Origin of the sequence: Micromonospora sp. CPM1 (genome assembly GCF_023896895.1) — a bacterium.
Taxonomy (GTDB): domain Bacteria; phylum Actinomycetota; class Actinomycetes; order Mycobacteriales; family Micromonosporaceae; genus Micromonospora; species Micromonospora tulbaghiae.
In genome coordinates this window covers 57,386-171,152 of sequence record NZ_JAMHIU010000002.1, presented here as the reverse complement: position 1 = coordinate 171,152, position 113,767 = coordinate 57,386, and the positions used below count along the sequence as shown (strand labels likewise).

Here is a 113,767-nt window from a genome sequence, read left to right as displayed (position 1 = left end):
GCCGTGCCGGGCGCACTCGGCGACCAGCGCGCGGGCGTCGACGAACAACCGTGGATCGTGGATGCCGCGCGGCACGGTGGGCAGCCGTTCGCCCAGCTCCACCGCGACCAGCCGGGCCAGCAGCGTGTCGTTGAGCGTGTCCAGCACCAGCAGGCCGCCCGGGCGCAGCAGCCGGCACGCCTCGGCGACCGCCCGCCGCCAGTCCGGCACGTGTTCCAGCAGCTCACCGGCGGAGACCACCGCCGCGCAGCCGTCGGCCAGCGGCACCGCCGTCGCGTCGGCCTGGACCACAGTCACGCCGTGCGCGGCGGCCTGGTCGAGCGCGGAGCGGGTCAGATCCACCCCGACGTGGCGGTAGCCCTTGCCGGCCAGGTGCGGCGCCAGCAGCCCGGCGCCGCAGCCCAGGTCGACGAGCAGATCGTCCGGCGTGGACGCGGCCGGCACCAGCGCCGCCCGGGCCCGGGCCAGCCAGTGCAGCATCGCGAACGCGCCGTCCGGCCGCCACCACTCACCGGCCAGGTCGTCGTACTGCCGCGGGTCGTTCGGCGGCAGCACCCGGTACGGAGTGGACACCGGCGACGCGTCGGGCATGCGTCGAGCGTGGCACGACTGCCCGGTAACGACCAGACTTCCCTTATGTCGACACGGGTGTTAGGGCTGGTCAGGGCGAGCCATCCGGAACCCGCGGCGGCGGTCACAGTCGTCGCCGCGCTGCTCGCCGCCGGCGTCGGGCACTCCGCGGCAGGCGTGGTGGCGGTGGCGCTGACGGTGCTGGCCAGCCAGCTCGCGGTCGGGTGGAGCAACGACCTGATCGACGCCGACCGGGACGCGGCGGTGGGGCGTACCGACAAACCGGTGACCACCGGCGAGGTCACCCGGCCGACGCTGGCCCGGGCCACCGCGGTGGCCGCCGTCGCCGTGCCGGTGCTGGCGCTGGCCGGCGGCCCGGCCGCGGCGGCCTGCGCCACGCTGGGCCTGGTCTCCGCGCTGCTCTACAACCGACCGCTGAAGTCGACGCCGGTGTCGGTGCTGCCCTACGCGGTCTCGTTCGGCGCGCTGCCCGCGTTCGTGGTGCTCGCGCTGCCCGGCTCGCCGGTGCCCCCGGCCTGGCTGGTGGCCGCCGCCGCGCTGCTCGGCGCCGGCGCGCACTTCGCCAACGTGCTGCCGGACCTGGCCGACGACGCCCGGACCGGGGTGCGCGGCCTGCCGCACCGGTTCGGGCCGGTGGGCAGCCGGCTGGCCGCCGCCGGGCTGCTGCTCGCGGCCACCGTCGCGCTGGTCCTCGGCCCGCCCGGGCCGCCGTCGTGGACCGGCCTGTCGGCGGTGGCCGCCGCCGTCGCCGTGCCGGCGGTCGGCTGGTACGCGGGACGCGCGACCGCCGGACGCTCGGCGACCGCCTTCCGGGCGGTGCTGGTGGTGGCGCTCATCGATGTGGTGCTGCTGGTGACGAGCGGCCGGCTGGTCTGAGGAGTCCCCTCCGAGGTGGCATTGCCGGGTCCGCGTGCGGGCCTCGATCAGCTCCAACTACCCTGGAGCGCGGTCTGCGCGGGTATGGCCACCCCGTGCCCGGTGGTCGACCGGGCGGGGATCGTGACGAGGAGGACCGACGTGACGCGCTCGATCAGGGGTTCCCGGGGGCCGGCCCTGCTGCTGGCCGGCACGGCGGCGGCGGCGAGCCTGCTGCTGTCCGGGTGCGGCGCCGGGCAGATTTCCGAGACCGCCAACAAGATCCCGTCGGTACAGGGCGTGAACGTCCAGACCTCCGACAACCTGTACAAGGTGCGCGGGCTCTACGTGCAGTTCCCGGGCCCGAAGGGCTACGAGGCCGGGTCGAACGCGCCGGTCAACGTGGTGATCTACAACGACAGCGAGAAGCCGGTGACCGTGACGGTCACCACCGACAGCGCGCGGGAGATCGTGCTCACAGGTTCCGGCGCGGGCGAGAGCGGCGCCGCCACCCCGACCGGCTCGCCCACCGAGCCGGCGACCGCCTCGCCGACCGCCACCGACCCGAGCGCGTCGCCGAGCCAGTCGCTGGAGGTGACCGGGTCGCCGTCGGTCAGCCCGTCGCCGAGCGAGAGCGAGTCCGCGCCCGCCGGCCAGCCGGCCCGGATCGAGATCCCGGCGCTCAGCTACGCCCAGCTCAACGCCGGCAACCCGCGGTTCCTCCAGCTCGTCGGCCTGAACGAGAAGCTGCTCGTCGGCCAGCAGGTCAACCTGACCTTCGACTTCGGCGACGGCAAGGTCGTCAAGACCCCGGCGCCGATCGGCATCCCGCTGACCCCGGAGGCCACGCCGTCGAAGATCGTGAACCCGCGTGAGCACGCCGGTGAGGACGGCGGCGTCGAGGGCGGCCACTGACCTCTCCCTCCTTCCGTCGGCACCGCCGCCGTGGCCAGCGCCACGCCGGCGGTGCCGCCGTTTCGGGTGGGCTTTCGTCGTACGGGCCGGTTAGCGTCCGGTGGTGACCACGCCCCGATCGACCTCCCCCCGCGCCGGCGCCGGCCGCGGTCGCGCCGCCACCCGCGAACCCCGCCCGGCCTACGAGTGCGACGCCTGCGGCCACCAGCCCCCGAAGTGGGTGGGCCGGTGCCCCGAGTGCGGCGAGTGGGGTTCGGTGGTCGAGTGCACCGTCACCGGCCCGATGGTCTCCGGCCGGGTGGTCAGCTCGCGGATGCCGGCCGAGCCGGCCCGGCCGATCGCCACGATCAGCGCCGCGCCCGCCCGGGCCCGTCCCACCGGAGTCAGCGAGCTCGACCGGGTGCTCGGCGGCGGGCTGGTCCCCGGCGCTGTGGTGCTGCTCGCCGGTGAGCCCGGCGTGGGCAAGTCGACGCTCCTGCTCGACGTGGCCCAGCAGTGGGCGGCCGGAGCCGGCAGCCCGTCGCTGGTGGTCAGCGGTGAGGAGTCGGTCAGCCAGGTGCGGTTGCGCGCCGAGCGGATGGGCACCCTGCACGACCAGCTCTACCTGGCCGCCGAGAGCGACCTGTCGGCGGTGCTCGGCCACCTCGACGCGGTCAAGCCGGGGCTGCTGGTGCTCGACTCGGTGCAGACCATCTCGACCACCGGCACCGAGGGCGTGCCGGGCGGCGTCACCCAGGTCCGCGCGGTCACCGCCGCCCTCGTCGCGGTGGCCAAGGAGCGCGGCATCGCCACCGTGCTCGTCGGGCACGTCACCAAGGACGGCCAGGTGGCCGGCCCCCGGGTGCTGGAGCACCTGGTCGACGTGGTGCTGCACTTCGAGGGCGACAAGCACTCCTCGCTGCGCATGGTGCGCGGCGTGAAGAACCGGTTCGGCGCGGCCGACGAGGTGGGCTGCTTCGAGATGCACGAGGGCGGCATCAGCAGCCTGGCCGACCCGTCCGGCCTGTTCCTGACCCGCTACTCCGAACCGGTGCCGGGCACGTGCGTGACGGTGGCGATGGAGGGGCGCCGGGCGCTGGTGACCGAGGTGCAGGCGCTGATCGGGGCGACGGTGGCCGGTTCCCCCCGGCGTACCGTCTCCGGCCTCGACAGCGCCCGGCTCGCCATGGTCCTCGCGGTGCTCCAGCGCCGCACCGAGCGGCTCACCCTGCACGACCGGGAGGTCTTCGCCGCCACCGTCGGCGGCATCCGGGTGGTCGAGCCGGCGGCCGACCTGGCCGTGGCGCTCGCGGTCGCCTCCGGCGGGCTCAACCTGGCGCTCAACCCGCATCTGGTGGCCATCGGCGAGGTCGGGCTCACCGGCGAGGTCCGCCGCGTCGGCGCGGTGCCGCGGCGGCTGGCCGAGGCCGCCCGGCTCGGCTTCCGGCTGGCCCTCGTGCCGCCCGGGTGCGGGCCGGAGAGCAGCGGCGCCGGGCCGGAGAACATGCGGGTGATCGAGGTCACTGACGTGCGATCCGCCCTCCAGGCGGCCGCGCGCGCGTCGGCGGAGTGACACGGTGGGATCCGCCGGGCGTTTCCCGGCAGGCCACTCAGCCCGTGACGACCCGCCCGAGCCGGGCATCGTGACACATCACAGTAACCACGAGAGCACCCACCGCATGGCAGTCCGTAGACTGTGCCCGTGCCGATCGACCGCGATGCCACCAAGCCCGCAACGGCGACGCCGCACGCCCGTACCGGCGCCGTGAGCGCCAACCCCGCTCGTGCCATCAGCGTGAGCGTCAACGGAAGCGTCGGCGGCGGGGCCGGCGCCGATCCGCTGCGCGCCAACCTCGCCCTGATGGCTCCCGGCACCGCCCTGCGGGACGGCCTGGAGCGGATCCTGCGCGGCCGCACCGGCGCGCTGATCGTGCTCGGCTACGACAAGGTGGTCGAGCAGATCTGCACCGGCGGCTTCCCGATGGACGTGGAGTTCTCCGCCACCCGGGTCCGTGAGCTGTGCAAGATGGACGGCGCCGTGGTGCTCTCCAGCGACGGCACCCGCATCGTGCAGGCCGGCGTGCACCTGATGCCCGACCCGTCCATCCCCACCGAGGAGTCCGGCACCCGGCACCGCACCGCCGAGCGGGTGGCCCGGCAGACCGGCTATCCGGTCATCTCGGTCAGCCAGTCGATGCGGATCATCAGCCTCTACGTCAACGGCCAGCGGCACGTGCTCGACGACTCGGCGGCCATCCTGTCCCGCGCCAACCAGGCGCTCGCCACGCTGGAGCGCTACAAGCTCCGGCTGGACGAGGTCTCCGGCACGCTCTCCGCGCTGGAGATCGAGGATCTGGTCACCGTCCGCGACGCGGTGGCGGTGGTGCAGCGGCTGGAGATGGTCCGGCGGATCGCCGACGAGATCGCCGGTTACGTGGTGGAGCTGGGCACCGACGGTCGCCTGCTGGCCCTTCAGCTCGACGAGCTGATGGCCGGCGTGGACGCCGACCGCACCCTGGTCATCCGCGACTACCTGCCGACCGGCCGCAAGTCGCGCACGCTCGACGAGGCGCTCGTCGAACTCGACCTGCTCAGCGCCACCGAACTCATCGACCTCGTGGCCGTGGCCAAGGCGATCGGCTACCCGTCCGCCTCCGACGCGCTCGACGCGGCGGTCAGCCCGCGCGGGTTCCGCCTGCTGGCGAAGGTGCCCCGGCTGCCGGTCGCCGTGGTCGACCGGCTGGTGGTGCACTTCGGCAGCCTCCAGCGGCTGCTCGGCGCGACAGTGGAAGACCTCCAGGCGGTCGAGGGCGTGGGCGACGCCCGCGCCCGTGGCGTCCGCGAGGGCCTGTCCCGGCTCGCCGAGGCGAGCATCCTCGAACGGTACGTCTGACCGACCGCTCAGCCGGTGACGGTCAGCTTCACCGGCTCGCTGATCTTGGTGCCGACGCGCGCGAACACCTGGTACGCGCCGATCGCGGCGAAGTCACCGTTCGCCAGCCCGTTCGCGCACTTGTTGTCCAGCTTGCCGTTCCAGCCCAGCTCGTAGGAGCGCTCGAAGTTCGGCGTGAACGACTGCACGTCCGAGCCCTTGCCGGTGCCGCACGTGTCCGACGACCAGATCTTCTCCGCGCCCGACTTGACGTACAGCTCCTGGAGGTCGGCGCCGACGTCCCGGCTGCACGTACGGTTCGACACGTTCTTGACCTTGAGGCGCAGCGTGACCACCGTGCCCCGCTGGGCGGTCGGCGGCACCGCCACCGGCGTCACCAGCAGCTCGGAGTCGGTGCAGGTGCCGTCGTCGGAGACCGGCTGACCGGTCGCGCCGCCGTTGCCGCCCCCGTTGTTCGCGCCCCCGCCGGTGTTCCCGCCGTCGCCGGTGGTGCCGCCACCGGTGTTTCCGCCGCCGTTGTTCGCGCCACCGCCGCCGGCGTCACCCGCTGTCGGTGACGGGCTGCCCGACTGCGGGGTCAGCACCGAACCGGACGGGTCGGGCTGAGCCCCGGCCGAGCCGGTCGGGGACGGGTCCGTACCCGGCGCGCCGGTGTTGCGGTCCGTACCGGTGCAGGAATACAACAGGACAATCAGGAAGAGCAGCCCTGCTCCGAGCACGACGGCACGACGCCGCCAGTACACGGCAGGGGGCAGAGGGCCGACCGTCAGACGCATGATGCGCCTACCGTAGCCGCGCGGCGCACGGCTCGGCGGTCCGACGCGCCGGGAACCCGCCGCCGTACGGCCGCACCCGTCCACACAGGATTCCGAGCGCCACCGTCAGAGGTAGACCTTGCGCTGGTAGATCGCGTGCGCGCCGGCCACCCGGTCGAGGAACAGCAGCCCGGCGCAGTGGTCGATCTCGTGCTGGAGCGCCCGCGCCTCGAAGCCGTCCGTCACCAGCCGCACCGGCTCGCCGCTGCCCGGAAGCGCGCCCTCGACCACCAGGCGGCTGGCCCGCTTCACGTCGCCGGTCAGGTCCGGCACCGACATGCAGCCCTCCCGCCCGGCCTTCCACCGGGACGCCTCCACCACGCGCGCGTTGCAGAGCACGAACGTGCCGTGCACGGTGACCGCCTTCGGATGCCCGGTCACGTCCACGGCGAACACCTGCGCGCTCACCCCGACCTGCGGCGCCGCCAAGCCCACGCAACCGGGCGAGACGCGCATCGTCGCCACCAGGTCCGCGGCGAGGCGCACCACCTCCGCCGACGTCGGGTCGACCTCCGGGCCGGGTCGGCTCAGCACCGGCTCCGGCGCGGTGACCACCGGACGTACCGCACCGGGGACGCCGAGCTTCTCCGGGGTCCAGCCGCCCAGGCCCGCGTACTCCGGCCCGGTCACAGCAGATCCGTGTCCGCCGGGCGGAGGCTGACCCCCACGCCCAGCTCCGCGGCCACGCGGGTGAGCCGGCCGGCCACCTCGTCCGACACTCCGGGCGGCAACTCGACCTCGGCGACCACCACGTAGAGCGAACCGGTCAGCCGGGTGCTCAGGTCGGTCACGTTCCCGCCCGCGTCGGTCAGCACCCGGGTCATCGCCGCGACGATGCCCATCCGGTCGGCGCCGTGCACCGCCAGCACGTACGGCTCCCCGGTGGGCTCGCTGCCGGCGTCCGGCGTGACCGCGCGTACGGTCGCCAGCAGGTGCCCGTCGGCGGCGAGCGGGGCCAGCGCGGCCTCGACGTCGGCGGAGGCCGGGCCCACGCAGATCAGCGTCATCGCGAAGTGTCCACGCAGCCGGGTCATCGTCGAGTCGGTGAGGTTCGCGCCGAGCCGGGCGAGGACCTCCGCGACGTCGGCCACGATGCCCGGCCGGTCCCGGCCGATGACGGTGATCGCGAGCTCGTTCATTCGGACATTCTGCCCCGTCGTCCATGATCGATCGCGCCCGGCCACCCCGCCCGCCCAACCTGCGGGAAAGACCGCCGTGACATGATCGGCGGCGCGATGTCCGATCCCACATTCGCCACCCAGGTCAGCCGGTGGTACGAGCGCAACGCCCGCGACCTGCCCTGGCGCAAGCCCGGCATCGGTGGCTGGGCGATCCTGGTCTCCGAGGTCATGCTCCAGCAGACCCCCGTGGTCCGGGTGGTGCCCGCCTGGGAGGCGTGGCTGGCCCGCTGGCCCGAGCCGCGCGCGCTCGCCGAGGACACCCCGGCCGAGGCGATCCGGATGTGGGGGCGGCTCGGCTACCCCCGCCGGGCGGTACGCCTGCGCGAGTGCGCGGTGGCGATCGTGGAGCGGCACGGCGGCGTCGTGCCCGACCGGCTCGACCAGTTGCTGGCGCTGCCTGGTGTCGGCACGTACACGGCCCGCGCGGTCGCCGCGTTCGCGTACGGGCAGCGGCACCCGGTGGTGGACACGAACGTCCGGCGCGTGGTGTGCCGGGCGATCGCCGGTGAACCCGACGCCGGCCCCACCACCCGCCCGGCCGACCTGGTCGCCACCGAGGAACTGCTGCCGATCGAACCGGCCGCCGCCGCGCTGGCCAGCGCCGCGTTCATGGAACTCGGCGCTGTCGTCTGCACCGCCCGCGCCCCGCGCTGCGCGATCTGCCCGGTCGAGTCGAGCTGCGCCTGGCGGGCCTCCGGGCAGGCCGCACCCACGGGACCGACCCGACGCCCGCAGCGCTACGCCGGCACCGACCGGCAGGTACGCGGACTGCTGCTCGCGGTGCTGCGGGAGTCCACCGGCCCGGTGCCGCACCAGCGGCTGGACCAGGTGTGGCACGACGACGTGCAGCGGGCCCGCGCCCTGGCCGGCCTGGTCACCGACGGCCTGGTGGAACCGGTGGGCGAGGAGTCGTTCCGCCTGGCCGGCGACGGCCCCGCCGTCCCCCTCCCCTAACCCTCTCCCCCTCCCACCCCCCGGCACCCTCCCCCGCCCCGCGCCCACCCCGTTGATCATGAGGTTAGCGGGGACAAATGGGGCGCCGAGTGCGGTCAACTTCATGATCGACGGGGTGGGCGAGACCAGGCGGGGTGGGTGGGGCGGGCGGGGAGATGGAAAGGCGACGGCCCCGGTGGCTTTCGCCTACCGGGGCCGTCGCCCTCGAACTGTGCGGACCTTATGCGGCGTCGTCCGCGCCGGTGGCGGCGGTGCCGCCAAGGTCCGCCGGGACCGCGTCCGGCACGGCGTCGGGCCGGTCCGCGCCCCGGAAGACGAGCTTGGACTTGTCGATGTCCTCCGGGTCGCCCTCGCAGTCCACGACCACGATCTGACCCGGGGTCAGCTCGTTGAACAGGATCCGCTCGGACAGGTTGTCCTCGATGTCGCGCTGGATCGTGCGACGCAGCGGCCGCGCGCCCAGCACCGGGTCGAAGCCCTTCTTCGCGAGGTACTTCTTCGCGTTGTCGGTCAGCTCCAGACCCATGTCCTTGTTCCGCAGCTGGGACTCGATCCGGGCGATCATGATGTCGACGATCGACAGGATCTCGTTCTGACGCAGCTGGTGGAAGACGATGGTGTCGTCGATCCGGTTCAGGAACTCGGGCCGGAAGTGCTGCTTGAGCTCGTCGTTGACCTTCTGCTTCATCCGGTCGTAGTTCGACTCGGAGTCCTCAGAGGCCTGGAAGCCCAGCGACACCGCCTTGGCGACGTCACGCGTACCGAGGTTGGTGGTCAGGATGATGACCGTGTTCTTGAAGTCCACGATCCGGCCCTGGCCGTCGGTGAGGCGCCCGTCCTCCAGGATCTGGAGGAGCGTGTTGAACACGTCCGGGTGGGCCTTCTCGATCTCGTCGAAGAGGACCACCGAGAACGGCCGGCGACGCACCTTCTCGGTCAGCTGCCCGCCCTCGTCGTAGCCGACGTAGCCGGGAGGGGCACCGACGAGCCGGGACACCGTGTACCGGTCGTGGAACTCCGACATGTCGAGCTGGATGAGGGCGTCCTCGCTGCCGAACAGGAACTCGGCGAGCGCCTTGGACAGCTCGGTCTTACCGACGCCGGACGGGCCGGCGAAGATGAACGAGCCGGAGGGGCGCTTCGGGTCCTTCAGGCCGGCCCGGGTACGCCGGATCGCCTTCGAGACCGCCTTGACCGCGTCCTCCTGGCCGATGACGCGCTTGTGCAGCTCGTCCTCCATGCGCAGCAGGCGCGAGGTCTCCTCCTCGGTCAGCTTGTAGACCGGGATGCCGGTCCAGTTGCCGAGCACCTCGGCGATCTGCTCGTCGTCGACCTCGCTGACGACGTCCAGGTCACCGGCCTTCCACTCCTTCTCCCGCTGCGCCTTCTGACCCAGCAGCTGCTTCTCGGTGTCGCGCAGCTGGGCGGCCCGCTCGAAGTCCTGCGCGTCGATCGCGGACTCCTTGTCGCGGCGCACCTGGGCGATGCGCTCGTCGAAGTCGCGCAGGTCCGGCGGCGCGGTCATCCGGCGGATCCGCATCCGGGCGCCGGCCTCGTCGATCAGGTCGATCGCCTTGTCCGGCAGGAACCGGTCGGAGATGTACCGGTCGGCCAGCGTCGCGGCGGCGACCAGCGCGGCGTCGGTGATGGAGACGCGGTGGTGGGCCTCGTAGCGGTCCCGCAGGCCCTTGAGGATCTCGATGGTGTGGGCCAGCGACGGCTCACCCACCTGGATCGGCTGGAAACGACGCTCCAGAGCGGCGTCCTTCTCCAGGTGCTTGCGGTACTCGTCGAGCGTGGTGGCGCCGATGGTCTGCAGCTCACCACGGGCCAGCATCGGCTTGAGGATGCTGGCGGCGTCGATCGCGCCCTCGGCCGCGCCCGCACCGACGAGGGTGTGGATCTCGTCGATGAACAGGATGATGTCGCCGCGGGTGCGGATCTCCTTGAGCACCTTCTTCAGGCGCTCCTCGAAGTCACCGCGGTAGCGGGAACCGGCGACCAGGGCACCGAGGTCGAGCGTGTAGAGCTGCTTGTCCTTCAGCGTCTCGGGCACCTCGCCCTTGATGATCTTCTGGGACAGGCCCTCCACCACGGCGGTCTTGCCGACGCCGGGCTCGCCGATCAGCACCGGGTTGTTCTTGGTGCGGCGGGACAGCACCTGCATGACCCGCTCGATCTCCTTCTCGCGCCCGATGACCGGGTCGAGCTTGCCCTCGCGGGCGGCCTGGGTCAGGTTGCGGCCGAACTGGTCCAGCACGAGGCTGGTCGACGGCGCGGCCTCACCCGGGGCGGCACCGGCGGCGGCCGGCTCCTTGCCCTGGTAGCCGGAGAGCAGCTGGATGACCTGCTGGCGCACCCGGTTCAGGTCGGCGCCCAGCTTCACCAGGACCTGGGCGGCGACGCCCTCGCCCTCGCGGATCAGGCCGAGCAGGATGTGCTCGGTGCCGATGTAGTTGTGGCCGAGCTGCAGCGCCTCGCGCAGCGACAGCTCCAGCACCTTCTTGGCCCGCGGCGTGAACGGGATGTGCCCGCTCGGCGCCTGCTGGCCCTGGCCGATGATCTCCTCGACCTGCTGACGCACGCCCTCCAGGGAGATGCCGAGGCTCTCCAGGGCCTTTGCCGCGACACCCTCACCCTCGTGGATCAGGCCCAGCAGGATGTGTTCCGTACCGATGTAGTTGTGGTTGAGCATCCGGGCCTCTTCTTGGGCCAGGACGACAACCCGTCGCGCTCGGTCGGTGAACCGCTCGAACATGCCCTCGTGCTCCTCACGTGCCGTGCGCCTTGATGGTCAGATCTCGGCGGGGCCGGTGCGCGGACGTCCGGGACGGGCGTCCGTGCCTCCTTACTCTATCGCCGCGGACCGTCTCCGCTGAGGTCGTGTGCCCCCGCGAATGACCGTTCCGACGTCGTTTCTGACAACCGTCCACGCTCAGGAGGTGTTCCGGGGCCCCTGCCTGTACGCGCAGAGCGAAATTCGACCGGCACCCGAACGGCCGGTCGAGTGGACCGGAGGCGGCACCGAGGCGTCCGCCGGGTCGTCCACAGCCTGTGGATGAACTCTCCACCGCCTGTGGACAACCACCCCGGGCGGGGATTTCTTCCCGGCGACGCCGCCACCCGCGCCGGGTGGGCCGGACCGGACATCCGGCACCGCCGGGGACGTCGGGGCGCAACGGTGACCCCGGTACGGAAACGGCGACGCCGGCCCGGAGTCGCACTCCGGTCCGGCGTCGGCGTCGCCCGTGACGAGGGTGGGGTCAGTGCCCCGCCTTCGCGTGGTACTCGTCCACGATCTCCTGCGGGATACGGCCCCGGTCGGAGATGTCCTTGCCGGCCTTCTTGGCCCACTCGCGGATGGCCCGGTTCTGCTCGCGGTCGGCGGTCGCGCCGCCCCGGCCCCGAGCGGCCCGGCCACCCACGACCACGCCCCCGCGACCGACCTTCGTTCCGTTCGCGATGTACGGCGCGAATACGTCGCGCAATTTCCCGGCGTTGGAAGCGGAGAGGTCGATCTCGTACTGCACGCCGTCGAGCGCGAACTTGACGGTCTCGTCAGCGTCCCCGCCGTCCAGGTCATCGACCAGCTTGTGAATGATCTGCTTGGCCACGTCCCACATTCCTTTCGAGCAGGGTTGTACTCCTGCAATACACCGAGCACAATAACCCGTCCGGCGCTTGTTCCGTCAATAGGACGGGGTAACGAGCCGGAGAAGGCTTGGGGGGAGCGCCTACTCGGGCCGGACCAACGGGAACAGGATCGTTTCCCGAATTCCGAGTCCCGTCAGCGCCATCAGCAGCCGGTCGATTCCCATTCCCATGCCGCCGGACGGCGGCATTCCATACTCCATCGCCCGGAGAAAGTCCTCGTCCAGCCGCATCGCCTCGTCGTCGCCGCGCGCCGCGAGCTGCGCCTGGGCCACCAGGCGCTCCCGCTGCACGACCGGGTCGACCAGCTCCGAGTACGCGGTGCCCAGCTCGAATCCGAGCACGTAGAGGTCCCACTTCTCGGCCAGGCCCGGCTCGCTGCGGTGGGCCCGGGTCAGCGGGCTGGTCTCCTCCGGGTAGTCCATGACGAACGTCGGCGCCTGAAGGGACGGCACGACCAGTTCCTCGAACAACTCCTCGGCCAGCTTGCCCGGTCCCCACTTCGGGTCGACGGAGAGACCGACCTTGTCCGCGTACTCGACCAGGCGCGCCCTTTCGGTGCGGACGGTGACCTCCTCACCGAGCGCTTCGGAAAGAACACCGAACAGCGTCACCGACCGCCACTCGCCGCCCAGATCGAACTCGCGCCCGTCGGCGTGGGTCACCACCGTCGAGCCGGCGACCGCCACCGCGGCCTGCTGTACGAGATTTCGGGTCAGCTCGGCCATCGTGTGGTAGTCGCCGTACGCCTGGTACGCCTCCAGCATCGCGAACTCCGGCGAGTGCGAAGAGTCGATGCCCTCATTACGGAAGTTGCGGTTGATCTCGAAGACGCGGTCCACGCCACCGACGACCGCACGCTTGAGAAACAGTTCCGGCGCGATTCGCAGATACAGATCCGTGTCGAGCGCATTGCTGTGGGTCACGAATGGGCGTGCCGCCGCCCCGCCGTGCAGCAGTTGCAGCATCGGGGTCTCGACCTCGATGAAGTCCTGCCCGTGCAGGGTGTCGCGCAGACTGCGTACGGCGGTGGCCCGGGTGCGGACCATCTGCCGGGCCTGCGGGCGGACCACCAGGTCCACGTAGCGCTGGCGGACCCGGGACTCCTCGCTGAGCGGCTTGTGCGCCACCGGCAGCGGGCGCAGCGCCTTGGCGGTGACCGCCCACTCCTCGGCGAGAACGGACAGCTCGCCGCGCCGGCTGGTGATCACCTCGCCGGTCACGCCGACGTGGTCACCGAGGTCGACCAGGCGCTTCCAGTCGGCCAGCCGCTCGGCGCCGACCCGGTCCAGCGAGAGCATCGCCTGGACCTCGGTGCCGTCACCGTCCCGAAGCGTCGCGAAGCAGAGCTTGCCGGTGTTGCGAATGAAGATCACCCGGCCGGTGACCGAGACCCGGTCGCCGGTGGCGGTGTCCGTGGGCAGGTCGGCGTAGCGCTCCCGCAGCCGCGCGAGCGTGGTGGTCCGCGGGAAACCGACCGGGTACGGCTCGACGCCCTCGGCGAGCATCCGGTCCCGCTTCTCCCGGCGGACCTTCATCTGCTCGGGAAGGTCGTCGGCGGGGTCTGTTGGCAGGGCGTTCTGCTCGGTCACGGCACGCTTCCTCAAGCCTTGGGAACATCGGCGGGGTCAGCACATGAGCGTACTCAAGCGCCGTGGCGGCCGTTACGGGATAACCTGCCCGCCATGACCGACCCCACTGCGGCGCTCTCGTTCGGCGCGGCCGCGGCCGACTACGACCGGTTCCGTCCCCGCTATCCGGAGGCGGCGCTGTGCTGGGCGCTGGACGGCTTGGACGCCGCCCGGGTGGTCGATCTCGGCGCGGGCACCGGCATCCTCACCCGCGGGCTCCTGGCGCTGACCGGGCCGGTGGCTCAGGTCGTACCCGTGGAACCGGATCCGGGGATGCGGGCGCAACTGGCCGCCGCCACGCCCGGTACGACGGCGCTCGCCGGCAGCGCCGAGGCGGTGCCGCTGCCGGACGGATCGGCGGACGCGGTGCTGGTCGGGCAGGCCTACCACTGGTTCGACCGGGAGCCGGCGCACGCCGAGGTGGCCCGCGTGCTGCGCCCGGGCGGCACGTTCGCGCCGGTCTGGAACATCCGCGACGAGCGGGTCGGCTGGGTCGCGGAGCTGAGCCGGATCGCCCACCTCGGCGACAACGCGGGCGACGTGACCCAGCGGTACGCGGACTTCGGCCCCGCCTTCACCGACGTCGAGGTCGGCGAGTTCCCGCACGCCACCACACTCACGCCGGACGAGGTGGTGGGCATGCTGCACACCCGCTCGTACTGGCTGACGGCCGACGCGGACGAGCGGCGGCGGGTCGACACGGAGCTGGCGGAGCTGTTCGCCTCCCACCCGGACCTGACCGGCCGGGAGACGGTCGAGCTGCCCTACCGGACGTTCGTGCTGCGGGCCCGCTGCCGCTGACCTCAGACGTTGCGGTCGTAGACCATCCGCAGGCCGATCAGCGTGATCATCGGCTCGTGGTGGGTGATGGTGTGGCACTCGCCGAGCACCAGCGACGCCAGGCCGCCGGTGGCGATGACCGCCTTCACGCCGCCCAGCTCCTCGGACATCCGCTCGACGATCCGGTCCACCTGACCGGCGAAGCCGAAGTAGAGCCCGGCCTGGAGGCACTCGACGGTGTTCTTGCCGATCACCGAACGCGGGCGGGTCGCCTCCACCTTGCGCAGCTGGGCGGCGCGGGCGGCCAGCGCGTCGAAGGAGATCTCGATGCCGGGGGCGAACGCCCCACCGAGGAACTCCCCCCGGCTGCTGACCAGGTCGAAGTTGGTGGTGGTGCCGAAGTCCACGACGATCGACGGCCCGCCGTAGAGCGTGTACGCGGCCAGCGTGTTGACCACCCGGTCCGCGCCCACCTCCTTCGGGTTGTCGATGGCGAGCTGCACGCCGGTCCGGACACCCGGCTCGACGATCACACTGGGCAGGTCGGCGTAGTACCGGTCGAGCATGGTGCGCAGCGAGCGCAGCGCGGCCGGCACGGTCGAGCAGGCGGCCACGCCGGTGATCTCCACGGCGTCCCCGGCGAGCAGTCCGCGGAACATCAGGCCCAGCTCGTCCGCCGTGGAACGGGCGTCGGTCTTGATCCGCCACGAATGCACCAGCTTGTCGCCGTCGAAGGTCGCCAGCACGGTGTTCGTGTTTCCGATGTCGATGCAGAGCAGCACAGCGGCAGCCTAGACGTCACGCAGGTCGAGGGCGATGTCCAGGATCGGCGAGGAGTGGGTGAGCGCGCCGACGGAGAGGAAGTCGACGCCGGTCGCGCCGTACTCGGCCGCCATCGGCAGCGTCAGCCCGCCGGTGGCCTCCAGTTCCGCCCGGTCGCCCACCGACGCCACCACCTCGCGCAGCTGCGCCGGGGTCATGTTGTCCAGCAGCAGGAACCGGGCGCCCGCCTCGACCGCCTCCACCGCCTCGGCCGGCGTGTCCACCTCGACCTGCACCGCGACGTCGGGGAACGCCTCCCGCACCCGGCGGAACGCGGCAGCGATCCCGCCCGCCGCGACCTTGTGGTTGTCCTTGATCATGGCGACGTCGTACAGGCCCATCCGCTTGTTGGTGCCGCCACCGGCCCGGACCGCGTACTTCTCCAGCGCCCGCAGGCCCGGCGTGGTCTTGCGGGTGTCCAGCACCGTCGCCTTCGTGCCGGCCAGCGCGTCGGCCCAGGCCCGGGTGTGCGTCGCCACCCCGGACATGCGGGACAGCAGGTTCAGCGCCGTCCGCTCGGCGGTCAGCAGCAGCCGGGTCGGGCCGGTCACGGTGGCCAGCACGTCACCGCGCGCCACCCGCTGCCCGTCGTGGGCCACAAGCGAGACCTCGACCGTACGCCCCGCGCCGGTCACCTCGCCGACCAGCTCGAACACGGCGGCGGCGACGGGCAGCCCGGCCACCACGCCGTCGGCGCGCGCCACCAGATCGGCCGTGTCGTGCTGCTCGTCCGGGATGGTGGCCACACTCGTGACGTCGAGGAAGCCGGGCCCCAGATCCTCGTGCAGCGTGTCGACGATGACGTGCCGGACCCGCTCCGGGTCCAGGCCGCCGTCCCGCAGCGCCCGCTCCGTCGACTCCCTCATCGGTTGATCTCCTCCCAGCGCTCGGCCACCCGGCCGTCCGTGCCCACCTCGGCCACCAGGTGACCCAGCCACCGCTCGTCGGCGGTCGGGAAGTCCTCCCGCCAGTGGCAGCCCCGCGTCTCCTGGCGCGCGTACGCGGCCGCGACCAGCGTCGACGCCACCGTGAGCAGGTTCGTCGCCTCCCAGTCGGCGGTACGCGGCACGCCCTGCCCCGCGCCCAGCTCCGTGAGCGTGGCGGCGGTGGCTTCCAGCGTCCGCGCCGACCGGAGCACGCCCGCGCCCCGGGTCATCGCCCGTTGCAGCTCCGCCGTGCCGGCCGCCGGCACCAGCGCGCCCGGCCCGCCCACCCAGGCGCCGGTCTCCGCCGGGCGGGCCTGCTCGGGCAGCCCGGCGGCGATGTCCTCGGCGATCCGGCGGGAGAAGACCAGCCCTTCCAGCAGCGAGTTGCTGGCCAGCCGGTTGGCGCCGTGCACGCCGGTGCAGGCCACCTCGCCGCAGGCGTACAGGCCGGGGATGGAGGTACGGCCGCGCAGGTCGGTCCGGACGCCGCCGGAGGCGTAGTGCGCGGCCGGCGCCACCGGGATCAGGTCGGTCGCCGGGTCCACGCCGATGGCCAGGCAGGACGCCACGATGGTGGGGAACCGCCGGGCCAGGAAGTCGCCGCCGAGGTGCCGGGCGTCCAGGAACACATGGTCGGCGCCGGACGCGAGCAGCACCCGGTGGATGCCCTTGGCGACCACGTCCCGGGGAGCCAGCTCGGCCAGCTCGTGCTGGCCGACCATGAAGCGCTTGCCGTCGCCGTCGACCAGGTGGGCGCCCTCGCCGCGCAGCGCCTCGGACACCAGCGGCTGCTGGGCCAGCCCCGCGCCCGGCCCGCCCGCCGGCACGATCAGCGCGGTCGGGTGGAACTGGACGAACTCCACGTCGGTGACCGCCGCGCCCGCGCGCAACGCCAGCGCCACCCCGTCCCCGGTGGAGACCGCCGGGTTGGTGGTGGCGGCGAAGATCTGCCCCATCCCGCCGGTGGCCAGCACCACCGCGCGGCCGAGGATCGCGCCGACGCCGTCCTCGCTGCCCTCGCCGAGCACGTGCAGCGTGATGCCGCAGGCCGGGCCGAGCCCGCCCGGCCCGTCGCCGGGTGCGCGCAGCAGGTCCAGCACCAGGGCGTGCTCCACCAGCCGGATCCACGGGTCGCGGCGGACCGCGTCGTGCAGCGCCCGCTGTACCTCCGCGCCGGTGGCGTCGCCGCCGGCGTGCACGATCCGGTCGGCTCGGTGGCCGCCCTCCCGGGTCAGCATCAGCGAGCCGTCCGGGTTGCGGTCGAACTCCGCCCCGATCCGCATCAGCTCACGCAGCCGGGTCGGACCCTCGGCCACGAGCGCGCGGACCGCCGCCGGGTCGCAGAGGCCGACCCCGGCCACCTCCGTGTCGTACGCGTGCGCGTCCGGGGTGTCCGCCGGATCCAGTACGGCGGCGATCCCGCCCTGCGCCCAGCGGGTCGAGCCCTCGTCCATGTCGACCTTGGTGACCACCGTGACGTGCAGCCCGGCCTCGCGCAGGTGCAGCGCGGCGGTCAGCCCGGCCACGCCGGAGCCGACCACGATCACGTCTGTCGTCTCCACCCAGCCGGGGGCGGGCGCGGCGAGCAGCCGAGGCAGCGCCGGCAGGTCGACGGTGGGTACGTCCATGAGCACAGTCAACCCGAAGCGAACTCGGCTCGGGCGCCGGGGGCGTGACGAGTGCGCTCGGCTACCTCGTCCGGCGCGGGAGGGCGGCCGGTCCGGCGCCCTTCAGAGAGGTGGTCACCGTACGGTCGCTGAGCCACAGGTAGCAGCGCACGCCGCGGTCCCCGACCGCCCAGCGACCTGCGGCGGGCGGCCGGACCACCACGTCGCTGCGGTAGCGCAGGAACGCGTCGGCGGGCACCCCGGCGTACCGGGCGATCACGCCGAAGCAGCCGTCGTAGAGCGGCACCCAGTCCTCCGGCTTCTTCGGGTACGGACGGTCCGGCGCGGCCCACACGCCGACGAACTCGGCGTCGTGCGCGACGGTGCAGTCGACCGGGGTGAGCCGCTGCACCCGGCCCGCGTCCCGCCCGGTGCGCTGGCAGCCGAGCCGGAGCGGGGAGGGTGTCTTGAGCGCGTCGCGCAGGCTGCCCGTCCGGGTGACCACGGTGGCCGCCGCCTCGACCATGGTCAGCTCGGTCAGGTCGCACCGGTACCAGCGGGAGCCCGCCGTCCAGCCGGCGCCCGTCGGCACCGCCACCGCCAGCCGGAGCCGCCCGGCGCGCCAGTCGTCACCCACGTACCCGGCGGCCCGCTTGTCGCAGTCGGCGAACGCGGTACGCAGCTCGGGTGAGGTGAGCGGCGGCGGGTCGGGCCGGTCGGCGGTGAACGCACCGACGTGCACGGTCTCCACCCGGTGCGGCAGCTCGCAGCCGACCGGCGCGTACGCGGCCAGGCCGACGCTCGCTGTGAAGTCCGCGACCTGGCAGACCCCCGCGGCCGGGGTGAACGGCCCGGGTGCGGCCATCGGGGCCCAGTCGTCGGTGAGGTCGGCGTCCAGCCCGCCGGCGCCCGCGCAGCCGGTCAGGGCGGCGCTCGCGACCATCGCGGCGACCAGGAAGCTCATCGCACGGCGCATCGCGGCCTCCCCCAGCCGACGACCGTCGATCCCCGACGGTCCGCCCAGGGTAGCCGAAAATGACCTTCCGGTGACAGACCGCGTTCCCCGCCCGTCCACCTCGTCGATCTTGCGCTTGTTGCCCCGGCAAACCGGACATAGCAGCCCAGAGGAGGGCCGCAACTGCAAGATCAGCGGCGAGAAGGGGGGTCAGCTGAGGGCGGAGGCGAGTGGGTTGGGGATGGGGGTTCCGGCGGTGCCGGGAGCTGCCGTCGTCGGGTCCGTCGAGAGGTCGACGACCTTGTTGTCGGCGTCGACGTGCACCACGCGAGGGCGGTACGTGCGGGCCTCGGTGTCGTCCATCTGCCCGTACGAGATCAGGATGACCAGGTCACCGGGGTGCACCAGGTGCGCGGCGGCGCCGTTGATGCCGATCACACCGCTGCCCCGCCGGCCCGGGATCACGTACGTCTCCAGCCGGGCGCCGTTGGTGATGTCCACGATCGCGACCTGCTCGCCGGGGAGCAGGTCCGCCGCGTCGAGCAGATCCTCGTCCACGGTGACCGAGCCGACGTAGTGCAGGTCGGCCTGGGTCACCGTGGCGCGGTGGATCTTCGACTTGAGCATGGTCCGGAACATCGGGGTGCCTTTCCGCATTCGTGGTGGGGTTCAGGGACGCGGCGCGAGGTGGATCGCCGTGTTGTCGATCAGGCGGGTGGCGCCGACCCAGGCCGCGATCAGCAGCCGGGCCGGACCGTCGACCGGGCCGGGTTCCAGCTCGGTGTCGGTGAGCACCAGGTAGTCCAGGCGGGCGTCCGGCGCGTCGAAGGCGCGGTGGGCGGCGGCCAGCACCGCACCCGCGTCCTCGCCCCGCTCGGCCGCCGCCGCACCGGCCCGCAACGCGGCGGACAGGCTAAGCGCGGTCTGCCGCTCCTCCGCCGACAGGTACCGGTTGCGGCTCGACATGGCCAGCCCGTCCGGTTCCCGTACGGTCGGCACGCCGACGATCTCGGTCGGCACGTCGAGGTCGCGGACCATACGGCGGACCAGGGTGAGCTGCTGGTAGTCCTTCTCGCCGAAGAAGGCCAGGTCGGGGCGGGTGAGCTGGAGCAGCTTCATGACCACGGTGAGCACGCCGTGGAAGAAGCCGGGACGGCTCAGTCCCTCCAGGTCCTCGCCGAGCGGACCTGGGTCGAGCCGCACGGTGGGCCGGCCCTCCGGGTACATCTCGGTCACCGAGGGCGCGAACACCACGTCCACCCCGGCCCGGCGGCAGATCTCCAGGTCGGAGTCGAGCGTGCGCGGGTAGCGGTCGAAGTCCTCGTTCGGGCCGAACTGCAGCGGGTTCACGAAGATCGTGACGATCACGTGGCCGGCGCGCTCGCGGGCGGCCCGCAGCAGCGCCTCGTGCCCGGCGTGCAGCGCGCCCATGGTCATCACCACGCCGACCGGGCCGGCCATCGCCTCACGGGCGGCCGCCAGTTCCTTGCGCGTGTGCAGCACCTCGGCCATCAGGCCGCCACCTCGATTCCGTCGAGCACGTTCCGCAGCGCGGCCGCGTCCGCCGGGCGGAGGCGGCCGACCGCGACGGCGCGGTCCGCCGTCCGTCGTGCCAACGCCAGATACGCGGGTACGGATTCCGGCGCGGTCCGCGCCAGCCGGTCCAGATGCCGGCGTACGGTGCCCGTGTCACCGCGCGACACCGGGCCGGTGAGCGCGTCGTCGCCCAGCCGCAGCGCGTTCTCCAGCGCGGCCCGCAGCAGCGGGGCGAGCACCTTCTCCGGCCGTTCCACACCGGCGTCACGCAGCCGGTCGGCGGCCTCGTTGACGAGCGTCACCAGGTGGTTCGCGCCGTGCGCGAGCGCCGCGTGGTAGAGCGGCCGGTCGTTCTCACCGACCCACTCCGGTACGCCGCCCAGGTCGGCCACCAGCCGGGCCGCGAACGGGCGCAGCTCGGCCGGGGCGGTCACCCCGTAGGAGATGCCGGGCAGGCGGGACAGGTCGTCCGGCGTACCGGTGAAGGTCATCGCCGGGTGCAGCGCGAGCGGCCGGGCGCCCGCCTCGACGGCCGGGGCCAGGGCGGCGAGCCCGTGCGCGCCGGAGGTGTGCGCCACCACCTGGCCGGGGCGCAGCGCGCCGCTCGCGGCCAGATCCGCGACCACGCCCGCCAGTGCGTCGTCCGGGACCGCGACGATCAGCAGGTCGGTGGCGGCGCGCGCCACCTCGGACGCGGTGCGGTGCGGGGTCTGCGGCAGCAGCAGCGCCAGCCGGGCCCGTGTCGCGCCCGAGGCGCCGGACGCGGCGACCACCCGGTGGCCGGCGGCGGCGAGGGCCGCGCCCAGCACGGCGCCGACCCGGCCGGCGCCGAGGACGCCGACGGCGAGGGTACGCGGGAAGACGAGCGGGGCAGCGGTGGCCCGGGGGCGCAGCGGTGCGCTCATGGCAGCGATCCAGTCCTCGAAGGGGGTACCGGTCGATGGCAAGTATGCGCCCGGGTGACAGACCCGAAACAAGAAGGTGTGAAAACCTTCACCGACCGCCCGAAGCGGCCGCTCCGGTGGCGGGCAAACCGCCCGTTCGGGTACGTCCCGTAGGGTCGGCACGGTGACCTCCCCGCTGCGCTGGCGCGACGCGATGGAGCGGGCGCTGTACGGGCCGGACGGCTTCTTCGTCTCCGGCGCCGGGCCCGCCGCGCACTTCCGCACGAGCGTGCACGCCTCACCCGTCTTCACCGCCTGCCTTGTGCGGCAGCTCGAGATGGTGGACGCGGCGCTGGGGCACCCGGCCCGCCTGGACGTGGTGGACGTGGGCGCGGGGCGGGGCGAACTGCTCCGGGCCCTGCTGGCCCAGGCCGCACCCGAGCTGTCCGCCCGGATCAGGCCGGTAGCCGTGGAACGAGCCACCCGCCCGCCGGACCTGCCCCCGGAGATCGACTGGCGGCCCGACATCCCCGACGGCATCACCGGCCTGCTCCTGGCCACGGAATGGCTGGACAACGTCCCCGTCGACGTGGCGGTCCACACCCCCGCAGGCTGGCGCGTCCTCCTGGTGGACCCGAAAACCGGCGAGGAGACAGTCGGACCGGCCCCTTCCCCAACCGACACCACCTGGCTGACCCACTGGTGGCCCCCGGCTCCCGCCCCGGCTCCCGCCCCGGTGATCAAGGAGTTTGCGGCCGCGGAGGGCCCGGATCAGGACACGAACTCCTTGATCACCGACGTCAGTCAGGGCGGTGGGCGGGCGGAGATCGGGGTGGGACGGGATCTGGCCTGGGCCGGGGCGGTGGGGAAGGTGGCGCGCGGGCTGGCGCTCGCGGTGGACTACGGGCATCTGCGGGACTCGCGTCCTCTCGACGGGACGCTCACCGGGTACCGGGGTGGGCGGCAGGTGCCGCCGGTCCCGGACGGATCCTGCGACGTGACGGCGCACGTCGCCATGGACTCGGTCGCCTCCGCCGGTGAGCGGGTCGCGCGGTGCGCGTACTCCCTGATCTCGCAGCGGGAGGCGCTGCGGGCGCTCGGGGCCGACGGCGGGCGACCGCCGCTGAGCCTGGCCTCCCGCGACCCGGCCGGTTACCTGCGGGCGCTGGCCGCGGCGTCCGCGGCGGCCGAGCTGACCGACCCGGCCGGGCTCGGCGGGCACCTGTGGCTGCGCCAGCCGGTCGGCGTCGCGCTCGACGCGGTCGTGGCACGATGACGGGCATGACCACGGACGCCGCCGACCTCCGCGAGCTGACAGTCGGCACCGGCGCCGGCGGTGAGCAGCTCGGCACCGACATGGTGCTCAACATCGGGCCGCAGCACCCCTCGACGCACGGCGTGCTGCGGCTGAAGCTGGTACTCGACGGGGAGCGGGTGGTCGCCGCCGAGCCGATCGTCGGCTACATGCACCGGGGTGCGGAGAAGCTCTTCGAGGTACGCGACTACCGGCAGATCATCGTGCTGGCGAACCGGCACGACTGGCTGTCGGCGTTCTCCAACGAGCTGGGCGTGGTGCTCGCCGTCGAACGGCTGATGGGCATGGAGGTGCCGGAACGCGCCACCTGGCTGCGGATGGCGCTGGCCGAGCTGAACCGGGTGCTCAACCACCTGATGTTCCTCGGCTCGTACCCGCTGGAGATCGGCGCGATCACGCCGATGTTCTACGCGTTCCGGGAACGGGAGACCATCCAGGCGGTGATGGAGGAGGTCTCCGGCGGCCGGATCCACTACATGTTCAACCGGGTCGGCGGCCTGAAGGAGGAGGTGCCGGCGGGCTGGACCGGGCGCGCCCGCGCCGCCATCGCCGAGGTACGCCGCCGCATGCCCGACCTGGACAACCTGATCCGGCGCAACGAGATCTTCCTGGCCCGTACCGTCGGGGTCGGTGTGCTGTCCGCCGCCGACGCCGCCGCGTTCGGCGCGTCCGGGCCGGTCGCCCGGGCGTCCGGGCTCGACCTCGACCTGCGCCGCGACGAGCCGTACCTGGCCTACGACCAGCTCGACGTGCCCGTGGTGACGAAGACCGCCGGTGACTGCCACGCCCGCTTCGAGGTGCTGCTCGACCAGGTGTACGTCTCACTAGACCTCGCCGAGCAGTGCCTGGACCGGGTGGACCGGATCAGCGGGCCGGTGAACACGCGGCTGCCCAAGGTGCTGAAGGCACCCGAGGGGCACACGTACGCCTGGACCGAGAACCCGCTCGGCATCAACGGTTACTACCTGGTGTCCCGGGGCGAGAAGACGCCCTGGCGGATGAAGCTGCGCACCGCCTCGTACGCGAACGTGCAGGCGCTGTCGTCGCTGCTGCCCGGCTGCCTGGTGCCGGACCTGATCGCCATCCTCGGCTCGATGTTCTTCGTGGTGGGCGACATCGACAAGTGATCGTGGGCGGTCAGCGCCAGCGGTCGGCGTCGTCCCGGTGCGGCCGGCCGTGCCCACCGTGCTCCGGGCTGCGCCACTCCGGTTCCGCCGGCCGCCATTCCGGCTCGGGCCGACGCCACTGCTCCGGTTCGGGCTGACGCCACTCCGGGGGTGGCTGGCGCCATTCCGGCTGGCCGCTGCGCTGCGTCGGCGGCCGCCACTCGTCCGGCACCGGCACCCCGCCGGCCGGCAGCGCCGGGTGGCTCTCCCCGGACCATCGGGCGTCCGGTCCGTCCGGCGCGCTCGCGTCCGGTCCGCCGCCGCGTACCGACGCCCACCGGTCCTCGACCCGGTACTCCGTGCCGCCACCGTCGGCGTGCACGGCGGCCCGCCGTTCCCCGAGCCGGATCTCCCGGCCCGCACCGTCGTCGCGGACCGCGGCCCACCGGTTGCCGGCACGCATCTCTGACCACTGGTCGCCGTCGGTGCCCGCCCGGCCGGCCGGGGCCTCCGGTACGTCTGCCGTGCCCGCCGGCCAGGCGCTCGCCGCTCGCCCGGCCCGGTCGTCACCGCCGCCGGACCAGGGTCGCTGCTCGTCGGCCGCCGTCCGGCCCTGGTCGCCCGACCAGCCGCCCCCGGAGGTACGCCCCGACCAGCCCTGGTCTCCTGCGGTACGCCCGGACCAGCCCTGTTCCGCGGCGGCGGCCCGGCCGACACCCGCCCACGGATGCTCGGCAGCAGGACGCCCGGGGGCGGTCCACGAGTGCCCGTCGTCGCCGGCCCCGCCGCCCCAGCCGCCGTCGTCCGACCCGGCACGGCGGCCACCGTCGTCGGACCCGGCGCGGTGGCCTGACCGGACGCCCGGGTCGCGCTGTCCCGCGCGCCATTGGTCGGCCGGGTCCGCGCCCCGGGACCGGTCCTCGTCCGGCCAGCCGCCGGGGAATCCGCCGTACCGGTTGCCGGCCGGCTCACCACCGCCGACGATCGTGTGCCGCGTGGTGACGTGCACCGTCTCGGTGTGGTGGACCACGCCGACCGGGCGGGTCTCCGGCCGGACGACCGGGTCGGACACCCGCGCCGCGCCGTACACCCCGCTCGCCGGCTGGTCGGGACGCACTGAGGCCCGCGCCGGCTCGGCGTCGTGCCGACCGGCCCGCGCCGGTTCGGAGTCGTAGCGGCCGGCCCGGGGGTGCTCGGTCTCGTAGTGGCCCGCACGCGACGGCGGCTCGGCGTCATAACGGCCGGTCCGGGGCGGCTCGGAGTCGTAGCGGCCTGCCCGAGGCGGCTCGACGTCGTAACGGCCGCCCCCAGGCGAATCGGCGTCGTAGCGGGAAACCGCAGGCACGTCGGCGTCGTGGTGGCCGGTCCGGGACGGCTCGGCCTCGTAGCGGCCGGTCCGAGGCGGGTCGGCGTCGTGGTGGCCGGTCCGAGGCGGGTCCGCGTCGTAGTCGGTTCCGTAGCGGCCGCCGGAGTACGCCGACCGGGCCGGTTCGTCGTCGTCCCGCCCGGCCGGATGCGCCCGGCCGGCGTCGGGCGTGCCGGTGACCGGCACCCGGGCCGCGCCGCTCGGTCGCTCCGGTGCCGACGCGGAGGGGGCCACGGAGACGGAGGCGGACGCGGGCGCGGAGGCCAGTCCGGCGGCGGCCGCGTCGAGCCGGTGCCGTACCGCGCCGGCCACCTCCTCGGCCCGGCGTGCCTGGTCGAGCGCCTGGTTGCCGCGCTGGGCGGCGGCCACGATCTCGGCCCGCAGCTCCCGCCGGAGCTGCGCCAACTCCTCGCGCATCTCCTCGGCGGCCGCGCCCCCGGAACCGCTCTCCGGCCGCAGCGCGATGGACAGACCGATCAGCACGACGGCGAGGATCGCCAGGACGGCGCCGAACCGGAGCGAGCCGTTGCCGTCGGCGATCAGCAGGATGAGCGCGGCCAGGGGCGCCAGCCCCACACCGACCCAGAACAGGACGGTGAGCAGGGTGGGCGTGCTCTTGTCGGCGGGCGCGACCGAGGCGGGCATGGCTGAGCAGACTACCGAGAGTTCCACCGGAGGGGAACGGGTCGGCACCACTCGATGGGCGGACCGTCGAACAGGGCCGCCGTGCCGCCGGCCGGCACGCGTGGCGCCGGCCGGCGGTGGTGCGTCAGCTCGCGGCCAGCGCCGCGTCGGAGGAGAAGACCAGGCCGACGCTCGCCGAGCCGGTCTTCAGCGCGTTCTTGGTCTGCGGGCCGCCCGCGTCCAGCGAGCTGAACGAGCCGGCCTTGAAGTCGTAGACCTCGACCAGACCGGCCTGGCACTTGGGCCGCTGCGGGCACTCCGGCGGCCCGGCCAGCACGGTGGCCTGCCCGGAGCACTTGGCGGCCAGCTCGGAGAGCGTGGAGACGCCGTACTTGTCGGCGAACGCCTTGGTGACCGCGAACGCGTTCTGGTCCTGCGCCTGGGACGGCTGGCCGAAGGCCAGGCCCGACTTTTCGCCCTCGGTCTTCAGCGCCGCGACCGTCTTGTCCAGCTCCGGCGAGGAGACGGGCTGGGCGTCCTTGCCGTTGGCCTTGGTGTTGAGGAACTCCGCCATGGTGGCGGCGTACTCCGGGACGACCTGGATCTGCCCCTTCTCCAGGGCCGGCTCGTAGAGCTCCCGGTTGCCGATGGTCTGCACCTTGACCTGGTAGCCGGCCGCGGTGAGCGCGATCTTGTAGAGCTCGGCGATGGTCTGGCTCTCGCTGAAGTTGCCCGCGCCGACGGTGATCTGGCCGCCCGGGCCCTTCTCGATCCCGTCGGTCACGCCGTTGGCGGAGGCGAACTCCTCCGCCGCGACCTGGGGCGTCTTGCGGTCGACGTCGACCGCCCGGTTGAGCTGGATCAGCTTCGGGGTGTCGAGCTTCGCGGAGACCTTGTCCAGCGCGGCGACGAGCTGCGGCGTGGCCGCCTTCGCGTTGATCGCGGGGATGACGTTGTCGGTGTTCTGGAGCTTCTTGTCGTCGGTCAGGACGACCAGCTGGTCGCCCGCCACCGGCGCGCAGCCCGCCCCCGAGGCGCCCTGCTCGGGCGCGTCGGTGCCGGACGAGCCGGCGTCGCCGCAGCCGGTGAGGAGAACAGCCGCGGTGAGTGCGCCGAGCGCCCCCGCGGCCAGTGTCGTACGCGCGCGCATCAGTGCCCGCCTTCCGTGTCCCGGCGCGACCCTGCCGGGCCGGCCGCGTGTCCGACGGGCGATCCGGACGGCCACCCGCGACTCCAGCCAATATCTTCCGGACCCGACCGACAAACTCGGAGCGGTTTTCGTCACCTGATCGTCACCGACGGATCAGCCGCCGGCCGTCGCCGCCGTCGCGCGACGGCTCGCCCGCCGGCGTGCGCGGCGCAGCGGTCGGGGCGTGACCACCCGCTCCACCAGCGCGAGCACCCCCTCGACGAGCAGCGCCAACCCGGCCACCAACACCCCGCCGGCGATGATCTGCCCGCCGCCGGCGGCGATGTCGAGCCCGAACCCGGCCCGGATGATCTGGCCCAGCCCGCCGCCGTTGACGAAGGAGGCGAGCGCGGCCGTGGCCACCACCTGCACCGCCGCGGTACGGAAGCCGGCCGCCAGGTAGGGCACCGCGAGCGGCAGCTCCACCCGGCGCAGCACCTGCCCGCCGGACAGGCCCATCCCCCGGGCCGCGTCCCGGGCCTCCGGGTCGGCCTGCCGCACCCCGGTGTACGCGTTGGCCAGCAGCGGCGGCACCGCGAAGACCGCGAGCGCCACCACCACGGCCGGGCGGCCGAAGCCGAGAAACGTCAGCGGCAGGATGGTCAGCAGCGCCAGCGTCGGGATCGCCAGCGTGACGTTGGAGACCAGCAGGACCAGCCCGCCGCCCCGGCCGCTGTGCCCGAGCCAGAGCCCGATCGGCCAGGCCACCAGGCAGCCCAGCAGCACCGCCAGCGCGGACATGCTCAGGTGTTCGCCGAGGCGGTCCAGCACCCCGCCGGGGTTGGTCCAGTTCAGCGGGTCGTTCAGCCAGACCACTGCCTGCTCGACGGGGTTCACCGGGCGGACCTCCCGCGCAGCCAGGGGGTGAGCAGGCGGCCCACGCCCGCGAGCACCAGGTCGAGCACCAGCGCCAGCAGCACGCACAGCACCGTGCCGGTCATGATCTGCGCCTTGTAGAAGTTGTTCTGGAAGCCCGCGAAGATGAGCTGGCCGAGCCCGCCCCGGCCGACCACCACCCCGACTGTGACGAGCGCGACGGTGGACACGGTCGCCAGCCGTACGCCGGTGAGGATGCCGGGTAACGCCAGCGGCAGCTCGATCCGGAACAGCCGGCCCCACCTGCCGTACCCCATGCCCTCGGCGGCCTCGCGCACCTCCGGTGGCACCTGGGTCAGCCCGGCCAGCGCGTTGCGCACGATGACCAGCAACGCGTACAGCGCCACCACGGTGAGCACGGTGATCGCGCCGATGCCCAGGTACGGCGCCAGGAACGCGAACAGCGCCAGCGACGGGACGGTGTAGAGCACCCCGGTCACCGCCAGGATGGGGGCCGACAGCGACCGGAACCAGTACGCGAGCACCGCGAGCGGCAGCGCCACCAGCGCGGCGATCACCACGGCCCGGGCGGTCAGCGAGGTGTGCTCCCGCAGCGCGGCGAGGATCGTGTCAGAGTTGTCCCGCACGTACTGCCAGGAGAACCACGGATTACCCGGGTCGGCCCGGTAGCTCAGGTGGAGGGACACACGTGGACGGTACCCCGGGAGGCACCGCCGGAGGCGGCGCGGCGTCGATCACGCTGGAGCGCATCCGCAAGCGGTACCCGGACGGCACCGAGGCGGTACGCGAGCTGAGCCTGGAGGTCGCGGCCGGCGAGCTGGTGGTGCTGATCGGCCCGTCCGGCTGCGGCAAGTCGACGGTGCTGCGGATGATCAACCGGCTGATCGAGCCGACCGACGGGCGGATCCTGCTCGGCGACGACGACGTCACCCGGGTCGACCCGGTGGCGTTGCGCCGCCGCATCGGCTACGTCATCCAGAACGTCGGCCTGTTCCCGCACCAGACCGTCGCCGCGAACGTGGCGACCGTGCCGGGGCTGCTGGGCTGGCCGAAGCAGCGGACCCGGGACCGGGTCGACGAACTGCTGGAACTCGTCGGTCTGGACCCGGCGCAGTTCGGCCGGCGGTACCCGCACGAACTGTCCGGCGGGCAGCGGCAGCGGGTGGGCGTGGCCCGCGCGCTGGCCGCCGATCCGGTGGTGCTGCTGATGGACGAGCCGTTCTCGGCCGTGGACCCGATCGTCCGGACCCGCCTCCAGGAGGAGTTCCTGCGCTTGCAGGCCGAGGTACGCAAGACGATCGTGCTGGTCACCCACGACCTCGACGAGGCGGTCCGGCTGGGCGACCGGATCGCGGTGCTGTCCGAGGGCGGCCGGCTGGAGCAGTACGACACACCCGCCGCGCTGCTCGGCTCGCCCGCCTCGGACTTCGTCCGCGAGTTCGTCGGCGCCGACCGGGGCATCCGGCGGCTCGCTGTCACCCCGGTGACCCGCGCGGTGCTCGACCCGCTCCCGGCCGACGGCGGCACCGGCCTGCCCACTGTGGCGCTCGGCGACTCGGCGTACGACGCGCTCGGCGCGCTGCTCACCGCCGGCGCCGAGCACGCGGTGGTCACCGAGGAGGGCCGCGCGGTGGGGCTGCTCGCCCGGACCCGGCTGCTGACGCTGGGCGCCGTGGACTGAGGTCAGGCCCGGCCGCCGAGGCTGGCCAGTCCGACGATCCAGCCCGCGAAGAAGCCGTACGTGACGCCGGTGCTGGCCGCCTGGAACGCGGCGAACAGCGAGCCGTGCGGCCCGAGGAGCGTGGCGAGCAGGGCACTGAGCCCGCCCGCGAGCGCGTACGCGCCCCAGCCGGAGAGGAACTGGCTGCCCGAGGACGTGACCCGGTCGGTCTGCGGGCCCGGCAGCAGGTACAGCAGCGCCGCGGCCAGCACGATCAGCAGGATCGCCCGCAGGTTGGTGGCGAACACGCCCTCGTCGGCGTGCCACCGCCAGGACGGCCAGGCGAGCAGCCGCAGGAACCAGCCACCGGCCCCGGTCGGGTCGGTGCCGCGCTGCGCCCAGTCCACGTACATCGGGCTGCCGCCGACGGCGACGAGCAGGAACGCGGCGAGCGTGCCGGTGCCGGCGGCCGAGCCGTACCGGGAGACGGTGCGGGGGCGGTTGCTCAGAGCCATGCGGCGGTCAGTTCCCGGCCGGTCCCGCCGGGCAAACCTGCGTAACCGGTCGGCCGCCGTCGGCCGGCGTGCCGTCATCGACCTCAGTGCTTCATCAGGTAGTCGATGAAGGCGGCGCGCAGCAGCGGCGCGGACTCCTCGTAGCCGTGCCCGGTCAGCTCACGCCAGAGCGCGTTCGCCTCGTCGATGGTCGGGCCGACCGAGTTCGGCGCGCCGTCCAGCGCGGCGGCCTCGTCCGCGTTCGGCAGGTGCCGCAGGACCGACCAGAAGAACCCCACGTCGCGGCGCTCGCGCGCCAGGTGGAACGCCTGCTCGCGCAGCTCCTCGGTGGAGAGCTTGTCGAGCTCGTCGAAGGTGCGGCCGCCGGGGGCGGGAGTTTCGGTCATGCCGCCGAGCCTAACCGGAGAGATCAGTCCGGGCGCGCCGGACGCACGGCGTCCGCCGGTCAGCGGTCGTCGGCGTCCCAGCGCCGGGGCTCGTTGTCCCAGCGCGGCGCCTCCCATGCCTCCACCGGGGTGTCGTGCTGGCGTACCGGCAGCACCGACGGCCAGGTGTCGGCCGGCTCGGGCGCCGGGGTCATCGTCCAGCCGCCGCTCAACGCGCCGTCCCGGGCCGGGCGGACCGGGCCGAGCGGACCCGGCGCTGCCGGGCGGGGACGGCCGAACGTCTCGACCAGCCGGGTGACGAGCAGGCCCACGCCGAGCACGGCGGCGCCGAGCGCCCACCGGCTGACCGTCCAGCCGTACGGGACGGTCCAGGCGAGGAACACCACCACCAGGCAGACCGCGAACAGCGTGCCGAAGATGCCGCCGCGGCGCCCGTACGCGCTCGTGCCGGCGAGCATCACCGTGCCGACCGCCAGCACGGTCCAGTCCAGGCCGGTGCCGGGCGCGACCTGACCGTCCCCGTTCGCCGCGATCAGCACGCCGCCGAGCATCGCCAGCACCGTGGACCCGACGAGCGCCAGCGCGGTCACCGTGGCGGCCACCGCGCCGCGCCGCCGGGCCGGGTCGGCGACCGGACGGAACCGGCCGATGAGACGGCGTACGGGTTTCATCGCGGCGAACAGGCCACCGAGGACGGCCACGGCGGCGAAGCCGACGAAGAAGTAGAGCGCGCTGCGACGGGGGTCGTAGTCACCCTGCACCGCCACCGGGCCGGTCCGCCGTTCCAGGTAGACGATCACACCGGCCGCCCCGGCCAGGCTCGCCGCCCATCCGGGCACGTGCAGCACCACCACGGCCAGGGCGAGCGCCAGCCCGGCCGCCGCCGCCACCGCCAGCGCCGGCAGCAGCGCCTCCCGCATGCCCCGGTCGCCCTGCTCGGCGAAGTGCAGCGCGGCGGCCAGCGCGACCGGGCCGATCGCCAGGTTCACCGCGCCGGCCCGCAGGCTCAGGCCGGCGGCGAGCGTGAGCAGGCCGAGCGCCGCGACGTCGACGAGCAGCGTCTTCAGGGCGCCGCCGCGCAGCGCGTCCGCGTCCTCCCGCCAGAGCAGCCAGGCCATCGTGACCAGGCCGGCGAGCAGCACGAACTCCCAGAGCACGTGCACCGCGATCCGGTCCCGGCCGGGTTCGCCGTGCGCCGGGTCGTCGAAGACGTTCTCCAGTACGGCAGCGGGCACACCGGACGACGTCTCCGGCGGCGCTGTCCGGCCCGCATCGTCGTACGCCATTGGCTCGCGCCTCCCCAGGTGGCCGCGTCCGGCCCACGGGCGGGCGGACCGGTGGCGGCCGTCGCTCTCCGGTCGCCAGGGACGGTACCGCCGGGCCGGGGCGTGGGGAACCCTCAGAGACGCCCGCGGGGCGTCTCGCGGTCGCCCGGCTCGCGGTCCTCGTCGTCCTCCTGCTCCGGCACCCGGCAGGAACGCTCCAGCCAGAGCGCGGCCGCGACCAGCGCGAGCGCGGCGATCAGGCCGCCGAGTGCGGCGGGCCGGTCGCCCTCGGCCGCGTTCGTGCGCTCCACGAAGAGCCAGCCGGTCAGCCCGGCGTAGAAGCCGGCGAAGATGGCACCGGCCAGCGCGGACGCCTTGGCCAGCACCACGAACCGGGCGACCAGCAGGGGGTTCACCGGCTCTCGGCCGGGCCGCCGCTCGATCCGGCCCCGGGTGTTCACCGCCGCGTAGCCCTCCAGCACGGCCAGCCCGGCCAGCGTGATCACCGGCAGCCAGGGCAGGTCGGGCGCGAAGTCGTAGTAGAAGCCGCTGATCAGCAACCAGGCCACCGCGGCGGCGGCCAGACCGGCCACCACCAGCGTGGAGGCCCGGGTCGGACCCATCCGGAAGCGGTCGGGCCCCTGCGGGGAGCGGTCGGTGCTCACCGCACCTCCTCAGCTCGCCACTGCCGGGCCACGATCCACCGGGTCATGTGTCCGACTCTAGCGTCAGATCGGGGCGCGGGCTCAGTTCCAGGGCGTCCCCGGCCAGCGGCTCGGCGTTGAGCAGGTCGGTCAGCCAGCCGTGCCCGGGCAGCCGGCCGTGCGGCTCGATGTCGATCCACGGGCGCAGCACGAAGGCGCGCAGGTGGGCCCGCGGATGCGGCAGGATCAGCTCGGGATCGTCGCGGAGCACCGGCTCACCGGCGTCGTCCCAGACCGCGATCACGTCCACGTCCAGCGTGCGCGGCCCGTACCGCCACCCCGGGTCGCGGGCGCGCCCGGCCGCCGCCTCCGCGGCCCGGGCGCGGGCCAGCCAGTCCTCCGGCGCCGCCGCCGGGTCCGCGACCATCACCGCCGCGTTCAGGTACGCGGGCTGGTCGGCGTCCCCCCACGGTGGAGTCTCGTAGACACCGGAGACCACCAGCACCCGGTCGCCGAGCGCGGCCACCGCGCCGCGCAGGTGGCCGAGGCGGTCGCCGAGGTTGCTGCCGATCGACAGCACGGCCCGGGTCATCGGGTACGCCGCATCGTGACCGCGACGTCGCGGAAGGCGTGCGGGATCGGGGCCTCCGGCTTGTGCACGGTCACCGTCGCGGCGGCCACCAGCGGCTCGGCCAGGCAGACCGCGAGCAGCCGGTCGGCGAGCGTCTCGATCAGGTTCACCGGTTCGCCGGTGATCACCGCGACCAGGCGTTCGGCCAGCTCGCCGTAGTGGACGGTGTCGGTCACCTCGTCCGAGCGCGCGGCCGGGCCCAGGTCCAGTTCGAGCACCGCGTCGACCACGAACTCCTGCCCCTGTGCGCGCTCGAAGTCGTAGACGCCGTGGCGGCCGTGCGCACGCAGGCCGGTCAGTTCGATCCGGTCGGTCATCGGTCGCCTCCGCTCGTGCCGGTGGCCGCTTCCGCCGGCCGGGTGCCGCCGGTGGCCGTTTCCGCCCGGCGGGTGCCGCCGGTCGCCGCTTCCGTCGGTGACTCGGTCGCGCGCCGTGCGCCGTGCGCGGTGGTGAGCCGAGGGCTGCCGGTGGCACGCCAGACGGCGAGCGCGTCGGCGGTGGCACGGACGTCGTGCACGCGTACCCCCCAGGCGCCGGCCGCGACGGCGAGCACGCTCGTGGCGACGGTCGCGGCCTCCCGGCCCGCGGTGGGCCGGGATTCGCCGGCCGGGTCGGCGAGAAGCCGCCCGAGGTAGGACTTGCGGCTGGCCCCGAACAGCACCGGGAAGCCCAGGTCGACCAGCTCGGGCAGGCGGGCGCTCAGCGCCCAGTTGTGCGCGGCGGTCTTCGCGAAGCCCAGACCCGGGTCGACGATGATCCGGTCGGCGGCCACCCCGGCGGCGAGCGCGGCGTCGACGCGCCGGCTCAGCTCGTCCCGGACCTCGGCCACCACGTCGGTGTACGTGGCCAGCTCGCGCATCCCCCGGGAGTGCCCCCGCCAGTGCATGAGCACCCAGGGGCAGCCGGCGTCGCGCACCACCCGGGCCATGTCCGGGTCGGCGAGGCCGCCGGAGACGTCGTTGACCACGTACGCGCCGGCGGCGAGGACTGCCTCGGCGACCCGGGCGCGGCTGGTGTCGATGCTGACCCGGATGCCGGCGGCGCTCAGCTCGCGGACCACCGGCAGCACCCGGGCGGTCTCCGTCTCCGCGTCGACCCGGTCGGCGCCGGGCCGGGTGGACTCGCCACCCACGTCGATCAGGTCGGCGCCGTCGGAGCGCAGTCGCACCCCGTGTGCGACGGCCGCGTCCAGATCGGCGTATCTGCCGCCGTCGGAGAAGGAGTCGGGCGTGACGTTGAGGACGCCCATCACCACCGGGGTCTCCGCCCGTACCAGATCGGTCACGGACCCGACAGTACCGTTCGCCGGCAGGGCTTCCGGCCACCGGGCGAGCGCCCGACGCGGCACCCCTGACGTGCGCATTGGAACAGGTGTACGATCGGTCATCCGGGCTGTCGGAGGTCGAGTCTTCACGGCTTGTCGCAAAGGTGGCCGGGCCGTACGCTTTGGAATTGCCCAGCATCGAGATGGCGAAGCCTGGAGGGAGGGCCGAAGCGGGAAGAATCCCCCCAAAACTCACCACTCTGCGTGGTGGGTGACGGACTCAGCGTTGACGGCGCTGTCTCTGACGAGCACCATCCCGCCAGGCTTGCCTACTTGCACCAACGCGGCGCCGCCGGCCGCGACCTTGGGGAGGTTTCCAGTGATCGCCATCGAGCTCATGGCAACGGCGTCCAGTGCCGTGGACCACGCGCTCCACACCCTGGCGTCGACTCCACTCGCCGAGCCGGCCCCGAAGGGCATCGACACCGACAACGTCGTCACCTTCTTCGCCAGCAAGATCGCGCCGATCCTGCTCGCGGTCCTCGGAGTGATCTTCATCGGCCGGGCCAGCCGGGGTGAGATCTCGAAGGTGCTGACCAGCTCGGCCATCGCCATCATCGGCCTGGCCTTCATCGCCGGAGCGGCCACACTCTTCTTCGTCGGCGACTACCTGATCAACCTGATCTTCGAGTAGGGCGCTGGGCGACGATGCGGCTGCGCACCGACGACGACATCTACCGGGCACGCCTCGTCTACCTGGGGCCGCCCGGGTACACCCTTCCCGTCCACCTGCCGTACGCCCAGTACGGCCTGTTCATGCTGCTCGTACCCCTCTACATGTTCATCCACTGGTTGTTCACGCTCCAGGTCGAGCTGTTCCCCGCCTGGGAGATCTCGCTGGCGATCGTGACGACCTCGTTCATCTTCCGGTACGTCGACCCGGACCGGCCCGCGCGCATGGTCATCCGGACCGCGCTGACCGACTGGCGACGCACCCGGGAACCGGCCACCGAGCAGCGGGATCCGCGGCTCGTCGCGAGCCGGATCAGGATCCGGGAGGAACTGGCATGACCGGGCGTACGACAACCGTGCAGACGAACGACGCGGGTGAGGCGGTCGCATGAGTCGCTCTTCCACGCCGGGTTCCCCGGCCGGGCGCCCGGCCGGGCCCAACAGTAACCGTGCGCGATCGTTCGACTACCCGCCGGACGAGGATCTGGACGAGGTCGTCCTCGACAGCGCGCTCGTCACCAGCCCCGGGCACGGCCGCGTCGGCGTCTTCCAGCCGCCGCGACCGCTCACCCCGCGCGAGCCGGCACGCCCCGACGGCGACATCGACTCCCCCTTCCTCGACCTGTTCGGCGGCGCGCAGCCCCGGCGGCGGCCCGCCGCGTCCACGCCGCCCGCACCGGTCGAGCCGGTGGTGGCGCCGCCCCGCCGCGGCGTCGGCCGCGAGCCCCTGCCGATCCCGCACCAGCCCGCCGTGCCGATCGAGCCGGCGCCCCGGGCCGAACCGGAGCCACCGGCCCGCGAGCAGGCCCCTGGGGTACGCGCGGTCGGGCGCCCCCGGCCCGAACCCGCACACGCCGCACCGCCACCGGTCGAGCCCTCCCTGCCCGACCCGCCGGCCGCGCTCGCCCCGCCGCCGCCGTCGCGTAGCCGCGTGCCGCAGCAGGCCGGTGACCGGCTGCCCGCGCTCCGATCCCCGGCCGAGCCCGAGCCGGCGCTCCCGCCGCCCCCGCAGATCCACGCCCCCGCGCCCGCGCCCGTCCCCGCCGAATACCGGGAGCCGGATCTCGCTCCCGCCGACCCGCTCACGGCCGCTACGGCACCGTCGCGGGAGGTCGGCCGCCCGGCGCACCGCGAGGTGGCGCCACCCCGGCAGCGCACGCCGGAACGCCGCAACCGGCCGACGAAGCCGGTCCGGGTCCGCGCTCCGAAGATCAAGTTCGGCGACCGGGATCCCTCCGTCGAGCTGGCCATCACCGAGATCGCCGGCCACCTCACCTTCACCCCCAACACGGTCACCGCCTGGTACTGGCTGCCCGAGGTGCGGTGGGCGTTCCGGCCGGACGCCGAACGCGAGGCCCTGCTCTCCGCGATCTCCGAGCAGTACGCCGGACTCGCCGGGTTCCGGCTGCACCTGCGCCGCACCACCCGGCCCTTCCCGGCCGACGAGTGGGCCCGCACCATCGACGCGCACACCGCCGCGCCGCTGCCCGACGTACCGGGCACCACCGGCTGGGCCGACCACCTGGTCGCCGCCCAGCGGCACCTGATGGCGGTCAACCACGCCGAGGGCCAGACCTACCTCGGTGTCACGTTCGCCCGCCGGTCACTCGGCGACTCGCTCACCGAACGCCTGCTGCGTACGTTCGGCCGGGGCACCGCCGACGGCGAGCGGCGCCGGCTGAGCCGTACCGTCGAGCAGTTCGACGAGGTCCTCGGCGCGTTCGGCATGCGCGGGCGCCGGGTCACCGCGCCCGAACTGGAGTGGCTGCTCTACCGCTCGGTGGCGCTGTGCATGGCGCCGCCCGGCGTCCTGTCCCCGATCACCAACGGCCGGTGGGAACGCGGCGACCTGCTGGCCCTCACCGAGCAGGTCGAGCGCTACCGCACCCCGTACGGCTCGACGGTGAAGCTGGTCAACCGGATGACCGGCGAGGAACGCCACGTCGCCGTGCTCGCGGTCGGCCGGATGGAGCCGCTGGAGATCCCCGAGCGGCACGAGCCCTGGCTGCACTTCCACGAGCGGCTGCCGTGGCCCATGGAGCTGTCCACCCGGGTCGACATCCTCGGCCCCAACGACTCCTTCCGGAACCTCGAACACCGGCTGCGGATGATCCGCTCCCAGCAGCTCGACTACGCCGAGCACGGCATCGACGCGCCGCCGGAGCTGGAACGCCTGGCCAAGCGGGCGCTGGTGATCGGTGACGAGATGACCACCGGCCTGCCCGTCGACTCGGCCCGGGCACACGGCTGGCACCGGATCGCGGTCGGCGGCCGTACCCGGGAGGAGTGCCTGGAACGGGCCCGGCGGCTCATCCAGCTCTACTCCCGGGAGCTGCGCATCTCGCTCCAGCACCCGAAGAACCAGGACTGGCTGGCCCGCGAGTTCATCCCCGGCGAGCCGATCGCCAACACCGGCTACGTCCGGCGCATGCCCGTCAACCTGCTCGCCGCCGCGCTGCCACAGGCCGCGTCCACAGTCGGCGACCGGCGCGGCGACCTGATCGGGCGGACCGCCGGCACCTGCCGCCGGCCGGTCTTCCTCGACCTGCACTTCCCGATGGAGGTACGCGAGCGCTCCGGCCTCGCCGTCTTCGTCGCCGAGCCCGGCGGCGGCAAGTCGACGCTGCTCGGCGCGCTCGGCTACCTGGCCGCCCGCCGCGGCGTGCAGGTGACGCTGCTCGACCCGTCCGGCCCGCTGGCCCGGCTCTGCGCCATGCCCGAACTCGCCCCGTACTCCCGGGTGCTCAACCTGACCGGCTCGGAGCAGGGCACGCTCGCGCCGTACGCGCTGATCCCGACGCCGCTGCGCAGCGAGTTCGGCGCCGGCGCGGCGGGCGACCGCGAGTTCGAGATCGCCGTCTCCAACGCCCGCGCCGAGCGCCGGATGCTGGTGCAGGACATCTGCATGATGCTGGTGCCGCCGCAGGTGGCCCGCGAGGCGTCGACCGCCACGCTGTTCCGGCACGCGGTACGCCAGGTGCCCGCCGAGGAGACCTCCACGCTCGACGACGTCGTCACCTGCCTCCAGGGGCTCGACGACGACGCCGGCCGCGAGCTGGCCCACCTGCTGCTCGACACCGCCGAGATGCCGCTGGCCATGCTCTTCTTCGGCCGGCCGCCGGAAGGGCTGCTCGGCGCCGACGCCGCGCTCACCGTCATCACCATGGCCGGCCTGCGGCTCCCCGACCTCAAGATCGAGCGGGAGTACTGGTCGGCCGAGGAGGCGCTCGCGCTGCCGATGCTGCACACCGCGCACCGGCTGGCCGTACGCCGCTGCTACGGCGGGTCGATGTCCTCCCGGAAACTGGTCGGCCTCGACGAGGCGCACTTCATGGAGGGCTGGCGGTCCGGGCGGTCGTTCCTGGTCCGGCTCGCCCGCGACTCCCGCAAGTGGAACCTCGCCGCGCTCGTCGCCTCGCAGAACCCGAAGGACATCCTCGGCCTCGACGTGCAGAACCTCGTCTCCACCGTCTTCGTCGGCCGGATCGCCGAGGACAGCGAGATCGCCTCCGAGGCGCTGCGCCTGCTGCGGGTGCCTGTCGACGACGGGTACGAGGCGACACTCGCCTCGCTCTCCCAGGCGGACAGCGGATCGGCCAACCGGCTCGGCTTCCGCGAGTTCGTCATGCGCGACGTCGACGGGCGCGTGCAGAAGGTCCGGGTCGACGTGTCGTACGTCGACGGGCTGCTGGAGCACCTGGACACCACCCCCGCCGCGGTCGCCCAGGCCGCCGGGATACTGCCGACCGTCCTGGCTGACCTGGAGGCGTGACATGGCGAGGGCACGGATCGCGGCGCTCCTCCTCGCGCTCGGCGTACTCGCCGGGGCCACGATCTCCTGGCCGGTGATCGGGGCGGCCACACCCGCGTACGCGGCCGCGCCGGTCACCCAGGCGCGCGCCGAGCTGTGCAGCACCAAGGAGTGGCAGGCCGACTTCCGGTCCTGCGTCGGCAAGCTCAAGGAGGTCAGCGAGGACCAGGTCGAGTGCCGCAACGCTCCGGTGCCCGCCGCGCCGGACTCGGGACTGGCCGGCTGGTTCGCGTCCCGGCCCGACTCGGCGAAGGAGCCCGGCCCGAAGGGCCTCTACAGCGACTACGGGTACGCCGGGTACAGCTACAACACGTACGACATCGACGGTGGGTGCGCCTCGTCGGTGCTGCACCCGGACTACCGGTTCACCACGATGGTCGCCAACGGCGAGTTCATGTTCGCCAACGCGGTGATCGGTGCCTCGAACGCGCTGCGCGAGCGGGCCTGGGATCCGCGGACGATGTGGAGCTGGGCCGACCCGCTGGTGGAGCAGGCCACGAAGGCCGTCTACCAGAAGGTGTTCAGCGTCTTCGGCATCATCACCGTCTGCGTGGTCGGCCTCTACCTGCTCTGGCGGTCCCGCCAGTCGGACATGAGCAACGCGATGACCACTGCCGGCTGGGCGCTGCTGGTGATGGTGGCGGTGACCGCGCTGGCCGCCTGGCCGGTCAAGTCCGCGAACATCGCCGACAACACGCTGATCACCACGCTGGGCGTGGTGCACGACGCGGTCGGCCCCTCCTCCAAGACCGTCCCGCCGGACAAGTGCGCGCTGCCGAACCCGAGCGCCTGCGTCGACAAGCGGCCACCCGCCGTGCGCGCGAGCGACACGGCGACCGAGACGATGCTCTACCGGAACTGGCTGCGCGGTGTGCTCGGCTCGGCGGACAGCGAGACTGCGAAGAAGTACGGCCCGGCGCTGTACGACGCCAAGTCCCTGACCTGGGAGGAGTCGGAAAAGCTCCGCCAGAACCCGGCCACGCGCGAGGGCACGATCAAGGCCAAGCAACAACAGTGGGCGCGTGTCGCCCAGCAGATCGAAACTGAGGATCCGGAGGCCTACGAGTACCTCAAGGGCACCAAGGACATGGACCGGATCGGCGCCGGGTTCATCGCGGTGCTGGCATCGGTGCTGTTCGCCATGTTCGACCTCACCGCGTCGCTGCTGGTGCTGCTCGGTTTCCTGATCTTCCGCTGGGCGGTGATCGCCGCGCCGATCCTCGGCACGGTCGGCCTGATGCGCCCGGCCAGCGCCGGCCTCCGGCGGCTGGCGAACGCGGTGGTCGCCGCGGTCTTCAACATCGCCATCTTCGGCACCGGCGCGGCCATCTACCTCTTCGCCGTCGACCTGATCATGAACACCGCCACGCTGCCCGGCTGGCTCCAGGTGGTGCTGGTCTGGCTCTGCGGGGTGGTCGGCTGGTTGCTGCTGCGGCCGTACCGCCGGATCACCCAGCTCGGCGGCAAGGACAGCAGCGAGGCGGTCAGCTCGGCCGGCTCCTGGCACCGGCGGTTCTTCCGGGACATGCGGATCGCGGCCCGGCTGGACGTGGCGGAGCCCGGCGGCACCAACGAGCCGGCGATCGGCAAGCGTCGCGCCGTCACGGCCGACCAGCGCAGCCTCCGGCCGGAGGCCCGGCACGAGGATCCGGCGCACAGCGCCAGATCCGCCGAACGGGAGCGGCCGGACGGGCGGGAACGGCCGGAGGAGGCACCAGCCAGCGGGCGGCCGGCCACCACACCCCGGCCCCGGCGCGCGCCGTCGACCTGGACCGAGCCGGACGTGCCGGAGGAGTCGCCCTCCTACGCCGTCTACCGGCCGGACTCGGCGGGCCGCGGCACCTCCCCGGCCCGGCCGGCGCCGCGCATCCGCTCCGAGGCCCGGTGAGTCCGGTGCGACGCGCGCTGGAGTTCCTCTTCACCCGGATCCTCCGATCCCGGATCGGCGTCGCCCTCGTGATCGCCGTTCTGGTCTTCGGGGTGATCGGCGCGGCCCGCCTGGTCGCCGGGCCGGGCGACTCGGGCCTCGGCCTGACCAGCCGCCCCACCCAGCCGATCAGCACCGCGGACCCGGAGGCCGGAGACGACGGCGTGCTTGCCAGCCCGCCGGCCGCGGTCGCCCCGAAGACCCGGCCGGGCGAGGACACGCCGGAGCAGGTCGCCGGGCGGTTCACCGCCGCGTGGCTGAGCGGTCCGGGCAGCAGCGGCGACGCCTGGCAGTCCCGCCTGCGGCCGCTCTCCACCCCGGCGCTGGCCGAGAAGATGACGGGCGCCGACCCGGAGACCGTGCCCGCACGGAGGACGACTGGTGCACCTACGCTCCGGCCCCGCACCGAGTCCTTCGTGGAGGCGCTGGTTCCGCTCGACAACGGCACGCTCCGGCTCGAACTCGTCGCACCGGACGGACCCTGGCTGGTGGACGCGATCGACTGGGAGCGGTCGTGACCGCCGGCCCGGCCGTCGCCGGACAGGTCCGCCGGAAGCTGCGCCTGGGCGTGGTCGCCACAGCCGTCACGAGCGTGCTCGCCCTGCTCTGCTGCGTCGGCGGCGCCGGCGCGTTCCTCCTCACCGAACTGGGCGGCGACGAGGACGACCCGAAGCTCGCGGCCCTGAACTGTGACCCGGCCTACCAGGTGAACCTGACCGGCGACATGCCGCGCTTCGCCGAGTACGGCGAGCGCCAGCTGCGCAACGCCGCGGTCATCATCAAGGTCGGCCAGGACATGAAGCTCCCCGCTCGCGGCTGGGTGATCGCGCTGGCCACCGCGATGCAGGAATCAGCGCTGCGCAACCTCGCCAACAGCACCGTCCCGGCGTCGCTCGCGCTGCCGCACGAGGGGGTGGGCGCCGACCACGACTCGCTCGGTCTGTTCCAGCAGCGGCCAGGGTGGGGCAGCGTCGAGCAGCGGATGACGCCCTCGTACGCGGCCCGCAAGTTCTACCAGAAGATGGAGAAGGTGCCGAACTGGCAGCAGCGCCCGCTCACTGTCGTGGCCCAGCGGGTCCAGGTCAGCGCCTACCCCGACGCCTACGCCAAGCACGAGGAACTGGCCGGACGCATCGTCGACGCGCTCGCCGGCGGCGCCGCCCGGACCGTGGAGATCGCCGGCAAGGCCGTGTGCGACGCCGCCGCCGGAGACCGGATCGCCGCCTCCGGCTGGACCGCGCCGCTGCCCGGCGGTGTGGTCTCCGGCTTCCGCACCACGGCCCGTCCCAGCCACCACGGTGTGGACCTGGCCGCCTCGAAGGGCACGCCGATCCACGCCGCCTCGGCGGGCCGGGTGCTGGTGGCCCGCTGCGACCCCGACCGCTCCGGACGGCGGGACTGCGACCGGGACGGCTGGCCGAACAAGGGTGGCTGCGGATGGTTCGTGGACATCCTGCACGCCGGCGGGTTCATCACCCGCTACTGCCACATGGTCGAACGACCCCGCGTGGTGCCGGGTCAGGCGGTCGAGGCGGGCGAGGTCATCGGGATCTCCGGCAGCAGCGGCAACTCGTCCGGTCCGCACCTGCACTTCGAGGTGCACAAGGACGGCGACCGGTCCAGCAACGGGGCGGAGAACCCGGTGCCCTTCATGCGTAAGCGGGGCGCGCCCCTCGGCGAGACCGGGTGAGGCCGGACGGATGAGCAATCCCCTGCCCGACCCGTTCGCCGACCGGCCGGACTGGGCCCCGCTGCCGCCCCGGCCGGTGGAGACCGTGCCCGCCACCGGCGGGACCGAGCTGCGCGGCCGCCGCGTGCTCGTCGGCCTGCCCGGTCTCGGCTGGCGCGGCGACCTGCGGGCCGACGAGCGGGTCGTGCAGGGCAGCCGCACCTACGTGCCGGTGATCCCGGAACACGAGTGGTACCGGGCCGAGGCCGAGCAGGTGGAGGTGTTCGCCCCGCTGGTGCCTGTGGAACGGGTCTGGGTGGAGACCATCGGCGAACGACGATCGGCGACCGGGGCGACCGCCCCGGGACTCCGGCTGGTCTCGCTGGACGTGCCCGAACGCCGGCCGCCGACGCCGGTGTTCGAGGCCGACGCGGTGACCGGGCGGCGAGTGGTGCACGTGGACAACGGCGTGGAACGGCGCGACCTGCGTGCCGTCACGGAGACCTATTCTGGCGCGGACGGGGACATCTGCGTACGGGTGGCCCCCGAACTGGAGTGGTACCGGTGGGCCTGGCGCGGGCAGGCACCGACCACGCTGGAGGTGCCGGTGCACCTGCTCTGGCTGGAATAGCCCGCAGTCAGTCGGCGCGCTGCGCCGAGCAGACGCCCCACCCGTCCTCGCGTCTCGTCTCGAAATGCCACCTCTGTCGATCGCTCTGCGAGATGCCCTCGACGGAGGCGGAGATGATGAGTTCGACCTCGACCACTGCGGACTCGCCGGACTGCTGGACGGCCAGCGGTCCCCAGCTCACCGAGATCGTCGTGTTGAAACGCTGCTCCCGGGCTACGAGGTCGTCGCGAAGCGCTCGCAATGCGTCCGCGTCCGCCCTTCCAGCGCAGTCGAACTCCTCGGCCCTCGTGTCGTTGCGGTCCACGAGGAACGCCCGGAGATAGTTGTCCACCACGACGTCGGGGGCGCTTCGGTCCGGGGCGGTGGCGCGGTCGTACAGCACGAACCCGACCACCCCGCCGACAGTGCACAGCACCGCCACCACCCCCGCGACGACAGCGAGCACGGTGCGCACCGGGCGCTTGGGGCGTACCGGGGCGGGAGCGGGCGCGGGGGGCGCCAGCTGCTCCGGCGGGGTTCGCTGCGCCGGTACTCGGGACACCTGGGAACCGGCGGGGGGCTGCACTGATTCCACCTCCTGAGGCTATCGGCTGCGCCTCGCGTACCCAATGGCTGGAACGGGCGGATCGTGGCGAACCGCCGGGCGGACGCTGCCCGGCGGCGGGGTGAGGCTGCTCACCGCCGACCAGCTCACCGCGCCGACCGACATCCCGGTGGACGGCCCCCGACTGGGTTACCGTCACACCTCGGGGAGGACATGTCGGCCTCGGAAAGAGGGGTGGACGCGGTGGCGACTCCGAAGGCGCGCGCCGGCCGGGCCGCCGCGCTGCACCGCCGGGCCGAGGCCGCCGCGACGGCGGCGGCGGGCATCCTCGACGAGATCCGGCCCGCGCCCGCCGACCACCACCGGCAGTACGAGCTGGCCGAGCGCCTGCGCGCGGCGGCCGATCTGGCGGCGCCCGGTTGGGCCGGCGGTCCGATGGAGACGCTGACCGCGGCGACGCCTCCCGGTGACGGCCTGCCGCCGCTGGTCCGGGTGGGCACCGCGTCGCCGCTCGACGACGCCCGCTTCCCCGCGCTGGTGCCGTTGCTCGGCAGCGGCCACCTGAGCCTCGACGCCGACGCCTCGGACGTCCGGGTGGCCGGGCTGCTCCGCGCGCTGCTGCTGCGCGTCTTCGCCGCCACGCCGGCGGGCGCGCTGCTGGCACGTGCGGTCGACGGCGGTTCCGGTGAGACCTTCGCCGGGTACGCGCCGCTCGCCGATGCCGGCCTGCTGCCGCCGCCCGCCACCGACCTCGCCGGGATGCGTGCGGTGCTGGCCGAGGCGGAGCAGTGGGTGGCGGCCGGGACGGCCCGGCAGCGCGGGCACGACCGGACGCTGCTGCTCGTGGTCGCGGCGCTGCCCGACGGTACGACAACCGCCGACCTGGACCGGCTCGCCGGGCTGGCCGAGGGCGGGCCGCGCGCCGGGCTGCATCTGGTGCTCGCCGGCTGGCCGGAGGGCAACCCGCTGCCGCGCGCCACAGCGGTCACTGTCCGCACCGCGTACGCGCTGGTCGGTGACCCGCCCGGCGCCGGCTTCAGCAGTCCCGGCGCCGAGCCGCCGGGCGGCTTGAACTCGCCCGTGTTCCTCGACGACGATCCGCCCGCCGACCTGGTCGCCGCGGTGTGCGCGCGGCTGGCCCGGCAGATCGAGGACGGCTCCCGGCTTTCCCTGCGGGACCTGCTGCCGGCGGACGGCCTCTGGACGGCCGGCTCGGCCGACGGGCTGAGCACCACCGTCGGTGACGCCGCCGGGCGCCCGGTCAGTCTCGGTTTCACCGAGCTGACCCCGCACTGGCTGGTCAGCGGCCGGGGTCAGGCGGGCCGGTCGGCGTTCCTGACCGACGCGTTGTTCGGCCTCGCCGCCCGGTACGGCCCGGACGAGCTGGCGCTCTACCTGGCCGACCTGGCCGACGGCGAGTCCTTCGTGGAGTTCCTCCAGACCGAACGGGACCGCTCCTGGGTGCCGCAGGTGCGTGCCGCCGGAATGGCGGCCGACCGGGAGTACCTGGCCGACCTGTTCGGCGAGCTGGAGGCGGAGCTGCGCCGCCGCGAGGAGGCGTCCCGGCGGGCCGGTGGGCAGCGCTACACCGAGCTGCGGGAGCACCAGCCGCTACCCCGGATCGTCTGCGTGGTCGACAACTTCCCGCTGGCGCTGCGCGAGCGGGACCGGCTCGCCGCCGACCTGCTGGCCCGGCTGGACGCGCTCGCCCGCGCCGGCCGGTCGTACGGGATCCACCTGGTGCTGGCCGGCGAGGGCGACCTGGGCATCGGCGGTCCGCGCGACCCGCTGCTCGGCCAGTTCCCGGTGCGGGTGGCGCTGCCCGGCGGCTCGGCGGTGCTGGAGCCGGCGAACGACTCGGCGGCCGGGCTGCCGGTGGGCAGCGCGGTGGTGAACACGGCGGGTGGTCTGGGCGGTCCGCGCGGTGCGACCCGGGGACACGAGCGGATGATCCGCTTCCCTGATCCGTACGAGGATCCCGAGGTCCTGACCGGCCTGCGGCGACGGCTCTGGGAGGCGCGGGGCGAGTCCGCGACGCCGCCGGTGGTCTTCGCCGGGTTCGCCCGTCCGCTGCTCGCCAACGATCCGCGGCACCGGGCCGCGCTCGCCGGCCGGGCCCACGCGCCCGCCGCGTTGCTCGGCCGGGCGGTCGACGTCTGGCGGTCCACCGTCACGGTGCCGCTGGGGCCGGGCGCGGGGCGGAACCTGGCCGTCCTGGGGCGGGACGAGGAGGCCGAGCGCCTGCTGGTCACGGCGGTACGCAGCGCCGCGGCGGCGCATCCGGGCGCGGCCCGGTTCGTGCTGGCGCCGCTGGCGAACGGGTCGGCCGAGCCGGCCGGGGTGCTCGCCGCCGAGCTGGCCGGACGCCACCGGGTCGAGACCGTCGACGCGGCCGGGCTGCGGACCGCCATGGAGTCGGACGAGCCGGGCTACCTGGTGGTGTTCGGGCTGGACGTGCCGGACGCCGGCGAGCTGCCGCCCGACCTGCTGCGGACGCTGCTGCTGGAAGGGCCGCCGGCCGGCCGGCACCTGCTCGGCTGGTGGCGGACACCGGCTCCGCTGGCCGGGCTGCTCGGCCCGGAGGGCGAGGTGGACAAGCTCACCGCCGTGGCGGTCACCGACGTGCCGGGCGGCCGGCTGGAGCAGCTCTTCGACCGCCCGGTCTGGTGGCGGCCCCGGCCGGGTCGCGCGGTGCTCTGGGACGGCCCGGACGAGCAGGGCACCGTCTTCGTGCCGTTCGGCACGGCCGAGGTGGCGACCGCGCGGGTCGAGCCGGGCCCGCAGGTGACGGACCGCGCCGGGGAGGGGGCGGCATGAGTGAGACCGGCACGGCCGTACCGGGGCCCCGCTCGGGTGGGCCGACCACCGTGGCGGACCCCGCCGAGTCGGCCTGGGCGGAGTACGTCGCGGCCGCGCGGGCGCTCGACGGCGTACGCCGGGCGGCGGCCACCGCGGCCGGGGAGCAGGCGCGGTCGGTGGCCGCGGCCCGCGAGGAGCTGACCGCGGTACGGGAACGGCTGGCGCCGCAGCAGTCCCGGCTGCGTGATCTGGGCGTACCGGCGATGTCGCTGGTCCCGACGCCGCCGGAGGTGACCGAGGCGGCCCGGTCGATGGCGGGCGGGCCGTCGGCGGTGCTGGCGGCGCTGCGCGCGGCCGGGGACTGGGCGGACGCCGCGGACGACACGCTGAGCGCGCGTGGCCTGCCGCGGCTGGCCCGATGGCCGTCCCGGCCCCGCAACCTGCTGGTGTACGGGCCGCTGGCGCTCGTGGTGCCGCTGCTCCAGCTGCTGCTGTACGCGGTCGCCGGTCCGGGGCCGGTGACGGTGCTGGCGCTGCTCGTGGGGCTGCCGCTGCCGGCTGTGGCGTTCATGCTGGGCTGGCTCGCGGTGGGGCGCGTCTTCCGCCCGCGGCCCACCGACCGGGTGGACCGGACACCCCGCTTCGGCGCCCTGGTCTGCCTGGTTCCGGCGGTGCTCACCGCCGCCGGCCTGCTGCTCGCCATGCTGCCCGACTGACGACGGCCGCGCCCTCCCGGGCGGGAGTACGCGGCCGTCGGTGCCGGTCGGGGGTCAGCGGGCCATGATCAGCGCCATCGCCTCGGCCCGCGACTTCGCGTCGTTCTGGAGGCCGCCGCGCACGGCCGACGTGATGGTCTTCGCGCCCGACTTCTGGATGCCGCGCATCGCCATGCACATGTGCTCGCACTCCAGCACCACGATCACGCCGCGCGGCGCGAGGCTGGACATCAGCAGGTCGGCGATCTGCGAGGTGAGCCGTTCCTGCACCTGCGGCCGGCGGGCGAACACCTCGACCAGCCTGGCCAGCTTGGACAGGCCGGTGATCCGGCCGTCCGGGCCGGGGATGTAGCCGATGTGCGCGCTGCCCCGGAACGGCAGCAGGTGGTGCTCGCAGAGGCTCATCACGTCGATGTCCCGGACGAGCACCAGTTCCTCGTGGTTGGCCTCGAACGTGGTGCGGAGCACCTGCGCCGGGTCGACACGCAGGCCGGCGAAGAGTTCGGCGTACGCGCGGGCCACCCGGGCCGGCGTCTGCTGGAGGCCGTCGCGGTCCGGGTCCTCGCCGACCGCGATGAGGATCTCGCGGACCGCCTTCTCGATCCGGGCGAGGTCGACGGTGTCCTCCACCGGGCCACCGGTGAGCTTGCCGCTGATCAGGCGCGCGGCCACGTAGTCGAGCGCGTCGTCGCCGTCGGGCTCGGTTGCGGAGACGGCCGACTCCCTGTGCGGGGAGCCGGCCGTCGTCGGATCGCTGTTCAGTGCGTACCGTCCGAGTTGTTGCTGGAACCACCGATCGAGGCGGCGGCGTCGGCGCGGGACTGCGCCGCCAGCGCCTCCTTCTCGGCCGGCGTGAGCACCGGCGGCTCGGTGGAGGGCTGACGCTTGCCGAAGCCGTGGTACGGCGCCATCGGCGGGCGCTTGACGACGCGCGCGCAGATCCGGGCCATGTCGGCGGTGGAGAGCGTCTCCTTCTCCATCAGCTCCAGGACCATGTTGTCCAGGACGTCCCGGTATTCCACCAGGATCTCCCAGGCCTCGTCGTGGGCCAGCTCGATCAGCGCGCGCATCTCGCCGTCGATCTCGGCGGCCACCGCGTCGGAGTAGTCCCGCTCGTGGCCCATGTTGCGGCCGAGGAACGGCTCGTCGCCGCTGGTGCCGTACTTGATCGCACCGAGCTTGGAGCTCATGCCGTACTGCGTGATCATCGCGCGGGCCAGCTGCGTTGCCTTCTCGATGTCGTTGCCGGCGCCGGTGGTCGGCTCGTGGAAGACGAGTTCCTCGGCCGCCCGGCCACCCAGCGCGTACGCCAGGGTGTCGATCATCTCGGCCCGGGTCTGGGTGTACTTGTCCTCTGTCGGGAGGACGAGCGTGTGACCCAGCGAGCGACCCCGGGACAGGATGGTCACCTTGTGCACCGGCGCGGCGTGCGGCAGCGCCCAGGCGACCAGCGCGTGCCCACCCTCGTGGTACGCGGTGATCTTCTTCTCCTGGTCGCTCATCACCCGGGTCCGGCGCTGCGGGCCGGCGATCACCCGGTCGATCGACTCCTCCAGGGAGTCGTTGGTGATCGCCCGCTGCTCCTTACGAGCGGTGAGCAGCGCGGCCTCGTTGATCACGTTGGCCAGGTCGGCGCCGCTGAAGCCCGGGGTACGCCGGGCGACCGCGTCGAGGTCGACGTCGGGCGTGAACGGCTTGCCCTTGGCGTGCACCCGCAGGATGGCCTTGCGGCCCTCCATGTCGGGGGCGTCGACCGGGATCTGCCGATCGAACCGGCCCGGGCGCAGCAGCGCCGGGTCGAGGATGTCCGGCCGGTTGGTGGCGGCGATCAGGATGACGCCGCCCTTGGTGTCGAAGCCGTCCATCTCGACCAGCAGCTGGTTGAGCGTCTGCTCCCGCTCGTCGTGACCGCCGCCCATGCCGGCGCCACGGTGCCGGCCGACAGCGTCGATCTCGTCGACGAAGACGATCGCCGGGGCGTTCGACTTGGCCTGCTCGAACAGGTCGCGGACGCGGCTGGCACCGACACCGACGAACATCTCGACGAAGTCGGAGCCGGAGATGGAGTAGAAGGGCACCCCGGCCTCGCCGGCGACCGCGCGGGCCAGCAGCGTCTTACCGGTACCGGGCGGGCCGAACAGCAGCACGCCCTTCGGGATCTTGGCGCCCAGGGCCTGGTATTTCGCCGGGTTCTGCAGGAAGTCCTTGATCTCGTGCAGTTCCTCGACGGCCTCGTCCGCACCCGCGACGTCAGCGAAGGTGGTCTTCGGCGTGTCCTTGGTGATCATCTTCGCCTTGGACTTGCCGAAGTTGAGCACCCGGGAGCCGCCGCCCTGCATCTGCGACATGAAGAACAGCAGCAGGAGCACGAGCAGCGCGATAGGAAGCAGGTTGACCAGCAGGCTGACCCAGATGCTGTCCGACGACACCTTCGTGTCGACCGGGCCGGTGATCCGGTCCGCCGCCTCGGCCTCGCGTACCTGGTTCCAGACCTGGCCGCCGACCTCGTACGGGAACTGCGCCTCGATCTTGTCAGTGGTGGTGTCGCCGTCGAACTTGGCCTTGTCCTTCAGGTCGAGCTGGAGCGTCTGCTCCTTGTCCTGGAAGACGACCTTCTCGATGCCGCCCTTGTTGAGCTGGTCGAGCGCGACGGACGTGTCCACCCGGTGGTAGCTGGGACCAGCGGTGAACAGTTGACTGAGCACAACGGCGCCGAGGATGACCAGGATGATCCAGACCACCGGTCGGCGGAAGAAACGCGTACGTTCCATGCTGTAGTCGGGTGCCGAGGCGCCCGCATCCTCCTGATCGACGTCCTGACCGTCTGAATGGTGTCGCCGCCCTGAGCGGCGGCCGGGGCCGCCGTGCGGGCCGGCCCGACCCCCGAGGCACGCAAACTGCCGCACCACGGTCATTCGACGGTACACCGTTCGGGCGACGCGTGAGCTTGCGAGCCCGGCACTTACGCGTAGGGCGAACCCGGGTTTGGAGCCGGCGTGGCGGGGAGCTCCCACCCGGCCCGCCCACACCGCACGGTCACGCGGTTCGAGGGGCCGGGCGTGGAGAGTGCCTCCACGTCACCGGTCCCTACCGTAGACCGGAAGACTGAGAGCCCGCTGAATGTCCGCTGACGAAGGGCTCGGCAAAGCCTCAGGCCCGTGCGTACACCTCGGGCTTGAGCACCCCGACGTAGGGCACCTCGCGGTACCGCTCGCCGAAGTCGAGCCCGTAGCCCACGACGAACTCGGTGGGGATGTCGAACCCGACGTACTTGACCGGGACCTGCACCTTGACCGCGTCCGGCTTGCGGAACAACGCGACCACCTCGACGCTCGCCGCGGAGCGCGACTCCAGGTAGCGCAGCAGCCAGGACAGCGTCAGGCCGGAGTCGACGATGTCCTCGACGACCACCACGTGGCGGCCGGCGATGTCCCGATCCAGGTCCTTGAGGATGCGGACCACGCCGGACGAGGTGGTGCCCTGGCCGTAGGACGAGACGGCCATGAACTCCAGCTCGGCGGGCGGGCCCTGGCGGCCCAGCGCGCGGGCGAAGTCGGCCATGAACATGACCGCTCCCTTGAGCACGCACACGAGCAGCAGGCCGTCCTCGACGTGGGCGTAGTCCGCCGAGACCTGCTTGGCCAGCTCCGCGGTCTTGTCGCGGATCTGCGCCTCCGAGATGATCACGTGGTCGATGTCGGCGTCGTACCAGGAGCCGTCAGCCATGCTCCTAGCCTGCCGTACGCCCCGGCGCCGCCGTCGGCGGGGCCGCCCCTTTTGGCGCGGTCCCGCCGAGGATTTTCGGCGCGAACTGAATAAATCACCTCAGCAGGTACTGGAGCGCCAGCGCTGCCCGTCGTCGCTCGGCTTCCAGTCGGCCGAGTCGCGGGTGTCGGCGGTGAACCCGAAGGCGCTGGCACCGACGAGGAGGAGCAGGAAGAGCAGGAGCAGCAGAACGGTCATGGCGGCGCTCACTTTCAGGTGGTTGAGACTGTTTTCGCCGCCGGTGCGCACCGGACACCATTGATTCTGCGGGCCACCGACCGATCCGGACAGTGGCAGGAATGTCATTGGGCATCGATTTACTGCCACCTGTCGGGTTACCCTCGTCACATGCTCCGCTCGGTCGCCGTCATCGCCATGGACCAGGTCGCCGCGTTCGAACTCGGCGTGCTCGCCGAGGTCTTCGGCACCGACCGCACCGCCGACGGCTTCCCCGGCTACCGGTTCGACGTCTGCACCGCCGACGGCGGCCCGGTCCGCAGCCGCTCCGGCTTCCTGCTCACCCCCACCGCCGACCTGGGCCCGGTCGAGGACGCCGACCTGGTGGCGGTGCCCGCGCACGCCGACGGCACCCCGCTCCCCGAGCCGGTGCTCGCCGCGCTGCGCCGCGCCGCCGACCGGGGCGCCTGGCTGCTGAGCGTCTGCGCCGGCGCGTTCGTCCTCGGTGAGGCGGGCGTGCTCGACGGGCGCGACTGCACCACCCACTGGCGGTACACCGACGAACTCCAGCAACGCTTCCCGGCCGCCCGGGTCCAGTGCGACTCGCTCTACGTCCAGGACGACCGGCTGCTCACCAGCGCCGGCACCGCCGCCGGCATCGACGCCTGCCTGCATCTGGTACGCCAGGAGCACGGCTCGGCGGTGGCGACCCGGCTGGCCCGCCGGATGGTCGTGCCGCCGCACCGCGACGGCGGCCAGTCGCAGTACGTCGAGGCGCCGATCCCCAAGGCGCCGGAGGCGCCCACCCTGGAACCGGTGCTGGAATGGCTGATGGGACACCTGCGCCGACAGGTGACAGTGGACGAGCTGGCGGCACGCGCCGGGATGGCGCCGCGCACGTTCGCCCGCCGGTTCCGCGCCGAGACCGGCACCACCCCGCACGACTGGGTGACCAACCAGCGGGTGCTGCTGGCCCGGCACCTGCTGGAGGACACCTCACTGAGCGTGGAGAGCGTCGCCGAGCAGGCCGGCTTCGGTGACTCGGCGGCCCTGCGGCACCACTTCACCCGCCGGGTGGGCACCACCCCCCTGGCCTACCGCACCACTTTCCGAGACCGCCAATCCACCTGACGCCCCCGCTCCCGCCCCCGCCCTCGCCGCCGCGCCCCACCCCACCCGCGACCCGCCCGCGCCCCGCCCCGCCCCGCCCCGCCCATCATGAAGTTGACCGCGCGGTCAGCCCGTTTTCTCCCCGTCAACTTCATGATCGACGCTGCCGAGAGCCCGCGCACCACCTCGCCCTCACGGCGGTGATCAAGGAGTTTGAGGGCTGGGGAGGGTCGGGACGTGACCCGAAGTCCTTGGTCAACGGGGGGTGGGAGGAGAGGGCGGCGGTCAGGGCAGGAGGTGGCCGGCCTGGCGGTGTACCTGGCGGCCGCCGGGGAGGTGCACCGGGCCCTGTCCGTGCCACGCCGTGACCAGGGCGTCCAGTGCCGCCACGTGACTGTGGGACAGCGCGGCCGGCGTCGCGCCCAGCTCGCGGGCCCAGGTGTGCAGCACCCGGGTACGGACGGCGGCCGGCAACTCGGCGAGCCCGGCGACACAGAGCCCGCCGTCAGCGGTGCGGACGTCGGCCAGCGCGGCGTCGGCGAGCGCGTCGAGCGCGGCGTTGTCGGCCGCGAGCAGCCCGGCGGTACGGGCGAGGTTCGCCACCACCCCCGGCCCGAGCGCGTCGACGAGTGCGGGCAGCGCGTCGGCCCGGACCCGCGCCCGGGCGTACGCGGGGTCGGCGTTGTGCGGGTCCGCCCACGGATCGAGTCCGAGCGCGGCGCAGGCGGCCCGGGTGTCGGCGCGCGGAATGTCGAGCAGCGGCCGCAACAGGGGCACCCCGTCGACGTCGCGCCGCTCCGGCATCCCGGACAGCCCGCGCGGTCCGGCACCCCGGGCCAGCGCCAGCAGGACGGTCTCGGCCTGGTCGTCGCGCGTGTGCCCGAGCAGCACCCCGGCTGCGTCGTACCGGTGGGCGGCGGCGATCAGCGCCTCGTACCGGGCCTCGCGGGCGGCCGCCTCCGGGCCGCCGGGCCGGCCGTCCACGCGTACCGGAAGCACCTCGACCGGGTCGAGCCCTTCGGCGCGGGCCCAGCCGGCGACCGCCTCGGCCCGTTCGGCGGATCCGGCCTGCAGGCCGTGGTCGACGGTCACCAGCCCGGCCGGGCGCCCGAGCCGGGGGGCCACGAACGCGGTGGCGGCGGCGAGCGCGAGCGAGTCGGCCCCACCGGAGCAGGCCACCAGCACCGGGCCGGCGCCGGGCAGGCCGGTCAGCATCCGGCGGACGGCGAGCCGCACGGCGGCGACGGCGGGAGCGGGCGACGGAGAGCGACGCGACCGAGCCCCGGAACCAGCCGAGCCGCCGGAACCAGCCGGGCCGGGCGGATCAGCCGACGGGCGGGGTGGCACCGGCGGGACCGTGCACGCGGGACACCCAGGCGTCCGGGTCGCCCAGCTCGTCCAGGCGGGGCAACGTCAGCGGGGACGAGAAGATCTTGTTGAAGCCCGCCATCCCCACCCGGTCGACCACGCCGTGCACGAACTTGCGGCCCTCGGCGTACTGGCGCATCTTGACCTCGATGCCGAGCAGCCGCCGGATCGCCTTCTCCAGCGGGTTGCCGGACTCGCGGCGCCGGTTGAACGCCGCCCGGATCGACTCGACGCTGGGGATGACCTGCGGTCCCACGCCGTCCATCACGAACTCGGCGTGGCCCTCCAGCAGCGTCATCAGCGCGGTCAGCCGGTCCAGCACGGCGCGCTGGGCCGGGGTCTGCACGATGTCCAGCACGCTGGCCCGGCTCTCCGGGTCCTTCACCGCGTCGGAGAGCGTCGCGACGCCGCGGCGCAGCCGTTCCAGCAGGTGCTCGCCGCCCTGGGAGGCGTCCACGAACGCCTGCACCTCGCCGAGGAAGTACGCGCGCATCCACGGCACGGCGGTGAACTGGGTGCGGTGGGTGACCTCGTGCAGGCACACCCAGAGCCGGAAGTCGCGCGAGTCGGCACCGAGCTTCCGCTCGACCTCGAGGATGTTCGGCGCCACCAGCAGCAGCTGGCCGGGGTCGCCGGCGAAGACCTCGTACTGGCCGAGCACGCGGCCGGAGAGGTACGCCAGCACGGTGCCGGCCTGCACACCTGTGACCCGGGAGCCGATCGCCTCGGTGAGCGCGCCGGGCCGCTTGTCGCCGGAGAGGCGTTCGACCAGCGGGGAGACCACCTCACGCAGCCCGGCGATGTTCGCCGCCGCCCAGTCCCGGCGGTCGACCACGCGTACCGGCGGGTGCGCGACCTGCGCCCGCAGGCCGGTGTAGTCGGCGACGTGACCGGCCGCCTCGTCGGTCAGCCGGCGCAGGTCGCCGACCACGTCGGTGGCCTCGGCGTACGACACCCGAGGGCCCGACTTGCTCAGCGCCCCCGCGGTAGCGGCGGCCAGATCCCAGTCCACGAACTGCGCCATGAACCCACCGTACCCGCGCCGGAACACCCCCACCCGGGCTCGCGCCGGCCGATCGACGCCCGTCGGTCAGCGGCAGCCGCACCCGGCCAGCGCGGAGCTGATCCGGTCCAGCGCCGCCCGGGTCTCGTCCAGCGAGCCCTGCGTGCGGTCGGTGAGCACGGCGAACGTGAGCAGCCGGCCGTCGGCTGTGGTCACCGTGCCGGCGATCGCGTTGACGCCGCTCAGCGTGCCGGTCTTGGCCCGGACGACGCCCGCTCCGGCGCGGGTCGCCGCCGCCCGGTAGCGCTCGTCGAGCGTGCCGGACCAGCCGCCGACGGGCAGGCCGCCGAAGATCGCCGCCAGTTCGGGGTGGCTGCCGTTGCCGGCGAGCGTGATCAGGTCGGTGAGCAGCGAGGGGCTGATCCGGTTGGTGCGGGACAGTCCGCTGCCGTCGGCCAGGCTGATCTCGCCGGCGGGCAGGCCCAGCTCACCGAGCACCTGGTCGGTGGCGGCCGCACCGCCGACGAACGAGCCGGGCTTGCCCTTGGCGAGCGCCACCTGGCGGGCCATCGCCTCGGCGATCACGTTGTCGCTGTCGCTGATCATGATGTCGACCAGCCGGATCATCGGCAGGGACTCGACCTTGCCGAGTTCGGCGCCGGCGGCGGTGCCCGTGGCGCCGGACGCGGCCGGCGCGGTGCCCCGGGCGACCTGGGCGGCGCCGCCGGTCAGGCCGAGCAGCTTGGCGAACTGCCGGCCGGCGGTCAGGTCGGGCTGCGGCACCCGCTCGGCGGCGTGGTTGGTCTGCTCGGCGGTGCGCCGCGCCTCCGCCGGGTTCTTCCGGGCGCCGTCGGTCATCAACGCGGTGATCGCCGCGCCGAAGCCGCCGGTGGGGATGTCGGCGTCCCAGCCGGGCTCGAAGACCGGGCCGCTGAACAGCGACGAGTCGACGATCACCTTGGTCGGGGCGGTGCCGCCGAGCGCGTCGCGCACCTGGGCGGCGAGGTCGTCCAGCCGGGCCGCGCCCGGGTAGAAGCCGTTCTTGTCCACGGCGAGCGTGGGGTCACCGCCGCCGACCAGGACCACCTCGCCCGGGTTCGCCCCGGCCACCGCGCGGGTCGGGATCCGGTAGGCCGGGCCACGCGCCGCGAGCACCGCCACGCCGGTCGCCAGCTTGGTCACCGAGGCGGGCACGGTGGGCGTGTCCTGGCCGCTGCCGTAGAGCGCCTGGCCGGTGCTCACGTCGGCCACCGACACGTGCACCCGGTCACCGAGCGCGGCGGCGCGGACCAGCGGGTCCAGCGCGGATCGGATACCGGCCTCGGTGGGCAGCGGGGCGTTGCCGTCCGGCCCGGTAAGCACGGCCTGCGGGGAGGGCTCGGGCGGCGCGGCGACCGCCGTACCCGTGCTGTCGTCGTCGCCCAGCCACCCGGCGACCGGGCCCGGGCGCAGCACGGCGAGCCCGGCCACCACCAGGGCCAGCACGAGCACGCAGGCGAGCGCCGCGACGAGCCGCAGGCGGCGTCGCGGTCGAGCCGGGGGCGGCCCGGAGGGTACGGGCGGCGCGGCGCCGACCGGCGGAACCGGCGGGCTGACCGGGATCGGTGCCGGCGCTCCGGGCCAGTTCAGCGGCGCCGCCGGGTCGTGCGGCGGCCCGACGCGGGCCGAGCCGCTCGCCGGGCCGGAGCCGTGGTGCGGCGGGCCGGAGCCGTGGTGCGGCGGGCCGGAGCCGTGGTGCGGCGGGCCGGAGCCGTGGTGCGGCGGGCCGACGCGGGCGGACCCGGTGGCCGGAGAGGGACGATGAGGGACGTTCGCCCCCGGGACGGACACCCGTCCGGTGGCCCCGCCGGAACCGGAACCGGCGGACCCGCGCCCGTCAACCCTCTCGGGGCGGTAGTGTGAATCTTCCCTCCCCACGGCCCCCTCCTCCCCGCTCGAAATCGCCTTGGGCGACACTACTTCGGTCCGAACACTATGCGGCGGCCGGAGCCGACGGGGGGCGTTCACCCCGCGCCGGGGGTGAGCCGCTGGTTTCCGTTAGCCAGCGTGGGCAAACGAGGGAGCGTGGAAGATGGATTTCGACGTCACGGTTGAGATCCCCAAGGGTCACCGCAACAAGTACGAGGTAGACCACGCGACCGGCCGCATCCGGCTGGACCGCACCCTCTTCACCTCCACGCAGTACCCGGCCGACTACGGGTTCATCGAGGGCACCCTGGGCGAGGACGGCGACCCGCTGGACGCGCTGGTGCTGGTGCCCGAGCCCACGTTCCCGGGCTGCCTGATCCGCTGCCGCACCATCGGCATGTTCCGGATGACGGACGAGAAGGGCGGCGACGACAAGGTCCTCTGCGTGCCCTACGAGGACCCGCGTCAGGAGCACCTGCGCGACATCCACCACCTGGGCGAGTTCGACCGGCTGGAGATCCAGCACTTCTTCGAGGTCTACAAGGACCTGGAGCCGGGCAAGTCGGTCGAGGGCGCGACCTGGGTGGGCCGGGTCGAGGCCGAGGCGGAGATCGCCGCCTCGTACCGGCGCGCCAAGGAGGCCGAGGAGCGCGGCGAGACGCTGCACTGACGATCACGCCTGCCGGAGGCCCGGGTCGCGCTTCGCGACCCGGGCCTCCGCATGTTCAGGCGAGCAGGTCGCGGGCCCGGTCGTAGAGGCCGAGCACCGCACAGGCCACCGGCACGACAGCGACCACGAGCGCGGTGTCGGTCAGGTCGGCCAGCCGGCCGAGGTACGGGGAGACCGGGCGCCGGGCGTACGTGGCGCCGGCGGTGACCGCCGTCAGGGCCAGGGCCAGCCCGCCCACCGTCAGCGCGAGCCGGCCACCCGGACCGGCCCGGTCGGCCAGCACCACGCCGAGCAGGGCGAACCCGGCCAGCCCGGCGACGATCGCGGGCATCCGGTGCCGTACCGCCACGAACAGACGGGAGCGCAGCAGCAGCACCCCGCAGGCGACGGCGGCGAGCAGCAGCCCGGCGGTCCGGCCGACGGAGACGAGCACCGCGACCGCGCCGACGGCCAGCACCGCGTGGCCGAGCAGCATCCCGGTGAGCACCTCCTCGGCGCGGGCCACCGCCGCGTGCACCCGGCCCCGGTCCGGCAGGTCGCGGGTGCCGGCCGGGCTGGGCAGGGTGAGCGGCGGCAGCGGCAGCTTGCCGACCCGGATGGCCAGCAGCGGCAGCCCGCCGAGCGCGAACACCAGCACGGCGAGCAGGACCGCGGCGGTGCCGTCCGGGTCGAGCAGCAGCCCGCCGAGCGCTGCTGTCACGCCGGCCGCGCCGACAGTCACCCCGGCCACGAAGACGCGGGACCGGCTGGCCACGCCGAGCAGGCCGAGCACCGCCACCAGCAGCAGCGCCACCGAGCCCACCAGCAGTTCGGGGGCGCCCACCCAGCGCAGGCCGGGGATCGGGCCGACCGGGTCGCCCGAGGCGACGGCCAGCGCTCCGGACACGGCGGCCCAGGGCAGCGCGTACCCGCCGAGCGTGGCGCCGACCGGGCCGTCCCCGTACGCCCGGGACGCGGCGGTGGCGGTGAGCACCAGGATCAGGGCGACCGCCGCGGCGACCGGCCAGCCCCGCGCGCCCGGACCGGCGGCGACCACGGCGAGCAGCCCGACCGCGAGGGGTACGGCGGCACCGGCGAGCGCGGCGGCCCGGGTGGCCCGGCCCGACCAGGCGGCGCCCCGGCGCCGGGCGCCGTCCACTATCGCCTCGACCACGTCGTCGTACTCCAGCTCGGGCCACTGGGCGCGGGCCGGCACCAGGTGCAGCACCTCGCCGTCGCGGACGCCCTGCGGCAGCAGCGCCTGGGCGGTGGCCAGCACCGCGCCGTCGGTGCGGCGGAGCACCCATCCGCCGTGCCGTTCCCCGTCGTCGGCCAGTCCCTCACCGGCGTGCCGGAGCACCTCGGGCAGCAGCTCGGCCAGGGGCACCTGCTCCGGTAGGGCCACGTCGACCCGCCGCCTGGGCGCGCTGATCGTGACCCGGGCGAGCCCGCTTGTCATCGAGGCATCTCCATATCGAGCGGAGGGAGTGGGCTGACGGACGAGAGGACTTTACCTACGATGAGCCAGGCTCGGGTTACCCAGAGCCACTTTCGGGGAGGGTGAGTGTCCACTGTCGTCATCAAGCGGCCACCACGCCGCCCGGCCCCGGAGATCCCGGTCGGTGAGCTGCCCGTCGAGGCCCCGCCGGAGATCCCCGCCGCTGCGGGCGGGCGCTGGCAGCAGGCGCTGATGGTGCTGCCGATGCTCGGCGGGACGGTGGCCATGGCGATGATGTTCGGCCGCGGCGGCGGGGCCTACTCGTACGTGGTGGGCGGCATGTTCGGCCTCTCCTCGCTGGCGATGCTGGTGACCACCTGGGGCAGCGCCGGGCCGAAGAAGTCCGAGCTGATGGCCGCCCGCCGGGAGTACCTGCGCCACCTGGCCACGCTCCGGCGCCGGGTGCGGGAGACCGCCGGGGCCCAGCGGGCCGGGCTGTCCTACCGCCATCCCGAGCCGGGGCGGCTCTGGTCGACTGTCGACAGTCACCGGGTCTGGGAACGCCGTCCGGGGGACCCCGACTTCGCCGTGGTCCGGGTCGGTGTGGGGCCGCAGACGCTGGCCACCCCGCTGGTTCCGCCGGTCACCCGCCCGCTGGAGGAACTGGAGCCGATGACGGCCGGGGCGCTGCGGCGTTTCCTGGACGCGTACTCGGTGGTGCCGGACCTGCCGGTGGCGCTGTCGCTGCGCAGTTTCGCCCGGGTCTTCGTGCGCGGGCCGGCCGGCCCGGTACGCGGCGCCGGGTCGCCCGCCGCGCAGGCGCTGGCCCGGGCGGTGCTCACCCAGCTCGCCGTCTTCCACGCGCCGGACGAGCTGCTGATCGCGGTCTGCGCCGGGCCGGAGCGCCGCGCCGCCTGGGAGTGGGTGAAGTGGCTGCCGCACGCGCACCATCCGGCGCGTACCGACGCGCTGGGCCCGGTGCGGCTGGTCACCAGCTCCGCCGCCGACCTGGAGCGGCTGCTCGACGACGTGCTCGGCGCCCGGTCCCGGTTCAGCCCGCACGGCACCGCGACCGACGGGCCGCACGTCGTGGTGGTGCTCGACGGCGGCGACCTGACCGGCGCGACCGACCTGGCCGGCGACGGCGGGATCGACGCGGTCACCGTGCTCGACCTGGACACCCCGCCGCCCCGGCTGCTCGACCGGTACGCGCTCCTGCTCGACCTGGTCGACGGCCGGCTGCACTCGCACTCCGCGGAGGGGCACGCCGAGGTGGGCGCCGCCGACGCGCTGGCGCCCGCCGACGCCGAGGCGGTGGCCCGGCGGCTCGCGCCGCTGCGGCTGGCCGGCACGGTACGCGGGCCGGACGCGCCGCCCGGCGCCGAGCTGGGCCTGCCCGAGCTGCTCGGTCTCGGCGACCCGGAGAGCTTCACCGCCGAGCAGGGCTGGGCGCCCCGGGCCGCGCGGGACCGGATGCGGGTGCCGATCGGGGTGGGCGCCGACGGCGGGGCGATCGACCTCGACCTGAAGGAGTCGGCGCAGGACGGCATGGGCCCGCACGGCCTGCTGATCGGCGCGACCGGCTCGGGCAAGTCGGAGCTGCTGCGCACGCTGGTACTCGGGCTGGCCGCCACGCACAGCTCGGAGCAGCTCAACTTCGTGCTCGTCGACTTCAAGGGCGGCGCCACGTTCGCGCCGTTCGAGCGGCTGCCGCACACCGCCGCCGTGATCACCAACCTGGCCGACGCGCTGCCGCTGGTGGACCGGATGGTGGACGCGATCAACGGTGAGCTGATGCGCCGGCAGGAACTGCTGCGCCGGGCCGGCAACTTCGCGAGCGTGCGCGACTACGAGCGGGCCCGGGCGGCCGGCTCGCCGCTGGCCCCGCTGCCGTCGCTGCTGCTGATCTGCGACGAGTTCTCCGAGCTGCTGTCGGCCAAGCCCGACTTCATCGACCTGTTCGTGCAGATCGGGCGGCTGGGCCGGTCGCTCGGTGTGCACCTGCTGCTGGCGAGCCAGCGGCTGGAGGAGGGGCGGCTGCGCGGGCTGGACACGCACCTGTCGTACCGGATCGGGTTGCGGACGTTCTCCGCTCTGGAGTCCCGGACGGTGCTGGGCGTGCCGGACGCGCACGAGTTGCCGCGCAGCCCGGGGCACGGTTACCTGCGCTCGGGCACCGACCCGCTGGTCCGGTTCAAGGCCGCGTACGTCTCCGGCGCGGTCCGCCGCCGCGGCGGTGCGGCGGGCGCGTCCGGCACCGGTGAGGCACGCGTGCTCGCGTTCTCCACCCACCTGGTCCCGGTGCCCGAGCCGCCCGCGCCCGTCGCCCTGCCCGCCGAGGACGACGGCGGCGAGACGCTCCTCGACCTGCTCGTGGACCGGCTGGCCGGGCAGGGCCCGCCGGCGCACCAGGTGTGGCTGCCGCCGCTGGACACCTCCCCCGCGCTGGACGAGCTGCTCGGCCCGATCGGTGCCGACCCGGCACGCGGGCTCACCGTGGCGAATCCGGAGCTGCACGGGGCGCTCCAGGTGCCGGTGGCGGTGGTGGACAAGCCGTTCGAGCAGCGGCGTGACCTGCTCTGGCTGGCGCTGGACGGCGCGGCCGGGCACGTCGCGGTGGTCGGCACCACCCGCAGCGGCCGGTCCAGCCTGCTGCGCACGCTGGTCTGCGCGCTCGCGCTCACCCACACCCCGGCCGAGGTGCAGGTCTACTGCCTCGACTTCGGCAGCGGGACGCTCGGCACGCTGCGCGACCTGCCCCATGTGGGCGGCGTCAGCGGGCGGACCGACGGCACCGCCGTGCGCCGTACCGTCGGCGAGGTCGCCGGCCTGCTGGCCGAGCGGGAACGGCGTTTCGCCGAGGCCGGCGTGGAGTCGATGGCCGCGTGGCGACGGCGGCGGGCGGCGGGCGCGCCGGACCCGTTCGGGGACGTGTTCCTGGTGGTGGACGGGTGGAACACGCTGCGCGGCGAGTACGAGGACCTGGAACCGCTGGTCACCGAACTCGCCACGCGGGGCCTGGCGTACGGGGTGCACGTGGTGGCGAGCGCCCTGCGCTGGTCGGACTTCCGCCCGGCGATCCGCGACCTGTTCGGCTCCCGGCTGGAGTTGCGGCTCGGCGACCCGGCCGACTCGGTGGTGGTCAAGCGGGCGCTGGCGGCCACCGTGCCGGAGGAGCGTCCGGGTCGCGGCATCACGGCGGGCGGGCTGCACTTCCTGACCGCCGAGCCCCGTGTCGAGGCGCTCGGCGCGGAGACCGCCGATCTGGTGAAGGCGGTGGCAGGCGCGTGGACCGGTCCCTCCGCGCCCCGGGTGCGGTTGCTTCCGCCGGTGCTGCCGTACGCCGAGCTGGACCAGAGCGCGACGAGCGGGCTGGCGTTCCCGATCGGCGTGGCCGAGGCGGACCTGTCCCAGGTGGTGCTGGACTTCGCCACCGAGCCGAACTTCGTGGTCTTCGGCGACGCCGAGTGCGGCAAGTCGTCGTTCCTGCGCGCGCTCGCCACCTCGATCGTCAACCGGTTCACCCCGGAGCAGGCCCGGGTGATGCTTGTGGACTACCGGCGCAGCCTGATGGGCGTGATCGAGACCCCGCACCTGATCGGGTACGGCACTGCCGCGCCGCACACCGCCGAGCTGATCGAGTCGGCCGCCGGCTATCTCCAGGGGCGGCAGCCGGGGCCGGAGGTGACCCCGGCGCAGCTGCGCAGCCGGTCGTGGTGGAAGGGGCCGGAGCTGTTCGTGCTCGTGGACGACTACGACCTGGTGGCCGGCGGGCCGACGAACCCGTTGCGGGCGCTGGAGGACCACCTCCCGCACGCCCGGGACGTCGGGCTGCACCTGGTGCTGGTGCGGCGTACCGGCGGCGCCGGGCGGACCGCGTACGAGCCGATCGTGCAGCGGCTGCGCGAGCTGTCCACGGCCGGGCTGGTGATGTCGGGCGGCCCGGAGGAGGGTGCGCTCGTCGGTCAGGTGAAGGCCGGGCCGCTGCCCCCGGGCCGGGCGCGTCTGGTCACCCGCCGGGAGGGGGTGCGCCTGGTGCAGCTGGCGCATCTCCCGCCCGGGTGATCGGGCTGGCCGAGTTGCCCCGTGACGGTCGGGACAACCGGTAATCTCCGTGCAGCATGTGTCTGAGGCGACCGAACGGCTGGGGAATGTGACAGGGGATCGGCAGGGACCGCCCGGTGGGCTGCCCCGGCGTCGCGCCGGACGCGCGCTGCTCGCCGCCGTGTCGGCGCTGGTCACCGTGGCCGGTCCGCTGGCGCCGCCGGCCCATGCCGCACCCGCCGCCCCGGCCACTGTGGCGCGCCCCTGGGTGAGCCCCGACCTCCTGCTGCGCACCGACCAGGTACGCGACGAGCAGTGGCAGCTGGAGGAGTTGCGGGCGAAGACCGCGTGGCGCACCTCGACCGGGCGCGGCGTGGTGGTCGCGGTGATCGACTCCGGTGTGGACGGCACCCATCCCGACCTGGCCGGTCAGGTGCTGCCCGGCCTGGACCTGGTGACGCCGGACGGCTCGGACGGCCCGGACCCGGTGGGGCACGGCACCACTGTCGCCGGGCTGATCGCCGGGCGGGCCGACGACGACCGGGGCGTGCTGGGGCTGGCGCCGGACGCCAAGATCCTTCCGATCCGGGTCCTCGACGCCGAGAACCGCTACGACGACGCGCTGATCATCGCCAAGGCGGTGCGCTGGGCGGTCGACAACGGCGCCCAGGTGGTCAACCTGTCGCTCGGCGGCAGCAGCGACAACCCGGCCCTGGCCGCGGCGCTCGACTACGCGTTCGCCCGGAACGTGGTGGTGGTCGCCTGCACCGGCAACCTGGCCACCTCGACGACCACCGAGGTCTGGTACCCGGCCCGGGAGCCGGGCGTGCTCGCGGTCGCCGGGCTGGAGCGGACCAGCGAGAACCTCTGGTCCGGCTCGATCACGGGTCACGAGACGGTGCTCAGCGCCCCGGCCACCGGGCTCTACGGCGCCCGGCCGGAGGGCTACTGGCGGGTGCAGGGGACGAGCTTCGCCGCGCCGCTCGTCGCCGCGACCGCTGCCCTGGTCCGCGCGCGCTATCCGAAGATGTCGGCCGGGGACGTGGTCAACCGGCTGATCGCCACCGCCCGGGATCTCGGTCCGACCGGCCGGGACGACCGGTTCGGCTACGGCCTGGTCGACCCGGTGGCCGCGCTCACCGCCGACGTGCCGACGGTGGGCCACAACCCGCTCGACGACAACGACTCCCCCGGCGTGGTGGGCTTCGGGCCGGCGCCCGGCGACGAGCGGGACACCCGGGCCGCCGCGGCGGGCCGGGGTGGCGACCCGCTCGGGCGTACGGCGGAGAGCTGGAACGCCCGGCCGGCGGGCCAGACGGACGTCTCCGCGCCGGAGCGGCTCTGGACCGGCCTGGCCCTGTTCGTCGCGCTCGTCACCGGCACCGCCTTGATGGTTCGCCGGTTCCGGCAGACCCGTCGCTGAACCGGTCTGATCCCGTCCCCGGGTGGGTAGGGGAAGCCCCATGGAGACCACCACCGGGGCGACGGTCACGCACCGGTCGTGGCGGAGCCGCCGCCTCGACCCCGAGCACTCGCTGGGCCTGCGGCTCACCCTGACCGTGCTCGCGGCGTTCCTGGTGCTGGTGCCGTTCGCCCTGCTCGCGCTGCTGGTGCTCGGCGCCTGGCCGCCCCTGCTGCGGCTGGACGCCTCGATCACCGACGCGTTCCACGGGTACGCGCAGGCCCATCCCGCCTGGGCCGGTGTGATGACGGTCTGGACGCACGTGTTCGGCCCCGGCCCGCTGCGGGTGGCAGCGGTCGTGGTGGTGGTGTGGCTGGTCCGGCGCGGCGCGCCCCGCCTCGCGGTCTGGGTGGTGGTCACCATGGTCGCGGGCGGGCTGCTCGGCGCGCTGCTCAAGCTGCTCGTGGGCCGGGACCGGCCGGATCTGCTGGACCCGGTGGCCCGCGCCGCCGGCTACTCCTTCCCGTCCGGTCACGCGCTCAACGCCACGCTGGCGGCGGGTGTGCTGCTGCTGGTGTTCCTGCCGTTCGTGCGGAACAGCCGCCGGGGCCGGGTCGCGTTGTGGACCGCCGCCCTGCTGGTCACGGTGGTGACCGGGCTCAGCCGGATCACGCTCGGCGTGCACTGGACCAGTGACGTGGTGGGCGGCTGGGTGCTCGGGGTGGCGGTGGTGGCCGCGACCTCGGCCGCGTTCGCCACCTGGCGCAGCGGATCCGGGCGGCCGTCCACCCGTCCGCTACGCGAGGGGGTCGAGCCGGAGCTGGCCGACCGGCGGCCGGAGGGCGGCCGGGCGTAGCCGGACCCCCGCCGGGGTACAGGCGAGCCCATGTCCGACGTCGTGATCCGAGTCACCCGGCGTGTCCTGCTGCCGCTGGCCCTGCTGTTCGCGCTGATGGTGGGCCTGGGCCTGCTGGTGACCCGGGTGCTGGCCCGCACCTGGCCGTTCACCGTGGAGGACACGGTCAACCGTGAGCTGGCCGGCGACCGGACGCCGGGGTGGAACGACGTCTCGCTGGTGTTCAGCACGCTCGCCAGCACCCAGATGATCGTCGTGGTGACGGTGCTGGCGGCGCTGGTGCTGCGGCTGGTGCTGCACCGCTGGCGGGAGCCGCTGTTCCTGTGCGCGGCGGTGACCGCGCAGGCGCTGATCTTCCTGTTCACCACGATGGCCATCGACCGGAACCGCCCGGCCGTCGCGCACATGGACGCGTCCCCGCCCACGTCCAGCTTCCCGTCCGGGCACACCTCGGCGGCCACAGCGCTCTACGTCGGTCTCGCGGTGCTGCTGGCGCTGCGGGCACGCAGCACCCCGGCCAAGGTCGGCTGGTGGACGCTGCTGGTGCTGGTGCCGATCGGTGTGGCGCTCACCCGGATGTACCGGGGCATGCACCACCCCAGCGACGTGGTCGCCTCGTTCCTCAACGGCGGCGCCTGCGTGGCGATCATGGCGCGGGCGGCACTCGACCGCACGCTCACCTGGGGCCGCGCCCGGCTGCCGCTGTCCCGCTCCGGCGACGAGTCGACACCGGCGGGAGCACCGGCGGGTGGCTGAGCGCCGCCCGCCGGCTCAGGTGCAGTCGCCGGTGGCCACTCCCCGGGTACGCTCCGCGCCCGCCAGCGCCACCGGTCGCGCCTCGGCGGCGGTCACCGCGAAGCCGGTGTTCGGGTCGTCCGCAGCCGCCGCGAAGATCACGCCGAGCACCAGGCCGTTCGAGGAGACCAGCGGGCCGCCGGAGTTGCCGCTGCGCACCAGCGCCCGGATCGTGTAGATCTCCCGGTTGACGTCACCGGCCGAGTAGATGTCCGGGCCGGTGATCCGGTCGACGTCCCGGATCCGGGCCGGGCGGGCGTCGTACGGGCCGTCGAGCGGGAAGCCGAGCACGATCGCGTCGGCGCCGGTGGCGGCCGGGCCGGCGGCGAAGCGCAGCGACGGCCCGGGCAGCCCCGGTACGTAGAGCACTGCCAGGTCCCGGTCCGGGTCGTAGACGACGACCTCGCCGTCGTACCGCTCGCCGCGCAGTTCCACAGCCACCGAGCGGGTGCCGGCGACCACGTGCGCGTTGGTCATCACCCGGTCGTCGGCGTACACGAAGCCGGAGCCCTCGATGCGGCGCGAGCAGCTCGGCGCGGAGCCGAGCACCTTCACCACCGACCGCCTGCTGTTCTGCACCACCTGGGAGTTGGCGAGCGCCGGGTCGGGCGGTGCGACCTGCCGGGCCCGGGTCGGCGCGAGGTCGCCGAAGACGTCCGGGAAGCCGTTGGTGTCGACAGTGTCGCGCAGCGCGGTGGACAGGTCCTGCGCCTTGTCCGGCAGCACCTGGTCGACGACTGTGAGCAGCGCGCTGTTGCGGACCGAGGAGGCCAGCCACGGCACCGAGGAGGAGCCGAGCGGCACGGCGACCAGCCACGCCACGAGCATGACCGCGACGACCGAGATGAACGCGCCGCCGACGTCGTCGATCTTCCGGCCGGCCGGCCCGGTGATGGCGGCCCGCAGGTTGGAGCCGAGCCAGCCGGCCAGCGCCTGCCCCAGCACCGCGAGCCCGAAGATCGCCACCAGGGAGATCAGCACGCGTGTGCCGCTCGTCGCGAACTGCTGCGCGATCAGCGGCCCCACCTGGAGGCCGAGCAGCGCGCCCAGGAAGAAGCCGGAGAACGACAGTGCCCCGATGACGAAGCCCTGACGGTATCCGCTGATCGCGAACACGAGCATGAGCAGAAGGAGGACGAGATCCACGGCGGACACGCCCCAAGGGTACGGGCACCTGGCCCGCGCTCGGCTCAGCGCTCGCGGAACGTGACCCGGGGATGCGTACGGGTGATCACCGCACCGGGCTCTCGTCGGCCGGCTCGGTGCCCGCCGAGGGAGCGGGCGTGGCGTCGACGGGCGGCAGCTCCACCACGCGCGAGTGCGGCCAGGGCCGGGACCAGCCGCCCATCTCCAGCAGCCGGTCGATCACGCCCGCGGTGAAGCCCCAGACGAGCATGCCGCGCACCGAGAAGGCGGGACCGATCCAGCCGCTCGGGTGGCGTACCCGCATGCGGTTGTCCGGGTCGACCAGCTCGGTGACCGGCAGCCGGGCGACGTGCGCGACCTCGGCCGGCTCGCGCGGGTGCACCGGGTGCGGGTCGTGCCACCAGGCGAGCACCGGGGTGACCACGAAGTCGCTGACCGGGATCCAGAGCCGGGGCAGCTCGGCCAGCACCGTGACGCTGCCCGGGTCGAGGCCGACCTCCTCGTTCGCCTCGCGCAGCGCGGTGGCGCGGGCGTCGGCGTCCTCCGGGTCGGCCGCACCACCCGGGAAGGCCGGCTGCCCGGCGTGGTTGCGCAGCGTCGCGGCGCGCTGGAGGACCAGCACGTCCGGCCCGGCGCCGGGCTCCTCGCCGAGCAGCACCAGCACGGCGCTCTCCCGGCCGCCGCTGGACGGCGTGACGATGCGGGTGAAGTCCTCCGCCCGTGCGGTGCCGAGCCGGCCCAGCAGCGGGTCGAACCACAGCGGCGGCCGTCGGGTCATACCCGCACCCCGAGGTGACGCTGGAGCAGCGCGGCGAGGCGGGCGTCGTCGAGCGCGCCGGTCGCGTCGGTGTGCCGGATCCGCCCGTCGGCGTCGACGAGCACCGTCAGCGGGAACGCGTTGCGTCCGAGCGCGCGCTGGAACGCGTCGCCCTGGTCGAGCAGCATCGGGAAGTCGACGCCGTAGTCCTCGCCGATGGACTGCGCGCCGCCGCGGCTGTCCCGGCTGTTCACGCCGATGACCTGGAACCGGCCGTCGGCCCGCTCGCTGAGCCGCTGGAACGCGGGCAGCTCCTTGCGGCACGGCGGGCACCAGGACGCCCACACGTTGATCACCGCCGGACCCTTGACGTCACGCAGACTCACCGGCGTGCCGCCGGTGAAGCAGTTGAGCGTCAGGTCGGGGAGCTGGTCCCCGGCCTTCCCTGCAAGCGTCGGGGACACGGCCTTTCCGGGGGACGTCGGGGACGCGGCGGCGGGCGCGACGGTCAGCGGGGTGCAGTCGGCGAACGGCGAGGGACGTTCGGCCCGGGTCGCCGGTGCGGGACGTTCCGGCTGCTCGGTCGTGGCGGTGCAGCCCGCGGCCGCGAGCAGCAGCGGGGCGAGAAGGTAGGCGAACCGGCGCATCACGGCACGTCCGCCGCGGCGGCCTGCTGCGGCACCAGGTCGGGGTCGAGGCCGACGGCCACCGCCAGGTCACGGGCGCGGGGCCCCTTGAGCAGCTTCGCCGCGGCGGCCGGCTCGGTCGGCCCGGTGCCGTACGCGGGGCACAGCTTCGCCAGCGTGCACGCGCCGCAGGCGGGCTTGCGGGCGTGGCAGACCCGGCGGCCGTGGAAGATCACCCGGTGCGACAGCATCGTCCAGTCGCGCTTGGGGTAGAGCGCGCCGATCGCGTGCTCGATCTTGACCGGGTCGGTCTCGGTGGTGAGCTGCCACCGCTGCACCAGCCGCTGGAAATGCGTGTCGACGGTGATGCCGGGGACGCCGAACGCGTTGCCGAGGATGACGTTGGCGGTCTTGCGGCCGATGCCCGGCAGGGTCACCAGGTCCGCCAGCCGGCCGGGCACCTCGCCGTCGTACCGCTCGCAGAGCGCCCGCCCGAGGTTGATCAGGGAGCTGGTCTTGTTGCGGTAGAACCCGGTGGGCCGGATCATCTCCTCCAGCTCGGCGCGGTCCGCCCCGGCGTAGTCGGCGGCGGTGCGGTAGCGGGCGAACAGCTTCGGCGTGACCTCGTTGACCTTCTTGTCGGTGCACTGGGCGGACAGGATCGTCGCCACTGCCAGCTCCAGCGCGTTGGAGTGGTCGAGTTCACAGTGCGCGTCGGGGTGCGTCTCGGTCAGCACGCGGCCGATGCGCCGGGCGCGGCGCGTACGGCCGAGGTCGGTCTCGGGGGAGCGCGTGGTCACGTCGGCCAGCCTACGTCGCGGGGCCGACGCTCCGGCGGCTCGGCGCGGCCGGGGTGCGCTCAGCCACCCGCCGGTGCGGTGATCTTGCCGGTCCCGTCGAGTTTCGCGCCGGTGTCCGGGAAGTCGGCCCGGTTCAGCTCGCGGACCAGTCCGAGGCCGCGGTTCTGCCGGTCCACCGACGGACGGCCCACGCCGTTCATCACGGTGGAGGTGAACGTGCCGCCGGCGAACTTCCCCTCGGCGGTGAGCGACACCTTGAGCACGCCGCCCCAGCCGAGCCGCCCGGAGCTGTTCAGCGACTTCCCGCCACCGGCGAAGTTGCCCAGGCTGTACGCGATCAGCCGCCCCTTGTAGAACTCCATCCCGCGCAGCACGTGCGGGCCGTGGCCGATGACCAGGTCGGCGCCGGCGTCGATGACGGTCCGGGAGAAGCGGATCGGGTCGCCCCGGTTCTCGCCGAAGAACATCTCGGTGCCCGGCTTGACCCGGGTCTTGTCCGCCCCCTCGGCGCCCATGTGCACCTGCACCACGACGATCTGGGCCTGCTCCTTGGCCATCTCGATCACCTGCTTGGCGGCGTTCAGGTCGACCAGGCTGTTGGACCAGGGGTACGACGAGAAGCCCACCACGGCGACCTTGATGCCCTTGACGTCCACCACGGTGATCTCGCCCGGCGCGCCGGTGTGCTTGAGGCCGTGCGCCTCCAGCGCCGACTGGGTGTTCTCGTAGCCCTGGCGGCCGTAGTCGTAGCCGTGGTTGTTGGCCTGGTTGAGCAGTTGGAACCCGGCCGACCGCAGGTGCGCGGCGTAGCCGGGCGGCGCGCGGAACTGGTAGCAGTTCTTCGGCTCCGGGCCGCACTTGCCGGCGCCGGTGTCGTCGGTGAGCGGTTCCTCCAGGTTGCCCATCACGAGGTCGCCCTTGAGCGCCGACTTCACGTCGTCGAAGAAGCCCTTGCCGCCGTTGGGCGGCAGCCGGTCCGGCGCGTTGCCCATGATCACGTCACCGGTGGCGGTGAGCGAGATCGACGGCTCCTTGGACGCGTCGGGCGCCGCCGGCTGGTCACCCGTCTGGGGCCCGGCCGAGCCGGTCGATCCGCCGCCCTGCCCCGCCTGCCACCTGGGGTCGCCGCCGGACCCGCCGGCGTCGCCGCCGCAGCCGGCGACGAAGAGGACGGCGACGAGCGCGGCGAACGCGGCCAGGCGCCGGCCGGGCACCGCGCTACGCGGTGCGGGAACGGCGGCAGGCGACCCGGCGACGGCGGCGCGGAGGGTACGGGGCACAGAGCGGGCGGAAGCGTACATCGTCGGCGACGCTACCGTCCCCGGAACGCCGCGACGAGGGCCGATCGGTCGGAAAACCCGGCGTGTCGCATGTGACGGGCGCACGTCAGCCCGCCCGCCGGTCGGACCAGGGCACGACGGTCCCGGCGCCGCCGGAGCGGACGGCGGCGTGCACGGCCCGGGCCAGCGGCGCGCCCCAGGCCGACCGGGGACCGCCGTACGGGGCCGGATCGCCCTCGGCCGGGCAGAGGACCGTCACCGCGTCGGTGGGGGTGCCGGTGGCGGGCAGTCCCAGTTCCCAGATCGCCTGCGCCTTCGCCTCGGTGGCGGTGGCCACGGCGTTGACCAGGGCGGCGTCGCCGAGCCGCACCGGCACGTACGCGACGATGTTGACCGTGCCGACGCGCTGAGCGGGCCGGGCCGGCTCGCTCGCGGCGGGCGGCGCCGGCTCGGGCACGGCGGCCCAGACCGGCGTGCCCAGGCCGACAGTCGCCCAGACCCGGACGCCGCCGTCGGCGCGGCGGACCACCTCGGTCACGTCCACGCCGGTCAGCAGCCCGACCCCGGGGCCGTCGAGGTCGAGGCCGTGGGCCAGCTCGGCCAGGTGCGCGGCGGGGTCGTCCCGGTCGTACGACATCGGCACCGTCGCGTTCAGCACCCACCCGCGGACGCCGATCCCCCCGCCGAGCGGCGCGGAGCCGACCGCCAGCAGCGGCGCCTCGGCCCGCCAGGCCAGCACGGGGATGTCCGACCCGGATTCGGACCGGCTGGTCAGGAACGGCTCACACAGCACGCCGGTCACCCTACGATCACAGGAGGGAACGGGTGGCGCCGGCCCGGACCGGAAGCGGGATCTTAGCTGCTCACCGGGTCGGGCGGGTTACGCCCAACGATCAAGATTCCAGGGGTGCACCTCTGATTCCTACTCATGTGCGCCTAGACTGGCGGCGCGCGAGGGATCAGCGGACGGCGGACCCGGCCGACGGACGGCACGCGCAGGCGGAGGTGCGCGATGGACGAGGTACTGGCCCGCAGCGGGATCTTCCAGGGTGTCGACCCGGAGGCTGCCGAGGCGCTCGCCAAGGAGATGGAGACGATCGAGGTCCGCAAGGGCGAGATCGTGTTCAACGAGGGCGAACCCGGCGACAGTCTCTACATCCTCCTGTCCGGCAAGATCAAGGTGGGTCGCCGCGCGGCGGACGGCCGGCAGAACCTGATCGCCGTGATGGGCCCGTCGGACATGGTCGGTGAGCTGTCGCTCTTCGACCCGGGTCCGCGTACGGCGACCGCGACGGCGGTCACCGACACCCGGCTGGTCCGGCTGCGCAAGCAGGCGCTGCGGCCGTGGCTGAACAACCGGCCCGAGATCGCCGAGCAGCTGCTGCGGGTGCTGGCCCGCCGGCTGCGCCGGACCAACGACTCGCTCGCCGACCTGATCTTCACGGACGTGCCGGGCCGGGTCGCCAAGAACCTGCTCCAGATGGCCGGCCGCTTCGGCACCCGCGACGGCGGCGTGCTGCGCGTGACGCACGACCTCACCCAGGAGGAGATCGCCCAGCTCGTCGGCGCCTCCCGGGAGACCGTCAACAAGGCGCTGGCCGACTTCGCCTCGCGCGGCTGGCTGCGGCTGGACGGCAAGAGCATCATCATCCTCGACCCGGAGCGCCTGGCCCGCCGCGCGCGGGTCTGACCTCCGTACCGGCTTCCCGGCCCGGCCCGCCTCCGTGCGAGCCGGGCCGGCGCCGTCTCTGCCCGCCGCAGAATCGCTTGGTCCTCCCGGGCCGGTGTCGCCAGGCTGGGACGATGCCTGATCGTGTCGCCGTCCTCTCCGACATCCACGGTGTGCTGCCCGCGCTGGAAGCCGTCCTGGCCGAGCCGGACGTGGCCGCCGCCGACCTGATCGTCCTCACCGGTGACCTGGCGGCCGGTCCGCAGCCGGTCGAGGTGCTGGACCGGTTGGCCGAACTCGGTGACCGGGCCTGCTGGGTCGGCGGGAACGCCGACCGGGAGCTGGTGCAGGCGCGGGCCGGGGTGGCTTCCCCGATCGAGGTCTCGAACTGGGCCGCCGGGCAGCTCCGCGACGACCAGGTGGCCCGGCTGGCCGCGCTGCCGCCGTCCGTCACGCTGCCGGTCACCGGCCTGGGCGAGGTGCTGTTCTGCCACGCGACCCCACGCGACGACGAGGAGGTCGTGCTCGTCGACTCGCGGCTCGACCGCTGGGCCGAGGTCTTCGCCGGCCTGCCGGCCGGGGTCGGCACCGTGGTCTGCGGGCACACGCACATGCCGTTCACCCGGCTGGTCGACCGCCGCCTGGTGGTGAACCCGGGCAGCGTCGGTATGCCGTACGGGGGCGCGGGCGCCTGGTGGGCGCTGCTCGGCCCGGGTGTGCAGTTGCGCCGGACCGGCTTCGACGTGGACGCCGCCTGCGCCCGGGTCGCCGCCGAGTCGGCGTTTCCGGACGCGGCGGCCTGGGCCGACGAGTACGTCCGCTCCCGCCACTCCGACGCCGACGCCCTCACGGTCTTCGCCCCGCGGGACGGCCGCTGACCCGAGCCCTCCGGGGGGCGTCCGTCCAGCCTGGAGCGGGGCATCGCGATCCGCGACGCTGGGCTAGCGTGAAGTAGTGACGGACCGGCGGTATCGGATCCTCCTCGTCTCCAGCAGCGGCGGCGTCCTGCTCGACCTGCTCGCGCTCCGACCGTGGTGGGAGCGGCACGACCCGGTGTGGGTGGCGGTCCGCGCCCCCGACACCGAGGTGGCGCTGACCGGGCAGCGGGTGCACTGGCAGCCCGAGCTGTCGACGCGCACCCGGTGGCGGGTGCTGCCGGCGGCCTGGCGGGCCCTGCGGCTGCTGCGCCGGGAGCGACCCGACGTGGTGGTCTCGGCCGGCACCGGCGTGGCCGTGGGCGTCTTCCTCGCCGCCCGCCTGCTCCGGGTGCCGTCGCTGTGGCTGGAGACGTTCAACATGACCGGGCCCGCCGGAGCCGCCGCCCGGCTCTGCTCACGCCTCGCCGCCGCCGTGCTGGTGCAGCGACCCGCCCTGCTGGCGTCCCGGCCCCGCGCGGTCCTCATCGGAGAGCTCTACTAGCCATGGCCCGCCTCCTGGTCACCGTCGGTATGGGCCCGTGGCCGTTCGACCGCCTGATCGAGGGTGTCGCGCCGCTGTGTGCCGCCCACGAGGTGTTCGTGCAGACCGGTACGTCGGCGGTGACCCCGCCGTGCCCGCACGCCCCGTTCCTGCCCCTGGACGACCTGCGAAGGCGGCTGGCCGCCGCCGACGTGGTGATCACCCACGCCGGGAACACGGTGCGGCTGGTCCAGCGGCTCGGCCGGGTGCCGGTCGCGGTGGCCCGGGAGGCGGCACGGGGTGAGATGGGCAACGACCACCAGGTCGAATACCTGCGCGAGGAGGAACGCTCGGGCCGGGTGGTCGCGGTGTGGGACGTGGCCGAGCTGCCGGCCGTGGTGGCCGCGCACCCGCAGCGGCAACACCTGTTGCTCGCGGAACGCCCGTTGCCCGGCCCGGTCGACGGCGAACGCCTGGCCGCCACAATGGACGCGCTCTGCGCCCGGCTGGTCCGATGAGCCGGGCCGACGAGGCGGCATCCCGGGCGGGTGTGCAGCCCTTCGCCACCCACCCGCTACGCCGGTACGCGTTCGCCTGGGCCGCACTGTCCGGCCGCACCGGCCGGCACCTCGACCTGGGCTGCGGCACCGGAGACTTCCTCGCCGTGCTGCACGAACACGGCACCGTGGCCTGCGAGGGCGCCGACCCGCACCCGGGTTACCTCGCCGAGCTGGCGGCCCGCCACCCGGATCTGCCGCTGCACCGGCTCGGGGTCGGCGAGCCGCTGCCGTTCGCCGACCGCCACTTCGACTCGGTGAGCCTGCTCGACGTGCTGGAACACGTACCCGACGAGATCGCGCTGCTGACCGAGACGCACCGGGTGCTCGCGCCCGGCGGGCTGCTGGTGCTCACCGTGCCCCGGCGGCACGTCTTCACCTTCCTCGATCCGGACAATGCCAAGTTCGACTTCCCCCGGCTGCACCGCCGGATCTACTCGTGGCGGTTCGGGTCGCAGGTGTGGCACAGCCGGTTCGCCGACCTCTCCGACAACCTGCGCGGCGACATGTCGGTCGGCCGGGACCGGCACACCAACTACCGCACCGAAGACCTGCTCCGGCTGCTGCGCACGGCGGGCTTCACCCCGGCCACTGTGACCGGCGCCAACCTCTTCTGGCGGTGGTTGCAGATCCCGGCGCTGCTCACCGGCGGCCCGGTGCGCCGCCTGCTGGAGCGCGGCATCCACCTCGACGGCCGGCTGTTCCGCTCGGCCAACCTCTTCGTCACCGCCCGGAGACTGCCGTGACCGTCGCCGACACCGCCCGCCTCGCCTGGTTCTTCGGCCGGCTCGCCGTCAAGGAACGCATCGCGCCCCGGCTGCACGTACGGCCGCTGGTCGCCGAGCTGTTCCTCACCGACAACTGCAACCTGCGCTGCACGAGCTGCGGCTGCTGGACCACGAACACCAAGGGTGAACTCTCCACCGACGAGTGGCGCGACGTCCTGCGTCAGCTCGTCGCGCTGCGCATCCACAAGGTGAACTTCACCGGCGGCGAGCCGCTGATCCGGCCGGACGCGCTGGCCCTGATGTCGTACGCCCGCGAGGTGGGGGTACGCCACCTGCACCTGAACACCAACGGCATCCGCCTCACCCCGCCCGTTCTGGACGAGGTGCTCGCCGCGGGCGTACGCAGCTTCAACGTCTCCGTCGACGGCCCGACGGCGCTGGTGCACGACCGGATCCGCGGGCGACTCGGCGCCTTCGAGACGACGACCCGGCACCTGCGGAACCTGATCGCCGCCCGGGACCGGCTCGGCCTGAAGGTACGGATGAACTTCACCGTCATGCGGGACAACGTGGACAGCCTGCCCGGCATCGCGGCGCTGGCCCAGGAGCTGGGCGTGGCGCTCTATCTCAACCTGGTCACCGACCGGACGTTCCTGTTCCGCACCGACGCGGTCACCGACCAGACCGACGTGGCCGGCGACCGGCTCGACGCGGCGCTGGCCGAGCTGGAGACGATGGCCCGGGCCGACCGGCGGTGGTTGCCGCGTTACTCGGAGCTGCGTTACCTGCGTGGGCACTTCGACGATCTCGTCCAGCGCGACCTGCCGTGCGCCGAGTCGCAGCTCAAGTTGATGGTGCACTCCCGGGGGGAGATCGGCGGCTGCTGGGCGCACGACCCGACCGCCTCGGTCCGGCAGCGCCCGATCGCCGAGATCATCGACGCGCCGGAATACCGGGACGAGCACGCGCGGCTGTTCCGCAAGGAGTGTGTCGGCTGCGGCAGCAACTACAGCCTCAACCTCCGCTGGCGGCCGGGCACCTACCTGGCCGACCGGCAGTGGCTGCGGGGGCGGCGCCGTCTTGTCTGAGCCGATGCGCCCGAGCCAGCCGCTGTACGACGCGCTGGCGGCCGGCTACGAGGAGCATTTCGCGGTGCCGCACCGGCGTGCCTACGACGACCTGGCGTGGGAGCGGGTCGAGGCGTTGCTGCCGCCGGGCGCCCCGGTGGTGGACGCCGGTTGCGGCGTGGGCCGGTGGGCCCGGCGGCTGCTCGACCTCGGCCATCCGGTGACCGGCGTCGAGCAGGCGCCGGGAATGGTCGCCGAGCTGCGCCGTCATCCGCCCGGTCCCGGCTTCACGCTGGTCGAGGGCTCGATGACGGAGGTGACGCTGCCGGCTACGGCCGGCGCGGTGCTGGCGATGGGTTCCCTGCAGTACACAGCCGATCCCGAGCAGGCGGTCCGGCACCTGGCCGGGTGGTTGCGCCCGGGTGGCGTGCTGGCCGTGCTGGTCGACTCACTGGTGGGCCTGGTCCTCGAACTGGTCGGTGCGGGCCGGGACGACGAGGCGGTGGACCGGCTGACCCGCCGGCGGGGTGTCTGGCGTGCCGAGGGGCACGCCGCCGACCTGCACCTGCTGGACCGGGCCCGGTTGGAGGCCGCGTTCCGCGCCGCCGGCCTGGTCGAGATCCGCAGCGCCGGGCTGCTGGTCAGCGCCGCCGCGGTGGGGCGGGCCAGGCTGGCCGGGCGGCTGGCCGCCGACCGGGACGCGCTGCTGGCGCTGGAGCGACGGCTGGGCGACGACCCGGTCCTCGCCGACGCCGGCAAGCAACTGCTGGTGACCGGCCGCCGCGTTCCGGGTTGACCGCCCGGCCCGGTTCAGTCCAGGCAGCGGCGGAGCGCCGCGACGACCCGTTCCGCCTGTTCCACGGTGATCTCCGAGGACATCGGCAGGGCCAGCGCCTCGGCGTCCAGCAGTTCGGTCACCGGTAGGCGCTCGCCGCCGCCGAGCGGACCACTGTGGACGGCCGCGAAGTAGGGCTTGGTCTGTACGCCGAGGGCGGCCAGCCGCGTCGCCACGCGGTCGCGCCGGGCGAAGCGCGCCACCCAGTGCACCCAGCAGTGCCGGTCCCCGGGACGGACCTGCTGGACCTCCACCGGCAGAGCGGACGCGGCGGCGGCGTAGACCTCGGCCACCTCTGCCCGGCACCGGACCAGCGTGTCCAGCTCCGCGAGCTGGTCGACCGCGACGACGGCGTGCAGTTCGTTCATCAGCTCGGAGCGGGTCCAGCCGGCGGGTGTGGCGAGGACCGCCTCGGCGGCGTCGGCGGGCAGCACCAGCGCGCCGCCGGCGCCACCGGCCGACACGACCTTGGCGAAGCTCATCGAGTACGAGTGCGACAACGCCTGCTGTGCCACCGGACGCCCCTGGTGCAGGCTGCCGAGGGCGGCGGCGGAGTCGGCCAGCAGGGCCACCCCGGCGGGGTCGCAGACCGCCCGCAGGGCCGGATAGTCGCACGGGTTACCGAAGGTGTCGACGCAGAGCACCAGTCGTACGCCGCCCCGCTCGATCGCGGCGGCGACAGCCACGGGGTCGATCGTCCAGGTCGCGGCGTCCACGTCGACGAAGCGCAGCGTGTACCCGAGTTGGACCAGGATCTCGGCGGTCGCGGGGAACGTGTAGGACGGCAGCACCGCCACGTCGCCGGGGCGGGCCGGCCCGACGGTGGCGGCCACCATGATCCGCAGGGCGGCGGTCCCCGAGGCGGTGACCAGCACCCGGTGGTCGTCGTCGAGTTGCAACTCCTTGCCGAGGCGTTCGGTCAGCTCGCGCGTCCACCGGTTGCCGTGCTTGACCTCCCCGCTGACGAGCGCCTCCTGCTGGCGGGCGACGACCGTCTCGGGGCGGGCCGGCGGGGGCGGCACGACGACCGGCAGCGGCGGCCGGAACAGGGGAGCCCTGTCGTCGCCGACCTCGGCCACCAGCTTCGCCAGGGCCGGGCGGAGCGGCTCGACCCGGTGGCCGGCGGCGGTCAGCTTGTCGGTGACCACCAGGCCGGAGCTGTCCGATGCCGGGCGCGGCATGGTGAGCAGCGGCGCCGACGAGCCGCACAGGTCGCGGATCCAGGTCGCGAGGTCGGTCAGCGGCACCGGTTCCCCGCCCACGTTCCACACGCCGGGGCCGATTCCGCGCAGGAGGATCCGTGCGAGCGTGTCCGCGGGCAGGAAGCTGCGTACGGTGTCCGCGGTGACCGGCAGTGGCAGTCCCTGGCGGGCCCGGCGGACCAGCCGGGTGGTCACGCGGTGCTGGCCCGCGCCGAAGACGTTCGCGAGCCGGAGCACGGTCAGCCGGTCGGGCGGGATCGCGTCCGCGACGAGTCGTTCCTGTGCGAGCTTCGCCATCGCGTACGTCCACCGGTGGGTGGGGTCGGCGTCGGCCATCGCCCGGGCGAGTGGGGCGGCCCGCCACGGCGGGCAGGGTTCCCGGGCCAGGTCGCGCACGAGTGCGCACCAGCGGTCGAGTTCTCCGGCGGACCACGGCAGGTCGGGCGTGGTGTCCTCGGTGAGCGGGCCGGGCGCGGCACCGTAGACCTCGACGGAGGAGGTGAGCACCACCTGGCGTCCGGCCAGGCGGGGCAGGAGCCGGGCAGTGCTGACGGCGTTGTCCAGCGGCAGCGTCCACGGGTGGCGGGGCCGGGGGTGGCTCGCGCCGAGCAGCACCACGACGATGCCGGGCGGCAGCTCGGGTGGGTCGGCGGCGAGCAGGTCCGCCCTGATCCAGTCGAGGCCGGCGGCGGTGTTCGCCTCGGCGGGCGGATGACGGTCCACTGCGGTGACCCGCGCGCCGGCGGCCAGCAGCGCCCCGGCGGTCGCCGTGCCCAGAAAGCCTGCCCCTCCGACGAGCACAAAGTCATTCATGTTGTGCCTCCCCGTGAGCCCGCACGATATCGCGGAAAACAGCCGTGTGGAGGTGTCGGATAGCGGTCGGGGCCGCGTCGGCGACACCCCGAAAAAAGTCAGGCTTGACTGTTTGTTTTGGGCGGGGCACGCTGTCTGCGTGTCGAGCCGAGTCCCGCAGCAGGAGCGCAGCCGCGCCACCCAGGCCCGGCTGCTGGAAGCGACCGTCGAGTGCCTGGTGGAGCACGGCTGGTCCGGCACCACGACGACCGTGGTGGCCGCCCACGCGGGTGTCTCCCGGGGCGCCCAGCTGCACCACTACCCCACCAGGACCGCGCTGGTGACCGCCGCCGTCACGCACCTGACCGAGCGCCGGGCGGCCGAGCTGCGCGCCGAGGCCGCGGCCCTGCCGTCCGGGCCGCAGCGGCTCGACGGGGTGGTCGACCTGCTCGCCGCCTCCTTCACCGGCCCCCTGTTCGTGGCCGCGCTGGAGCTGTGGGTGGCCGCCCGGACCGACGCCGAGCTGCGCGCCGCGCTGGTGCCGCTGGAGGCGCGGATCGGCCGCGAGATGCACCGGCTCACCGTCGAGCTGCTCGGCGTGGACGAGCGCAGGCCGGGCGTACGCGAGTCGGTGCAGGCCACCCTCGACCTGCTCCGCGGTCTCGGCGTGGCCAACCTGCTCAGCGACGACTCACCCCGCCGCGCCGCCCTGCTGCACACCTGGAAACGCCAGCTCGCCGCGCTGCTCACCCCCGAGAGCGAGCGGCACTGATCCCCTGACGCCCATCCCCGCCGGAGGCACAATGGTCGACCTGACAGCCCTGCTCGCGGATCTGGCCGCCGAGTCCGAACAGCTCGACGCGCTCGTCGCGGAACTGCCGCCGGAGGGATGGGAGCGGCCGACACCGGCCCCGGGCTGGACCGTCGCGCACCAGGTCGCGCACCTGGCCTGGACCGACCACGTCGCCTACCTGGCGGCCACCGACGAGTCGGCGTTCTTCGCCTCGGTCATGGCCGCGCCGGACCCGTCGCGCCTGGTCGAGGACGGCGCCGAATCGTTCCTCGCGCCACCGCCCGCGCTGCTGGCCCGCTGGCGCGCCGGCCGGTCGGCGCTCGCCGGGGCGCTCACCGCCGTCCCGGCCGGGCAGAAGATCCCCTGGTACGGCACCAGCATGTCACCCACGTCGATGGTGACCGCCCGGCTGATGGAGACGTGGGCGCACGGCGAGGACGTGGCCGACGCACTGGGCGTCAGCCGCACCCCGACCGAGCGTCTGCGGCACATCGCGCACCTCGGCTTCCGTACCCTCGGGCACGGCTTCGCAGCCCACGGCCGCGAGGTGCCCACGGTGCCGGTGCGGGTCGAGCTGACCGCGCCCGCGGGCGGCGACGTGTGGGAGTTCGGGCCGGCCGACGCGGCCGACCGGGTGACCGGCCCGGCGCTCGACTTCTGCCTGCTCGTCACGCAGCGCCGGCACCGCGCGGACCTGGCCCTGACCGCCACCGGACCGGTCGCCGACGAGTGGCTGGACGTGGCCCAGGCGTTCGCCGGCCCGCCCGGCGGCAAGCGTGAGCCGGACGGAGCCTCCTCGTGAGCGTGCTGCGGGTCGGGAACGCGTCCGGCTTCTACGGCGACCGCTTCACCGCCTGGCGGGAGATGCTCGACGGCGGCGAGCTGGACGTGCTGACCGGCGACTACCTGGCCGAGCTGACCATGCTCATCCTCGGCCGCGACCGGATGCGCGACCCGTCGCTCGGCTACGCCAAGACGTTCCTGCGCCAGGCGGAGGGCGTGCTCGGCACCGCGCTGGACCGCGGCGTCACGCTGGTCACCAACGCGGGCGGCCTCAACCCGGCCGGGCTGGCCGACGCGATCCGGTCGCTCGGCGACCGGCTCGGCCTCCAGGTGCGGGTCGGGTACGTCGAGGGCGACGCGATCCAGCGGCCGGACGCGCTGACCGCGAACGCCTACCTGGGCGCGTTCGGGATCGCGGCCTGCCTCGACGCGGGCGCGGACGTGGTGGTCACCGGGCGGGTCACCGACGCCTCGCTGGCGGTCGGCCCGGCCATCGCCCGCTTCGGGTGGACCCGCGACGACCTCGACGCGCTGGCCGGCGCGACTGTGGCCGGGCACCTGATCGAGTGCGGGGCGCAGGTCACCGGCGGCAACTTCAGCTTCTTCACCGAGCTGCCGGACGGCGGGCACCGGCCCGGCTTCCCGATCGCCGAGCTGCACCCGGACGGCTCGTCGGTGCTCACCAAGCATTCCGGCACCGGCGGCGCGGTGACGGTCGAGACGGTCACCGCCCAGCTGCTGTACGAGGTGGGCGGGCCGGACTACCTCGGGCCGGACGTGGTGACCCGGCTGGACACCGTGCGGCTGGAGCAGGAGGGCCCGGACCGGGTACGCGTGTCCGGGGTGCGGGGCACGCCACCGCCGGACACGCTCAAGGTGGGCGTCAACAACCTGGGCGGCTTCCGCAACGCGATGACGTTCGTGCTGTGCGGGCTGGACATCCCGGCCAAGGCGGCACTGGTCCGGGGCCAGATCGAGGAGTCGGTCGGCGCGGAGGGGCTGGAGTTCACGCTGGCCCGTACCGACCACCCGGACACCGGCGACACCGAGGCGGCCAGCGCGCTGCTGCACGTACACCTGCGCGACGGCGACAAGTCGCGGGCCGGGCGGGCGTTCTCGGCGGCGGCGGTGGAGCTGGCGCTGGCCTCGTACCCGGGCTGCACGCTCACCACGCTGCCCGGTGACGCCACGCCGTACGGGGTGTTCACCGCCGACACGATCGCGCAGGACGAGGTCGAGCACGTCGCGGTGCTGCCGTCCGGCGAGCGGGTACCGATCTCCCCGCCGGTGGTCACGGCGACACCGGCCGAAGCACCGGCACGGGAGGTCACCGCCGTACCGGCTCCGGCCGCCACCCGGCGCGGGCCGCTCGGTGAGCTGGTCGGCGCGCGGTCCGGCGACAAGGGCGGCGACGCCAACCTGGGCGTCTGGGCCCGCACCGACGCGACCTGGCCCTGGCTGCGCGACTGGCTGACGGTGGAGCGGCTGGCCGAGCTGCTGCCGGAGACCGCGGCGCTCACAGTCGAGCGGTACGAGCTGCCGAACCTGCGCGCGGTCAACTTCGTGATCCGAGGGCTGCTCGGGCAGGGCGTGGCCGCCTCCACCCGGTTCGACCCCCAGGCCAAGGCGCTCGGCGAGCTGCTGCGTTCGCGAGTGGTCGACCTACCGACGGAGGTTCCGGCATGACCATCGTGGACACGCCGGAACGCCGGCAACTGCGCGAGCTGACCCGCTCGTTCGTGACCCGGGAGGTGCTGCCGCACCTGTCCGACTGGGAACGGGCGGGCGAGGTGCCCCGCTCGCTGCACGAGACCGCCGCGAAGATCGGCCTGCTCGGCATCGGCTTCCCGGAGTCGGTCGGCGGCAGCGGCGGTGACCTGCTCGACTCGATGGTGGTCACCGAGGAGATCATCCGCTCGGGCGGGTCGTCCGGGCTGGTCGCCGCGTTGTTCACGCACGGGATCGCGCTGCCGCACATGGTCGAGACCCAGGACGAAGGGCTGATCGAGAGGTACGTGCGGCCCGCGCTCGCCGGGACGATGATCGGCGCGCTGGCGATCACCGAGCCGGACGGCGGCTCGGACGTGGCGGGCATCCGCACCTGCGCGGTCCGCGACGGCGACCACTACGTCGTCAACGGCTCCAAGACGTACATCACCAGCGGGGCCCGCGCCGACTTCGTCACCACCGCGGTCTGCACCGACTTCCCCGGTTCGGGCTCGGTCAGCCTGCTCGTGATCGACAAGGGCTCGCCCGGGTTCACGGTGGGGCGGCGGCTGGAAAAGCTGGGCTGGCACTGCTCGGACACCGCCGAACTGTCCTTCGTCGACGTCCGGGTGCCGGTGACGAACCGGGTCGGCCCGGAGGACACCGGGTTCCTCGCCATCATGCAGCAGTTCGCCAACGAGCGGCTGTCGCTCGCCACGCAGGCGTACGCGACCGCGCAGCGCTGCGTGGACCTGGCGGTGCAGTGGTGCCGGGACCGCCAGACGTTCGGCCGTCCGCTCGTCGGGCGCCAGGTCGTCCGGCACAAGCTGGCCGAGATGCACAGCCGCACCGACGCGGCGCGGGCGTACGTGCACGACGTCGCCGAGCGGGTGGCCGCCGGGCAGCCGGTGGTGACCGAGGTGGCGATCGCGAAGAACGTGGCGGTGTCGGCGTGCGACTTCGTCGTCGACGCGGCGCTGCAACTGCACGGTGGCTTCGGCTACATGCGTGACGCCGAGGTGGAGCGGCACTACCGCGACGCCCGTCTGCTCGGCATCGGCGGCGGCACCACCGAGATCATGAACGAGATCATCGCGAAGGGCATGGGCCTGTGAGTACGACAGTCCTGCAGAGCACGATCGACCCGTCCGCACCCGCCTTCACCGCCAACCGGGAGGCGCTGCTGGAGCGCCTGGCCGAGCTGGAGGAGGCGCTCGACCAGGCCCGGGGCGGTGGCGGCGAGAAGTACGTGACCCGCCACCACGGTCGCGGCAAGCTGCTCCCCCGGGAACGCATCGAGCTGCTGCTCGACCCGGACAGCCCGTTCCTGGAGCTGTCGTCGGTGGCCGCGTACGGCACGGACTTCCCGGTCGGCGCCAGCACCGTGACCGGCATCGGCGTGGTCGAGGGCGTCGAGTGCCTGATCGTGGCGAACGACCCGACGGTACGCGGCGGCGCGATCAACCCGTGGTCGCTGGCGAAGACCCGGCGGGCGGGTGAGATCGCCGCGGCCAACCGGCTGCCGATGGTGAACCTGGTCGAGTCGGCCGGCGCGGACCTGCCCACCCAGGCGGAGATCTTCATTCCCGGCGGCCGGGTGTTCCGCGACCTGACCCGCCTGTCCGCGCAGCGGATCCCGACCGTGAGCGTGGTCTTCGGCAACGCCACGGCCGGCGGCGCGTACGTGCCCGGCATGTCGGACTTCACCGTCATGATCCGCGACCGGTCGCAGGTCTACCTGGCCGGACCGCCGCTGGTGAAGATGGCCACCGGCGAGGTCACCGACGACGAGTCACTCGGCGGCGCGTCGATGCACGCCACCACGTCCGGCCTGGCCGACTTCCTCGCCGAGGACGAGCGCGACGGCATCCGGCTGGCCCGGCAGTGCGTCCGCCGGCTCAACTGGCGCAAGCACGGCCCGCCGCCGCGCAACCCGCACCCGCTGCCACCCCGGTACGACCCGGAGGAGCTGCTCGGCATAGCCAGCGCCGACCTGAAGGTGCCGTTCGACCCGCGCGAGGTGCTGGCCCGGGTGCTCGACGACAGCGCGTTCGACGAGTTCAAGCCCGGCTACGGCACCGCGCTGGTGACCGGCTGGGGTGAGCTGCACGGCTACCCGGTCGGCGTGCTGGCGAACGCCCGGGGCGTGCTGTTCAGCGAGGAGGCGCAGAAGGCGGCCCAGTTCATCCAGCTCGCCAACGCGGCGGACACACCGCTGGTCTTCCTCCAGAACACCACCGGCTACATGGTCGGCACCGAGTACGAGCAGCGCGGCATCATCAAGCACGGCGCCTTCATGATCAACGCGGTGTCGAACTCGAAGGTGCCGCATCTGACCGTCAACCTGGGCGCCTCCTACGGCGCCGGCAACTACGGCATGTGCGGCCGGGCGTACGAGCCGCGGTTCCTGTTCACCTGGCCGAACGCGAAGTCGGCGGTGATGGGCCCGGCGCAGCTCGCCGGGGTGCTGTCCATCGTGGCCCGGCAGGCCGCCGCCGCCCGGGGACGCGAGTACGACGAGGACACCGACGCCGCCATGCGGATGATGGTCGAGCAGCAGATCGAGTCGCAGTCCGGCGCGCTGTTCCTGTCCGGGCGGCTCTACGACGACGGGGTGATCGACCCCCGGGACACCCGTACCGTCCTCGGGCTCTGCCTGTCGGCGATCCACAACGGACCGGTGAAGGGCGCCGACGGTTTCGGCGTCTTCCGGATGTAGGGGGCGTTCTCACAATGATCACGAAGCTTCTGGTTGCGAACCGGGGGGAGATCGCCCGCCGGGTCTTCGCCACCTGCCGCGCCCTCGGTGTGGCCACCGTCGCCGTGCACTCCGACGCGGACGCCGACGCGCCGTTCGTCGCCGACGCCGACCAGGCCGTGCGGCTACCAGGTAACACGCCGGCCGAGACGTACCTGCGCATCGACGCCGTCCTGGACGCGGCCCGGCGCTCCGGCGCGGACGCCGTCCACCCCGGCTACGGGTTCCTGGCGGAGAACGCCGAGTTCGCGGCGGCGGTGACCGACGCGGGCCTGACCTGGGTCGGGCCGTCGGCCAAGGCGATCGCCGCGATGGGCGACAAGATGGCAGCCAAGGCGCTGCTCGCCGACGCGGGCGTGCCGATGCTGCCCACCTGGACCGACCCGGCCGAGGTCACCGCCTTCCCGGTGCTGGTCAAGGCATCGGCGGGCGGCGGCGGCCGGGGCATGCGGATCGTCCGCGACGCCGCCGGGCTGGCCGAGGCCGTCGCGGGCGCGCGCCGCGAGGCGGCGGCGGCGTTCGGCGACGGCACCGTCTTCATCGAGCGGTACGTGGAACGCGGCCGCCATGTCGAGGTGCAGATCTTCGGCGACACCCACGGCACCGTCGTGGCCCTCGGGGTACGCGACTGCTCGATCCAGCGCCGCCACCAGAAGATCGTCGAGGAGGCGCCCGGTGTGCTGCCCGACGACGTGCGCGCGGCGCTGCACGAGGCGGCGGTGGCGGCCGGGCGGGCCGTCGACTACGTCGGCGCGGGAACCGTGGAGTTCCTGCTCGCGCCGGACGGGCAGGTTCACTTCCTGGAGATGAACACCCGCCTCCAGGTGGAACATCCGGTCACCGAGCTGACCACCGGGCTGGACCTGGTCCGGCTGCAACTGCTCGTCGCCGAGGGCGAGCCGCTGCCGGTCACCGCCACGCCGCCCGCCGACGGCCACGCCATCGAGGTACGGCTGTGCGCCGAGGACCCGGCTCAGGGCTTCCGCCCGGCCACCGGCACGCTGCACCGGTTCGCGATTCCCGGGGTGGCCGCCGAGTTCGGTCCGGCCCGTGGGCTGCGCCTGGACTCCGGTGTGGTGGACGGCTCGGCGGTGAGCGTGCACTACGACTCGATGCTGGCGAAGCTGGTCGCCTGGGCGCCCACCCGTACCGAGGCGGCCCGCGCGCTGGCCGGTGCGCTCGCCCGCGCCGAACTGCACGGCGTGGCGACCAACCGGGATCTACTGGTCCGCGTGCTGCGCAGCGCGGAGTTCGCGGCCGTGGACGTGGACACCGGCTTCCTGGACCGGCACCCCGAGGTGTTCGAGCCGCTGCTGCCGGCCGAGCAGCTTCCGGTGGTGGCACTGGCGGCGGCGCTGTCCGGGGCCGCCACGCGCCGGGCCGCCGCACCGGTACTGGCCGGGTTGCCGTCGGGCTGGCGCAACGTGCCTGCTTTCCCGCAGGTCACCCGGTTCACCGGACCAGGCGACGAGGAGATCGAGGTCCGGTACCGGCTCGACCGCACCGGCGGGCTCGCCGAATGGTCGGTGTCCCCGTCCGACGCCACGCCGGCCGTGACGGTCGTGGACGCCGCCCCGGACCGGGTGCTGCTCGACGTGGACGGGGTGCGTCGGGTCTTCCGCGTACACCGGGTGGGGTCGTCGGTCTTCGTGGACGGCCCGGACGGGGCGGCGAGCCTCACCGAGCTGCCCCGCCTCCCACTGCCCACCGCGGAGCTGGCGGCCGGGTCGCTGCTCGCGCCGCTGCCCGGCGCGGTGACCCGGGTGCACGTGGAGGTCGGCCAGCGGGTCGCCGTCGGTGACCTGCTGCTGACGCTGGAAGCGATGAAGCTCGAACATCCCGTGCTCGCCCCCGCCGACGGCGTGGTGACGGAGCTGCCGGTGCCGGCCGGCGGCCAGGTCGAGACGGGTGCCGTACTTGCCGTGGTGGACCCCGAGGAGGACCCGCAGTGAACTTCGACCTGACCCCCGAGCAGGACCAGCTCCGCGACGCCGTACGGGCGTTGGGCCGCAAGTACGGCCACTCCTACTTCGTCGAGAAGGCCAAGTCCGGTGAGCACACCACCGAGCTGTGGCACGAGGCCGGCCGGCTGGGCTACCTGGGCGTGAACATCCCCACCGAGTACGGCGGCGGGGGCGGCGGCATCACCGAGCTGGCGCTGGTGTGCGAGGAACTGGCCGCGACGGGCTGCCCGCTGCTGCTGCTCGTGGTCTCCCCCGCCATCGCCGCCACGATCATCAACAAGCACGGCACCGAGGAGCAGCGCAAGAAGCACCTTCCCGGCCTCGCCGACGGCTCCCAGAAGATCGTCTTCGCGATCACCGAGCCGGACGCGGGCTCGAACTTCCACCGGCTGGGCACCGTGGCCCGCCGCGACGGAGACGACTGGCTGCTCAGCGGCCGGAAGATCTACATCTCCGGGGTGGACGAGGCCGGGCACGTCCTCGTGGTCGCTCGTACCGAGGACGCGTCCACCGGGAAGCTCAAGCCGGCGCTGTTCATCGTGCCGACCGACGCGCCCGGCCTGGAGAAGTCCAAGCTGGACATGGAGATCCTGTCGCCGGAGAACCAGTTCCTGCTGTTCCTCGACGACGTCCGGCTCCCCGCCGACGCGCTCGTCGGCGAGTCGCTCGACGCCGGGCTGCCGGCGCTGTTCGCCGGGCTCAACCCGGAGCGGATCACGGTGGCCGCGATGGGTGCCGGCACCGGCCGGTACGCGATCGAGAAGGCAAGCGACTACACCGCCACCCGCAAGGTGTGGGGCGGGCGCTCGATCGGCTCGCACCAGGGGGTGGCGCACCCGCTGGCGCACGCGGCAGTGCAGGTCGAGCTGGCCCGGTTGATGATCCACAAGGCGGCGACGCTCTACGACGCGGGCCGCGACCTGGAAGCCGGCATCTCCGGCAACATGGCCAAGTACGCGGCGGGCGAGGCCGCCGCGCTCGCCGTCGACACCGCCGTCCAGGCGCTCGGCGGGGCCGGCATGACCACCGAGTACGGCGTGGCGACGCTGCTCGGCGCGGTACGCGCGGGCCGGATCGCCCCGGTCAGCCGGGAGATGATCCTCAACTTCGTCGCTCAGCACGTCCTGGGCCAGGACAAGTCCTACTGACCCACGGTTTCCACCCGGGCGGCTGACGCCCGCCTCGCCCGAGCGCGGGGTGGGCCCGGGGTACGGCGGGTGCCCGATCACCCGCCGTACCCCGGGGGTCCGTCAGCGGACGGTCAGCGTGCCGACCGCCGGGCGCGGCGTCGCCACCGGCGGCAGCCGCTTCGGCTCGCCCCGGCCCGGCTCGCCCGCCCGGGCCAGCGCGCTCTTCGACGCGTCCGCCCGGCTTGCCGCCGCGTCCTCCTGGAACGGCTGCGCGTCACCGACGCATAGCGTGCCCTTGGCCGGCAGCTTGCCGGTCAGCAGGTACGCGTCGATCCGGCCGGTCGCGCACGCCGAGGTGCCGTACGCGGTGTGGCCCCAGCTGTCGCTGCTCAGCAGACGGCTGTTCGGCAGCAGCTCGGCCGAGCTGACCGCGCCCTGGTAGTTGGTCGCCGGGTCCCAGTAGTTGCCGACCACGAGCACCGGGGCGGCGGTGACCCGGTTGAACGGCCCGGTCCAGGCGTCCTCGTCCCGTACCGTCCACGTGTTGCGGGCGCAGGGCGCGGTGCCCCAGGCCCACGCCCGCCCGAAGTACGGCGCCCGCTTGTCCTCCTTCGCCGACAGCGCCGGCCAGGCGTCGGCGCTCTTCGGGTGGTACGCGTCGGTGCAGTCGACGGTCAGGAACGTCTCCAGCCCGTTGTCGTACGGGAAGTCGTACCCGCGCTGCTGGCGCGCCTGCGCGGCGCGGGCGGCGAGCGCCTTGCGGGCCGACGCGGTGGCGGCCTTGCCGGCGGCCGGGTCGGTCGCGGCCAGGAGCTGCACGGTGATGTCGACGACCGACTGCCAGCCGTACGGGTCGTAGAGCGCGCCGAGCGTGGCGCCGACGAAGTCGGCGTAGCTGACCGTGAAGGAGCCGAAGTCCGGGTCCTCGATCACCACCGGCTTCTTGCGCAGCCGCTTGGCCACCGTGTCGTACGCGGCGAGCGGATCGCCGGTGGCGGCCAGCGCGCACTGCTCGGCGCCGGCCCTGCCGCACCGGGCCAGGATCTCCCGCAGCGCCCGGTACGCCCCGTCGGCGCTGCGCAGCCGCGTCTCCTGGAGCTGGTTGCGGGCACTGCCCTGGCCGACCCAGGCGTTCGGGTCGAGCACGCCGTCGACGACGAGCGCGCGGAAGCGGTCCGGGAACATGTTGGCGTAGTACTGGCCCAGCGCGGTGCCGTAGCTGAACCCGAGGTAGCTGAGCAACTTGTCGCCGACGGCCCGGCGCAGCACCTCCATGTCGCGGGCCACCTCGGCGGTGGACGCCGCGCCGGTCAGCGGCTTGCCGGTGGTGGAGCACGCCTTCCCGACCGCCTTCGACGCGGCGACGTACGCCTTCTCCTCCGCCCTGGTCCACGGGAACGCGACGTTCAGCCCGGCGTACGCCCGGGTCTGGTCCTTCACCGAGCGGAAGCACTTGATGTTCTCGCTGGCCTCGACGCCGCGCGGGTCGACGCCGACGATGTCGAAGCGGTCGAGCAGGTCGTCGCCGAGGAAGTAGGGCGCGGCGAGCGCGATGCTCGTGCCGGAGCCGCCCGGGCCACCCGGGTTGAGGAACAGGCTGCCGACCTTGCGCTGCTGGTCGCGGGCCTTGACCCGCAGCAACGCGACCTCGGTGGTGGCGCCCTTCGGGTTGTCGTAGTCCAGCGGCAGCCGGACCGTGGCGCACTCGGCGTAGTCGTAGCAGGCGTACCAGTCGAGCTTCGGCGTCGGCACGCGGTCCACCCGGCGTGCCTCGGCGGCGCTGGTGCTGTCGTGCGCGGGTGGTTGCGGAGTCGCCGCCGCGGCGGGCGCGACGGCCGGTCCGGCGAGGAGGACGCCGGCGATCCCGGTTGCGGCCAGGGATCGGATTGAACGGGGCATGGAGCTGCCTTCCGTCGGGGAACGAATCCGTCGAGGAGACCTCGACCCCCGTCACTTTAGGGATCGACGCCCACGTTGGTGGCCCCCAAACCTGGATCGATACGGCAAACGACCAGATGATGTAACGATTTTTTCTCGATCGTCGCTACCTGCGACTCCGAAGTGGAGCGTCGGTGACGGGAAGCCGTCTCATCCCGCCGGTTGACAGGTGGACGCGCTGGGCCATGCTTGTCGGGTGAGATCGTTCCCGAAGCCCGATGCGCGGGCGAAGGCCGTCGTCGCGTCCATGGCGACGGTGGCGGCGGTGGTGACCCTCGCCGTGTGGCGTCCGTCCGGCATCCTGTCGGTCGTGCTGGCCCTGGTCTGCGTCCTGCTCGCCATGATCACGGGAGTGACGATCACCGCCGCGCGCCAGCCCGGTGGCACCGGCGGGCCCGCGCCGCAGGCCGAGACCTGGCCGGTCCCCCACCAGGGGTACGGAGTGGACGCCGACACGCTGGAGGCCATCGATCCGCGCGCGGTGCGGAACCTGCGCACCCCGGCGGGCCAGCCGATCGACGCGGACACGCTGGAGACGCTGGACCCGCGGGTGGTACGCGGCATGCGGGCGCCGACGGCGGTGGACGCCGACACGCTGGAGACGCTCGACCCGCGGTCGGTGCGGCAGGGCCGGACCGTGAACGGGCTCAGCGACCGGTGAGCGTGGGGCCGGCGAGCGCGTTGACGCCCCGGCCGGCCAGACAGCGGTAGGTGCGGTCCGCCTCGGCCTCCGGCGGCAGCACCTCCAGGTTCCACCCGCTCGCCGACTTGCCGCCGCTGACCAGCCGGAACGTGTCGGCGTTGCACACCTTGCCGACAACCGGGTCGGCCGCGACCGTCTCGTGCCGGGCCCCGGCGAGACCGGCCGGCAGGTCACCGGCGGCGTAGGTCTCCCAGGTGTGCTGGCCGTCGCACGGCACCCGGCTCGCCTCGGCCCGGTCACGGCGCAGCCGTACCGGACCGAAGCACTCCAGCTCCGTCGCGCAGCGCGCCCCCGCGGGCAGCCGCACGTCGGCGGACGCGCAGCCGGGCACCGGCGCGGCACCGGCCACGCCGCTGGGCGCCGGCGTCGGCGCGACGGGCAGCGCGTGGCCGCCCGCGACCCAGCCGCCGCCGGCCGAGGCGGCCAGCGCCAGCACGCCGGCGCCGCCGAGGAACCAGCGCTTGGGCCAGCGCCGGGCACGCGAGGCCACCGTCGGGTGGTCGTCGTCGGCCGGCGGTCGCGGATTCGGCCCGCCGGTGCGGTGGAACCGGTCGCCGGTGGCGCCGTCGTACAGACCGCCGGTCGCCGGCGCGCCGTCCAGCGGCAGCGAGGCGAGCAGGCCACGCAGCTCGACCGCGGAGGGCCGCGCGCCCGGGTCGTTCGACATGCCCAACCGGAGTACGTCGATCAGCTCGCCGGGCACGCCGGGCAGGCCCGGGATCGGCTGCTGGAACATCTCCAGCACGGTGACCAGGCTCGGGTTGCGTTCGGAGTGCCAGCGCGGCGGACGGCCGTGCATCACCGCGTAGAGCGTGGCGCACAGCGAGTAGACGTCGACGGCGGGCGTGGGCGGGCTGTGGTTGAACGTCTCCGGTGGCGCGTACGCCGGGGTGAGCGCCTCCAGCATCACCGAGGAGTCGCGGAACTCGGCGAGCACCGCCAGGCCGAAGTCGGCCAGGACGGCCGAGTTGAACTCGGAGTGCAGGATGTTCGCCGGCTTGACGTCGCGGTGCAGGACGCCCGCCGCGTGCGAGTGGGCCAGCGCGTCGGCGATCTTCACGCCGAGGTCGCGGGTCTCCGCCGGGCCCAGCGGCGAGGTGCGCATCCGTTCGGCGTACGAGCCGTCGCACAGCTCCATGATGAGGTAGGGGTGCTGGTCGACTGTGACACCCACGTCGAACAGGTCCACCACGTGCGGGTGCGACGACATCCGCCCGGCGGCACGGGCCTCGCGCAGGAAGCGGGCCTGGTCGCGCTCGCTGTCCAGTGTGCGGTTCTCAATCTTGACCGCGACCTCGCGGCCCACGGAGATCTGCGTGGCCCGGTAGATGGTGGCGTAGCCGCCCCGGGCGAACACCTGCAGATCGGTCAGACCGGGCACGATGGGCAGCCGCAGGGCGCCGGGCGGGGTCTCGGTCACGGCTCGAAAATACCCAACGATCCGGACCCGTCAGCGCGCCGCGTCGGTGGCCGGCACCGGACCCGGGACGGAGTCGTCAGTGGCGGCACCCGCCCGGCGGCCGTCCCACCACAGGCCGGCAGCTGTCGCGACAGCGCCCAGCCCCTCCCACGCGGCGACCGCGAAGAAGCGGTCCGGCGCCACGTCGGAGAGCACCGCGATGGTGAACACGGTGAAGGTGACCAGGCGGAACCACACGGTGAACCGGTAGAACGGCCGCCACTCGGTGGCGACCGCGAGCAGGTAGTAGACCCCCATGTTGAACGAGGCCATCGAGGACGCGGTGAGGAACGTGCCGGTGTAGTCGCCCGGAGCGCGCTCGGCCGGCACCTCGAAGCCGAGCAGGCGTAGCTGCGTCTCCGGCCAGATCAGACCGAGCGCACCGAGCAGCAGCGCGAGGAGCCCGAAGACCGCGATCGTCCAGCCGGCGACCGAGCGCGGCAGCCTCATCGTTCCTCCCCAGCATGGTCTGCCGGTGACGCAGGCGCGCGCACCGGGAGGCGACAGCCGATCCACGGCTGTCGCCGCCCCACGCTAACCGGCCCCACCGACGAACACATCCCCGGAACCGTCAGAACAAGGACGATCAGCCGCCGGAGAGGCGGACCCGCAACGCGTCCGCGACCATCCGCTCACTGCGCTGCTCGGTGGCGTACGCCAGGCGTACCGCCTCCTCCGCGTTCGTCAGCGCCTCGGCCCGGCGACCGCAGGCGTCGAGCGCCTCGGCCAGCACCAGCAGCGCCACCACCTGGCTGCGCACGTCCTCGGCCGGAGCGGTGATCGACCGCTGCGCCCAGTCGAGCGCCTGCTCGCGCTGGCCGTGGGCGAGCAGCGCGGCGGCGTACCGGGCCATCGTCTGCCGCCGCGAGAACAGCAGCGAGGGCGCGTTCGCCGCGCCGGTGGCCACCGGGGCGAGCAGCCCCACCGCGGTGCCCGGATCACCCGCCGCGAGGCGGGCCATGGCGAGCAGCACCCGCGGCGCGACCTGGGCCGGTGCCTGCGGGTTGTGCGGCTCCACCCGGGTCAGCACCGACCGCGCCTCCCGCTCGGCGGTCTCGTGGTCGCCCATGTCCAGCGCCACGAAGCCGCGCAGCGTGCCGGCCATGCCGGTGAGCAGCGGGTGGGTGGTCCGGTCGGCGTACTCGAGCGCCTCGGTGAACAGGTCGGCCGCGTGTTCCGGCTCGCCCAGCCCACGCGCCACCACCCCGCGCACCACCAGCGCGAAGCCCTGCCCCCAGTCGTCGCCCACCTCGGCGAAGTCCCGGTACGCGCGCCGCGCAGCCCGGTCCGCCTCGGCCAGGTCGCCCAGTTCGGCGGTGGCGTACGCCTCGACCGCGCGCAGCGTCCCCACCGCCCACGCCTCGCCGACCCGCTCCCCGAACGGCAGGAACACCCGCGCCATCCGGCACGCCTCCCGCAGCCGGCCCGCGAGCAGCCGGGCGAACGCGGTGGTGCCGCGCAGCCAGGCCCGCCCGTACGGGTCCTTCAGCTCGGCGAACAGCCGGGCGGCCCGGCCGAGCACCGCGTCGGTGCCGGCGAAGTCGCCCCGGGTGGTGGTCACCCAGGCCAGGTTCTGCAACGACCAGGCCTGCCCACGGGGATCCCGTGCGGCGAGGCTGACCTGGTAGGACGCGGCCAGCCGGCTGCTCGCCTGCCCGAGCCGGCCGGCGATGAAGTCGGCCATGCCGAGCCGCCGCATCGCCGAGGCCCGCAGGGTGGGCAGGCCGGCGTCGGTGGCCACCTGCAGCGCCTCCTGCCAGTTGCACTCGGCCCGCCCGGCGTCACCGAGGGTCTGCTGGGCCTGCCCGGCCAGCAGCAGCGCGGCGGTCCGGGTGGCCGGGTCGCCGGTGTTCGCGGCGATCTTCTCGGCGAACGCGAGCGCGTCGGCCGGGCGGCCGATCTGGAGCAGCGCCCGGGCGTGCACCACCCGGTCGGCCGGTGGCACCCCGTCGCGGGCCAGCTCGGCCGCGCGCTCGGCGTACTCGACGGCGAGCGCCGGCTCCCCCGACCGCAGCGACCGGCGGGCGGCCCGGCCCAGCGCGGCCACGCCCAGCGGGGTGACCGCCCGGGCCGGCGCGTCCGGGCGCAGCTTGACCGCGTCGGCGAGCGCTGTGGCCCGCTCGACGTGCTCGGCGACGAAGTCGTCCCGGACGGACTCGGTGAACGCGCCGCCCGGTGCGGCGCCGGTCTCGTCGACGCTCTCCGGCGCGGCCCAGCGGGCCAGCGCCGCGTGCCGCTCGGCCAGCTCGGCCTTGCTCACCCCGGCGTACGCGGCCTCCCGCATCAGCGGGGTGGCGAAGGCGAACCCGCTGCGGGTGCGGTGCAGCATGCGCCGTTGCAGCAGTTCCTCAACGGCCCGGTCCAGCTCGACGGCGGCCACCGCGGCGGGCCGCCCGTCCTGTCCGACCCGCTGCTCCCGAAGCGCCTCCAGCGCGCCCGCCGGTACGGTGTCGCCCACCACAGCGGCGTCGCGCAGCGCTGAGCGGGCGTTGGGCGGCAGCGCGTCGATACGCGCCGCGAGCACCGCGGCCAGGTCGCGGGAGAGCAGCCGGCTGCCCAGCGAGCCGGGAGCGAGCCGCCAGCCGACGTCGGCGCCCCGGCCCGGGCCGGCGGTGAGCGCTCCGCGCTCCATCAGCAGCGTGACCAGCTCGGCCAGGTAGAACGGGTTGCCCTGCGCGGTGGCGAGCAGCCGGTCCGCGTCGGCCTGGGGCATGCGGCCGCCGGACAGGTAGCTGGTGAGAAGCCGGGACGCGTCCGCGCCGCGCAGCGGCGGCAGCGCGTGCACCTCGGCGTCCGCGACGCGGGTCAGCGCACCGGCGGTGCGTACCAGCTCGGGACGGCCGAGCAGCATCACCAGCACCGGCCCGCTGAGCCGGTTGAGGGTCAGCGCCAGCGCCTTGAGCGTCTCGGCGGTCGCGTCGTGCAGGTCGTCCACCACGATCACCAGCGGCGCCTCCACGGCGAGCGCGCTGAGCAGGTCCGCGACAGCCGTCGGCACCGCCTCGTCGTCCGGCGGTGGTCCGGCCGCGTTCCACTCGCCGTTCTCCGTGGCGGGCGGGAGTTCGGCGTACCCGAGCAGGGCCAGGAGCTGGTCCACGGCGATCGGCGGCGGGTCGCCGGGCAGCCGGGACAGGCGCTGGCCGAGGCGGCGCAGCCGCTCCTCGACGGCCGGCCGGGTGACGGCGGTGGCCGCGTCGCCGGGCAGGCCGACGGCGGCCCGGACCAGGTCGGCCAGCGGCGCCAGCCGGCGACGCTCGCCGAACGCCGCGCACCGCACCGAGAGCACCCGGGCGCCGGTGTGCGCCGCGTACCGCCCGGCGCCGACGTCGTAGCCGGCGGCGAGGCGTTCCACCTCGGCCGCGAACCGGGACTTGCCGATCCCCGCCTCGGCGGTCATCAGCAGCACCCGGGGCTCACTCCGGTCGATCACCTCGGCGAGCCGGCCGGCCACCCGGCCGATCTCGGTCTCCCGGCCCACGAACGGCGCCTCGTCGCCCAGGCCGGACCGGGTGCCGGGCGCGTCGAGCAGGCCCAGCAGCTCGTACGCCTCGACCGGCTCCCGCTTGCCCTTGAGCCGCAGCGGGCGCAGCGCACGCCAGGAGGCGACGTGCCGGGTCGCGGCGGAGGTGCGCGCCCCGGCGTAGACCGCGCCGACCGCTGCGGCGTCGGCCAGCCGGGCGGCGGTGTTCACCGTGTCGCCGATGACCGTGTACTCGATCGCCGCCTGGATGCCGGCGATCACGTCGCCGGTGTTGAGGCCGACGCGCAGGCCCAGCGGCGCGCCACCGCCGCGCTCGTCGTCGAGCACCCGCCGCACCGCGCGCTGCATGGACAGCGCCGCGCGGACGGCCCGCTCGGCGTCGTCCTCGTGCGCGACCGGCGCGCCGAAGACCGCCATGATCCCGTCGCCGGTGAGCTTGTCGACGTGCCCGCCGAACGTCTTGACCGCGCCCGCGAGGGCGGCGAGCACCCGGTCGGTGACCGCGCCGACCCGTTCCGGGTCCAGGTCCTCCGACCAGGAGGTGAAGTCCGACAGGTCGCCGAAGAGCACGGTCACCACGCGGCGCTCGGCGGCGGGCAGCGTGGCGGCAGCCGGCAGCGCCGCCCCGCAGTTGTGGCAGAACCGCGCCCCGGGCACGGCTACGGTTCCGCACACCGGGCAGGTCACGGCTGCTCCACCCCGAGGTGTTCGAGCTGGGCCCGGACCGACCACTCGGCGGCCCACCACAACGACCTGTCGACGTCGGCGTAGACCACGGCGACCACCTCGGCGGCGGTGGTGGCGCCCGCGGCGACGGCGGCGCGCACCTGGTCCAGCCGGGCCCGCCGGTGGGCCAGGTAGAAGTCGGCCGCCACACCGCAGTCGGCCAGCGCCGGGCCGTGGCCCGGCAGCGCCGGGATCCCCCGGTACGCGGAGAGCAGTTCCAGGCTCGACAGGTAGTCGCCGAGGTGCCCGTCCGGGTGGGCGACCACTGTGGTGCCCCGGCCGAGAATGGTGTCACCGGTCAGCACGACGCGCTCGCCGTCGTGCGCGGCGACGAGGCAGACCGAGTCGGCGGTGTGCCCGGGGGTGGGCAGTAGCCGGATCTCCAGGCCGAACCCGCCGAAGTCCTCGCCCGGCTCGGTCAGCGGCTCACCACCGATGGTGTGCGCCGGGTCGGCGGCGAGCACCGGCACGCCGTCGAGCAGCTCGCGCAGCCGAGGCGCGCCCTCGGTGTGGTCGGCGTGCCCGTGCGTGATCAGCACGCATCCGATGCGCCCCTGCGCCGCGATGGCGGCCAGGTGCCCCTCGTCGGCGGGCCCCGGGTCGACCACGACGGCGGGCGCGTCCGGCCCGGCCCGCAGCACCCACGTGTTCGTCCCGTCGAGCGTCATCGGCCCCGGGTTCGGCGCACGCAGCAACGTCACCCACCCCGGCAGCCCGTCCGCAAGCGCCCCCGCCGCACCGGCCATACGCCCACCCATGGGTGCGATCGTACGACTCCGCCCGCCACTCCCCGCGATCTTGCAGTTCCGGCCCGAGCTTTGTCCCCGTCTGGGGCTTCTGCCGGGGCCACAACCGCAAGATCGCGGGCTTCAGTGGCGGGCGGGCGCGTCACGCGACCTCGACGATGACCTCTACCTCTACGGGGGCGTCCAGGGGAAGCTCCGCCACGCCTACGGCGCTGCGGGCGTGGCGGCCGGCCTCGCCGAACACGGCGCCGAACAGGTCGGAGGCGCCGTTGATCACGCCGGGCTGGCCGGTGAAGCCGGGTGCGCTGGCCACGAAGCCGGTCAGCTTCACGACCTTGACCACGTTCTCCAGCCCGACCAGCGCGTCGATCGCGGCGAGCGCGTTCAGCGCGCACCGCTCCGCCAGGTCCTTCGCCTGCTCGGCCGAGACGCCGTTGCCGACCTTTCCGGTGGCGAGCAGCTTGCCCTCGGCCATCGGCAGCTGGCCGGACACGTAGACGTGCTGCCCGGACTGGACGGCCGGCACGTAGCTGGCCACCGGCGGCACCACCTCAGGCAGCGCGAGGCCGAGCTCGGCGAGCTTCGCGTGGGGTCCGTTGCTCATGGAGGTCAGCCCTTCGGACGCTTCAGGTACGCGACGAGCTGCTCCGGGTTCGGGCCGGGGACCACGGAGACCAGTTCCCAGCCGTCCTCGCCCCAGTTGTCGAGGATCTGCTTGGTCGCGTGGACCAGCAGCGGCACCGTGGCGTATTCCCACTTCTGCATCGGAGGAGGGCTCCCTTGCCTGACTTGGACTTCGGTCAGGCACAGCCTACGGTCCGCCGCGGTCACCAGGACGCGGGACGCGGCTCCGGCGCCGGCGGCGGCTCGCCGCACGGGCCCTCGTGCTCGAAGCGCTGCGGGCACCGGCTGCGGTCGGGCAGCAGCAGGTCGCAGAAGACCCGGTGCCTGTTGTTCTGGTCGTCGGCGGTGGAGACGGTGGTCTCGCCCGCGTCCAGCTCCACCAGGAAGCCCAGCGAGGTGGCCACCGTGCCGGCGAGCGCGGTGGCCGCCGCCAGGTCGGGCACCCGGACCTGGAGGTGGATCACGTAGCCGGGCTCGTCCTCGTCCCGCCCCTTCCCGCCGGAACGGGGAAGCGTCCGGATCCCGTCGGCCGCCGAGCCGTAGGAGCGCTCGTTGAACGGCGCGGCCGGCCCCTCGGCCTCGCCCGGCCGTCCGGCCCGGTCACCCGGGAACTGACCTCGGGGACTGTTCTCCGCGTCGCGCATCCTTCGCCTCCGGGCGTCGTACCTGTTCAACCAACACCGCCATCCGGCTCGGAGCCGTCCCCGGCCCGGCTCTCCGCGTCGGGGACGAACGTAGATCCTGCGACAAGTCCCGGCAACGGGACGCGCACGCCTCGTCACCTCCAGTCACATTTGCGACACAAGGCTGGTCGGGAACGCGGTAGCCGACTCCGTCCGGCGGGGCGCGTACGCGGGGCTGGCAAGCGCCCCGCCGACCGATACCCTTCCGGACTGGACGCGCGCCGACGCGCGCCCGCACACCTCGACCCGTGCCCGTCGCCTGGGGCGGCGACGGGAGCCGCAACCCGGGGGAGACAGATGACCCAACCGCCCGCCGGTGGCGACACCGGCACGCCCGGCGACCCGAATCCGCAACCGCCGCCCACCGGCGGCGCGGCGCCGGGATCCGCACCCACAGCCGGCCCGCCGGCGTACCCGTCCGGCACACCGCCGTATCCGCAGCCGCGCAAGCGACCGGCGGTGCTGATCGTCTCGCTGGTGCTGGCCGCCGCGGTCCTGCTCTGCGGCGGCGGGGGCACTGCCGCGTTCCTCGCGCTGCGCGACAGCGAGGACGGCCAGGGCGCGAAGGAGCCGCAGGTCGCGGTGGACGGCTTCCTCAAGGCCGTCTACCAGGAACGCGACGCCGAGAAGGCGGCCACGTTCGTCTGCTCCGCGGCCCGCGACGACGAGAAGATCGCCACCAAGGTCGCCGAGGTGCAGAAGTACGTCGCGCAGTACCAGAACCCCCGGTTCCGCTGGCCCACCCCGACCGTCGACAACCAGACCGGGGACCGGGCCACCGTCTCCGCCCGGGTGACCATGACCACCGCCGACGAGAAGGTCGCCGAGCAGGCGCTGCGTTTCACTGTGGTGCGGAAGACGGGTTGGTGGGTCTGCGAGGTCGGCTGATCCCACCGGCCGGACAGAGCTGGTCCCAACGGCTGGTTAGGCTCGACGGATGGCAGCGAGTGAGCAGCCGGCCGAGCCCGCCGGCAGATGGCCGGCCCGCCTGCACGTGGTGACCGGCAAGGGCGGCACGGGAAAGACGAGCGTGGCCGCCGCGCTGGCCCTCGGCCTGGCCGCCGAGGGCCGGCGCACCCTGCTGGTCGAGGTGGAGGGCCGGCAGGGCATCGCCCAGCTCTTCGGCACCGATCCGCTGCCGTACGAGGAGCGGCACCTCGCCGACGCGCCCGGCGGCGGTGAGGTGCGGGCGCTGGCGGTCGACGCCGAGGAGGCGCTCCTCGAATACCTGGACATGTTCTACAAGCTCGGCGCCGCCGGCCGGGCGCTGCGCAAGCTCGGCGCGATCGACTTCGCCACCACGATCGCGCCGGGCCTGCGCGACGTGCTGCTCACCGGAAAGGTCAAGGAGGCGACCACCCGGACGAACGGGTCGCGCCGGACGTACGACGCGGTGGTGCTGGACGCGCCGCCGACCGGGCGGATCGGCCGCTTCCTGAACGTGACGGCGGAGACGGCCCGGCTGGCGAAGGTCGGCCCGATCAAGACCCAGAGCGAGGGCGTCTCCGCGCTGCTCCGGTCGCCGATGACCGCTGTGCACGTGGTCACGCTGCTGGAGGAGATGCCGGTCCAGGAGACGCTCGACGCGGTCGCGGAGCTGACCCAGCTCGGTTTCCCGGTCGGCCGCGTGATCGTCAACGGCGTCCGCCCGCCGGTGCCGGCCGGGCGGGCGGTCACCGCGGCCGAGCTGAAGCGCGGGCTGGCCGCCGCCGGCCTGCCGACCGACGGCCCGACCGTGGCCGGGCTCGTCGAGGAGGCCCGTGACCAGCAGGTACGCCGTGAGCTGGAGGACTCCCTCCGGGGTGACCTGGTGGATCTCGGCCTGCCCCTGGTCGAGTTGCCGCTGCTGCCCGAGGGGGTCGACCGGGCCGGGCTGGAGACGCTCGCCGAGGCCCTCGTCCGGGCGGATTGACTCACACCTGCGGCCGGCACGGAGCAGAGTGCCCCTCGGGACCGATACGCTCGATTGGTGCCTTCCGAAGACGCGGCGCCTCCGCTTGACGTCGACCAGATCCTCGCCGACGACGGCGTACGGATCGTGGTCTGCTGCGGGGCGGGCGGCGTGGGCAAGACGACCACGGCGGCGGCGCTGGCGCTGCGCGCGGCCGAGCGGCACGGCCGGCGCACGGTGGTGCTCACCATCGACCCGGCGCGCCGGCTGGCCCAGTCGCTCGGCCTGACCGAGCTGGACAACACACCCCGGCAGGTCAAGGGCATCGACGTCGAGGCCGGCGGCGGTGAACTGCACGCCATGATGCTCGACATGAAGCGCACGTTCGACGACGTGGTGCTCCAGCACACCGACCCGGCGAAGGCGGCGGAGATCTTCGCCAACCCCTTCTACCAGGCCATGAGTTCCACCTTCGCCGGCACGCAGGAATACATGGCGATGGAGAAGCTGGGCCAGTTGCACGCCCGGGGCGAGTGGGACCTGATCGTGGTGGACACGCCGCCGTCGCGCTCCGCGCTCGACTTCCTGGACGCGCCGGCCCGGCTGTCCCGGTTCCTCGACGGCCGGATGCTGCGGCTGCTGCTGGCCCCGGCGCGCAGCGGCGGGCGGAGCATGTTCAGCCTGGTCACGGCGAGCTTCGGGATGTTCTCGAAGGTGGTGCAGAAGGTGATCGGCGCCCAGCTGCTCACCGACCTGTCCGGCTTCGTGGCCGCCCTCGACTCGATGTTCGGCGGGTTCCGGCAGCGCGCCGAGCAGACGTACCGGATCCTCCAGGCCCGGGAGACGGCGTTCCTGCTGGTCGCGACGCCGGAGCCGGACGCGGTCCGGGAGGCCGCCTACTTCGCCGGCCGCCTGCGGGAGGAGCGGATGCCGCTGGCCGGGCTGGTGCTCAACCGGGTGCACCGGCCGGCGGCGGACCTGTCCGCCGCGGAGAGCCTGGCCGCCGCGGAGCGGCTGGCCGGCGTGGGTGGGCACGAGGGCACCGTCGAGGTGTTGCGCGCGCACGCCGCGCTGGCCCAGCAGGCGGTACGCGAGGAGCAGGTGGCGGCCCGGTTCACCGAGGCGTTCCCGGCGGTGCCGGCGGTGTCGGTGACGGCGCAGCCCGCCGACGTGCACGACGTCGACGGGCTGCGGACGATCGGCGAGGCGATCAGCCGGAGCTGACCGGTCCGGTCAGTTGGCCGTGGTGACCAGGATCTTGTCCTTGCCGGCCTTCTCCTTGGCGTTCTTCTTCATGGCCGCCTCGAACATCTTGCGCCAGCTGGTGACCTGCGGGTGGCGGCGCAGCAACGCCCGGCGCTCGCGCTCGGTCATGCCACCCCACACCCCGAACTCGATCCGGTTGTCGAGCGCGTCGGCCAGGCACTCGTACCGAACTGGGCAGCTCCGGCAGATCCTCTTCGCCACGTTCTGTTCGGCGCCCTGTACGAACAACGCGTCCGGGTCTCCGTTCTGACACGCCGCCAGTGACGGCCAGTCAGTGATCATGCCCATCTGTACACGTCCCCCCTTGCAGTACCTACCGACTTCGCGCGAGCAGCCCTCGTACTTCCCCCCGGTCGTTCGCGCCGGCCTCCCCAGGGCGGCACAAACGACTCATGGCTGCGGTCGCCGCCACCATCATGCTGTGTAGTCGCCCGATTACGCAACGTTGTCGGCGAAATCCATCATTCCGGACACTCCCGGCTTCCCGGGCTTTCGCCCCGCGACTACCCCGCCCGAGTACGTGAAAACGCTGCGCCACTCCCGGACTCCGGAGAGACTTCCGTCGGATCTCACGCAACCCCGGACCAGGGCTCGTGCGTTTAGCACAACGAGGCCGGCGCATGCAGGAAATGGGGAAACTTCCCCACGCGCCCGCCGATTCCTACTCGCGTACCCTGTCGAGGTGACCTGGATGCGGAAACGTGACCACAACGTGCTGACCAACGCCGCATCGCTGCTGATCTGCGGCCTCTTGGCCGGAGTGGTGGTCGCTGCGGCGGCCTTCCCCGTGGCAGCGATGTCCGGACTGGCCGCCAAGGCCGGAGCGGAGACGTTCGAGGCGCTGCCCAAGGAGCTGACAGTCGCCCGGGCACCCCAGATCACCAAGCTGCTCGCGTCCGACGGCAAGACCGTGCTGGCCACGATGTACGACGAGAACCGCAAGGACGTCCAGCTCAAGGACATCTCGCCGTACATGCAGAAGGCCATCATCGCGGCCGAGGACCACGACTTCTACAAGCACAACGGCGTGGACATCAACGGTGTGGCGCGGGCCTTCGTCAACAACCAGGCCGCCGGCTCCTCCCGGCAGGGCGCGTCGACGCTCACCATGCAGTACGTCCGGCTGGCCATCTCCTACTCGGCCACCCACCCGGCCGACGTCGTCGCCGCGACCGAGGACACCAGCGGCCGCAAGCTGCGCGAGATGAGCCTGGCGCTCCAGGTCGACAAGGAACTCTCCAAGGACGAGATCCTCCGGCGCTACCTGAACATCGCCGCGTTCGGCAACGGCGCGTACGGCATCTGGGCGGCCAGCCAGGTCTACTTCAACAAGCCGCCGAGCAAGCTCGACATCCAGGAGTCGGCGATGCTCGCCGGCATGGTGAAGGCCCCCACCTCGTTCGACCCGACCACCAAGTCGGGCTACCCCGAGGCGGTCGGCCGGCGCGACTACGTCATCGACAACATGGTGCAGATCGGCGCGATCAACCAGCAGGAGGCGGACGCCGCCAAGAAGATCAAGCTCCAGGTCAAGGGCAAGCGCACCCCGAACGGCTGCACCCAGACCACCACCCGCTCCTGGGGCTTCTTCTGCGACTACCTCTACCGCTGGTGGCTCCAGCAGGAGACGTTCGGCGCCACCTCGTACGACCGGGAGCGGCGGCTGAAGAGCGGCGGCTACACGATCATCTCCACGCTGGACGTCCAGGCGCAGAAGGGCGCCGACAAGGCCGTCCGCAACAAGCTCGGCGAGAGCAGCAAGGCGGCCCGGATGGTGGCCGCCGTCGAACCGGGCACCGGCCGGGTCCGCGCCGTGGCGGTGAACCGGAACTTCAAGCTCGACGACCCGTCCGACCCGCAGAACAAGATCTCCAGCGACCCGAAGAAGGCCAAGAAGAAGATCCGGGGCAACTACCCCAACACGGTGAACCCGCTGGTCACCGGCGGTCCCGGCATCGCCGGCTACCAGGCCGGCTCGACCTTCAAGATCTTCACGCTGGTGGCCGCGCTGGAGAAGGGCTACCCGCTCAGCTACCCCATCAACGCGAAGCCGGTCTTCGAGTCCAACTACCCGGTCGAGTTCAACTCGCCCGCCGCCTGCCCGGGCACCAGCAAGTACTGCCCGAAGAACGCCAACCCCGCGATGGCCGGCATGCACAACATGTGGAGCGGCTTCGGCTACTCGGTCAACACGTTCTTCATCGACCTGCAGCAGCGGGTCGGCGCGGAGAACGTGGTGAAGGCCGCGCAGAAGCTCGGCATCACGTTCCGCTCGTCGAGCGACGCGCAGCTCGCCGCCAACCCGCACCAGTGGGGCGCGTTCAGCCTCGGCGTCTCCCAGACCACGCCGCTGGAGCTGGCGAACGCGTACGCCACGCTCGCCGCCGACGGCAAGTACTGCGAGCCGATCCCGGTGCAGGAGATCCGCGGTCCGGACGGCGAGAAGCTGGACGTCGCCAACCCCCGCTGCGAGCAGCGGGTCAGCACCGAGGTGGCCCGCGCCGCCGTCGACGCCGCGCGCTGCCCGGTCGGTGACCGCTCCGCCACCACCAAGTGCGGCCCCGCCACCGCCGGCAACGTCCGCAACATCGTCGACGCGCCGGTGGCCGGCAAGTCCGGCACCACCGACTCCGACCGCACCTCGGCCCTGGTCGCGATGACCAAGCAGTACGCGGTGGCCGGCATCATGGCCGACCCGGACTGGCCGCAGACCAACCAGAAGATGGGCCACGACGAGACGCCCCAGGGCATCAACCCGGCGGTCTACCAGACGCTGCGTGACGCCATGAGGGGCAAGGAGCGGAAGAACTTCACCCCGCCCAGCGGCAAGATCGTCCTGGGCGACCAGCGCTCCATCCCGGGCGTGAAGTGTGAGTCGATCGAGACCGCGAAGTCCCGGCTGAAGGGTGCCGGCTTCGAGCCGGTGGTCTCCAGCAACAAGGTGCCGTCGGAGTGCCCGGCCGGCACCGCGGCCGGCACCAGCCCGGACGGGCGCACCATCAAGGGCGGCGTGGTGATGATCGAGGTCAGCTCCGGCCAGGGCGGCACCCCGGAGCAGGGCGGCACCGCGACACCGGACCGGCCGGGTGGCCCCGGCGGACCGGGTAACGGCAGACCGGGACGCCCCGGAAACTGATCCCGGACAGCGGACAGCGACGGCCACCTCCTCCGGGAGGTGGCCGTCGTCGTTTCCGCGCTACGGGAGCGCCGGGTCAGAGACCGAGCTGGCGGCGTACCTCGGCGGCCACCCGACCACCCTCGGCCCGGCCGGCCACCGCGGCCTGGGCCGCCTTCATGGCCGGGCCCATCTGCGCCTTGCCGGTGAAGCCGCCCGCGGCGAGCGCCCCCGAGACCAGCTCGGCCAGCTCCTCGTCGGAGAGCTGCTTGGGCAGGTAGCGCTCCAGCACCTCGCCCTCGGCGGTCTCCTTGCCGGCCTGCTCGGCGCGCCCCGCGTCGGCGAACGCCACCGCCGCCTCGCGGCGCTTCTTCGCCTCCTTGGTCAGCACGGCGAGCACCTCGTCGTCGCTGAGCTCGCGCTTTTCCCGGCCGGCGACCTCGGCGGTGCCCACGGCGGCCAGGGCCATCCGCAGCGTGGAGGTGGTCAGCTCGTCGCGCGCCTTGAGAGCGGCGCGCATGTCGGCGGTGAGACGGTCCTTCAGCGTGCTCATGGACGGTGAAACTACCCTGAACGCCATGCGAAAGCGCACACTATTCCGGCTCGCGGCCGGAACCGTCGCCGCCGGTGCGGCCACCCTGGCGTACGCGTCGCTCGTCGAGCGCAACATGTTCACCCTCCGCCGGTACGACGTGCCGGTGCTCCCGACCGACGCCGAACCGCTGCGGGTGCTGCACCTCTCCGACCTGCACATGATGCCCGGCCAGCGACGCAAGCAGGACTGGGTGGCCTCCCTGGCCGCACTCGACCCGGACCTGGTCGTGGTCACCGGCGACAACATGGCGCACCCCGAGTCGGTGCCGGGCGTGCTGCGCGCCCTGCAACCGCTGCTCGACCTGCCCGGCGCGTTCGTCTTCGGCTCCAACGACTACACCGGGCCGGTCCTGAAGAACCCCTTCACCTACTTCCTGCCCGACCGGGAGTACACCGAGGGTGTGCCGCTGCCGTACGAGGAACTGCGCGACATCCTCACCGGCGCCGGCTGGGCCGACCTGAACAACGCCCGCACCACGCTCAAGGCCGGCGGGCGGGAGATCGAGCTGGCAGGCGTCGACGACCCCCACATCGAACGGGACAACTACGACGCTGTGGCCGGCCCGGTCAGCCGCGACGCGGCGCTGTCCATCGCGCTGTCGCACTCCCCCGAGCCGGTCGTGCTGGACCGGATGGCGGCCGACGGCTTCGGCCTGCTGCTCGCCGGGCACACCCACGGCGGCCAGGTCTGCGTGCCCGGGTACGGCGCGCTGGTGACCAACTGCGGGCTGCCCCGCTCGATGGCGCGCGGGCTGCACCGCTGGCCCGGCTCCGACTCCTGGCTGCACGTCTCCGCCGGCCTCGGCACCCACCCCACCGCCCCGATCCGCTTCGCCTGCCCGCCCGAGGCCAGCATCCTCACCCTGATCCCCCGCTGACCCCCGCTGATCCCGGCAGATCTTGGTACGCGGCCGCCCCTCCGAGGGCCGTTCCGTACCAAGATCTGCCGACCGGGCGAGGCGGGGGGTACCGAGTTTGACCGTGGGGGCGGGTGGGCTACTATTTGTCGGCACGCCTCGGGGTGTGGCGCAGCTTGGTAGCGCGCTTCGTTCGGGACGAAGAGGTCGTCGGTTCGAATCCGGCCACCCCGACCAGAGGTAAGAGGGCACATCCGATCTCGGATGTGCCCTCTGCGTTTCCCCGGCCCCGCTCACCGTCGCAGTAGGATCCCGCCATGCCACGGCCGGTCGTCTTCGCCCACCGGGTGCTGGGTCGCGTCTCGCCCGCCACGCTGGACGTGCTCGACGCGCTGCGCGAGCGCGGGCACCGGCTGGCCCTGATCAGCAACGCCACCTCCGAGACGGCCGAGGCGTGGGCGGCCGTCCCGCTCGCCCGGCGGTTCGACGTCACGGTGTTCTCCTGCGAGGTCGGGCTGGCCAAGCCGGACCCGGCGATCTACCGCGCGGCCGCGCAGCGGCTGGGCGTCGCACCGGCGGACTGCGTGTACGTGGGCGACGGCGCGGACGGCGAGCTGGCCGGTGCGGCGGCGGTCGGCATGACGGTGCTCCGGACGACCGAACACCAGGACACCGATCCGGGCTGGATCGGAATCGTGATCGGGAACCTCCGTGAGGTGCTCGCCCACGTGGAGCAACCGGCCTCGATCGAATAGATCGACAGGACTGCCCGGAGCCACCCCGCCACGCGCGGTCAACTCTGCCCCCTGGCAAAGTATGCGCATGCCGCCGATGATCCGATCCCGTCTGACCGATTGGACCACCGTCGCGCCCCTGGTCGCTGTGCTCGTGCTCGTGATGACCTGGGGACGGGAGTTGCCCGGCCCGCTCATCTTCGTGGTGGCGGCCCTGCTCGCGGTGGCCGTACTGGCAGCGGTGCACCACGCCGAGGTGGTCGCGCACAAGGTCGGCGAACCGTACGGGTCACTCGTGCTCGCGGTGGCGGTCACCGTGATCGAAGTCGGTCTGATCGTCACGCTGATGATCAGCGGTGGCGACAAGACGCAGGCGCTGGCCCGGGACACGGTCTTCGCCGCCGTCATGATCACCTGCAACGGCATCCTCGGCCTGTCGCTGCTGCTCGGCGCACTGCGCCGGCAGGTGGCGGTGTTCAATCCGGAGGGCACCGGCGGGGCACTCGCCACGGTGGCCACGCTCGCCACGCTCAGCATGGTGGTGCCGACGTTCACCACGAGCCGGCCGGGGCCGGAGTTCTCCCCCGCGCAGCTCGCCTTCGCGGCCGTCGCCTCGCTGGCGCTCTACCTGCTGTTCGTCATGGTGCAGACCGGCCGGCACCGCGACTACTTCCTCCCGGTCACGCAGGAGGGCAGCATCCTCGCCGAGGACAAGAACGGTGACGGGCACGCCGAGCCGCCGTCCACGCGTACCGCGCTGGCCAGCCTGGCCCTGCTCGTGGTGGCGCTCGTCGCGGTGGTGGGCGACGCGAAGACGATCTCCCCGGCGATCGAGACGGCGGTCGGCGCCGCCAACCTGCCGCAGGCCTTCGTCGGTGTGGTCATCGCGCTGCTGGTGCTGCTGCCGGAGACGCTCGCCGCCGCCCGGGCGGCACGGCGGGACCGCGTGCAGATCAGCCTCAATCTCGCGCTCGGCTCGGCGATGGCCAGCATCGGCCTGACCATCCCGGCCATCGCGATCGCCTCGATCTGGCTGGACGGGCCGCTGATGCTGGGCCTGGGCGGCACCCAGATGACGCTGCTGGCGCTGACCGCGGTGACCGCTGTGCTCACCGTGGTGCCGGGCCGGGCGACTGTGCTCCAGGGCGGCGTGCACCTGGTGCTGCTCGCCGCGTTCGTCTTCCTGGCCGCCAGCCCCTGAGCAGGCACGCCCGCAGCCGGCCCGTAGGCCGCCGGACAACGAAGACCCGTCAGTCGTGCATCTCCGTCCGCGCCACCTCGGCGAACGCGGCGGTCAGGTAATCGGCGAACGGGCGTCCCGTGACCGCCAGCAGGTCGGCCACCAGCAGCGGCGCGTGCCGGGCGATCGCCGCCGGATCGGGCGGATTCTCGTCGTCGCCCGGGTCGTAGACGCCGAGCGCGCCGGCCAGCAGCACCAGCAGCACGTGCGGGTCGACGTCGGGCCACCAGGGCGCCGCCGACCGCACGCACTGTTCCAGCACCTGCCGTACGTCGTCGCCGTCCAGCCCGTCCGGGTGCGCCTCCTCGAGCAGCAGCCGGACCACGCCGCCGAGCACCAGCCCGGCCCGGTCGGCGGCGGCCAGCCGCTCGACGGCCGGGGCGTACGCCTCGGCGTCGCGCTCACGCGCGGCGGTCACCGCGTCGGTGGCCGTCTCGGCGATCTCGCGGGCCGGTGCGGGCAGGTGCCGCCAGGTCGTCGTCACCGGGCCAGCATGGCAGAGCACGTGTGATCGCTCACCTTCCGGCCCGGCGACCGCGTGTGTAAGGGGTAAACGGGTCGCGGTCGTCGTACCCGCCGATGAGAATCCCAGCATGCTGCGCCGCGCCCTGCCCGCCCGTCCCGAAGCCCGCCGGATCCTCCTGGGCACGCTGTTCTCCGCTGTCGGGCGCGGCCTCACCCTGCCGTTCCTGTTCATCTACCTCACCGACGTGCGCGGTCTGACCGACACCCGGGCCGGGCTGGTGATCGGCTGGTTCGGCGCGGTCACGCTGGCTCTGTCGCCGCTGGCCGGCACGTTCATCGACCGGTTCGGCGCGCGCCGGGTGGTGTTGCCCTGCCTGGTGATCGAGGCGATCGGCACCGGCTCGCTGGCGCTGGTCGACTCGACGGCCTCGGCGTTCGGCGTGATGACGCTCGTCGCCGTCGGCAGCTCGGCGATCTGGGCCGGGCAGAACACGATCCTCGCCTCGCTGACCGGCGACGGCGAGCGGCAGCGGGTCTTCGGGCTCAACTTCGCGCTGCTCAACCTCGGTATCGGCACCGGCGGCCTGATCTCCGGCGCGGTGGTCGACGTGACTCGTCCGATCACGTTCGAGGTGATCTACCTGCTGGACGCGGTGAGCTACCTGACGCCCGCGCTGATCCTGCTGAGCCTGCCGCACGTCGGGCGCCGGCCGGCCGTGGCCACGGGCGCGAAGGCCGACGACCGGAGGACCGGCGGCTACCTCACGGTGCTGCGGGACCGGCCGTTCCGCCGCCTGGTCATCTTCGGCCTGGTGCTCACCACCTGCGGGTACGCGCAGGTCGAGGTGGGCTTCGCGGCGTACTCGGTGCGGGTGGTCGAGGTGACGCCCCGGGTGGTGGCGTGGGCGCTGGCCGCGAACACCGTGATGATCGTGCTCTCGCAGCTGCTGGTGATCCGGCGGCTGGAGGGGCGCAGCCGTACCCGCGCACTCGCCACTGTGGGCGCGGTCTTCGCCGGCGCCTGGCTGGTGCTCGGCGCGGCCGGCGTGGTGGGCAGCGGCAACGCGGTGCTCGCGGCGCTCGGCGTGGTGGCCTGCTCGGCGATCTTCGGGTTCGGCGAGACGATGCTGTCGCCGGTCATGCCCGCCCTGACCAACGCGCTCGCCACCGACGAGCTGCGCGGCCGGTACAACGCGATGAGCTCGATGATCTTCGGGATCAGCGGGGTGGTCGGCCCGGTCACCGCCGGCCCGCTGATCGCCGCGGCGAACGGGCGGGTGTGGGTCGCCGTCGTGGTGGGCGGCTGCCTGGCCGCCTCGGTGCTCGCGCTGTCGCTGCGTCCGCTGCTCACCGCCGCGCAGGACGGCCGTCCGACGGCGGCCGCGACGCCGGAGCCCGAGCCCGCGCGGGCGACCTGACACAAAGCCGGCGGCCTGCGGCGAAGCGCGCAGCCGGACACGAACGGGCCCTGGAGCGTCGCTCCGGGGCCCGTTCGGCGGTGCGGTCGACCGTCAGCCGGCAGCGACCTCGGTGGTCGTGCGGATCCGGTCCAGCGCCGGCGGGGAGACCGGCGACTTCTCGGTCAGGTACGCGGTGAAGGCGTCCAGGTCGATCTGGCCGGTCACCGCGTTGGTGCCACCGGTCAGGACGCTGAAGCCGTCGCCGCCACCGGCGAGGAAGTTGTTCACGGTGACCCGGTAGGTGGCGGTGTCGGTAACCGGGGTGCCGTTGATGGTGAGGCTGCCGCGGACCACCCGGGTGCCGGCGCACGGCGTGCCGGCCGGTGCGGTGGTGCCGTCGACGTCCACGACGTAGTTGACCGTCGAGGACGCGTAGAGCACGCGCGCCACTGTGAACTGCTGCTCCAGCATGCAGTAGAGCTGCGCACCGGTCAGGTCCAGCGTCACCAGGTTGTTGGCGAACGGCTGCACGGTGAACGCCTCGGCGTAGGTGACCGGGCCGGCGTCGAGGTCGGCGCGGACGCCACCGGGGTTCATGAACGCGGCGACCGCGTTCTGCTCGGTGTCGGTCGCGGCGAGCTGCGCGTCGGCGATCACGTTGCCCAGCGGCGATTCACCGGTCTGGTACGTCGGCTTGCCGTTGACGTCGACCCCGGTCTGGTACAGGTTCTCCTGGGTCTTGGTGATCGCGGCGGTGGTCTCGCCGACCACGCGGTCGGCCACCGGGCCGAGCGCGGTCTTGTACCGGTTGATCAGGTCGGTCGAGGGCTGGTCCGGCTTCACGTCCCGGGTGACCACCACGTTGTTCGCGGACGCGCTCACCACGTCGCGGGTACGCGGGTCGATCTTCAGGTCGATCTGGGTGACCAGGCGGCCGAACGAGCTGGCGCTGGTGACCAGCTTGCCGTTGATGTTGCAGTTGTACGCGGCGTGGGTGTGCCCGCTGACGATCACGTCGATGGACGGGTCCATCCGGTTGGCGATGTCGACGATCGGGCCGCTGAACCCGGTGCAGTCGTTGATGCCGCCGCCGTTCTGCACGCCGCCCTCGTGCAGCAGCACGACGATGCTCTTGACTCCGAGCAGGCGCAGGATCTTGGCGTACTTGTTGGCGGTGTCGGCCTCGTCGGTGAACCGCAGGCCGGCGACGCCCTGCTGGCTGACGATGTTCGGGGTGCCCTCCAGGGTCATCCCGATGAAGCCGATCGGGACGCCCTTGACGATCTTGATGCCGAACGGCTGCATCAGCGGCAGGCCGGTGGAGGTCTTGAAGGCGTTCGCCGAGAGGTAGGTGAACTTGGCGCCACCGAACGGGGTGCCGTCGGCGCAGCCGTCCACCGGGTGGCAGCCGCCGCGCTGCATGCGCAGCAGCTCGGCCGCGCCCTCGTCGAACTCGTGGTTGCCGACGCTCGCGAACTCCAGCCCGGCGAGGTTCATCTCCTCGATGGTGGGCTCGTCGTGGAACGCGGCGGAGAGCAGCGGCGAGGCGCCGATCAGGTCGCCGGCGGCGACCGTGACGGTGCCCTTGCCCTGCTGCTTCGCGGCGGCGCGCATCGACTTCAGGTGGCTGGCCAGGTATTCCGCACCACCGGCGGGCTGGCCGTCGATGCTGCCGCTGGAACCGGTCGGCGGCTCCAGGTTGCCGTGGAAGTCGTTGATCGCGAGCAACTGGACGTCGACCGGCTTCGGGCGGGCCTCGGCCTGGTCGGGGGTGACGGCGACCGCGGTGAACGCGGTCGCGGCGAGTGCGGCCAGGCCGACGGCGGCCCGGCGTCGCATCCCGGTGACGGACATGGAACTCCTCGTGAGGTGCCGGTATGTGGCGTCCGGGCGATGGTTCGCCCGGCGACCCTGATCCGTGCCGTGACAGGTGTCGATCGCGGAGGGCGGTACTTCGGGGGAACGCCGCCCCGCCGGGGTAGCTTCTCATCCACCGGCCGCCAGGTCGAACGGGGCGGCATCAGGAATCGTCGTTGCCTCGGGCGGCCCGTACCGGTCTGCCGGACGAGTCGGACATGACGGTCAGGTGAAATTCCGCGCGGCGCACGCTGTCGATGCCGCCCGTCGTCGAAGGCGCCGGCTCCCAGGGACAGGGAGCCGGCGCCGACGCTCATGTCACGCGGAATTCCTTGCGCTGGCAACCGTCCTTGCCGGAATCACCTCCTGCCGGACACCCATCGCGGACCGAACGGTCGTTCATGTCCGCCGGCCCGGCATTTCGAGCAAACTGTCCGAACTCGACTGACGCTCCGGAGGGCCGGTCGGAGGTCCGCTGTGGGCGGTGCCGACGAGCCTGCGCAAAGCCGGCCGCGTCCACCGCCCGGCGACCCCCGGGCGGCCCGCCAGGTAGCCGACGGTCCGCGCGGCGTCCCAGCCGTGCGCCTCGCGCAGCCCGCGCGCCAGCATCCCGAGATAGACCGGGGCGGGCCGGGTCCACCGCACCTCCACCGCCCGGTGCGGAGCGGTGAACGTGAGCATCGGCAGACCCTCGTGGACGCCGACGCGCAGCAGCGTCTCGTAGCGGCCCGGCCCGAGCCTCGCCCGCCCGGTCTCGACCGCCGCGCGGATCCCGGCCAGGTCGGCGCCGGGCGGCCGGTACATCTCCTGCGCCGCGATGTCAGCGAACTGCTCGACCGTCACCAGGTAGCCGCGCGCCGCCGCCAGGCCGGGCAGCAGCGGGTCGTAGAACGCCATGCCGCCGGTCCAGGCCCGCGACTCCCCGGCGAAGTAGACGCCGCCGTCGATCAGCACCGGAACCGTCCGGCGCGGTGGCCGGCGGTCCCGGCAGCCGGGGTACGTGCGCAGCCCGCCGGGTGGACACCCGCCACGCAGGTACCAGTCGAGCCGTGCGGCGTGCAGATTCGAGCCGTACGCGACGTACCAGAGCATCGGCGGCGCGGCTCAGAACCAGCAGGTGCGACCGGCGGCGTGACTGACCTGGACGGTGTGCGTCACACAGCCGCCGTCGGCGACGCGGTGCAGCAGAAAGGCGGTCGGCTCGGCGACGAAACCCGGCTCCTCCTCGTCGGTCATGGTCAGGCTCACCTGGATCCAGGTGCTCGGCGCGGTGGTCAGCACCGTACCGGCGAACGCGCTCGTCACCTGGCGGTGCAGGTGACCCGCGGCGACGCGTACGACATGGGGGTGCCGGCCGACCACGGCGGCGAGCGCGTCGGCGTCGGCGAGACCCATCGCGTCCATGACCGGTGCGCCCACCGCGACCGGCGGATGGTGCAGGCACACGACGGCGGGCGCGTCGGTGCGCCCGGCGAGCACCCCGTCGAGCCAGGCGAGCTGCTCGTCGCCGAGCCGTCCGCCGGGGCTGCCCGGGGTGAGCGAGTCGAGCACCACGAGCGTCGCGTCCGGCAGGTCGACGTGGTAGTGCGCCGAGAAGCCACCGGCCAGGTAGGGGGTGCCGCCGAACGTGTCGAGCAGCGACTCGCGGTCGTCGTGGTTGCCGATGACCAGGTGCACCGGCAGCGGGAACGCGCCGACGATCTCGCGCAGGGCGAGGTATTCGTCCGGCCGGCCGTTGGCGGTGAGGTCGCCGGTGATCACCACGCAGTCGGGCCGGGGACGCAGCGCGAGCACCGTGCCGAGCGCCCGGTGCAATCCGGACGCCGGGTCGGCCGCGAGCGGGCCGGTGGTCACGTGCGGGTCGCTGAGCTGGGCGATGAGCATCGGCCGCCTCCTCTGGTGCCCGGGCCTTCACGCTATCGCCGCGCGGCCTCCCCGCGCAGGCCCGATCCTGCCCACAGGCTGCGTCCACAGCCTGTGGATAGCACATGTGTACGAAGGTCGGCGGCGGTTGCGCTGAGTACCCTTGATCGCGACCCGACCCCCCTCCGAGCAGGAACGACGTGGATCACGAGCGAGTCCTCCGCGACGTCACGGTGCGCCTCCCCACGGCGTCCACCGTCCCGGAGGCGTGCCAGTGGACCGTCGCCGCGCTCGCCCGGCACACCCCGGCGACCGCCACCGTCCTGCTCCGCGTCCACGACCGTCTGCGCTGCGTCGCCGCGACCGGTGCCTGGCAGGTGTTCTCGCACGTGCCGGCCACCGCCGACGGCGCCCCGCCGGGCCGTCACCGGCCCGAACCCTCGGTGGTGCGGCGGGTCTACGCCTCCGGGATCACCGCCGCCGTGCCCGACGTCAGCGCCGACCCCGACTACCTGGAGGTCCGCCCGGACGTCACCGCCGAGCTCTGTGTGCCGGTACGCGACCCGGACGGCCGTCCGATCGGCGTGCTCGACCTGCAGTGGAGCGAGCCGGTCGTGCTCGCGGCGTGGCGGGAGACCGCCGAACTGGTGGCCGACCGCCTCGGCGGCCGGATCGCCGCGCTCGGCGGACCGCCGGCCGAGAGCCGCAGCGAGAAGCTGCTCCGGCACGCCGCCGCCTTCACCGCCGCGCCGACCGACTGGGATCTGATGACCGCCGCGCTCGCCGCGGCCCGGGACGTGTCGGCGCTCGCCGCCGCCGTGCTGGTGCTCACCGGCCGGCGCGGCCCGCGCCTCGGCGCGCCCACCGGCACCCCGGGTGACCTGGAAGCGCGGATCCGGGCCGAGCTGGACGAGGCCGGACCGGCCGGGCTCGACCGCATGATCGACCGGGCCCACCGGTACGGCTCGGCGTACACGCTGGGCGAGGCCGGCCACCCGCCCACCGACGAGTA

General features: G+C 73.8%; 103 protein-coding genes and 1 tRNA gene (2 of these 104 cut by a window edge). 49 read left to right on the top strand and 55 right to left on the bottom strand.

Annotation, left to right across the window (positions count from 1 at the left end; translation table 11 throughout):
• A protein-coding gene (locus M8C11_RS03310) for a methyltransferase domain-containing protein (RefSeq protein ID WP_121686696.1) crosses the window boundary here: on the bottom strand, positions 1-591 show its 5' portion. Its footprint begins 168 nt before the window's first position; only the first 591 of its 759 coding nucleotides appear in the window; its start codon is at positions 589-591; its stop codon lies off the left edge, out of view.
• 45 nt (positions 592-636) lie between these two features.
• On the opposite strand from M8C11_RS03310, the gene M8C11_RS03305 reads away from it, so the two are divergent.
• The 4 genes from M8C11_RS03305 to disA all read left to right on the top strand — a co-directional run bounded on the left by M8C11_RS03305 (position 637) and on the right by disA (position 5,233).
• Positions 637-1,467 (top strand): UbiA family prenyltransferase, encoded by an 831-nt coding sequence (locus tag M8C11_RS03305; RefSeq protein ID WP_120572816.1) that lies wholly within the window; start codon positions 637-639, stop codon positions 1,465-1,467.
• A 141-nt stretch (positions 1,468-1,608) separates the two neighbouring features.
• Complete coding sequence (locus tag M8C11_RS03300) at positions 1,609-2,361, top strand: hypothetical protein (protein WP_252448265.1); 753 nt, start codon at positions 1,609-1,611, stop codon at positions 2,359-2,361.
• A gap of 103 nt (positions 2,362-2,464) precedes the next feature.
• Complete coding sequence (gene radA / locus M8C11_RS03295; protein ID WP_199733348.1) at positions 2,465-3,913, top strand: DNA repair protein RadA; 1,449 nt, start codon at positions 2,465-2,467, stop codon at positions 3,911-3,913.
• Between the two features lie 129 nt (positions 3,914-4,042).
• Positions 4,043-5,233 (top strand): DNA integrity scanning diadenylate cyclase DisA, encoded by a 1,191-nt coding sequence (gene disA / locus M8C11_RS03290; protein WP_121686698.1) that lies wholly within the window; start codon positions 4,043-4,045, stop codon positions 5,231-5,233.
• An 8-nt stretch (positions 5,234-5,241) separates the two neighbouring features.
• Here disA and M8C11_RS03285 read toward each other — a convergent pair whose 3' ends face one another.
• The 3 genes from M8C11_RS03285 to M8C11_RS03275 form a co-directional block, all read right to left on the bottom strand.
• Positions 5,242-6,009 carry a hypothetical protein gene (locus tag M8C11_RS03285; RefSeq protein ID WP_121686693.1) on the bottom strand — a complete coding sequence of 256 codons (768 nt, stop codon included), beginning with the start codon at positions 6,007-6,009 and terminating at the stop codon, positions 5,242-5,244.
• A gap of 105 nt (positions 6,010-6,114) precedes the next feature.
• Positions 6,115-6,678: a peptide deformylase gene (locus M8C11_RS03280; protein WP_091047297.1), complete on the bottom strand. Its 564-nt coding sequence runs from the start codon at positions 6,676-6,678 to the stop codon at positions 6,115-6,117.
• Positions 6,675-7,187 carry a glycine cleavage system protein R gene (locus M8C11_RS03275; RefSeq protein ID WP_252448264.1) on the bottom strand — a complete coding sequence of 171 codons (513 nt, stop codon included), beginning with the start codon at positions 7,185-7,187 and terminating at the stop codon, positions 6,675-6,677. The genes M8C11_RS03280 and M8C11_RS03275 overlap by 4 nt, the downstream gene beginning before the upstream one ends.
• 96 nt (positions 7,188-7,283) lie before the next feature.
• Here M8C11_RS03275 and M8C11_RS03270 point away from each other — a divergent pair, with 96 nt between their 5' ends.
• A complete protein-coding gene (locus M8C11_RS03270) occupies positions 7,284-8,183 on the top strand; it encodes an A/G-specific adenine glycosylase (RefSeq protein ID WP_252448263.1) in 900 nt (299 codons plus the stop codon).
• A 220-nt stretch (positions 8,184-8,403) separates the two neighbouring features.
• Here the strand turns inward: M8C11_RS03270 and M8C11_RS03265 are convergent, their stop codons facing one another.
• From M8C11_RS03265 to lysS, 3 genes are all read right to left on the bottom strand, one after another.
• Positions 8,404-10,941 (bottom strand): ATP-dependent Clp protease ATP-binding subunit, encoded by a 2,538-nt coding sequence (locus tag M8C11_RS03265; protein ID WP_120572812.1) that lies wholly within the window; start codon positions 10,939-10,941, stop codon positions 8,404-8,406.
• A 505-nt stretch (positions 10,942-11,446) separates the two neighbouring features.
• Positions 11,447-11,797: an Lsr2 family protein gene (locus M8C11_RS03260; protein WP_013288952.1), complete on the bottom strand. Its 351-nt coding sequence runs from the start codon at positions 11,795-11,797 to the stop codon at positions 11,447-11,449.
• A gap of 120 nt (positions 11,798-11,917) precedes the next feature.
• Positions 11,918-13,426 carry a lysine--tRNA ligase gene (gene lysS, locus M8C11_RS03255; protein ID WP_252448262.1) on the bottom strand — a complete coding sequence of 503 codons (1,509 nt, stop codon included), beginning with the start codon at positions 13,424-13,426 and terminating at the stop codon, positions 11,918-11,920.
• Positions 13,427-13,519: 93 nt separating this feature from the next.
• Here lysS and M8C11_RS03250 point away from each other — a divergent pair, with 93 nt between their 5' ends.
• Positions 13,520-14,266, top strand: coding sequence for a class I SAM-dependent methyltransferase (locus M8C11_RS03250; RefSeq protein ID WP_252448261.1), 747 nt, complete (start codon positions 13,520-13,522; stop codon positions 14,264-14,266).
• A 2-nt stretch (positions 14,267-14,268) separates the two neighbouring features.
• Here M8C11_RS03250 and M8C11_RS03245 read toward each other — a convergent pair whose 3' ends face one another.
• The 7 genes from M8C11_RS03245 to M8C11_RS03215 all read right to left on the bottom strand — a co-directional run bounded on the left by M8C11_RS03245 (position 14,269) and on the right by M8C11_RS03215 (position 20,996).
• Entirely contained in the window at positions 14,269-15,027 is a 759-nt protein-coding gene (locus M8C11_RS03245) for a type III pantothenate kinase (protein ID WP_013288955.1), read from the bottom strand.
• Positions 15,028-15,036: 9 nt separating this feature from the next.
• Positions 15,037-15,933, bottom strand: a complete 897-nt coding sequence (nadC, locus tag M8C11_RS03240) for a carboxylating nicotinate-nucleotide diphosphorylase (protein WP_252448260.1) — start codon at positions 15,931-15,933, stop codon at positions 15,037-15,039.
• Positions 15,930-17,621 carry an L-aspartate oxidase gene (locus M8C11_RS03235; protein WP_252448258.1) on the bottom strand — a complete coding sequence of 564 codons (1,692 nt, stop codon included), beginning with the start codon at positions 17,619-17,621 and terminating at the stop codon, positions 15,930-15,932. Before M8C11_RS03235 ends, nadC begins: the two co-directional genes overlap by 4 nt.
• A gap of 61 nt (positions 17,622-17,682) precedes the next feature.
• Positions 17,683-18,576, bottom strand: a complete 894-nt coding sequence (locus M8C11_RS03230) for a septum formation family protein (protein ID WP_252448256.1) — start codon at positions 18,574-18,576, stop codon at positions 17,683-17,685.
• 189 nt (positions 18,577-18,765) lie between these two features.
• Positions 18,766-19,194, bottom strand: coding sequence for an aspartate 1-decarboxylase (gene panD / locus M8C11_RS03225; protein ID WP_252448254.1), 429 nt, complete (start codon positions 19,192-19,194; stop codon positions 18,766-18,768).
• A 30-nt stretch (positions 19,195-19,224) separates the two neighbouring features.
• Positions 19,225-20,067 carry a pantoate--beta-alanine ligase gene (gene panC / locus M8C11_RS03220; protein ID WP_252448253.1) on the bottom strand — a complete coding sequence of 281 codons (843 nt, stop codon included), beginning with the start codon at positions 20,065-20,067 and terminating at the stop codon, positions 19,225-19,227.
• Positions 20,067-20,996 carry a Rossmann-like and DUF2520 domain-containing protein gene (locus tag M8C11_RS03215; protein ID WP_252448252.1) on the bottom strand — a complete coding sequence of 310 codons (930 nt, stop codon included), beginning with the start codon at positions 20,994-20,996 and terminating at the stop codon, positions 20,067-20,069. The genes panC and M8C11_RS03215 overlap by 1 nt, the downstream gene beginning before the upstream one ends.
• 193 nt (positions 20,997-21,189) lie before the next feature.
• Here M8C11_RS03215 and M8C11_RS03210 point away from each other — a divergent pair, with 193 nt between their 5' ends.
• Both M8C11_RS03210 and M8C11_RS03205 read left to right on the top strand, forming a co-directional pair.
• Positions 21,190-22,251, top strand: a complete 1,062-nt coding sequence (locus M8C11_RS03210; RefSeq protein ID WP_252448449.1) for an SAM-dependent methyltransferase — start codon at positions 21,190-21,192, stop codon at positions 22,249-22,251.
• Positions 22,248-23,417, top strand: coding sequence for an NADH-quinone oxidoreductase subunit D (locus tag M8C11_RS03205; RefSeq protein ID WP_205775963.1), 1,170 nt, complete (start codon positions 22,248-22,250; stop codon positions 23,415-23,417). Before M8C11_RS03210 ends, M8C11_RS03205 begins: the two co-directional genes overlap by 4 nt.
• Before the next feature lie 10 nt (positions 23,418-23,427).
• Here M8C11_RS03205 and M8C11_RS03200 read toward each other — a convergent pair whose 3' ends face one another.
• From M8C11_RS03200 to M8C11_RS03185, 4 genes are all read right to left on the bottom strand, one after another.
• Positions 23,428-25,407, bottom strand: a complete 1,980-nt coding sequence (locus M8C11_RS03200; protein WP_252448251.1) for a hypothetical protein — start codon at positions 25,405-25,407, stop codon at positions 23,428-23,430.
• A gap of 124 nt (positions 25,408-25,531) precedes the next feature.
• Entirely contained in the window at positions 25,532-26,536 is a 1,005-nt protein-coding gene (locus M8C11_RS03195; RefSeq protein ID WP_252448250.1) for a glycine betaine ABC transporter substrate-binding protein, read from the bottom strand.
• A 153-nt stretch (positions 26,537-26,689) separates the two neighbouring features.
• Positions 26,690-27,412, bottom strand: coding sequence for an ABC transporter permease (locus tag M8C11_RS03190; RefSeq protein ID WP_252448249.1), 723 nt, complete (start codon positions 27,410-27,412; stop codon positions 26,690-26,692).
• Positions 27,409-28,098, bottom strand: a complete 690-nt coding sequence (locus M8C11_RS03185; RefSeq protein WP_120572798.1) for an ABC transporter permease — start codon at positions 28,096-28,098, stop codon at positions 27,409-27,411. The genes M8C11_RS03190 and M8C11_RS03185 overlap by 4 nt, the downstream gene beginning before the upstream one ends.
• A 2-nt stretch (positions 28,099-28,100) precedes the next feature.
• Between M8C11_RS03185 and M8C11_RS03180 the strand changes: the two genes are divergently transcribed.
• Positions 28,101-29,093 carry an ABC transporter ATP-binding protein gene (locus tag M8C11_RS03180; RefSeq protein WP_252448248.1) on the top strand — a complete coding sequence of 331 codons (993 nt, stop codon included), beginning with the start codon at positions 28,101-28,103 and terminating at the stop codon, positions 29,091-29,093.
• Between the two features lie 2 nt (positions 29,094-29,095).
• Here the strand turns inward: M8C11_RS03180 and M8C11_RS03175 are convergent, their stop codons facing one another.
• From M8C11_RS03175 to folP, 7 genes are all read right to left on the bottom strand, one after another.
• Entirely contained in the window at positions 29,096-29,587 is a 492-nt protein-coding gene (locus tag M8C11_RS03175; protein ID WP_091425714.1) for a hypothetical protein, read from the bottom strand.
• Between the two features lie 83 nt (positions 29,588-29,670).
• Entirely contained in the window at positions 29,671-29,973 is a 303-nt protein-coding gene (locus M8C11_RS03170; RefSeq protein ID WP_120572796.1) for a hypothetical protein, read from the bottom strand.
• A gap of 59 nt (positions 29,974-30,032) precedes the next feature.
• A complete protein-coding gene (locus M8C11_RS03165) occupies positions 30,033-31,259 on the bottom strand; it encodes an ABC transporter permease (protein WP_252448247.1) in 1,227 nt (408 codons plus the stop codon).
• Positions 31,260-31,372: 113 nt separating this feature from the next.
• Positions 31,373-31,861 (bottom strand): DUF3180 domain-containing protein, encoded by a 489-nt coding sequence (locus M8C11_RS03160; protein WP_252448447.1) that lies wholly within the window; start codon positions 31,859-31,861, stop codon positions 31,373-31,375.
• Positions 31,862-31,946: 85 nt separating this feature from the next.
• Entirely contained in the window at positions 31,947-32,474 is a 528-nt protein-coding gene (folK, locus tag M8C11_RS03155) for a 2-amino-4-hydroxy-6-hydroxymethyldihydropteridine diphosphokinase (protein ID WP_252448246.1), read from the bottom strand.
• The gene (folB, locus tag M8C11_RS03150; protein WP_043327897.1) at positions 32,471-32,830 is read right to left on the bottom strand and encodes a dihydroneopterin aldolase; all 360 of its coding nucleotides are present in this window, start codon (positions 32,828-32,830) and stop codon (positions 32,471-32,473) included. Before folB ends, folK begins: the two co-directional genes overlap by 4 nt.
• The gene (gene folP, locus M8C11_RS03145; protein ID WP_252448245.1) at positions 32,827-33,798 is read right to left on the bottom strand and encodes a dihydropteroate synthase; all 972 of its coding nucleotides are present in this window, start codon (positions 33,796-33,798) and stop codon (positions 32,827-32,829) included. The genes folB and folP overlap by 4 nt, the downstream gene beginning before the upstream one ends.
• Positions 33,799-34,156: 358 nt before the next feature.
• On the opposite strand from folP, the gene M8C11_RS03140 reads away from it, so the two are divergent.
• The 7 genes from M8C11_RS03140 to M8C11_RS03110 are packed head-to-tail and all read left to right on the top strand — an operon-like array spanning position 34,157 to position 42,547.
• Positions 34,157-34,471, top strand: a complete 315-nt coding sequence (locus tag M8C11_RS03140; protein WP_013288976.1) for a hypothetical protein — start codon at positions 34,157-34,159, stop codon at positions 34,469-34,471.
• A gap of 14 nt (positions 34,472-34,485) precedes the next feature.
• Positions 34,486-34,848 (top strand): hypothetical protein, encoded by a 363-nt coding sequence (locus tag M8C11_RS03135; RefSeq protein ID WP_013288977.1) that lies wholly within the window; start codon positions 34,486-34,488, stop codon positions 34,846-34,848.
• 49 nt (positions 34,849-34,897) lie between these two features.
• Complete coding sequence (locus M8C11_RS03130; RefSeq protein ID WP_252448244.1) at positions 34,898-38,281, top strand: ATP-binding protein; 3,384 nt, start codon at positions 34,898-34,900, stop codon at positions 38,279-38,281.
• Between the two features lies 1 nt (position 38,282).
• Positions 38,283-40,208 carry an MFS transporter gene (locus M8C11_RS03125; protein ID WP_252448243.1) on the top strand — a complete coding sequence of 642 codons (1,926 nt, stop codon included), beginning with the start codon at positions 38,283-38,285 and terminating at the stop codon, positions 40,206-40,208.
• On the top strand, positions 40,205-40,765 hold the full coding sequence (locus tag M8C11_RS03120) for a hypothetical protein (RefSeq protein WP_252448242.1): 561 nt from the start codon (positions 40,205-40,207) through the stop codon (positions 40,763-40,765). The genes M8C11_RS03125 and M8C11_RS03120 overlap by 4 nt, the downstream gene beginning before the upstream one ends.
• Positions 40,762-41,937 carry a peptidoglycan DD-metalloendopeptidase family protein gene (locus M8C11_RS03115; RefSeq protein WP_252448241.1) on the top strand — a complete coding sequence of 392 codons (1,176 nt, stop codon included), beginning with the start codon at positions 40,762-40,764 and terminating at the stop codon, positions 41,935-41,937. Before M8C11_RS03120 ends, M8C11_RS03115 begins: the two co-directional genes overlap by 4 nt.
• 10 nt (positions 41,938-41,947) lie before the next feature.
• On the top strand, positions 41,948-42,547 hold the full coding sequence (locus tag M8C11_RS03110) for a hypothetical protein (RefSeq protein ID WP_121683714.1): 600 nt from the start codon (positions 41,948-41,950) through the stop codon (positions 42,545-42,547).
• A gap of 7 nt (positions 42,548-42,554) precedes the next feature.
• Here the strand turns inward: M8C11_RS03110 and M8C11_RS03105 are convergent, their stop codons facing one another.
• Positions 42,555-43,112 carry a hypothetical protein gene (locus M8C11_RS03105; RefSeq protein WP_252448446.1) on the bottom strand — a complete coding sequence of 186 codons (558 nt, stop codon included), beginning with the start codon at positions 43,110-43,112 and terminating at the stop codon, positions 42,555-42,557.
• Between the two features lie 213 nt (positions 43,113-43,325).
• Between M8C11_RS03105 and M8C11_RS03100 the strand changes: the two genes are divergently transcribed.
• Entirely contained in the window at positions 43,326-45,908 is a 2,583-nt protein-coding gene (locus M8C11_RS03100; protein ID WP_252448445.1) for an FtsK/SpoIIIE domain-containing protein, read from the top strand.
• Complete coding sequence (locus M8C11_RS03095) at positions 45,905-46,606, top strand: hypothetical protein (protein WP_135242354.1); 702 nt, start codon at positions 45,905-45,907, stop codon at positions 46,604-46,606. The genes M8C11_RS03100 and M8C11_RS03095 overlap by 4 nt, the downstream gene beginning before the upstream one ends.
• Positions 46,607-46,660: 54 nt before the next feature.
• Here the strand turns inward: M8C11_RS03095 and folE are convergent, their stop codons facing one another.
• The 4 genes from folE to M8C11_RS03075 all read right to left on the bottom strand — a co-directional run bounded on the left by folE (position 46,661) and on the right by M8C11_RS03075 (position 50,677).
• Positions 46,661-47,278: a GTP cyclohydrolase I FolE gene (gene folE, locus M8C11_RS03090; RefSeq protein ID WP_121683718.1), complete on the bottom strand. Its 618-nt coding sequence runs from the start codon at positions 47,276-47,278 to the stop codon at positions 46,661-46,663.
• Positions 47,279-47,364: 86 nt separating this feature from the next.
• A complete protein-coding gene (gene ftsH / locus M8C11_RS03085; protein ID WP_120572785.1) occupies positions 47,365-49,377 on the bottom strand; it encodes an ATP-dependent zinc metalloprotease FtsH in 2,013 nt (670 codons plus the stop codon).
• A 379-nt stretch (positions 49,378-49,756) separates the two neighbouring features.
• The gene (gene hpt / locus M8C11_RS03080) at positions 49,757-50,332 is read right to left on the bottom strand and encodes a hypoxanthine phosphoribosyltransferase (RefSeq protein ID WP_013288988.1); all 576 of its coding nucleotides are present in this window, start codon (positions 50,330-50,332) and stop codon (positions 49,757-49,759) included.
• Positions 50,333-50,431: 99 nt separating this feature from the next.
• The gene (locus tag M8C11_RS03075) at positions 50,432-50,677 is read right to left on the bottom strand and encodes a hypothetical protein (protein ID WP_252448240.1); all 246 of its coding nucleotides are present in this window, start codon (positions 50,675-50,677) and stop codon (positions 50,432-50,434) included.
• A gap of 42 nt (positions 50,678-50,719) precedes the next feature.
• On the opposite strand from M8C11_RS03075, the gene M8C11_RS03070 reads away from it, so the two are divergent.
• A complete protein-coding gene (locus tag M8C11_RS03070; RefSeq protein WP_252448238.1) occupies positions 50,720-51,679 on the top strand; it encodes a GlxA family transcriptional regulator in 960 nt (319 codons plus the stop codon).
• Positions 51,680-51,943: 264 nt separating this feature from the next.
• Here M8C11_RS03070 and tilS read toward each other — a convergent pair whose 3' ends face one another.
• The 3 genes from tilS to dacB form a co-directional block, all read right to left on the bottom strand.
• Positions 51,944-52,873: a tRNA lysidine(34) synthetase TilS gene (gene tilS, locus M8C11_RS03065; protein WP_252448444.1), complete on the bottom strand. Its 930-nt coding sequence runs from the start codon at positions 52,871-52,873 to the stop codon at positions 51,944-51,946.
• 109 nt (positions 52,874-52,982) lie between these two features.
• A complete protein-coding gene (locus tag M8C11_RS03060; protein ID WP_091426057.1) occupies positions 52,983-54,050 on the bottom strand; it encodes a zinc-dependent metalloprotease in 1,068 nt (355 codons plus the stop codon).
• A 66-nt stretch (positions 54,051-54,116) separates the two neighbouring features.
• Positions 54,117-55,631: a D-alanyl-D-alanine carboxypeptidase/D-alanyl-D-alanine-endopeptidase gene (gene dacB / locus M8C11_RS03055; RefSeq protein ID WP_374667053.1), complete on the bottom strand. Its 1,515-nt coding sequence runs from the start codon at positions 55,629-55,631 to the stop codon at positions 54,117-54,119.
• Between the two features lie 469 nt (positions 55,632-56,100).
• Here dacB and M8C11_RS03050 point away from each other — a divergent pair, with 469 nt between their 5' ends.
• Positions 56,101-56,607 (top strand): inorganic diphosphatase, encoded by a 507-nt coding sequence (locus M8C11_RS03050; protein WP_013288994.1) that lies wholly within the window; start codon positions 56,101-56,103, stop codon positions 56,605-56,607.
• 55 nt (positions 56,608-56,662) lie between these two features.
• Here the strand turns inward: M8C11_RS03050 and eccD are convergent, their stop codons facing one another.
• The gene (eccD, locus tag M8C11_RS03045; protein WP_252448236.1) at positions 56,663-58,045 is read right to left on the bottom strand and encodes a type VII secretion integral membrane protein EccD; all 1,383 of its coding nucleotides are present in this window, start codon (positions 58,043-58,045) and stop codon (positions 56,663-56,665) included.
• A gap of 105 nt (positions 58,046-58,150) precedes the next feature.
• Between eccD and eccCa the strand changes: the two genes are divergently transcribed.
• The 4 genes from eccCa (at position 58,151) to M8C11_RS03025 (ending at position 65,082) form a co-directional block, all read left to right on the top strand.
• A complete protein-coding gene (gene eccCa / locus M8C11_RS03040) occupies positions 58,151-62,089 on the top strand; it encodes a type VII secretion protein EccCa (protein WP_252448235.1) in 3,939 nt (1,312 codons plus the stop codon).
• A gap of 88 nt (positions 62,090-62,177) precedes the next feature.
• Positions 62,178-63,491: a type VII secretion-associated serine protease mycosin gene (gene mycP / locus M8C11_RS03035; protein ID WP_374666886.1), complete on the top strand. Its 1,314-nt coding sequence runs from the start codon at positions 62,178-62,180 to the stop codon at positions 63,489-63,491.
• Between the two features lie 40 nt (positions 63,492-63,531).
• Positions 63,532-64,326 carry a phosphatase PAP2 family protein gene (locus tag M8C11_RS03030; protein WP_252448234.1) on the top strand — a complete coding sequence of 265 codons (795 nt, stop codon included), beginning with the start codon at positions 63,532-63,534 and terminating at the stop codon, positions 64,324-64,326.
• Positions 64,327-64,356: 30 nt separating this feature from the next.
• A complete protein-coding gene (locus tag M8C11_RS03025; protein ID WP_252448233.1) occupies positions 64,357-65,082 on the top strand; it encodes a phosphatase PAP2 family protein in 726 nt (241 codons plus the stop codon).
• Positions 65,083-65,097: 15 nt separating this feature from the next.
• On the opposite strand, the gene M8C11_RS03020 is transcribed toward M8C11_RS03025, so the two are convergent.
• The 6 genes from M8C11_RS03020 to M8C11_RS02995 all read right to left on the bottom strand — a co-directional run bounded on the left by M8C11_RS03020 (position 65,098) and on the right by M8C11_RS02995 (position 70,523).
• Positions 65,098-66,276: a MarP family serine protease gene (locus M8C11_RS03020; RefSeq protein ID WP_120572775.1), complete on the bottom strand. Its 1,179-nt coding sequence runs from the start codon at positions 66,274-66,276 to the stop codon at positions 65,098-65,100.
• Positions 66,277-66,352: 76 nt separating this feature from the next.
• Positions 66,353-67,045 carry a CoA pyrophosphatase gene (locus M8C11_RS03015; RefSeq protein ID WP_252448232.1) on the bottom strand — a complete coding sequence of 231 codons (693 nt, stop codon included), beginning with the start codon at positions 67,043-67,045 and terminating at the stop codon, positions 66,353-66,355.
• Positions 67,042-67,671: a TlpA disulfide reductase family protein gene (locus M8C11_RS03010; RefSeq protein ID WP_121685128.1), complete on the bottom strand. Its 630-nt coding sequence runs from the start codon at positions 67,669-67,671 to the stop codon at positions 67,042-67,044. Before M8C11_RS03010 ends, M8C11_RS03015 begins: the two co-directional genes overlap by 4 nt.
• Positions 67,671-68,513: an endonuclease III gene (nth, locus tag M8C11_RS03005; RefSeq protein WP_372443333.1), complete on the bottom strand. Its 843-nt coding sequence runs from the start codon at positions 68,511-68,513 to the stop codon at positions 67,671-67,673. Before nth ends, M8C11_RS03010 begins: the two co-directional genes overlap by 1 nt.
• On the bottom strand, positions 68,510-69,730 hold the full coding sequence (locus M8C11_RS03000) for a CapA family protein (RefSeq protein WP_252448231.1): 1,221 nt from the start codon (positions 69,728-69,730) through the stop codon (positions 68,510-68,512). The genes nth and M8C11_RS03000 overlap by 4 nt, the downstream gene beginning before the upstream one ends.
• Positions 69,731-69,836: 106 nt before the next feature.
• The gene (locus M8C11_RS02995; protein WP_252448230.1) at positions 69,837-70,523 is read right to left on the bottom strand and encodes an adenosylcobinamide amidohydrolase; all 687 of its coding nucleotides are present in this window, start codon (positions 70,521-70,523) and stop codon (positions 69,837-69,839) included.
• Between the two features lie 219 nt (positions 70,524-70,742).
• On the opposite strand from M8C11_RS02995, the gene M8C11_RS02990 reads away from it, so the two are divergent.
• From M8C11_RS02990 to M8C11_RS02960, 7 genes are all read left to right on the top strand, one after another.
• Positions 70,743-71,420: a Crp/Fnr family transcriptional regulator gene (locus tag M8C11_RS02990; RefSeq protein ID WP_007466162.1), complete on the top strand. Its 678-nt coding sequence runs from the start codon at positions 70,743-70,745 to the stop codon at positions 71,418-71,420.
• A 113-nt stretch (positions 71,421-71,533) separates the two neighbouring features.
• The gene (locus M8C11_RS02985) at positions 71,534-72,277 is read left to right on the top strand and encodes a metallophosphoesterase (RefSeq protein ID WP_252448229.1); all 744 of its coding nucleotides are present in this window, start codon (positions 71,534-71,536) and stop codon (positions 72,275-72,277) included.
• A gap of 76 nt (positions 72,278-72,353) precedes the next feature.
• On the top strand, positions 72,354-72,818 hold the full coding sequence (locus M8C11_RS30475) for a glycosyltransferase (protein ID WP_120572770.1): 465 nt from the start codon (positions 72,354-72,356) through the stop codon (positions 72,816-72,818).
• Positions 72,819-72,820: 2 nt separating this feature from the next.
• A complete protein-coding gene (locus M8C11_RS02975) occupies positions 72,821-73,315 on the top strand; it encodes a hypothetical protein (protein ID WP_252448228.1) in 495 nt (164 codons plus the stop codon).
• Positions 73,312-74,100, top strand: a complete 789-nt coding sequence (locus M8C11_RS02970) for a bifunctional 2-polyprenyl-6-hydroxyphenol methylase/3-demethylubiquinol 3-O-methyltransferase UbiG (protein WP_252448226.1) — start codon at positions 73,312-73,314, stop codon at positions 74,098-74,100. Before M8C11_RS02975 ends, M8C11_RS02970 begins: the two co-directional genes overlap by 4 nt.
• On the top strand, positions 74,097-75,170 hold the full coding sequence (locus M8C11_RS02965) for a radical SAM protein (RefSeq protein ID WP_252448224.1): 1,074 nt from the start codon (positions 74,097-74,099) through the stop codon (positions 75,168-75,170). Before M8C11_RS02970 ends, M8C11_RS02965 begins: the two co-directional genes overlap by 4 nt.
• Before the next feature lie 4 nt (positions 75,171-75,174).
• Entirely contained in the window at positions 75,175-75,945 is a 771-nt protein-coding gene (locus M8C11_RS02960; protein WP_252448222.1) for a bifunctional 2-polyprenyl-6-hydroxyphenol methylase/3-demethylubiquinol 3-O-methyltransferase UbiG, read from the top strand.
• 14 nt (positions 75,946-75,959) lie between these two features.
• On the opposite strand, the gene M8C11_RS02955 is transcribed toward M8C11_RS02960, so the two are convergent.
• On the bottom strand, positions 75,960-77,999 hold the full coding sequence (locus tag M8C11_RS02955) for an aminotransferase class I/II-fold pyridoxal phosphate-dependent enzyme (RefSeq protein ID WP_252448220.1): 2,040 nt from the start codon (positions 77,997-77,999) through the stop codon (positions 75,960-75,962).
• A gap of 139 nt (positions 78,000-78,138) precedes the next feature.
• On the opposite strand from M8C11_RS02955, the gene M8C11_RS02950 reads away from it, so the two are divergent.
• From M8C11_RS02950 to M8C11_RS02910, 7 genes are read left to right on the top strand one after another with little or no spacing between them, the layout of a single operon-like run.
• On the top strand, positions 78,139-78,750 hold the full coding sequence (locus tag M8C11_RS02950; protein ID WP_121685121.1) for a TetR/AcrR family transcriptional regulator: 612 nt from the start codon (positions 78,139-78,141) through the stop codon (positions 78,748-78,750).
• A 31-nt stretch (positions 78,751-78,781) separates the two neighbouring features.
• Positions 78,782-79,573, top strand: coding sequence for a TIGR03084 family metal-binding protein (locus tag M8C11_RS02945; protein ID WP_121685120.1), 792 nt, complete (start codon positions 78,782-78,784; stop codon positions 79,571-79,573).
• Entirely contained in the window at positions 79,570-81,240 is a 1,671-nt protein-coding gene (locus M8C11_RS02940) for an acyclic terpene utilization AtuA family protein (protein ID WP_104114017.1), read from the top strand. Before M8C11_RS02945 ends, M8C11_RS02940 begins: the two co-directional genes overlap by 4 nt.
• On the top strand, positions 81,237-82,376 hold the full coding sequence (locus M8C11_RS02935) for an acyl-CoA dehydrogenase family protein (protein WP_252448219.1): 1,140 nt from the start codon (positions 81,237-81,239) through the stop codon (positions 82,374-82,376). The genes M8C11_RS02940 and M8C11_RS02935 overlap by 4 nt, the downstream gene beginning before the upstream one ends.
• Positions 82,373-83,980 (top strand): acyl-CoA carboxylase subunit beta, encoded by a 1,608-nt coding sequence (locus tag M8C11_RS02930; RefSeq protein WP_120572760.1) that lies wholly within the window; start codon positions 82,373-82,375, stop codon positions 83,978-83,980. The genes M8C11_RS02935 and M8C11_RS02930 overlap by 4 nt, the downstream gene beginning before the upstream one ends.
• Positions 83,981-83,994: 14 nt before the next feature.
• A complete protein-coding gene (locus M8C11_RS02925; protein ID WP_305884527.1) occupies positions 83,995-85,971 on the top strand; it encodes a biotin carboxylase N-terminal domain-containing protein in 1,977 nt (658 codons plus the stop codon).
• Positions 85,968-87,131, top strand: a complete 1,164-nt coding sequence (locus M8C11_RS02910) for an acyl-CoA dehydrogenase family protein (protein ID WP_252448218.1) — start codon at positions 85,968-85,970, stop codon at positions 87,129-87,131. Before M8C11_RS02925 ends, M8C11_RS02910 begins: the two co-directional genes overlap by 4 nt.
• Before the next feature lie 102 nt (positions 87,132-87,233).
• Here M8C11_RS02910 and M8C11_RS02905 read toward each other — a convergent pair whose 3' ends face one another.
• Entirely contained in the window at positions 87,234-89,012 is a 1,779-nt protein-coding gene (locus M8C11_RS02905; RefSeq protein ID WP_252448217.1) for an alpha/beta hydrolase, read from the bottom strand.
• Positions 89,013-89,247: 235 nt separating this feature from the next.
• On the opposite strand from M8C11_RS02905, the gene M8C11_RS02900 reads away from it, so the two are divergent.
• A complete protein-coding gene (locus tag M8C11_RS02900) occupies positions 89,248-89,712 on the top strand; it encodes a hypothetical protein (RefSeq protein WP_252448216.1) in 465 nt (154 codons plus the stop codon).
• Here the strand turns inward: M8C11_RS02900 and M8C11_RS02895 are convergent.
• From M8C11_RS02895 to M8C11_RS02865, 7 genes are all read right to left on the bottom strand, one after another.
• The gene (locus M8C11_RS02895; protein ID WP_252448215.1) at positions 89,699-91,174 is read right to left on the bottom strand and encodes a serine/threonine-protein kinase; all 1,476 of its coding nucleotides are present in this window, start codon (positions 91,172-91,174) and stop codon (positions 89,699-89,701) included. The genes M8C11_RS02900 and M8C11_RS02895 overlap by 14 nt on opposite strands.
• A gap of 30 nt (positions 91,175-91,204) precedes the next feature.
• The gene (locus M8C11_RS02890) at positions 91,205-91,663 is read right to left on the bottom strand and encodes a hypothetical protein (protein ID WP_252448214.1); all 459 of its coding nucleotides are present in this window, start codon (positions 91,661-91,663) and stop codon (positions 91,205-91,207) included.
• A gap of 136 nt (positions 91,664-91,799) precedes the next feature.
• Entirely contained in the window at positions 91,800-95,381 is a 3,582-nt protein-coding gene (locus M8C11_RS02885) for an adenylate/guanylate cyclase domain-containing protein (RefSeq protein ID WP_252448213.1), read from the bottom strand.
• Complete coding sequence (locus M8C11_RS02880) at positions 95,378-96,178, bottom strand: MBL fold metallo-hydrolase (protein WP_374666869.1); 801 nt, start codon at positions 96,176-96,178, stop codon at positions 95,378-95,380. The genes M8C11_RS02885 and M8C11_RS02880 overlap by 4 nt, the downstream gene beginning before the upstream one ends.
• A 130-nt stretch (positions 96,179-96,308) precedes the next feature.
• Entirely contained in the window at positions 96,309-96,770 is a 462-nt protein-coding gene (locus tag M8C11_RS02875) for a RidA family protein (RefSeq protein ID WP_120572751.1), read from the bottom strand.
• A 5-nt stretch (positions 96,771-96,775) separates the two neighbouring features.
• The gene (locus M8C11_RS02870) at positions 96,776-96,931 is read right to left on the bottom strand and encodes a DUF4177 domain-containing protein (RefSeq protein ID WP_013289021.1); all 156 of its coding nucleotides are present in this window, start codon (positions 96,929-96,931) and stop codon (positions 96,776-96,778) included.
• A 62-nt stretch (positions 96,932-96,993) separates the two neighbouring features.
• Positions 96,994-97,434, bottom strand: coding sequence for a hypothetical protein (locus M8C11_RS02865; protein WP_252448212.1), 441 nt, complete (start codon positions 97,432-97,434; stop codon positions 96,994-96,996).
• Positions 97,435-97,770: 336 nt separating this feature from the next.
• On the opposite strand from M8C11_RS02865, the gene M8C11_RS02860 reads away from it, so the two are divergent.
• Genes M8C11_RS02860 through M8C11_RS02850 form a run of 3 tightly spaced genes read left to right on the top strand, consistent with a single transcriptional unit; the run spans position 97,771 to position 100,588 of the window.
• On the top strand, positions 97,771-98,361 hold the full coding sequence (locus tag M8C11_RS02860; RefSeq protein WP_252448210.1) for a hypothetical protein: 591 nt from the start codon (positions 97,771-97,773) through the stop codon (positions 98,359-98,361).
• Between the two features lie 49 nt (positions 98,362-98,410).
• Positions 98,411-99,385, top strand: a complete 975-nt coding sequence (locus tag M8C11_RS02855; RefSeq protein ID WP_121685110.1) for an ArsA-related P-loop ATPase — start codon at positions 98,411-98,413, stop codon at positions 99,383-99,385.
• 54 nt (positions 99,386-99,439) lie between these two features.
• On the top strand, positions 99,440-100,588 hold the full coding sequence (locus M8C11_RS02850) for an ArsA-related P-loop ATPase (protein ID WP_194801989.1): 1,149 nt from the start codon (positions 99,440-99,442) through the stop codon (positions 100,586-100,588).
• Between the two features lie 9 nt (positions 100,589-100,597).
• Here M8C11_RS02850 and M8C11_RS02845 read toward each other — a convergent pair whose 3' ends face one another.
• Positions 100,598-100,918: a WhiB family transcriptional regulator gene (locus M8C11_RS02845; RefSeq protein ID WP_013289026.1), complete on the bottom strand. Its 321-nt coding sequence runs from the start codon at positions 100,916-100,918 to the stop codon at positions 100,598-100,600.
• 403 nt (positions 100,919-101,321) lie between these two features.
• On the opposite strand from M8C11_RS02845, the gene M8C11_RS02840 reads away from it, so the two are divergent.
• Complete coding sequence (locus tag M8C11_RS02840; protein ID WP_252448208.1) at positions 101,322-103,766, top strand: transglycosylase domain-containing protein; 2,445 nt, start codon at positions 101,322-101,324, stop codon at positions 103,764-103,766.
• 76 nt (positions 103,767-103,842) lie between these two features.
• Here M8C11_RS02840 and M8C11_RS02835 read toward each other — a convergent pair whose 3' ends face one another.
• Positions 103,843-104,298 carry a GatB/YqeY domain-containing protein gene (locus M8C11_RS02835; protein WP_120572746.1) on the bottom strand — a complete coding sequence of 152 codons (456 nt, stop codon included), beginning with the start codon at positions 104,296-104,298 and terminating at the stop codon, positions 103,843-103,845.
• A 25-nt stretch (positions 104,299-104,323) separates the two neighbouring features.
• Here M8C11_RS02835 and M8C11_RS02830 point away from each other — a divergent pair, with 25 nt between their 5' ends.
• The 4 genes from M8C11_RS02830 to M8C11_RS02815 all read left to right on the top strand — a co-directional run bounded on the left by M8C11_RS02830 (position 104,324) and on the right by M8C11_RS02815 (position 107,131).
• Positions 104,324-105,217, top strand: a complete 894-nt coding sequence (locus tag M8C11_RS02830; RefSeq protein ID WP_252448206.1) for a metallophosphoesterase — start codon at positions 104,324-104,326, stop codon at positions 105,215-105,217.
• Between the two features lie 139 nt (positions 105,218-105,356).
• Positions 105,357-105,433, top strand: a tRNA-Pro gene (locus M8C11_RS02825).
• 80 nt (positions 105,434-105,513) lie between these two features.
• Positions 105,514-105,951, top strand: a complete 438-nt coding sequence (locus M8C11_RS02820) for an HAD family hydrolase (protein WP_252448204.1) — start codon at positions 105,514-105,516, stop codon at positions 105,949-105,951.
• 76 nt (positions 105,952-106,027) lie between these two features.
• Complete coding sequence (locus M8C11_RS02815) at positions 106,028-107,131, top strand: calcium:proton antiporter (protein WP_252448202.1); 1,104 nt, start codon at positions 106,028-106,030, stop codon at positions 107,129-107,131.
• 49 nt (positions 107,132-107,180) lie between these two features.
• On the opposite strand, the gene M8C11_RS02810 is transcribed toward M8C11_RS02815, so the two are convergent.
• Positions 107,181-107,654, bottom strand: a complete 474-nt coding sequence (locus tag M8C11_RS02810; RefSeq protein WP_252448201.1) for a hypothetical protein — start codon at positions 107,652-107,654, stop codon at positions 107,181-107,183.
• Positions 107,655-107,763: 109 nt separating this feature from the next.
• On the opposite strand from M8C11_RS02810, the gene M8C11_RS02805 reads away from it, so the two are divergent.
• Positions 107,764-109,053, top strand: coding sequence for an MFS transporter (locus M8C11_RS02805; RefSeq protein WP_252448200.1), 1,290 nt, complete (start codon positions 107,764-107,766; stop codon positions 109,051-109,053).
• A 93-nt stretch (positions 109,054-109,146) separates the two neighbouring features.
• Here M8C11_RS02805 and M8C11_RS02800 read toward each other — a convergent pair whose 3' ends face one another.
• The 3 genes from M8C11_RS02800 to M8C11_RS02790 all read right to left on the bottom strand — a co-directional run bounded on the left by M8C11_RS02800 (position 109,147) and on the right by M8C11_RS02790 (position 112,776).
• A complete protein-coding gene (locus M8C11_RS02800) occupies positions 109,147-110,889 on the bottom strand; it encodes a bifunctional UDP-sugar hydrolase/5'-nucleotidase (protein WP_252448199.1) in 1,743 nt (580 codons plus the stop codon).
• Between the two features lie 402 nt (positions 110,890-111,291).
• Positions 111,292-111,984 carry a histone deacetylase gene (locus M8C11_RS02795; protein ID WP_252448198.1) on the bottom strand — a complete coding sequence of 231 codons (693 nt, stop codon included), beginning with the start codon at positions 111,982-111,984 and terminating at the stop codon, positions 111,292-111,294.
• A gap of 12 nt (positions 111,985-111,996) precedes the next feature.
• The gene (locus M8C11_RS02790; RefSeq protein WP_252448197.1) at positions 111,997-112,776 is read right to left on the bottom strand and encodes a phosphodiesterase; all 780 of its coding nucleotides are present in this window, start codon (positions 112,774-112,776) and stop codon (positions 111,997-111,999) included.
• 179 nt (positions 112,777-112,955) lie between these two features.
• Between M8C11_RS02790 and M8C11_RS02785 the strand changes: the two genes are divergently transcribed.
• Positions 112,956-113,767, top strand: the 5' portion of a protein-coding gene (locus M8C11_RS02785) for a diguanylate cyclase (RefSeq protein WP_252448196.1). The gene runs 646 nt beyond the window's last position; only the first 812 of its 1,458 coding nucleotides appear in the window; it begins with the start codon at positions 112,956-112,958; its stop codon lies beyond the right edge, outside the window.

Excerpts from the sequence above, each read along its gene's own strand:
- M8C11_RS03230 (WP_252448256.1), bottom strand. The coding sequence starts at position 18,576 with ATGCGCCGTGCGATGAGCTTCCTGGTCGCCGCGATGGTCGCGAGCGCC.
- M8C11_RS02890 (WP_252448214.1), bottom strand. The coding sequence starts at position 91,663 with ATGAGGCTGCCGCGCTCGGTCGCCGGCTGGACGATCGCGGTCTTCGGG.
- M8C11_RS03010 (WP_121685128.1), bottom strand. The coding sequence starts at position 67,671 with ATGCGCCGGTTCGCCTACCTTCTCGCCCCGCTGCTGCTCGCGGCCGCG.
- M8C11_RS03135 (WP_013288977.1), top strand. The coding sequence starts at position 34,486 with ATGCGGCTGCGCACCGACGACGACATCTACCGGGCACGCCTCGTCTAC.
- M8C11_RS02815 (WP_252448202.1), top strand. The coding sequence starts at position 106,028 with ATGATCCGATCCCGTCTGACCGATTGGACCACCGTCGCGCCCCTGGTC.
- M8C11_RS02855 (WP_121685110.1), top strand. The coding sequence starts at position 98,411 with ATGGCAGCGAGTGAGCAGCCGGCCGAGCCCGCCGGCAGATGGCCGGCC.
- M8C11_RS03015 (WP_252448232.1), bottom strand. The coding sequence starts at position 67,045 with ATGACCCGACGGCCGCCGCTGTGGTTCGACCCGCTGCTGGGCCGGCTC.
- M8C11_RS03160 (WP_252448447.1), bottom strand. The coding sequence starts at position 31,861 with ATGGGTCCGACCCGGGCCTCCACGCTGGTGGTGGCCGGTCTGGCCGCC.
- M8C11_RS02925 (WP_305884527.1), top strand. The coding sequence starts at position 83,995 with ATGATCACGAAGCTTCTGGTTGCGAACCGGGGGGAGATCGCCCGCCGG.
- M8C11_RS02860 (WP_252448210.1), top strand. The coding sequence starts at position 97,771 with ATGACCCAACCGCCCGCCGGTGGCGACACCGGCACGCCCGGCGACCCG.
- M8C11_RS02875 (WP_120572751.1), bottom strand. The coding sequence starts at position 96,770 with ATGAGCAACGGACCCCACGCGAAGCTCGCCGAGCTCGGCCTCGCGCTG.
- M8C11_RS02970 (WP_252448226.1), top strand. The coding sequence starts at position 73,312 with ATGAGCCGGGCCGACGAGGCGGCATCCCGGGCGGGTGTGCAGCCCTTC.
- panC (WP_252448253.1), bottom strand. The coding sequence starts at position 20,067 with ATGGCCGAGGTGCTGCACACGCGCAAGGAACTGGCGGCCGCCCGTGAG.
- M8C11_RS03215 (WP_252448252.1), bottom strand. The coding sequence starts at position 20,996 with ATGAGCGCACCGCTGCGCCCCCGGGCCACCGCTGCCCCGCTCGTCTTC.
- M8C11_RS03075 (WP_252448240.1), bottom strand. The coding sequence starts at position 50,677 with ATGACATTCCTGCCACTGTCCGGATCGGTCGGTGGCCCGCAGAATCAA.
- M8C11_RS02800 (WP_252448199.1), bottom strand. The coding sequence starts at position 110,889 with ATGTCCGTCACCGGGATGCGACGCCGGGCCGCCGTCGGCCTGGCCGCA.
- M8C11_RS02845 (WP_013289026.1), bottom strand. The coding sequence starts at position 100,918 with ATGGGCATGATCACTGACTGGCCGTCACTGGCGGCGTGTCAGAACGGA.
- M8C11_RS03210 (WP_252448449.1), top strand. The coding sequence starts at position 21,190 with ATGGAGCGGGCGCTGTACGGGCCGGACGGCTTCTTCGTCTCCGGCGCC.
- M8C11_RS03250 (WP_252448261.1), top strand. The coding sequence starts at position 13,520 with ATGACCGACCCCACTGCGGCGCTCTCGTTCGGCGCGGCCGCGGCCGAC.
- M8C11_RS02820 (WP_252448204.1), top strand. The coding sequence starts at position 105,514 with ATGCCACGGCCGGTCGTCTTCGCCCACCGGGTGCTGGGTCGCGTCTCG.
- M8C11_RS03270 (WP_252448263.1), top strand. The coding sequence starts at position 7,284 with ATGTCCGATCCCACATTCGCCACCCAGGTCAGCCGGTGGTACGAGCGC.
- M8C11_RS03205 (WP_205775963.1), top strand. The coding sequence starts at position 22,248 with ATGACGGGCATGACCACGGACGCCGCCGACCTCCGCGAGCTGACAGTC.
- M8C11_RS03285 (WP_121686693.1), bottom strand. The coding sequence starts at position 6,009 with ATGCGTCTGACGGTCGGCCCTCTGCCCCCTGCCGTGTACTGGCGGCGT.
- M8C11_RS03050 (WP_013288994.1), top strand. The coding sequence starts at position 56,101 with ATGGATTTCGACGTCACGGTTGAGATCCCCAAGGGTCACCGCAACAAG.
- M8C11_RS02975 (WP_252448228.1), top strand. The coding sequence starts at position 72,821 with ATGGCCCGCCTCCTGGTCACCGTCGGTATGGGCCCGTGGCCGTTCGAC.
- M8C11_RS03165 (WP_252448247.1), bottom strand. The coding sequence starts at position 31,259 with ATGGCGTACGACGATGCGGGCCGGACAGCGCCGCCGGAGACGTCGTCC.
- M8C11_RS02955 (WP_252448220.1), bottom strand. The coding sequence starts at position 77,999 with ATGAATGACTTTGTGCTCGTCGGAGGGGCAGGCTTTCTGGGCACGGCG.
- M8C11_RS03060 (WP_091426057.1), bottom strand. The coding sequence starts at position 54,050 with ATGGCGCAGTTCGTGGACTGGGATCTGGCCGCCGCTACCGCGGGGGCG.
- M8C11_RS03070 (WP_252448238.1), top strand. The coding sequence starts at position 50,720 with ATGCTCCGCTCGGTCGCCGTCATCGCCATGGACCAGGTCGCCGCGTTC.
- M8C11_RS02830 (WP_252448206.1), top strand. The coding sequence starts at position 104,324 with ATGCGAAAGCGCACACTATTCCGGCTCGCGGCCGGAACCGTCGCCGCC.
- nadC (WP_252448260.1), bottom strand. The coding sequence starts at position 15,933 with ATGAGGGAGTCGACGGAGCGGGCGCTGCGGGACGGCGGCCTGGACCCG.
- M8C11_RS03275 (WP_252448264.1), bottom strand. The coding sequence starts at position 7,187 with ATGAACGAGCTCGCGATCACCGTCATCGGCCGGGACCGGCCGGGCATC.
- M8C11_RS03030 (WP_252448234.1), top strand. The coding sequence starts at position 63,532 with ATGGAGACCACCACCGGGGCGACGGTCACGCACCGGTCGTGGCGGAGC.
- M8C11_RS02795 (WP_252448198.1), bottom strand. The coding sequence starts at position 111,984 with ATGCTCTGGTACGTCGCGTACGGCTCGAATCTGCACGCCGCACGGCTC.
- folB (WP_043327897.1), bottom strand. The coding sequence starts at position 32,830 with ATGACCGACCGGATCGAACTGACCGGCCTGCGTGCGCACGGCCGCCAC.
- M8C11_RS03095 (WP_135242354.1), top strand. The coding sequence starts at position 45,905 with ATGAGTGAGACCGGCACGGCCGTACCGGGGCCCCGCTCGGGTGGGCCG.
- M8C11_RS02945 (WP_121685120.1), top strand. The coding sequence starts at position 78,782 with ATGGTCGACCTGACAGCCCTGCTCGCGGATCTGGCCGCCGAGTCCGAA.
- ftsH (WP_120572785.1), bottom strand. The coding sequence starts at position 49,377 with ATGGAACGTACGCGTTTCTTCCGCCGACCGGTGGTCTGGATCATCCTG.
- panD (WP_252448254.1), bottom strand. The coding sequence starts at position 19,194 with ATGTTCCGGACCATGCTCAAGTCGAAGATCCACCGCGCCACGGTGACC.
- M8C11_RS02835 (WP_120572746.1), bottom strand. The coding sequence starts at position 104,298 with ATGAGCACGCTGAAGGACCGTCTCACCGCCGACATGCGCGCCGCTCTC.
- M8C11_RS03265 (WP_120572812.1), bottom strand. The coding sequence starts at position 10,941 with ATGTTCGAGCGGTTCACCGACCGAGCGCGACGGGTTGTCGTCCTGGCC.
- M8C11_RS03175 (WP_091425714.1), bottom strand. The coding sequence starts at position 29,587 with ATGGCTCTGAGCAACCGCCCCCGCACCGTCTCCCGGTACGGCTCGGCC.
- M8C11_RS03305 (WP_120572816.1), top strand. The coding sequence starts at position 637 with ATGTCGACACGGGTGTTAGGGCTGGTCAGGGCGAGCCATCCGGAACCC.
- M8C11_RS02990 (WP_007466162.1), top strand. The coding sequence starts at position 70,743 with ATGGACGAGGTACTGGCCCGCAGCGGGATCTTCCAGGGTGTCGACCCG.
- M8C11_RS03130 (WP_252448244.1), top strand. The coding sequence starts at position 34,898 with ATGAGTCGCTCTTCCACGCCGGGTTCCCCGGCCGGGCGCCCGGCCGGG.
- tilS (WP_252448444.1), bottom strand. The coding sequence starts at position 52,873 with ATGCTGACCGGCCTGCCCGGCGCCGGCCCGGTGCTGGTGGCCTGCTCC.
- M8C11_RS02870 (WP_013289021.1), bottom strand. The coding sequence starts at position 96,931 with ATGCAGAAGTGGGAATACGCCACGGTGCCGCTGCTGGTCCACGCGACC.
- M8C11_RS03025 (WP_252448233.1), top strand. The coding sequence starts at position 64,357 with ATGTCCGACGTCGTGATCCGAGTCACCCGGCGTGTCCTGCTGCCGCTG.
- hpt (WP_013288988.1), bottom strand. The coding sequence starts at position 50,332 with ATGGCTGACGGCTCCTGGTACGACGCCGACATCGACCACGTGATCATC.
- eccD (WP_252448236.1), bottom strand. The coding sequence starts at position 58,045 with ATGACAAGCGGGCTCGCCCGGGTCACGATCAGCGCGCCCAGGCGGCGG.
- M8C11_RS02880 (WP_374666869.1), bottom strand. The coding sequence starts at position 96,178 with ATGGGTGGGCGTATGGCCGGTGCGGCGGGGGCGCTTGCGGACGGGCTG.
- M8C11_RS02985 (WP_252448229.1), top strand. The coding sequence starts at position 71,534 with ATGCCTGATCGTGTCGCCGTCCTCTCCGACATCCACGGTGTGCTGCCC.
- M8C11_RS02805 (WP_252448200.1), top strand. The coding sequence starts at position 107,764 with ATGCTGCGCCGCGCCCTGCCCGCCCGTCCCGAAGCCCGCCGGATCCTC.
- M8C11_RS02865 (WP_252448212.1), bottom strand. The coding sequence starts at position 97,434 with ATGCGCGACGCGGAGAACAGTCCCCGAGGTCAGTTCCCGGGTGACCGG.
- M8C11_RS02935 (WP_252448219.1), top strand. The coding sequence starts at position 81,237 with ATGACCATCGTGGACACGCCGGAACGCCGGCAACTGCGCGAGCTGACC.
- folK (WP_252448246.1), bottom strand. The coding sequence starts at position 32,474 with ATGACCCGGGCCGTGCTGTCGATCGGCAGCAACCTCGGCGACCGCCTC.
- M8C11_RS03125 (WP_252448243.1), top strand. The coding sequence starts at position 38,283 with ATGGCGAGGGCACGGATCGCGGCGCTCCTCCTCGCGCTCGGCGTACTC.
- M8C11_RS03195 (WP_252448250.1), bottom strand. The coding sequence starts at position 26,536 with ATGCGCGCGCGTACGACACTGGCCGCGGGGGCGCTCGGCGCACTCACC.
- M8C11_RS02840 (WP_252448208.1), top strand. The coding sequence starts at position 101,322 with ATGCGGAAACGTGACCACAACGTGCTGACCAACGCCGCATCGCTGCTG.
- M8C11_RS03200 (WP_252448251.1), bottom strand. The coding sequence starts at position 25,407 with ATGCCCGCCTCGGTCGCGCCCGCCGACAAGAGCACGCCCACCCTGCTC.
- M8C11_RS03170 (WP_120572796.1), bottom strand. The coding sequence starts at position 29,973 with ATGACCGAAACTCCCGCCCCCGGCGGCCGCACCTTCGACGAGCTCGAC.
- M8C11_RS02790 (WP_252448197.1), bottom strand. The coding sequence starts at position 112,776 with ATGCTCATCGCCCAGCTCAGCGACCCGCACGTGACCACCGGCCCGCTC.
- M8C11_RS03235 (WP_252448258.1), bottom strand. The coding sequence starts at position 17,621 with ATGGACGTACCCACCGTCGACCTGCCGGCGCTGCCTCGGCTGCTCGCC.
- M8C11_RS03110 (WP_121683714.1), top strand. The coding sequence starts at position 41,948 with ATGAGCAATCCCCTGCCCGACCCGTTCGCCGACCGGCCGGACTGGGCC.
- M8C11_RS02905 (WP_252448217.1), bottom strand. The coding sequence starts at position 89,012 with ATGCCCCGTTCAATCCGATCCCTGGCCGCAACCGGGATCGCCGGCGTC.
- M8C11_RS02960 (WP_252448222.1), top strand. The coding sequence starts at position 75,175 with ATGCGCCCGAGCCAGCCGCTGTACGACGCGCTGGCGGCCGGCTACGAG.